Genomic DNA, 112,886 nt, shown 5'->3' with positions numbered 1-112,886 from the left:
CGCTGCGCGTCAATCGGGGCGAGGGGGATATCGCGTCGATCTTGTCCACCTTGGCAGACGATTTCCCCGACCTTGCCATCGGCAGCTATCCGTTCCAGGTGAACGGCGTATTCGGCTCTAACGTGGTGGTTCGCGGCACAGATGGGTCAAAAGTTGACGCGGCCACCACAAGGTTGGCGAAAGAGCTGGAGCTTTGAGCCCGAACTGGGCGACCGTCGTCGACGGCACATGGCCCGCAGCCCGATACGAGACACTTGGGCCGTTCCAACTGCGGCAGGGACTGGGTGGCGGCTCGCGCGTGTCAGCCGCCAGCGCGATGGGGCCCGCGTCAGAGGACGAGATCACAGCCGCTGAAGAGGCAATGCGTGCGATGGGACAACGGCCAATTTTCTGCCTGCGCCCGGATGATGAAGTGTTGGACCAACAGCTTGCGGACCGCAGCTATGACATTCTTGACCCGGTCAATATTTACGAATGTCCCGTCGATCAGTTGACAGATCAACCGATCCCGAAAGTCACAGCCTTCACCATTTGGAGCCCTTTGGCGATCATGGTTGAAATTTGGGCGCAAGCAGGGATCGGGCCCGAACGGCTGGCCGTCATGGACCGCGCTAAGGGGCCAAAAACCGGTCTGTTGCTGCGCCACTCTGACAAACCTGCTGGAACGGGGTTTGTCGCCATCCATGACGGTATCGCCATGGTGCATGCGCTGGAAATCCTACCAGAGCATCGACGCCAAGGCCTGGGTCAATGGGCCATGCGAAAGGCGGCGTTTTGGGCCAAAGAAAAAGGCGCACATACGCTGAGTGTGATCTGCACCAAGGCCAATGACGGGGCAAACGGGCTGTACCGTGCACTTGGGATGGAGATCAGCGGAGAATACCATTACCGTCACCTTGCCCAAGGAGAGTGACCGAAGTGACCGACCAAGCAATGCCTACCGCGCTGGATCTGCCAATGGTGGACCCGCTGCCGCCAGAAACGCAGAAGTATTTCGATATTTGTGTAGAAAAACTGGGGTTTGTGCCCAATGTCCTCAGGGCCTATGCCTTCGACATCGACAAGCTGAACGCGTTTACGGCCATGTATAACGACTTGATGCTAGGCGACAGCGCGTTGTCGAAACTGGAACGCGAGATGATTGCGGTGGTCGTATCTGCGATCAACAAGTGCTTTTACTGTTTGGTGGCTCACGGTGCGGCCGTCCGGCAATTGTCCGGTGACCCGCAATTGGGCGAGATGCTGGTGATGAACTACCGCGTGGCCCCACTGGACGAACGCCAACGCGCCATGCTGGATTTTGCCTCCAAGATGACCACTGCCAGCACCGAGATCGAAGAACCTGACCGCCAGCGACTGCGGGATGCAGGCTTCAGCGACCGGGACATCTGGGACATCGCCAATGTGACCGGCTTTTTCAATATGTCGAACCGGGTCGCCAGTGCGACGGCTATGGCCCCGAACGACGAATATCACGCGCAGGCCCGATGATCCGAGCGGCCGCAATCTGTCTTTTGTTGATGGCTGGTCAGGTGGCGGCCCAAAACCTGACCCTGCCAGCCGGCGCGCGGCTTGTGAGTGATCGCACCAGCGAGCTGGACAGCTATGAGTTGCCCATCGGTCCCTTCGCCGACGGTGCGGTTCCTGTGCGTGAAGTCGAAGGTAAGGTTGAAAGGCTGACATGGCGACTGCAGTCAGGCTCCAGCACGACGCTTCAGTTGCTGGCACCGCTGCGCGACCAGATCGAAGCGCAAGGGTACGAGATCCTGCTGGATTGCGAGGCGCGCGTTTGCGGCGGGTTCGATTTTCGCTTTGGTACCGAGGTCGTGCCGACGCCGGACATGTATGTGGCCATTCAGGATTATCGCTTTCTGTCCGCTCTTCGTGGGGGCGATGTGGTCAGTCTGCTGGTCAGCCGCAATCCACCGGATGGCTATGTGCAGTTGATCCGGGTCACGCCCGTTGGGGCCGAGGCCCCGCCGCCCTTGGTAATCGAAGACACGGTGACGCCACCCGCAGATCTGCTTGCGGGGCTTGAACAGAATGGTCACGTAATTTTGGACGATCTGCATTTCCGTACCGGAGAGATGACGCTGGGCGAAGGGCCATTTTCCTCGCTGGAATTGATCGCTGAGTTTTTGGCGAAAAACCCGGAAACCCGTCTGGCGCTTGTGGGGCATACCGATGACACCGGGGCACTGGACGCCAATATCTCGGTCAGCACGGGTCGGGCACAAGCTGTGCGCGCCCGTCTGATCGAAGCGCATGGGGTAGCCGCCGACCGGCTTGAGGCGCGCGGTATCGGCTATCTGGCCCCGCTTACATCGAACGCCACGCCCGAAGGCCGTGAGCTGAATCGCCGGGTCGAGGCCGTGTTGTTGGTCAACTAGGCGTCATCGCTTCAGGCCTGTTCGGCTCAATAAAAAAGACCCGCGCACAAGACGCGGGCCATTCAGTTTCACCGAGGTTAATTCACCAGTCCATCGGGCCTTTCTCGTGAAAAGCATCGACAAGAAAATCTATGAAAGCCCGCACTTTGGGCTGCGTAAAGCGGCCGGGCGGGTAAACGGCATACACGCCCTGAACCTCATCCGGCAGCGACGGCATGGCGTCCAGAACTGCACCAGACTTAAGCGCGTCTGCGTAAAGATAGCTGGGCAGATATGCGATCCCCAGTCCGGAAATGGCCGCGTTCAGCAGTGACTGGCCGTCATTGACGCTTAGCCATCCGGCGGTGCGCACTTGCCGCTTTTCACCCGAAGGCGCCGTCAGTTTCCAGACATTGCCGGAAGACTGGCTGGAATAGTGCAGCAGCTTGTGTTCGTTCAGATCGTCAATCTTCTGCGGTCGGCCGAATTTCTCGATATAGCTTGGGGCCGCAACCATCCGCTTGACCGTTTCGGTCAGCTTGCGGGCGCGCAGGGTGCTGTCTTCCAACTCGCCAATGCGCACGGCCACGTCAAACCCTTCCGAGATCAGTTCGACATAGCGATTGTTGAGAACCATGTTCACAGTGATGTCGGGGTAGGCAGCTAGAAAATCCGACAGGACCGGAGACAGGTGATTCACGCCGAAATCCGTCGCCACACTGATCCGAAGCAGACCCGAGGGGGCGGACTGCATCGAGGTCACCAGAGCGTCGGCTTCACCGGCATCATTCAACACGCGCCGCGCGCGGTCATAGTAGGCAAGGCCAATTTCAGTGGGCGATACGCGCCGTGTCGTGCGGTTCAGCAGCCGCGCACCCAATCGGGCCTCGAGGCTTGATACATGCTTTGACACGGCCGATTTGGAGATGCCCATTTTCTTTGCCGCGTCGGTAAAGCCACCCTGGTCTACCACATTGGCAAAGGCTTCCATTTCGGTCAGTCTGTCCATTCTCGTTCCCCAGGTCTTAGTCCTTTTTTCCAAAACTGACGCCCAATCTGGGCGGAAACAGGGCAGACATTGGATAATATCAGGGATTCAAATCGGATCGTTTGCATATGGGAAACGCGGAAACGGTGGTTTCCCAGATGGGCACAAAGCCAGTAAGCCAAGGTTTTTAGGCGTCTGAGGGCGATTGTGTTAACATGACAATGGCAAATTTGTGTCGACGGAGGAGATCATGAAAGCCATTTTTATCACCGCAGCCCTGTGTCTATCCGCAACCCTTGCCTGGGCCGGCGGCGAGACGCCCTCGAACCCGGATGCACGGGTTTATTTTGTGAACCTCGCGGATGGTGACACGGTCTCGTCCCCGGTCACCGTGGTCTTTGGACTGAGCGGCATGGGCGTGGCACCCGCCGGCACTGAGGCAGAGAATACCGGGCACCACCATCTTCTGATCGACCGCCCCCCGATTGGCGAAGGCGAAGATGGCTTGGATGAATTGGCCTATGGTCTTCCGGCAGATGATAACCATGTGCACTTTGGTGGGGGGCAAACTGAAACGACGCTTGAATTGCCTGCGGGCCAACACACGCTGCAACTGGTGCTGGGTGACGCTGGCCACGTGCCGCATTCGCCCCCAATCGTGTCCGAGGTGATCACGATCAACGTGGAATAGTATGCGCGGCGATGCCGTCGTGTTCTCTATGCGGCGGCAGGCAACAAGAAAACACCACGCGCCAGCGCCGAATTCAGTCGATCCTTTGAATACCATTGATCAAGTACGGTCTTAGTCATCAGATCGGGGTTTTCCTGTGTGAAATCGTCGAAATTCTTAGCTTGAGTCATGGCAAGACGCTCGGCGATTAGGCTCATGAACGCATAGGTGATTGTCAGGTTGAACTTGTCTGGAGCACCCGCCTTGGCCGCGAGAGCACGAATGCCTTTGGCGTAGATCGCGGCCGCGTCGATGAAATCATATTTGCGCAGCAAATCGTAGGCGACCCGCACGTGTTCGGCATGCCCGAAGGTCGTATTGCCGATGGCATGTGCCTCAAACGCGCTGGTGATATCGGCGCTCATTCTCCGTCCTCCTTGAAGCGGTGACTGTCCTCGGCTGTCCAGTCGAAGTCGTAGACACTTTTGAGCTGCTTGATCTTCTCCAGCGTTTCCTCGGAAAACGCCGGTTTGTTTTCAAAACTGTGCAGGGCGATGCCTTCGATCAGATCGCCAAGTGTCATGTCCAGCGACTCTGCCAGTCCTTTGAGGACTTTCAGCAGGCGCTTTTCGATTCGAATTCCCGTTTGCGTGCGTTCTATTTTCCGAGTCATGATGTACATATGTATATTGATACCTGCTAAGTCAAGTGATACAAAAAAGCCGCCTCTTTCGAGACGGCTTTCTTCGGCGCAAATGTGATGTGTTTTAGAACGTAGCGGCCAGACGTGTGCCCTGATTGATCGCGCGCTTGGCGTCCAGTTCGGCGGCCACATCCGCGCCGCCGATCACATGCGGAGTAATGCCCCGTTCGATCAGCGCATCGGCCAGGCTGCGCTCGGACACCTGACCGGAACACAAAACGATTGAATCTGCTGCGATCAGCGTTGGGTCGGCGCGATCCTCGCCAAAGCTGACATGCAGGCCATCTTCGTCGATGTGCTCGTAGTTCACGCCACCAACAAAGTTGACATCCTTCATTTTCAGCGTGGCGCGGTGAATCCAACCAGTGGTCTTGCCCAGACCTTTGCCATGCGCCTGTTTCTTGCGTTGTAGCAGGGTCACGTCACGCGCCGGTGCCGCGGGTTGCGGACCTTCTGGGGCCAGACCCGAGCGGTGTTCAGCCGGATCGGTCACGCCCCATTCCATCATCCACGCGGGCAGGTCGGTGGTGACGCTGTGGCCGTCTTCCAGCAAGAACTCCGACACGTCGAACCCGATGCCCCCCGCGCCGATTACAGCGACGGATTTGCCAACCTCGGCCTTGTCACGCAGGACGTCGATATAGTTCAGAACGTTGTCGCGGTCCTGACCCGGAATCTGAGGGTCGCGGGGTGTGACACCGGTGGCGATGACCACCTCATCAAAGCCGGTCAGGTCGTCGGCGTTGACTTCTCGGTTCAGCTCTACCTTCACACCCAGATCGTCCATCATGGTACGGTACCAATCGACCAGGCCCCAGAACTCTTCTTTGCCCGGAACTTGTTTGGCCATATTCAGCTGGCCTCCAATCTCTGCGGCGCGGTCGAACAGGGTAACGTCATGCCCACGCTGAGCGGCGGTCATAGCGGTCGACAGACCAGCCGGGCCAGCGCCGACGATCGCAACCGTCTTTGGCGATTCAGCGGTGCCAATTTCCAATTCGGTCTCATGGCAGGCGCGCGGGTTCACCAGGCACGAGGTCAGCTTGCCGCTGAAAGTGTGGTCCAGACAGGCCTGGTTACATGCGATGCACGGCGCGATCTTGGCGGCCTCACCCGCAATGGCCTTGTTGACGAAATCCGCATCGGCCAGCATCGGACGGGCCAGGGACACCATGTCGGCGCAGCCGGTCGACAGGACCTCTTCTGCGACTTCGGGCGTGTTGATCCGGTTCGAGGTGATAACCGGAATTGACACCTTGCCCATCAGCTTTTTTGTCACCCAGGCAAAGGCCGCGCGGGGAACGCTGGTGGCAATGGTCGGGATACGCGCTTCATGCCAGCCGATGCCGGTGTTGATGATCGTGGCACCGGCTTCCTCGATGCGCCGGGCCAGTTCAACGACCTCTTCATGAGTTGAGCCATTGGGGATCAGGTCGATCATCGACAGGCGGTAGATGATGATGAAATCGGTGCCCACGGCCTCGCGCGTGCGGCGCACGACCTCAATCGGCAGGCGCATACGGTTCTCATATGACCCGCCCCAGCGATCCTCACGCTTGTTGGTGTGGGTTACCAGGAACTGGTTCAGGAAATACCCCTCGGAGCCCATGATCTCGACACCATCATAGCCCGCCTTCTGCGCCAGAACTGCGGCGTTCACGATGTCGGCGATTTGCTTTTCGATACCCTCCTCGTCCAGCTCGTTCGGCGGGAAGGGCGAGATCGGGGATTTCACCGGGCTAGGGGCCACGCATTTCGGACCATAAGCGTAACGCCCTGCATGCAGGATCTGCATCGCGATCTTGCCGCCGGCCTCATGCACGCGCTGGGTTACGATGGAATGGTTCGCCACCTCTTTGTCGTTTGTCATCATCGACGCACCCGGCAGCACTGAGCCTTCAAGGTTCGGACCAATCCCGCCTGTCACCATCAGGGCGACGCCACCACGGGCGCGATCAGCGTAGAACTCGGCCACGCGGTTCCAGTCGCCGGTTTCCTCAAGGCCCGTATGCATCGATCCCATCAGGACGCGGTTCTTCAAAGTGGTAAAGCCCAGGTCCAGCGGGGCCAGCATGTTTGGGTACGCAGTCATGGCGAACTCTCCCTCCCGATTTCTCGACGTTAGATTGACGTTCGCGTCAACGTTGTCACGCGAAACCTAACGTCAAACCCTTTGCTGTTTCTGAAACGCTTGTTACAGAGTTTCCAACAAAATTCATGAGGCCGCGCATGACCCCCGAAGAAATCGCCAAACTGCCGTATCGCCCCTGCGTGGGACTTATGCTGATGAATGATGAGGGCAAGATTTTTGTCGGCCAGCGCAATGACCGCCACAAAGAGGCATGGCAGATGCCGCAAGGTGGAGTGGACAAGGGCGAAGACCCCCGCGATGCTGCCTTGCGGGAGCTGTGGGAGGAAACCGGGGTAACAGCTGATCTGGTCGAGGTTGTGGCCGAAACAGACGGCTGGCTTCCCTATGATCTGCCGCATGACATCGTGCCCAAGATCTGGAAAGGTCGCTATCGCGGGCAGGAACAGAAATGGTATCTGCTGCGGTTCACAGGTCGTGACGATCAGATCGACATTCAAACCGATCACCCGGAGTTCACCCAATGGAAATGGCAGGACCCCGGAAATCTGATCGACGAGATCGTACCGTTTAAACGTGAGGTTTATGAACAGGTGGTTGCCGCCTTTGCCGATCACCTGTCATAAGACGGCATGCAGATCGAGGACATCTGGCCCAAGTACCGCGCACGCTTGAAGGCTTTTCTGCATTCGCGTGTGTCAAATGCTGCGGATGTGGACGATCTGCTGCAAGAGATCTCGGTCAAAGTGTTCACCGGTCTGCCGAACTTGAAAGATCCTGCAAAACTGCAGTCATGGTTGTTTCAGACAGCCGACCGCACGATCATTGATTACTACCGTAAATCGGGCCGGGCCGAGGCGCACCCGGATGACCTTTGGTATCATCGCGACGATCCGGAAACGCGCCAGGACCTTGAGGGGTGCGTCGAACCCTTCATTCGCGGTTTGCCGCAGGAAACTGCGGATATGCTGATGGCGATCGACATCAATGGCGTGTCCCAGCAGGAGTATGCACAGGCGAAGGGGCTGGCCTATTCAACGCTCAAGTCCCGCGTTCAGAAGGGCCGGGCGGAACTGCGAAAAGCGTTCGAGGAGTGCTGCAACATCTCGATGGATGTGCGGGGCAATATCTCGGAGGTTCAGGAAAACCCGCAATCCTGCAAAAAATGTTGATCTCATCGTCGTCTTTTTGCCGCGGGCTTCGTCTGACAGATGAAACCAGCAAAAGGAAAGACACATGATCCGTATCATCAGTTTCAAAATCTGCCCCTTCGTTCAGCGCGTCACAGCGCTGCTTGAAGCGAAGCAGGTGCATTATCAGATCGACTACATCAGCCTCAGCGACAAGCCGGATTGGTTTTTGGAGCTGTCGCCGACAGGCCAGGTGCCGGTTCTAGTGACCGAAGGAGGTACCGCGCTTTTCGAATCTGACGCGATTGCCGAATACCTGGACGAGGTGACAGCACCGCTGCAGCCCGACCTGACGCCTGAACGGCGCGCCCTTAACCGCGCGTGGAGCTATCAGGCTAGCAAACATTACCTGGTCCAGTGCAGCGCGATGCAGAGCGCGGATCAGGTGATCTTCGCTGAGCGCACGAACAAGCTGAATGCCGCTTTCGCAAAGGCGGAAAAGCAGCTTGGTGATGGGCAGTTCTTTGCGGGTGAGGCGCTGGGCAATGTCGATATGGCCTGGCTGCCGTTGCTCCATCGCGCTGCTATCGTGTCCGATCACAGCGGGCACGACATGCTCGCGGACTACCCCAAGGTGAAGGCTTGGCAACAGGCCTTGCTGGCGACCGGCATCCCGCAGAAAACTGTGTCCGAGGACTTTGTTACCCGGTTCACCGATTTCTATCTGGCCGAACGGACATGGCTGGGGCGGGGTGCGAACCTGAACGAAGCGCCAACAACCGCTCCGTTGAAACAATCCGGCGGATGCTGCGGGTGATTCACTCACCTAGCCGCACGTTGGCGTGAGGGGGCGTGGCCGCATCTGATCGACCTGTCTAGCTTGACGGGTATGAAGGACACGGCCCCATCTCTCACTTCCGTAAAACCCGCCGGACGCAAGTTCAAGGGTACTGACCGTCGCGCTCCATTGCGCGGCGGTTTGCAAGGATGCGGCGAATATGGTGCCGGTCAGACTGCGGGCCGGTTCTATCCCATCGCTTGCGTCGCGCTGGAAGTCACCCAGCGCTGCAATCTGGATTGCACGCTCTGTTATCTCTCGGACCGGGCCGAGATGACCTATGATCCGCCGCTTTCGGTTTTGTTCGCGCGCCTTGCTACGATCCACAGCCATTACGGCCCCGGTGTCTCGGTCCAGCTTACCGGCGGCGATCCAACTTTGCGCAAGGTCGAGGACCTTGAGGCCCTGTGCCGCGAGATCAAACGTCTGGGCATGCGGTCCTGCCTGATGACCAACGGTATCCGCGCCAGCCGTGCCTTTCTGATCCGATTGGCGGCGGCGGGTTTGGATGATGTGGCCTTTCACGTCGACATGACTCAAGAACGCAAAGGCTTTGCCAGCGAGGCCGAGCTGAACACCGTGCGCCGCGCCTATATCCGCCGCACGCGCGGTCTGGGTCTGCGGGTTTTGTTCAACACGACTGTGTTCGGCGACAATTTCGACGAGCTGCCATCGTTGGCGCGGTTCCTGCGGGATCGACCAGAGGTCGCCTTTGTCTCGTTCCAGATGCAGGCCGATACCGGCCGAGGGTTGCTGCGCGAACGACCCGATGCGATGACCCAGGACAGTGTGATACGCGCGATTGAGGCCGGGTACGAAACGCCACTGCATTTTGACACGGCTTCCGTGGGCCATTCCAAGTGCAACCGTTATGCAAGCGTCGTCACGGCCGGTGGGCGTGCGGTGTCGGTTCTGTCCGCAAAGCAACTGACACATAAAGTAATGGCCGCGCTTGAGCAGGCCGATGAGTCGGCAGACGGTCATATCGACATCCGCGACAGCGCCCGGCGTCTGGTGCGGCGCAATCCACTGCTTGCCCTTCGGGCTGGGGTGCATCTTCTGGGCCGTGTATTGCGTCTGCGCAGTGGCCTTTTGCGTGGACCGGTCCGAAGGCAATCCGTGTTCATCCATAACTTTATGGCTGCGGATGCGCTGGAAGAGGATCGCTGCGCTTCTTGCGTTTTCATGGTCGCCACAGCCAACGGTCCGTTGTCCATGTGCGTTCACAACGCGCAACGCGACCAGCATTTGGCCACACCCGAGCGTATCGACGGTCCAACCGGCCCAAGCTGGTGGAACGCGGCGGTTCCGCGCCTGTCCGGTGGTCCCGACCTGCCGGATCTGAACGACCCTGCGCTGGCCCCTCTCAAACGGCTCAAAGGGCAGATGCGAGCCCTGCGGCGAACCCAAAAGGATGCGTCATGAGAAATCTTCTGATCCTGCTATTGCTGCCGGTGCTGGCTGCCTGTGCAAGCGTCGAACGTCTGGCTCTGCCTGCGCCCGAGGCCCTGCCGGGGCAGACCCTTACCCGGTTTGCCCAGCCGCCCGGTGAAGCGGTCGATCATCGTATCTGGGATAGGTTTCTGGGCCGCTATGTTGCCACGGACGCGCTAGGGGTGAACCGGGTGGCCTATGGGCAAGTGTCGCCGCAGGACTTGGCGCAAGTGCAGAGCTACCTTACCGCGTTGCAGGCCATCGATCCGGCGCAGCTGACCCGTGATCAGCAACTGGCCTATTGGATCAACCTCTACAACGCGCTGACCGTCGAGGTTGTTCTTGAGAATTATCCCGTCGCGTCGATCCGTGACATCAAGGACGGTCCGCTCTCGATCGGGCCGTGGAACCGTCCAATTGCGCGGGTGGGTGGGCAAACCCTGACCCTGAACGATATTGAGCATCGCATCATCCGCCCGACTTTCAACGAGCCCCGGATTCACTATGCGCTGAACTGCGCTGCTGTGGGGTGCCCCAACCTGATGGACCGCGCATGGCGCGCTGAAACGCTGGAACGCGACTTCGCCGCTGCCGAGCGCGCCTATGTCAACGACCCGCGCGGAGTTCGGTTTGACGACCGTGGCGGTCTTATCCTGTCGAAAATTTATATTTGGTTCCGCGAGGATTTTGGGCCGAATGAAAAGGCCGTTCTGACCTATCTCGAAACGGTGGCGGAACCCGAGCTACGCGCCCGTATGCAACAAACGCCGCGTGTCAGAGCTTATCAGTACGACTGGGCGCTGAACGACGCGACGGCTGGAACTTAGTTCGTCACAGCAACCCTTCGGCGCGCAGCAATTCCTGCATGTTGGCCTCGGGGCGGGGGCCGATATGGCTGATGACTTCGCGGGCGCAGACATTGCCGATCTTTGCGCAGGTCTCATAGTCCCGGCCTGTGGCCATACCGAACAGGAACCCGGCGGCGAATTGATCGCCTGCGCCGGTTGCGTCCACCGGCACAACTTTTTCGACCGCTACGTCAACGCGCTGACCGTCATGCAGGACAGTCACACCATCGCCGGAACGTGTGCACACGACCAGAGGGCAGATAGCGGCGGTCTTGGCCAGCGCTTCCTCCAGATCGTCGGTTTCGAACAAGGATTTGATCTCGGCCTCGTTGCCGATCACGAAATCCAGTTCGTTTTCGATCAGCAGCAGGAAATCGACCCGGTGGCGTTCTACGCAGAACGGGTCGGAAATGGCGATGCCTGCCTTGCCGCCGCCTTTGTGACAGTTGCGCGCGGCTTCAAGAAACGCCGCCTTACCCTTTTCCTTGTCGAACAAGTAGCCCTCAAGGAACATGATCTGGCTGTTGCCCGCAACCTCTTCCGAAACGTCCTGAGACGACAGTTCCGAAGAAATCCCAAGATAGGTGTTCATCGACCGTTCGCCATCGGGAGAGACAAAGATCATTGAGCGCGAGGTCGGCAGTTCTCCACCCGGGACCGGAGGGTTCACGAAGTCGACGCCGTCTTCGTTCATCGCGTCCGCATAGAACCGGCCCAGAGCGTCGTCGTGGACGCGCCCGATAAACGCCGAATCCAGCCCCAATGCGCCCGCGCCCGCGATCGTGTTGGCGACCGATCCACCCGGCGTCTGTACCCGGCCTTCCATCGCGGCGTACAGCAACTCGCCTCGCTCCTGTTCGACCAACTGCATGATACCTTTTTCAATGCCCATCAGTTCCAGAAAACTGTCATCGGCCTGAGAAATCACGTCGACAATGGCATTTCCGATGCCGGCGAGTTGGTAGGTTTTCATAGGTTTTTGTCCTCAAATTCGCACAGATCGCGGATGATACAGGTGCCGCACATGGGTTTGCGCGCCTTGCAGTGATAGCGGCCATGCAAGATCAGCCAGTGATGCGCATGCAGCTGGAAATCGGTTGGAATGTTGTCCTCGATGGCGCGCTCGACGGCGTCGACATTCTTGCCGGGGCAGATGCCAGAGCGGTTGCCGACCCGAAAGATATGCGTATCCACCGCCTGCGCCGGGTATTGCCACCACATGTTCAACACCACATTGGCGGTCTTGCGTCCGACACCGGGCAGAGATTGCAGTGCGGCACGGGAATTGGGTACTTCGCCGCCATAGTCGTCGACCAGAATTCGGCTGAGCTTAATGACGTTTTTGGCCTTCTGCCGGAACAGGCCGATGGTCTTGATGTGCTCGATCAGGCCCTCTTCGCCCATATCCAGCATCTTCTGCGGTGTGTCGGCGATCTTGAACAGCTCTTTGGTCGCTTTGTTGACGCCTGCATCGGTCGCCTGCGCTGACAGGGCTACGGCGATGACCAGAGTATAGACGTTCACGTGATCCAGCTCCCCCTTGGGTGCGGGGTCGGCGTCGTGAAAACGCGTAAAGATCTCGCGGATCGTGTGGTATCCAAGCTGCTTTGCCATCCGGGCCTTAATGCCGTTCAGGACGCGGCGATACAAGTGCAAAGCCAATGCGCATGTTCCGGGTCGCGAGGGCGTGGCGCGCAGGCTATGCTTGAGACAAGACAACGAGGTGAGAGTCATGAACGTCCAGACCCCGGAAAGCGGATACCACTACAACGTCATGCGCCGTGCCATCGACCTGATCGATCAGGGCGGCGAGGGCCTAAGCCTTGAAGAACTGGCCCGCGAGATGGATATGAGCCCCGCGCATTTCCAACGGCTGTTTTCACGCTGGACCGGTGTGTCGCCAAAGCGGTACCAGCAGTATCTGACCCTTGGCCATGCCAAGGCGCTGTTGCACGAACGGTTCACCACGCTGGAGACGGCGCACAATGTGGGCTTGTCTGGCAGTGGTCGTCTGCACGATCTGTTCCTGAAATGGGAATCTATGAGCCCCGGTGAATACGCCCGCAAAGGCGCGGGGTTGACGATCTATTGGGGCTGGTTCGAATGCCCCTTTGGTCCTGCGCTGGTTATGGGCACCGATAAGGGCATCTGTGGCATGGCCTTCGGGGCCGAGACCGGCGAAGAGGAGGCGATGGAGGACATGATCTCGCGTTGGCCAAACGCAGAGTTCGTCGAAGACCCGATGCGACTGCGCCCTTGGGTCCTTAGCGCCTTTGGTGCGGCCAGCGACCGATTGGAGCCCACGCCGCTCTACCTGATCGGATCACCTTTGCAAATAAAGGTGTGGGAGGCACTGATGCACATTCCGTCCGGTCAGGTCACGACCTATTCCGAGATTGCCCAACGCGTGGGATCGCCTCAGGCGGTGCGTGCCGTCGGAACGGCGGTGGGGCGCAACCCGGTCAGCTGGCTGATTCCCTGTCACCGGGCGTTGCGAAAATCCGGCGGATTGGGCGGTTATCATTGGGGCCTTCCAGTCAAGCGTGCCATGCTGGCTTATGAGGCCGCGCAGGCCGACGCTTAGTCACACCAAAAAGAACCTGCCTGCCCAAGTGACCTGTGATAGTCAGGGCCTATGAGGCAGCCAAGCAGAAACATCACGCAAACCATTGCGGCATGGGCCATTCCGGTATCCCTTGCGGTACTGCTGCTCAAGCTGCTGGCGTGGTGGGTCACCGGGTCTGTTGCGCTGCTGTCGGATGCTCTGGAATCGGTTGTAAACGTTGCAGCGGCGCTACTGGCGTTTTTTGCAGTGCGAATCTCGGGAATGCCGCCGGACAAAAAGCACCCGTTCGGGCATAAGAAAGCCGAATACCTCTCGGCTGTGGTCGAAGGTACACTGATTGTCCTCGCGGCCCTGTTGATCCTGCGCGAAGCCACGTCGGCGCTGTTTGAGCCGCATCTGGCGGGTGCGCCGATACTGGGCATTGCCATCAACATAGGTGCAACATGCCTGAACGGTATCTGGGCATTTCTGCTGTTGCGGTTCGGTCGGCGCGAAAACTCACCTGCATTGGTCGCCAGCGGTAAGCACATCCTGACCGACCTGATGACTTCGGTCGGTGTTGTTGTCGGCCTGCTGGTGGCGATGGCGACGGGGTGGTTCATCCTGGATCCGATCATCGCGATCCTGGTGGCCATCAACATCCTGTGGGAAGGCTGGAAGGTCATCCGAAGCTCGGTCGACGGTCTAATGGACGCTTCTTTGACCGACAGAGAGTTGGGTGCCGTGCGCGAAACGATCGAGGCTAATCTGGGACCTGCGCTTGAATATCATGACCTGCGGGGACGCCGGTCAGCCAACATGATTTTTGTGGAATTTCACCTTGTGGTGGACGGAGCGATGTCGGTCGCAGACGCGCATGTCATCTGCGACGACATTGAAGAAGCCTTGGTCCAAAAGTATCCCGGTTCGGTGTTTGTTATCCACCTAGAGCCGGACACGGAACTGCATCAGTCGAAAGCAAAACCGGCATAGCAGCGAAGCGCAATCTGCGCCTCGCTATGTGGTCAAGGGTGGCGACTATCAGGCCGTCCAGCCTGAGACGGCCTTGACCTCAAGGAAATCCTCAAGCCCCCACAGCCCGCCTTCGCGTCCGTTGCCGGATTGCTTCATGCCGCCAAAGGGCGACCCTGCGCTGCGCGACTGGCCGTTCATCTCGACCATGCCGGAGCGCAGCACGCGCGCCAAACGGTTGGCGCGGTCGCCGTCCTGTGTCTGGACATAGTTGGTCAGGCCATAAGGCGTGTCGTTGGCGATCTCGACGGCCTCTTCTTCGGTGTCAAACGGGATCATCGTCAGAACCGGGCCAAAGATTTCCTCGCGTGCGATTGTCATCTGGTTATTGGCATCGGCAAAAACCGTGGGGCGCACATAGTAACCCTTGTTCAGACCCTCTGGCCGCCCAGTGCCGCCCGCAACCAGACGTGCGCCTTCATCGATGCCTTTCTGAATCAGGTCCTGGATCTTGTTCCACTGCACCTCGTTCACGACGGGGCCGATATGGCGGCCTTCGTCCTGCGCGCTGCCGACCGAGACCATGTTGGCCACTTCGGCCGCAGTCTCGACCGCCTGATCATAGATCGGGCGCTGCACCAACATACGGCTGGGGGCGTTACAGCTTTGGCCCGTGTTGTTCATCATGTGCAGAACGCCACGCTTCACAGCTTTTTCATCGGCGTCTGCGAAGACAACGTTCGCGCCTTTGCCGCCCAGCTCTAGATGCACTTTCTTCAAAGTATCGGCTGCGTTTTTTGAGATCGCTGTCCCGGCGCGGGTTGAGCCGGTAAAGCTGACCATATCGACATCCGGATGCGCCGACAGTTGCGACCCAACGCCGACGCCGTCGCCATTGACTAGGTTGAACACACCGGCAGGGAAACCGGCCTCGTCCATCATCTCGGCAAAGATCATCGCGTTCAGGGGGCTTTGTTCGGATGGTTTCAGAACCATGGTGCAGCCTGCAATTGCTGCCGCACCGACCTTGAGCGTGACCTGATTCATCGGCCAATTCCATGGCGTGATCAGAGCCGCGACGCCAACGGCCTCATAAATGATCCGATCATTCGGAGCATGATCACCCAGAGGGCGATCAAATTGAAACGCCTTGGCCGCTTTGACAAAGTTGCTGAGGTGCCAGATTCCCGCACCAGCCTGCTGCGTGCGAGCCATATCGATAGGCGCGCCCATCTCAAGTGACATGGCTTGTGCCAAATCCTCGGACCTGGACTGGTAAATCCCGATCAGCTTTTCGACCAGGGCGATGCGCTCTTCCACAGGTGTTGCCATCCAACCGGGCAGGGCGGCTTTGGCAGCTGCAACGGCGGCGTCCGTGTCGGCCTGCGCGCCCAGCGAAATAACGGCGCAAGGTTCTTCGGTCGAGGGGTTGATCACCTCGAAATCATGCGGCTCGGATGGGGCGACCCATGCGCCGTTGATGTAGAAATTGCGCTTTTCGATCATCGCGTTTCCTCCTGATCCTATGGCCCGGATAACGGGAATTTGCGCTACTCTGGCACTGCCCGGTCAGCGTGGCAAGGAGGAATTTGATCAAATTATTTCCTCAGAAATCCGTACCCTTTTGGTCTGCGGATGGTTTAACAATGGCCCAGAGTTATTAGGTCTTTGACGACCGACTCGGATATTTTACATCGAAAGGAGATGCCCCATGGGTTTGCGCATCAACGACACCGTTCCGAATTTCACCGCAGAAACGGATCAGGGCACCATTCAGTTTCATGACTGGATCGGCGACAGCTGGGCAATCCTGTTCTCGCACCCCAAGGATTTCACTCCGGTCTGCACCACCGAGTTTTCTGCCGTGGCGCAGCTGAATGACGAATGGGCCGCGCGCAACACCAAGGTCATCGGTGTATCCGTCGACAGCGCCGAAGATCACCGAAAGTGGAAGAAGGACATCGAGGCCTATGGCAAGGCCAACCCCGGCTTCCCGATTATCGCTGACGATGGTTTGGCCGTTTCCAAGGCGTTCGACATGCTGCCGGCCGAGGCTTATCTGCCCGATGGGCGCACCCCCGCAGACAGCGCGACCGTGCGTTCAGTCTTTATCATTGGCCCCGACAAACAGCTGAAACTGTCGATGACCTACCCGATGACCGTCGGTCGCAACTTTGCAGAAATCCTGCGTGCGTTGGATGGGCTGCAAATGAGCTCGAAAGGCGTTGCGACCCCTGCAAACTGGGTGCCGGGCGAAGACGTTATCATCCCTCCTGCCGTCTCGAATGAAGAGGCGAAAGAGAAGTTCGGCGAGTTCGAGACCATTTTCCCGTATCTGCGCAAGACAAAGGCGCCCAGCTAAATCAGCACGGGCGGGGCTATTGTCCCGCCCGATACAAAAGGCGTTCAGGCGGCATTGTGCTGCGGGAACTGATATAGCCTTCGACGATAAGCGGCGCGCTTGAACTCCCGCGTTAGCTTGTCAGCCAGCGGCGGGCTGGTCTGAATGGTCGATCCGCCGATCTCCTGAGCGACTTCCTGATTGCCGCTGCCCTGTAGCGACAGAATCGGCTGGCCGGTTATCCAGTGCATCTGCAGGAACGTATCCACTGGGCGATCGATCTTGTTCGTTACTGCCAGCAAACGTTCAGCCGCGCGCCGACCCACCATTTGACAAACACATTGCAGGCCTATGACCTTGGGCAGGATCAGGCGTAGCCCGTTATGCCTGGCCAGAGTCAGCGCCGCGTTTTCGCGTTGCTTCACGGGAATACGGATATAGTGATCCTCGGTCGCGATCGGGTCCAACATCTCTAACGCTTCGGACATGCGGCTCGGATCAATGCGCAGATCGTCTTCGGTGATGATCGCGCGATCTATCTTTTCATCCACCAGCTTGCGCCAGATACGGCGGTGGCTTTCAAAAACGCCGATCTCGGCTGCGCGCAGCGGAAAAGGGTATCTGGGCCGGTACAGATCGCCGGGAAACAGCTGAACATCGGCGATTTGTTCGGGGTCTTTGCCATTCACGGCCTCGAACAATTCTGCATTCGGCAGAGCGGCGCACAGACGTTCGGCGTTGGGCCGTCGCGCTGCGCTTGAGGTCATGTGGATGACAAAAGACTTCATGGCGTCGTGCATAGAACACGGTGGCCTTGGGGGAAAGAGGAACTCGAAAGAAACACCGTCCCGTGATCTAACCGATGGTTTGGCGCGGGGCGCGTTGACGTCAGTGCGATTGCCTCAAAACATGTTATACTCGTTGAAACGGGCAAGTTACCTCAGACGTCGGGCTTTGAACTGTTCAGAACAGGAGAAGACGATGGCCTTTACAGATTGGTACCTTGAAGGGGACGCGTTTGGGAATTGCAACTGCAGCTATGCCTGCCCCTGTCAATTCGAAGAATTGCCAACCCACGGCAACTGCCGCGGCTTCGAAGTGCTGGACGTCTCCAAGGGCCACTTTGGCGATCTAGATCTGTCTGGCACCAAGGCGGCGCTGATCTACGCCTGGCCCGGCCCGATTTTCGAAGGCGGTGGAGAGATGCAGGTGATCATTGATCCCAGTGCATCAGACGCGCAGCGCGCGGCGCTTGAGAAGGTCTTTCATGGCGAGGAGACCGAGGAAATGGCCACCCACTGGTTCGTGTTCCGGGCCATGTGTGACACGGTCCACGACACTCTTTATGTGCCGATTGATTTCGAAATGGATATGGACGGACGCAAAGCCCGGGTCGAAATTGGCGATGTTCTGCGATCTAAAGGCCAACCAATCCAGGCGCCCCACGGCGGCGGTGCGCATCGCGTGCGGATTGATATCCCCGGTGGGATCGAATTCACTTTGGCCGAGATCGGAAGCGCTTCGACCAAGGCGGATGCGGCGATCAAGCTTGATCTGAATGACAGCTATGGCCAGTGGCATGTGATGAAACATGGGCCGTCCGGGGTGGCGCACTAACGGTCAGAACAAGCGGGCGCTGTAAGGCAGCGCCCGCTTTGCATGCGTGTTTGCGGTGATTAGACCAGCCAATCCGTTTCGAACGTTACAACATCTGTCGAACCGTCGCTGCCCGCGATTTCAATCTGAGTCAGCCCGCCGATTTCCGTAACGGTGACATTTTCAATCTGATCTGCCTGCGCGACCACTCCGGCCAGATCCTGAACCTTGAGGGAACCGCCCAGGGGGTCGGGTTCGTCTGGGGCAGCGACCGCGTCGGTACCGATACCGATTTTCTTGCCGGGCGCGTCATCCGCGGACACGAAAACAAACTGGTCAACTTTGTTCTTTGGGTTGATCAACGAATCCGGGCCGAACACATTTGCAATGATCCCACCTGCGTCTTTGACCAAAAACGTATCGGTGACATCGTTCCTGTTGATCTGGATCGTAAAGCTGCTGCCGTCGATATCCAGCAATGTCACCCGGGGATCGCCGTCCAGAGCTGCTTGCAAGAGCGCCTGATAGTCGCTTTCGCCTTTGGCGGATCCACCGACCAGATCGCCGATTCCTCCGACTGCGCCCAGTTCATCGTCCACATAGTTTTTGCTAGTGCCGATGATCTTGCTGTTTTTGGTATTGTCGGTCGCCGAGACCACATTGAAGGACTCGCGATTGTCGCCAACGTTGCCGCCAAAACCGCTGTTCTGGTCTAGCAAAGACATATCCGCATTCACCCGCAACGTATCCGTAACACCAGCGTCGTTGGTGATTTCCAACGTGTATCCGTCGCAATCCAGCCCGGTGACTTTCACACCTTCAACATTCCCGCCGAGCGCTTGATAGAACAACTCGACCATATCGTCATAAGTCGAATTGGTGCTCATGATGCCGTCGAAATCGTCGCTGGCTGTGCTGACATTCCCAAAATAGTACTTGTCGCCTTCCACCAATGTGACGCTGTTTGTTTTTGCGGCTCCGTCGCCGACATCAACTGCAATCTGCTTGGCCATTTTTTCACCCTTTAACATGATAACTATGTGCGAAATTTACACCTGATGGATGAGCAGCTTCACGTTAATTCCGGGGTGTTTTGAATTAAGATTTCCTAAAGTTCATTAAGGCGCGTTCAGAAACGCTGAGGCACAAAAGACAAAGGCCCCGGTGTTTCCACCGGAGCCTTTGCTATTGAAAAGTAGGGCAGATTACTCTGCGTCTTCTTTCTTTTCTTTCTTCTCGGGAACGATCTCTTCGCCGGTCTCCTGATCGACAACTTTCATCGACAGGCGCACCTTGCCGCGGTCGTCAAAGCCCAGAAGCTTGACCTTTACTTCCTGACCTTCCTTCAGAACATCCGACGGATGGTTCAGGCGGCGGTTCTCGATCTGGGACACGTGGACCAGACCGTCGCGCTTGCCAAAGAAGTTCACGAAGGCGCCGAAATCGACGATCTTCACGACTTTGCCGGTGTAAACCTGACCTTCTTCTGGCTCGGCCACGATCGAATAGATCATGTCATAGGCCTTCTTGATCGATTCACCGTCAGGCGAGGCGATCTTGATGACGCCGTCGTCGTTGATGTCGACCTTGGCACCCGAGGTTTCCACGATCTCGCGGATGACCTTACCGCCCGAGCCGATCACTTCACGGATCTTGTCGGTCGGGATGTTCATAGTCTCGATGCGCGGAGCGTGGACCGAGAATTCGTTGGTCTCGGACAGCGCTTTGCCCATCTCGCCCAGAATATGCATCCGGCCTTCTTTGGCCTGTGCCAGAGCGGTTTCCATGATCTGCGGCGTGATGCCTGCGACCTTGATGTCCATCTGCAGCGAGGTGATGCCGTTCTCGGTACCCGCCACTTTGAAGTCCATGTCGCCCAGGTGGTCTTCGTCACCCAGAATGTCGGTCAGAACAGCATAATCACCGTCATCTTCCAGGATCAGACCCATGGCCACACCGGCAACCGGTGCTTTCAGCGGTACACCCGCATCCATCATCGACAGCGAGCCGCCGCAGACAGAAGCCATCGAGGACGAGCCGTTGGATTCAGTGATCTCCGACACCACGCGGATGGTGTAGGGGAAGTCGGTCGGTGCGGGCAGAACAGCCTGCAGTGCGCGCCATGCCAGCTTGCCGTGGCCGATTTCGCGGCGACCGGGCGAACCAACGCGGCCAACTTCACCAACCGAATACGGAGGGAAGTTATAGTGCAGCAGGAAGTTCGATTTGAAGTTGCCGTGCAGTGCGTCGATGAACTGTTCGTCGTCGCCGGTGCCCAGCGTGGTCACGGCCAGTGCCTGTGTTTCACCACGGGTGAACAGGGCAGAACCGTGCGTACGCGGCAGCAGCGAGGTTTCAGCATCGATGGCACGGACATCGGTGGTCGAGCGACCGTCGATGCGCTTGCCGCCTTTGACAACGTCGCCGCGCAGGATGCCTGCTTCCAGCTTTTTCATCGCGGAACCCAGGTTCGCGTCTTCCAGCTGTTCCTCGGTCAACGCTTCCTTGATTGCTTCGCGTGCAGCGGCAACAGCAGCGGTGCGCTCTTGCTTGTCGGTGATCGCGAAGGCGGCGCGCATCTGCTCTTCACCAGCTGCGGACACAGCGGCGTACAGCTCCGAGTAATCGGGGGCGACGAATTCAAACGGCTCTTTTGCGGTCTCTTCGGCCAGATCGATGATCAGGTCCAGAACCGGCTGGATTTGCTCATGCGCAAAGTTCACGGCACCCAGCATTTCGGCCTCGGACAGTTCGTACGCTTCCGACTCCACCATCATCACGGCGTTCTTGGTACCGGCAACAACCAGATCCAGACGCTGTTCGGGGTTTAGGCGCAGGTCCTGCATGTCGTCCACGGTCGGGTTCAGCACGTATTCGCCATCCACGAAACCAACACGGGCACCGGCGATCGGGCCCATGAACGGCGCGCCGGAAATGGTCAGAGCAGCCGAGGCAGCGATCATCGCAACGATGTCGGGATCGTTGACCAGATCGTGGCTCAGCACGGTGCACATGACCAGAACTTCGTTTTTGAAGCCGTCAACGAACAGCGGGCGGATCGGACGGTCGATCAGACGCGCGGTCAGCGTCTCTTTCTCGGTCGGGCGCGCCTCGCGCTTGAAGAAGCCACCCGGAACCTTACCGGCGGCATAGTACTTTTCTTGGTAGTGCACGGTCAGCGGGAAAAAGTCCTGACCGGGCTTTTGTTGCTTGGCAAAGGTCACGTTGGCCATGACGCTGGTTTCGCCCAGCGTGGCAATCACGGTGCCGTCCGCCTGACGGGCAACCTTGCCGGTTTCCAGTGTCAGCCTCTCTTCGCCCCACTGCATCGATTTCTTCGTTACATCAAACATATGCGTATCCTAGAACGGAGCACTCCCGCCCCTGCGGGTCTCCGGTTTTGCATGGCGGCCCCATTGCCGCCGACCCCACTTTATCTTCCATTCGAGTGCCGGGGTCAGGGCACAACGTCTCAGATGTCAGGCGCATACATGAGATTGGACCCAAAGGAAAGGGAAACCGAACGCGTCCGAGCACGCACGGCAGGGTCGTGTATTGATGCCGGCTGAGCGCAAAACATTCTGCAAAAAGAATGCGTTTTGAGAAATATTGCTTTGGATGTAACATCTTAACACTTCCCCCAAGGTCGACATGACGGGAGCGCGCCAAGGGATTGGATAATTCATGACCGTCATCCGGCAGAATACCTTGGCGTTTGCACCCAGCGAACAGAGGGGCATAGTATGGCTCAGACCAAGAAAATGCTGGATCCGGATCCACGGATCTATGATTTCGAAACCGAGTACGAACTGGGGCAGGACAACGTCCGCCCGTTCGGTCTGGATATTCACAATCCGGTCTTCCTGATATCCAGTATCCTGATCTTTGCGTTCGTTCTGATCGCATTGGCCAATCAGGAAGCGGCGGCCTCGTTCTTTGGATGGCTCAGGCCCTGGCTAACCAGCACATTCGACTGGTTTCTGGTGTTGTCGGTGAACGCAATCACACTGTTCTGCCTGGCCTTGATCATCCTGCCTGTGGGCAAAGTGCGCATTGGCGGCAAGGACGCCAAACCCGACTATTCCTATCCCGGGTGGATCGCGATGATGTTCGCCGCCGGTATCGGCATCGGGCTTCTGTTTTTCGGTGTGATGGAGCCGGTCTATTACAACTTTGCCGAAGACGGAAACGCACGGCCCTTGGGTATCGATATCGCGGTGCCCGGCAACGAATACGCGGGCGTGATGGGCACCATTCACCATTGGGGTCTTGAGGCCTGGGCCGTCTATGCGGCGGTGGGGCTTAGCCTTGCCATCTTCGCATACAACCTGAACCTGCCTTTGACCCTGCGATCCGCGTTCTATCCCATTCTGGGCGAGCGTGTCTGGGGTTGGTGGGGCCATATCATTGACACGCTGGCGGTGTTTGCGACGTTGTTCGGGCTGACGACCTCTCTGGGGCTGGGCGCGCAACAGGTCGCGGCCGGTTTGAATGAGGTGTTTGGGATCGAACCCAGTTCAACCGTTGTAGTCCTGCTGATCATCGGCATTACGTTGATCGCCATGGGCTCGGTTCTGATGGGGATGGATGCGGGCGTCAAACGGCTGAGTGAGATCAACATGATCATGGCCGTCGGGCTGTTCGTCTTCGTGATCGCTGTGACGGGCTTTGGAACGGCCATGGCGCGGTATTTCAACGTGATGAAGGATTACGTTCTGCATTTGCCCGCCCTGTCCAATCCGTTCGGGCGTGAGGATACCAGTTACTTCCATGGCTGGACGACCTTCTACTGGGCTTGGTGGATCGCTTGGTCGCCCTTTGTGGGTATGTTCATCGCGCGGATTTCGCGTGGGCGTACAGTGCGCGAGTTCATGATCTGCGCGCTGCTGGCCCCCACGGCTGTCTGCGCCTTGTGGATGTCGACATTCGGAGGCGCTGCGATCGACATGCTGAATGAAGGCGGAGCCGAAGGTGTGCATGCGACGGTGATTGCAAGCTATGCCCCCGAAGGCGCTCTGTTCGGGTTCCTGAAAGAACTTCCGCTCTACGGCATCGTGGCACCGATCGCTCTGGTCCTGATCGTGATCTTCTTTGTCACCTCATCGGATTCCGGCTCGCTGGTGATCGACACGATTACAGCGGGCGGCAAGATGGACGCCCCTGTCGTTCAGCGTGTGTTCTGGTGCACGTTGGAAGGTCTCGTCGCCATCGCCCTGCTGCTCGGAGGCGGCCTGGCGGCACTGCAAGGCGCTGCGGTCTCGACCGGTATTCCGTTCACGCTGGTGGTTCTGATGATGTGCTATTGCCTATGGCTGGCGCTGAAGTCGGAGAAGGCAAAGATCTAACGCTCGCCAGGAAAAGCAAACGCCCGCCAAATGGCGGGCGGTTTTTTGAGTTTGTGTATTACGGTCTTTGGTTCGACTTTTAGGTTCTAAAATTTGCCGTTGTCATGCGCCATTTCAGCGGGAATGGGCGAGACAACATCCCAATGTTCAACGATTTTCCCGTCTTCAACCCGCCACAGGTCGAAGAACGCCCAGGGCTCGCCGCCCATGGTGGCATCGGTTGCCACAAACACGAAGTTTCCCTCAGCGACAGCGAATTGCGGTTCGAACTTGGTGATAACCATACCCTGCGCGGCAAAGGCCTTGATCGCGGCCATCAGCCCTGTCAAACCGTCGTCGATCGAGGGGTTGTGCTGCATATAAACCTCGGGGTCCATGTAATGTGCGACGTTCTCGGGCGCGGCACCCCCCAATACGTCGCGTACAAAGCCCAGGACCAATTCCTTGTTCTCTTGCGTCTTATCGAGGTCAGTGATCTCGGTCGGCCCATCCGTCATGCCGCGCCCGGACGCTGTCGTTTCGGGAATGGGTTGCAGATTGTCCCAATGCTCAACAACCTTTCCGTCTTCCACGCGGAAAATGTCAAAAGCCGCAAGTGAGGACGCGCCGAACGCATCGGCATTGTCATAGGTATTGTGCAGCACAACCATGTCACCCTCGACGATCACGCGATGGGTTTTTGCGGTCATGCCGGATTGTGCGACCAGAGGGATCAACCCCAACAACCCGTCTGCCCCGGTCGGGACCTGAGGGTTGTGTTGTATATAGTCGGGCCTCACCAGCTGGCGCGCAGCGTCGGGGTCGTGTTCGATAAAGGCGGCCGAGAACAGCGCAAGGACAAGCTCTTTCGGGGTCATGGATAAGTTCCTGTTGATTCGAGTTGTGGTAATAGTAGGTATCCAAAACGCACCACATATCAATTACGCACTTTAAAATCACATGGTTACTTCGAGGATACTACGTTAAAAAACAGTAGGTTGAATTGTAACCTAATGGTATTATGATCGCTGCAAGTATCAAATTCGCACCGGAGGATCACATGCTCCCCATCGGCGTCAACAGCAAGGCCGAAGCATCAAACTGTTCGATACGTTCGGTTCTCTCTAACGTGACCGGAAAGTGGCGCATGATCATTATTCTTGCGCTGGAAGACGAGCCGAAGCGGTTTGGAGAGCTGAAGCGCTGTATCGGTGACGTAACACAACGGGTGCTGACGGAAAACTTGCGCGGGCTGCAGCGCGATGGTTACCTGACGCGGACGGTCGACCCCGGCCCGCCTGTTGCGGTGTCCTATGCGCTAACGCCTTTGGGTCGCAGCCTGTTGGAACTGCTCAAGCCGCTTGTCTACTGGTCTCATGAGCAAATGGATGAAGTGAAATCTGCGCGCATGGAATATGAGCGCGCGCATACGGACTGAGGTCATCTGCGTCCGCATATCGGACTGACAAACACACCGATACCACCGCCGAGCAACAAAAAAAACGCCCGCCAAATAGGCGGGCGCAAAACCGAAAAACCGGTTTCAGATCTTGTCCAAAAAGCGCTTAGCGGCGGATGCCCAGCTTTTTGATCAGGTCCTGATAGCGCGCTTCTTCTTTGCCCTTCAGGTAGTCCAGCAGCTTACGACGCTGGGCGACCATCTTCAGCAGGCCGCGACGACCGTGGTTGTCTTTTTTGTGGGTCTTGAAGTGCTCGGTCAGGGTGGTGATGCGCGAGGTCAGGATGGCAACCTGGACTTCTGGCGAACCGGTGTCGCCGTCTTTGGTTGCGAATTCTTTCATGACGCGTGCTTTTTCAGCGGCAGTAATCGACATCGGGGTCTCCTTTAAAGGTTAGAGTGAATGGCACAGGCCGGGATGTCGTCCAGCACAGGCCCATGGAGAAATCCGCACCGATTCCGATACGGATGGGCGCGTATAAGCGGATTTGAGGCAAATGGCAAAGGGAATCTGCGGCGTCAGCCAAGCGCGCCAAGCTGTGACAAATCCTGCCCGTTGATCAGTTGGATGTCATCCACCGTCAGCCCCTCCGCCCCCAGCAGTTGGGCGACGTTCTGCCCGTCGACCAGTACACGGGTCAGGTTTTCGTTCTCAGTGTCGGTTTCAAGCTGGATGTCTGGCTCTTCTTCCCCCTCCCAGGAGATCAACAGCTTGTCTTGGCCGGGTTCGAAATCCATCACTTTGACCGGTGCGTCGCCGTCCTCGGGTGCCAACTGGATGCTGTCTGCGCCGTCGCCGCCGGTCACCACATCGCCGCTATGCGCCATGATCGTGTCATGCCCGGCGCCGCCGTTCAGAAAGTCGACCGACTCTTCGGTTTCGCCGTCATCGCCTGACAGAACGTCGTCTCCATCACCGCCGAACAGCACATCTTCACCGGAACCACCTTCCAGCACGTCATCGCCGTACCCACCGTGTAGGGCGTCCTCACCTTCACCGCCGGTCAGGGTATCGTTATCCTGACCACCATAGAGTTCGTCGTCGCCCTCGCCGCCATCCAATCTATCCGCGCCGAAATGGCCATAAAGCCTGTCATCGCCTTCATCGCCAGACAGGGTATCGTCGCCGTCTTCGCCATGAAGAACGTCGTCACCGCCGCCACCCGCGATAGTATCGGTGCCCTCTCCGCCATGCAGAGTGTCATCGCCAGGGCCGCCGATCACCGTGTCATCGCCGCCGTAGCCGTTGATCTGATCGTCGCCGTCCTGCCCGGTCAGAACATCCGCGCCGTCGTCCCCCGCGATGATCAAATCCCCCTCAAACTCTGAGATGACGGTGCCGGTCGAAGGCTCCGGGTCGTCGACGTTTTCACCCACGTCCAGAAAGTTCCCCTCTGACACCTCGGGCGGTTCATCCTCGATGATGTCATCCTCCTCCTCTTCTTCGTCAGAGTCGAACAGATCACCCACCGCAAAAGCTGCACCACCCATTGCTGCCAAGCCAATTAGTCCTACTAGAAACATGGTAACCCTCCGAGAACGGACTTCTCCGAAGGTGAAATATCCCATGTGATCAGTCAGTTGGTCAAAGCCAAGCTGGACTTGTGGTTAACCTTTGGTCACCACGGTTCGGGCTGTTGTGTATATGCGATGTAAAGTGGGTGTTTGGGGTGGCCGTCCTTGGTCAGGCCCAGATGAAACAGGGGCTGGCCGGTGCCGCGCAACAGGGCCTCCACCGCTGGGCCGCGTTCCAGATGTGCGCCGTGCGTGCCCCATGCTGCGATGACCTGGTCGGCCCATCCGACGCCGTCCAGAATTGCTGCGTCGTTTTCTGGGCCAACCGGATCGGCGGCGGCGCGCATCTTGCGCGGGTCGGTGTCGCGCCAGGCAAAGATGTTGGTCACCTGAAACGCTCCGAACCCCAAAGCTCGCGCGCGGCGTTCGCAACGTTCGACTGTCGGGTCGTTCTGCACTTCGGTCGCGGTAGAGGGGTTCAGCATCACGAACAGCGCCTTGCGCCCGCCCGTATCCCAGACACGGGTCAGGCTATAGCGATACTTCTCGCAATCGGAATAGATGGCGGTCGAGGGCGCGTCGCCCTTGGTGTGCGAACGGGTGATCATGACACCCGCCTAGCACGGCGTTCAGGCGACGAACACCCGGCTGGGGTGCAATTCGCCGGATTTGTAGATCCCAACCGCCACGGCCTTGCCGTCCAGCGAGGCCCAGGCCTCGTCTCCGTATTCGACATCCGAGGCCAGAACCATACCCGGGTTACCATTGCGCAGGCGGGTGGCACCTTCGGGTGTGCATTTCAGCTCGGGCAGTTCGGCGAGGCCGATTTCCAGCGGATGCAGGTAGTCGTCCAGGGCGGTTGTCTTGGCCATCTCGTCGATCTGTTCGATAGACAGCCCGTCGTCGACCTCGAACGGGCCGGACCAGATGCGGCGTAACTCCTTGACGTGGCCAAGGCACCCCAACGCCGCGCCCAGATCGCGGGCGATCGAGCGGACGTACCCGCCTTTGCCGCAGGTCATCTCCAACACCACGTGATCCGCGTCGGGACGGTCGACCAGGATCAATTCCTCTACCCACAACGGGCGGGCAGACAGTTCGACTTCCTCACCATCGCGGGCCAACTTATAGGCACGCTGACCGTCGATCTTGACGGCCGAGAATTTCGGGGGGACCTGCATGATGTCACCCAGAAAGGGGGCTAGGGCCTGTTTGATGTCCTCATCCGAAGGGCGCGCATCGCTGGTCGCAATCACTTCGCCCTCTGCATCGTCGGTATTGGTGGCCTGCCCCAAACGCACGGTGAAAGTGTAGGCTTTCAAAGCATCGGTGATATAGGGAACGGTCTTCGTCGCCTCACCCAAAGCCACGGCCAGTACGCCCGTCGCCTCGGGGTCCAGCGTACCTGCATGGCCCGCTTTCTTGGCGTCCATCGCCCAACGCACCTTGTTGACGACCGACGTCGAGGTCATGCCCGCAGGCTTGTCCACCACCAGCCAACCGGAAATGTCGCGACCCTTGCGTTTGCGTCCCATTCTACACCTTGAATCTTGCTGAGGCGCGCGAGTTAGCGGATAGCTCTGCCCCTGTCAATTTCAGGGTGCGTCTTCGACCACGCCGACGATCGGCCCCAGCGAGAACCCGACATCCGAGCGGTTGTTCGCCCGGTCATACATGCGCGAGATATTGCCATCGAAGAACAGCGCATTCGGCGTGTTCAGCACGTCCCGGAACAGGCTGCCGAATTCGTGAAACGTCACGTAATCATCTGAGATCGCGAATACGGCACGGGTGCCATTTTCGCTAGTGCCCACCCCGTTGCGCACATAGCGCGAAGTTGAATCCACCAGAAAGCGCGGGTGCAATTCGCCGTCAATGACCAACATCGGGCCGGATTGGGTGGCAAAACGGCACTGTGGAGCCTGATTAACGTAATCCAACGTTTCAAACACGTCGGCCCGACCGTCCCGGATGCAGAACACCCCGTTCGGCAGCAATCCGAAATTGCCCGGCCCGGCGTTCGGGATGACGCGCATCTGCTCTTGCCCGTCTTCGACGTAGTGTCCAACCGGCGAGCGGTCGTCGTGATACATGCCTGCGTTCATCGCAAAGGCCAGACGTTTATCATCAGGGCCCAGAGCATCATTCACCGATGAGAAGTGCCCGAGCAGGTCTCCGTTTTTGTCATTCAGGAACAGACGCAGATCTTCGTTGGCGGCATCCACCTCGCAGATGGTGTACCGCTTGTCCTCATGGGTCAGTTTCTCGCAAGTGACCGCAGAGGCCTGCGCCGCCCACAGGACCGCGCCCAGAGTGACAATTGCGCGGATCACTCGTCCAGATCGCGGCGCACCGCGTCCTGTTCGAACATGCGGCGGGTGTCGTCCAGTCGATCGAACGTGTCATCCAGACGGAACCGCAGATCGGGCGAGAATTTCAGGCCAACTTTTTTGCCGACCATGCGCCGCAGCTCACCCTTGTTGCGGGCGAGCAGTTCGATAACGTCTTCCTGCCCTTTGCCGCCCAACGGCAGCACATAGGCGGTGGCGATCTTCAGATCGGGCGAGGTGCGCACCTCACCCACGGTGATCGACATACGGTTCAAGTCGGGGTCGTGGACATCTCCGCGCGCCAGAACTTCGGACAGGGTGCGACGGATTAGTTCGCCGACACGCAGCTGTCGTTGGGACGGGCCGGGGCCATCGTGGAATTTGTTCTTTGCCATAACTCCGATCTAAGCCCAAAGCTGGGCTTTGCCAAGCGGGCGCGAACCGGGTAGGAGGCTTTGAGCCGACTAACGCGAAAGGACCAGCGCAATGACCCATATTCCGGGGATCGTCATCACAGGGGCTTCGGGCCGTATGGGGCAGATGCTGATCAAGACTGTCACTGACAGCGATCAGGCGCGTCTTGTTGGGGTGGTCGAGCGTAAAGGTCATGACTGGATCGGACAGGATGTTGGCACGGCAATGGGCGGCCAGCCGCTGGGCGTCACTGTGACCGACGACCCGCTTGAGGCGTTCGCGCAGGCGCAGGCGGTGATCGACTTTACCGCGCCCGAGGCAACGCTGGAGTTTGCTGCGCTGGCTGCGCAGGCGCGTTGTGTCCATGTGATCGGCACCACAGGCATGACGGATGAGCAGATCGCGGCGCTTGAGCCTGCGTCTCGCCATGCGGTGATCGTGCGGGCCGGGAATATGAGCCTCGGGGTGAACCTGCTGGTGCAATTGACCAAGAAAGTCGCGGCCGCGCTGGATGAGGATTTCGATATCGAAGTGATCGAAGGCCACCACCACCATAAGGTCGATGCACCTTCGGGCACCGCGCTGATGCTGGGCGAGGCCGCCGCCGAAGGGCGCGGTGTCAAGCTAGCGGATGTGGCAGATCGGGGCCGCGACGGCATTACAGGCGCGCGCAAGCGCGGCGACATCGGATTTCATGCCATTCGTGGTGGAGACATTGTCGGCGAGCATGACGTCCTGTTCGCTGCCCCCGGCGAGCGTATCGTTCTGCGCCATCTGGCCACCGACCGTGCCATCTTTGCCCGTGGCGCACTGAAGGCGGCGCTGTGGGGTCAGGGGAAAGATCCGGGCCAATACGACATGGTGGACGTGCTGGGGCTTTAATCGCCTCTAGCGGAACGCGGAAAGTCCGGGCGGTTCAGCGCCTTCACCCTCAATCCGGGAAAACAGCGCGCCTAGTCGCTGGTCCCAGGTCGGGTATTGGCCTGTACGCGCGTAAGTCAGGCGTTCGGCCCCTATGGATATGCCAAGGGGTGCGGCCTGTCCGCCGATCACGACCTCGCCGATTTCGGTCCAGTTGTCGGACGGTGGGTAAGCTTTAGGGGCCGTTTCGTCCGCACCACCCAGCCGATAGTAGACGCCCATGGTCACAAGGTACTCATCACCAAACGGGTCGGGGAAGAAAAAGCCCGAGGCATCGCGCGCGGCCAGTGCCTCGGCCTCATCGCGCAACAGTACCTTTTCGCTGAAAGGCAGGCCCAACGCGTCCAGCACCGGGCGCATGTCGTCGGCTTGCGGCACGCTGACAAAGGCGATGCGGGACGGGTCGAGGTCAAAGCTCTGGGTCAGAATTTGCATCATCAGCCGGGTCGTGGTCTGCCCATCGGCATCAGCAGGATGACAGCCCACCTCGTGAAAAAGGGGCAACACATCGGCTCGTGACTTTTCGTCAACATCCGCAACGCGCGCCAGCGGCTGAATCACGTATTCTCCCCAAGGCAGCACGGACTGATCGAAATCGTGCCGAAACCCGCCGTTATAGTCATCGACACCCGAGGCCAGCGAGAGGGGCTCAGCCTCACTAAAACCAAGCTCGGTGAACGCGGTTCTCAGTTGATTGAGCGTGTTCGCGAACTCCTGTTCGAACGTCTCATTCTGGTTAGTGGCCGCAGCCCCGACACGCGGAAGCAGGGTTCCGACCGTTGCTGCGGTTCCAAGCTGAACCACGCGACGCCTATTCAATCCCATCAGAGGCCTCCCTTTGAGGTGGACATTGTCGAGCGTATCACAGATGTGGCCGCCAATGGTTAAGGGATTGTGAACATGCGCGATACCAGCGTTTTGCCCGGTCCTTCAGAGGTCCTTGATTCTGTCGACCCGGAGCGGGCAGGCGAGGTAAACTCCGAATTCCTTACCGATATCCGCGCTGACACGGGCGTGGACTTTACCTTGCCGGTCGAGGAACCGCTGATTGTCTTCGACCGGGAAAATCCCCTCATGCCAGATGCCGGGATGGATGTAGAGGCCGCGTGACCCATCGCACCAGAAGGCCACCACTTTGTCCGGCGTCAGGTTGTCTCCGGGCAGGGCGACGGGGACGATGAAGGGCTTGTTGTCCAACGGCCAGAACATCTGACCTCCATCCGGATGATAATTCATGTGCCACAGCAGAACCTGATCGCGCGGCGCGGTTTGCCGCGTCGTCTGCGCCTGTTGCGGGTCCGCAGACCAGCCGAGCACATAATGCCCTTTCACTGCTTCGTTTTCGCCGTAGAGAACATCGCCCTGCCAGTTACATTTGAACGTGCCTTCGACCCAACCGCCCTCGTCGCCGGTTCCTTCGTCGATCGGGCGCCAGCCCTGTTGGGGCCAGCGCACGATCTCGATCTCAAACGTGTCGGGATCGTCGACCAGACAACCATAGCCTTTGACTGTCTCGTCCGTGGCCCGGATCAGAGGGACTTCGTGCCAGGGCAGGGACGGTTTGGAACTGGCCTCGAAAATGTATTCCGGCGCGGTCATGATGCGCCCAGATGCTTGTCGACCATGCGCTGCACCATGGGTGCGAAATGGGCGAAATCCGGTGTTTCCATATCGGCGCGCTTGCCTGCCTCATCCAGATACCGGACCTGAATGATTTCTTTCAGGTTCGGGTTGGCTTCGAATTCTGCGACCTCTTCTGCATTCATCGGACCACCTTGCAATTCCAGCGTATGAACCGAAGCAGCAGAGAGCCGATTGAAATATTCGGGTTTGGTGGCGCAGAGATAGCGTTTGGCCGCGACGTGATAGCGGCAGCAATCGGTGATGACCGAGGGGAAGAACTGTTCCAGCACTTCCGCGCCCGCGTCCTCATGATGGCGGTCTTCGGTATCATCCGGGTGGTACGTTCCGAACTCGGATGTGAAATGACCGATATCGTGCAGCAGCGCGCCGACGATGATTTCCTCAGGCTGACCGTTCTGTTCGGCGATGGTCGCGCCTTGCAGCATATGTTCGGCCATGGTGACGGGCTCGCCGAGGTACTCTTCGCCGCCCCGGCGGTCGAAGATATCCCCGATGAAGGCCACGATATTGTCCCGGTTCAAGGTCGAGAAATCGGGTTTCATTCCGCCGCCTCCGGCTGGTCCATTTCCATTGCCGCCAGCGTTGACAGCAGACCGTCCTTGTCGGCGTAACATCCCTGCAACCACCGCGAGCCCGCTCCGGAATAGCCCAGACGCGCGTGAAGGACGCGGGTGTTGTCGACGATAAAGCTCTCGCCCGGTTCCAATTTGAACGACACGCCCATGGCCGGGTCGTCGATGATTTCACCCAATTGGCGATAAGCGGCGTAGTAGGCCTCCATCTGGTCGAACGGGATATCGACCAGCGGTGCGGTCGAGCGGTTGTTGAAACGGATACCAACAAGCTCGCCATCCGGCGATAGTTCGATCATCGGGCGGCGGGAACGCAGGCAGACACCGTCCGAGCCTTTGTATTCGAACCGCGCGGGATAGCCTGCCAGCAAGGCAAACCCATCGGGGTTCTGTTCGCGCAGCTTCTCGGCGGCGCGGAAGCCATCGACCACGATTGAGTCGCCGCCCTCGGCGCTGTTCTCAAGGCAGTACAGAATTTGCAGCGTCGGAACCGGATCGCGATAGGGATTGTCGGTATGCGCCTGCAGGCCAAGGCCGGTATAAGCGAGGTTGGTGGGGTTCACCTCAGTCCGAACCTCGAAATAGGGGCCATAGTTGGTTTGGCGGACATAACCGAACAGATCGGCCACCTTCAGCAGCGACTCCGGTTCGGTCGGCCCGCCGGTCAGCTTGGCAAAGCCGTACTCGGCCACTGCCGCCAGCCAGCCACGTTTGGCCGCCGGGTTGGCATGAACCTCGTCCCAATCTGCGCTGGGCGCGTCGATGCCGCGTTCCCACGTAGTGATGCCGGGGGCGGTCCGCCCGGTTGCGAGGTCATGGTCGTGGTCATAGCTGTGCGTGGCCAGCCAATCGGCGGGGAAGGTGACGGTCTTATCTTCCGGTTGGAAAGTAACGGTCAGATCTCCGTTTCGAACCTCGGCGGCACTGACAGAAATGTCTGAGGGGATATCACCGATGGTGATCAGACGCTGACCGTTGCCGGGGGCGCGGGTTTCTGGGTCCAGCGCATTGTCGCGCAGCCAGATGGCGTGGAAACGGGCGGTGGTGCCGGTGTCAAATTCAATGGTTATGACCGTGGCGTCGTGAGTGGCGATGCGCAGCATGGGGGTCTCCTGTTCAGCGCGGCTTTGCTTGAGCAGATACGCGCCTTATGGCATTACCACAATTAATCCTTCTTTCTGCTGAGACTTGGAAAAACTAATGGCTAAGAAAAAGATCGGGTTGCCGCCATTGGATTGGTTGCGCGTGTTCGAAGCGGCGGGGCGTCTGGGCGGTTTTTCAGCAGCCGCACGGGAATTCGGCCTGACTCAGGCGGCGGTCAGTCAGCGGATCGGTAATCTTGAGGCCTGGTTGGGACGGACATTGTTTGTGCGTGAGGCACGAGGCGTGTCGCTGACCGTTGAAGGCGAAAGCTATCTGCCCTTGGTGCAAGACAGCCTTCAGGCGCTTGAACGGAACACCGAGGATTTGTTTGGAAAGTCCCCGCGTGAACTGCGCGTGGCGGGGTTGTCGTCCAACATCCACGCGCTGGTGGTGCCCAGCCTCGCCCGGTTTCAGGAGGTGCGGCCGAAAGTGCGTGTGATGACGGATTCCGTTGCGCGCCGCTCTTCCTTGGATGAGGAGCGGACATGGCTGCAAATCCGCTACGGCCGCGGTGCATGGCCGGGGCGGGATTCCGAACTCATCGCTCCTGAAGTGCTGGTGCCGATGGCAGCACCGGGCGTGGAATGGGGCGCGCCTTTGATCGATCTGCGAGGGGAGCGGCCCGGATGGCGGGACTGGGCGCGAAAAACGGATCAGGGCGAAGTTACGACGTCGAATATCAGCTTTGATTCAATGGAACATGCGTTGTCAGCGGCGCGGCAAGGTATGGGCGTGGCGCTAGGGTCAGTCGCTTTGGCAAAGGGAGATTTGCAAGCAGGCCGGTTGCGCAGGTTGAACCTGCCCGAGTTAAAAACGAAAGATGGTTATTGGCTGACCTGGCCCGAAGATAGGGCAAAGTCCAAAAAACAGCGTGCCCTGATTTCGGATTTTCTGGACGCGTTGCGGGGATGAGCAATCAGAAGTCGATTGCGATGCCCTTTTTCTCCCAATCTCCGTAACGGGCCGGGTCGGGACCGTCACGCCCGCCCAGTTCCTTGGGCAACTCTTTGGCCTCAGCCTCGGCCTTTTTGCGGCGCTCTTCTGCTTCGGCCAGCGCACGCTGGGCTGCGGGGGGCAGGTCTTTGCGGTCGTCACTCATGACATCGGGTTCCTTTCCGTGCACGGGCTTGATATACGCCCCCGTCCGCATTTGGCAATGTGGATGAGGGTTTCATCAAAGGCGGTTCCATGTCCGACAACGCAACAGCGGCGCGACGCAGCGCGATCTATCTGCTGGATCAGATTCTGGGAGAGGGGCGGCTGTTGTCCGAGTGTCTGGCTGCCGGCGCGCTGGATCGGCTGGGGCCTGAAGATCGCGCGCGGGCGCAACGCCTGACGTTAGAGACCCTTCGCGGGCTCGAACGCGCAGACCGCCTGCTGGACAATCACCTGAACCGGACACCGGCCCTGACCGTGCACAATGCCCTGCGTCTGGGCGCTGTTGAGCTGTGCCACGGCGAAGCTGCGCATGGGGTGGTCAATTCGATGGTCGAGATTGTGGGCCGGTCGCGCAAACATGGGCGGCTCAAAGGGTTGGTCAACGCGGTTCTGCGCAAAGTGGCCGCCGAAGGCCCCGGGGCCTGGCCCAAAATGCGGGTTCCGCGATTGCCGGAATGGTTGCGCGATCCGCTGATCATGGCATGGGGCGATGACGCAATTGCCGGAATGGAACAGGCGCATTTCAACGGCGCACCACTGGACATCACTGTAAAGCCAGGCGCAAGCGGTCCGGGTGAGGCGCTGCCGACCGGGTCGATGCGTGTGCAAGATGCCGGGCAGGTTTCGGCGCTGCCGGGCTATGACACAGGCGGCTGGTGGGTACAGGACGCCGCCGCTGCGTTGCCGGTCCGTGTGCTGGGCCCAAAGCCCGGTGAAAAGATACTCGACCTTTGCGCCGCGCCGGGGGGCAAGACGTTGCAACTGGCCGCTGCCGGGGCTGAAGTCACCGCGCTGGATGTGTCCGAGAACCGGTTGGAACGGGTGCGCGAAAACCTTCAGCGCACCGGATTGAAGGCGACTGTCATTGCCGGTGACGCGTTGGAACATCAGGGTCAGTACGATGCTATCCTGCTGGACGCGCCCTGTTCGGCCACAGGAACGATCCGCCGCCACCCAGATCTGCCCTTTGCCAAAGACGGCTCGGAATTCGGCGGGTTGATCGAGTTGCAGGCCCAAATGCTGGCCCACGCCTGGACCTTGCTGAAACCCGGAGGCCGGCTGGTCTATTGCACCTGCTCTTTGCTGCCGGATGAGGGCGAGGTGCAGGTTGAAGAGGCTTTGGATCAATATCCCGAAATGGCCGTGGACCGCGACGCCCTGAGCATTGCCGGGGTCGAACCAGGTTGGATTACCGAAGAAGGCGGCTTGCGTCTGCGTCCTGATTACTGGCCGGATCGCGGCGGAATGGACGGGTTCTATATCGCCTGCCTGAACAAATCGACGTAATGACACGCTTTTCGATGACTTGACGATCGTGGCGGTCTATCGTTGGGTCTCAGGCGCCAGCAGAGCGCAAGGGGCAGAGTAACGAGCGTCATGTCAAAGACGGATTCCATGACCAATAGGTGGACACGGTTTCAGAACCGTCTCTACGCGCGGCTCAGCCAGCGGCGCAAAGCGGTCTCGGGGTTTGTTGGCGAGCCCGAACCACGCACAGTTGGGTCATTTGCCCGCGGACGTCAGCTGGTTGCCGGGAATTTGCTGTTCGCAGGCTATCTGGTCGAGGCGCAAGACACCGAGCTGTGGGATGTTCTCGCCCCCAGCACCGGTTTCGATAATGAACGTCACGGCTTTGCCTGGTTGGACGATCTTGCCGCTGTGGGTGACATGCGCGCCCGCGAAAAAGCGCAGCGGTGGGTGTGGGGATGGATCAAGGCGCATGGTCGCGGCCAGGGGCCGGGCTGGGCCCCGGATCTGACCGGACGGCGCGTGATCCGCTGGATCAATCACGCGGCATTCCTGCTGCGCGGCATGGACGACACGCAGCGCAAGATCTTCTTCCGCGCCTTGGCGCAGCAGACATGGTTTCTGTCCAAACGCTGGAAGGCGGCAACACCGGGGCTGCCCCGTTTCGAGGCGTTGGCCGGTCTGGTGCAGGCTGGGCTAGCGTTGGAGGGGTTGGAACAACTGGCCGATCCGGCCCTGCGGGCCCTGGCACGCGAATGCGACAGCCAGATTGATGCTCAGGGCGGTATCCCGACCCGAAACCCGGAAGAACTGCTTGAGGTCTTTACGCTGTTGGCCTGGACCTCTGCGGCGCTCAGTGAGTTGGGGCGCGGCACGCCCGGGGCGCAGGCGAATGCCATCAAACGCATGGCCCCCACCTTGCGTAGTCTGCGCCATTCGGACGGGGCGCTGGCCCGGTTTCATGGCGGCGGGCGCGGGGTCGAGGGGCGTCTGGATCAGGCCCTTGCTCAAAGCGGGGTGAGACCGCAGCACGCCTCTGGGCTTTCCATGGGGTTTGCCCGCCTTTACGCAGCGCGGACCAGTGTCATCGTGGACGCCAGCCCGCCGCCCAAGGGGGCGGCGTCCTTCAATGCTCATGCCTCGACCCTCGCGTTCGAGCTGACTTCGGGCCGCAGGCCGCTGATCGTGAATTGTGGCTCGGGCGAAAGCTTTGGGATGGAATGGCGACGCGCGGGCAGGGCTACACCGTCTCACTCGACGTTGTGCCTGGATGGGTATTCGAGTGCTCGGTTGGCCGATCCCACTCCCGGCAGCGAACGTGAGGCGCTGGTGGATGCGCCACAAGAGGTCCCGGTCGACTTTGAGGACGCTATCGAAGGCACACGGTTCATGGCCGGGCATGACGGATATACCAAGGTCTTTGGGTTGACCCACGCCCGCACGTTCGAGCTGCGCTTTGACGGGCGTGAACTGGCGTGTGAGGACATTCTGCTGACCGCCACGGACAAGGCGAAGAGGCAGTTTGACAAGGCGCTGGACGCCTCTGGCCTCAAGGGCATCGGGTTTAATGTCCGGTTTCACCTGCATCCGGACGTGGATGCAGCGCTGGATTTGGGTGGGGCGGCGGTGTCGATGGCGCTCAAAAGCGGCGAGATTTGGGTTTTCCGCCATGATGGCGTAGGAAAATTGTCAGTTGAGCCAAGCGTTTATCTTGAAAAAGGCCGATTAAAGCCACGCGCGACAAAACAGATCGTTCTATCCGGGCGCGCAATGGAGTATGCGACCCGCATCCGGTGGACGCTGAGCAAGGCACAGGATACAGCCTATGCTGTACGCGATCTGCACCGGGACGAGCCCGAGTTTGACTGACGCCAAAAGGACCTTTGGACCCATGACCGATCTTCACCCCGTGCGCCGCGCGTTGCTTTCCGTTTCCGACAAGACCGGGCTGATCGAGCTGGGCAAGGCGCTGGCCGAGCGCGGGGTCGAGCTGCTGTCGACGGGCGGTACCGCAAAGGCGCTGCGCGATGCGGGGCTTGAGGTGAAAGACGTCAGCGAGGTCACTGGCTTCCCCGAGATGATGGACGGTCGGGTCAAGACCCTGCACCCGATGGTGCATGGCGGTCTGCTGGCTCTGCGCGACAACGACACCCACATCGCCGCGATGGACGAACACGGCATCGGAGCAATCGACCTGCTGGTGGTGAACCTCTATCCGTTCGAGGCGACCGTGGCAAAAGGCGCGGGATACGACGAATGCATCGAGAATATCGATATCGGCGGTCCCGCGATGATCCGCGCCGCGTCCAAGAACCATGCCTTCGTAAATGTGGTTGTGGATGTCGAGGACTACTCTTCGCTGCTGGATCAACTGGAAGAGAATTACGGCAAAACCTCTTACGGCTTCCGCCAGTGGCTGGCGCAAAAGGCGTATGCCCGGACCGCTGTTTATGACACCGCTGTGTCCAACTGGATGGCGGAGGCGCTGCAGCTTGAGGCCCCCAAGCGCCGTGCCTTTGCGGGTGAGTTGAAACAGACTCTGCGCTATGGCGAGAACAGCCATCAGCAGGCGGCGTTTTATACGGACGGCACGAACCGTCCGGGCGTGGCGACCGCCGTTCAGCATCAGGGCAAGGAACTGAGCTACAACAACATCAACGACACGGATGCCGCCTTTGAATTGGTGGCTGAGTTCGATCCTGCAAAGGGCGCGGCCTGTGCGATCATCAAGCACGCCAACCCTTGCGGTGTTGCCACAGGCGCGACCTTGCTGGACGCGTATAAGTCGGCTTTCGACTGCGACCGGACCTCGGCCTTTGGCGGGATCGTGGCACTGAACCAACCGCTGGATGCCGAAACCGCTCAAGAGATTACCGGCATCTTCACCGAGGTCGTGATTGCTCCGGGCGCGTCCGACGAGGCCAAGGCGATCTTTGCCGCCAAAAAGAACCTGCGCCTGCTGACCACAGAGGGCCTTCCGGATGTGACCGCTGGCGGCAAGACCGTGCGTCAGGTGGCCGGTGGTCTGCTGGTGCAGGACAAAGATAACGGCTTTGTCGGCATGGATGATCTGAAAGTGGTCACCAAAAAGGCCCCAACCGACGAGCAGATGCGCGACCTGCTGTTTGCATGGAAAGTGGCCAAGCACGTTAAATCCAACGCCATTGTCTATGTCAAAGACGGCGCGACCGTGGGCGTAGGTGCAGGTCAGATGAGCCGCGTGGACTCGGCCCTGATCGCGGCCAAAAAAGCCGAACGCATGGCGGATGCGCTGGGCTTGGCCCAACCGCTGACAATCGGCTCGGCCGTGGCCTCGGATGCGTTCTTCCCGTTCCCTGACGGCCTGATGGAGGCCGCTGAGGCCGGCGCCACTTGCGTGATCCAGCCCGGTGGCTCGATGCGGGATGACGAAGTGATCGCGGCGGCGGACGAGGCTGGCTTGGCGATGGTCTTCACTGGCATGCGCCACTTCCGTCACTGATGCGCATGCGCCTTCTGCTCTGGGCTGCGGTGGCCGCGTTTTTGATCGACCAGATCAGCAAGTATCTGGTCGTTCACGTGATGCGCGTGGCCGAGGGACACATCGACGTCCTGCCGCCGCTGCTAGTGTTCAAGTACGGCGAGAATCGGGGCATCAATTTCGGCCTGTTCCAAGGTGACTCCGATGCTGCGCGCTGGGTTCTGATCGGTGTGTCGCTGGCAATCTCAATCGGCGTGCTGGTCTGGCTGATGCGTACGGTCCCGTCGAAGCTGATGCTGGTATGCGGTGGGCTGCTGATCGGGGGCGCACTTGGCAACGTGGTGGATCGCGTGCTGTACGGCTATGTTCTGGATTTCCTGAATATGTCCTGTTGCGGCATTAACAATCCTTTCGTGTTCAATCTGGCCGATGTGTTTATTTTCGCCGGAGCGATCGGTCTGGTTTTGTTCGAGGGCAAAAAGGCCTCGTGACGCGCCATTTGAAATGCGATAAAAGCGCCTCAAACAGGCTGGAGACTCTGATGCGGCTGCCGCGTTCCATTTTTGCTGTGACATTGGCCTTTGCTGCTGCGGGCTGTTCCGATATTGGTCTGCGCCATCTTCAGGCACCGGGGCCGGGGCCGGACGAGTTCTCTGTTCTACCGGTCAAGCCGCTGACCCAGCCAAAGGATTACGCGTTCCTACCTGCGCCGACCCCCGGTGGCGGCAACCTGACTGATCCTAATCCAAAGGCCGAAGCGGTCGCAGCCCTTGGTGGTAACGCGGCTGCGTTGAATCCGAACACAGCCATTCCGTCGACCGATGCAGCGCTTGTGACCGCGACCAGCCGCTATGGCGTTCCAGCCAACGCACGGCAGGTGGTCAACGCCGAAGATGCAGAGTTCCGCAGAAAGCAATCTCGCCTGACGCGTCTGCGCCTGTTCAATGTGGACCGCTATTCGCAGGTTTACCGCCGCGAGACCCTTAATCCGGACGCCCAAAACGAAGCGGCCCGTCGCGCCGGGATCGAAACTCCGTCGTCGCCGCCGGTTAATGAATAATCTTTAACTTTTCGTCATCAGGCTTGAACCCGCGCGGCGTCACCGTAGTTTGAACACAATAGATCAAACGGAGGACGCCCCATGGTTCGGGCCCTTGCCCTGTCGGCTGCCCTGATGGCCGCGACCCCTCTCGCTGCAAGCGAGGGGCATGAAGCGGTGACAACCTTTACGCTGGATAACGGCATGGATGTCGTCGTGATCGAGGATCATCGCGCGCCGGTCGTGCAGCACATGGTCTGGTATCGCGCGGGATCCGCGGATGAGCCCGTGGGATCCTCGGGTGTGGCGCATTTCCTTGAACATCTCTTGTTCAAAGGAACCGACACGCTGGCACCGGGTGAATTCTCGGCCACCGTTGCAGCGAATGGCGGCAACGACAACGCGTTCACGTCTTATGACTACACCGCCTACTTCCAGCGTGTCGCAGCAGACCGCCTGGAACTGATGATGCGGATGGAGGCGGACCGGATGCGCAACATCCGCCTGACCGAAGAGGATATTGCTACCGAACGCGACGTGATCCTAGAGGAGCGTAACCAGCGCACCGACAACAGCCCTCGGGCCCTGTTCGGCGAGCAGATGAGTGCAGCGCAGTATCTTAACCATCGCTACGGCGTCCCGATCATTGGCTGGCGGCACGAGATGGAGACGCTGGACATGGAGGATGCGCTGTCCTTCTACCAGACACATTACGCGCCCAATAACGCCATTCTGGTCGTCACGGGCGATGTCGAACCCGACGAGGTCAAAACCCTGGCCGAAGAATACTATGGTGTGATCCCGGCCAACCCAGACCTGCCCGAACGGTTCCGTTCGCAGGAACCGCCCCAGATCGCGGAACGACGCCTGACGTTCAAGGACGCGCGGGTGTCGCAACCTTACGTTCAGCGCAGCTATCTGGCCCCAGAACGCGATCCGGGCGAGCAGGAAAAGGCCGCTGCGCTGTTTCTGTTGGCTGAACTTCTGGGCGGCAGTACCACGTCCTATCTGAACGAAAAGCTACAGTTCGAGCAACAAAAGGCCGTCTACGCCGGGGCTTTCTATCGCGGTGTCTCATTGGATGACACGACCTTTGATTTGCTGGTGGTTCCGGCGCAAGGGGTGTCTTTGCAAGAGGCCGAAGACGCGATGGATCAGGCTGTGGCCGATTTCATCGCCGAAGGTGTGAACGAAGAAGACCTGGACCGGATAAAGATGCAACTGCGTGCCGCGCAAACCTATGCGCGCGACAATGTGGACGGGATCGGCAACCGCTATGGTCGAGCCCTGACCAGCGGTTTGACGGTCGAGGATGTGCAGGCGTGGCCCGAAATCCTGCAGGCCGTGACCGGCGACGAGATCATCGCCGCTGCCCGCGAAGTGATACAGCCCGAAACATCGGTAACCGGATGGCTGATGCGTGACGATGAGGTGACGCAATGAAACGAATATTCGCAACTCTGATCGCCTTCGTGATCGCTCTCCCGGCCTGGGCTGAGATCGATATCAAAGAAGTGACCTCGCCAGGTGGGATCAAGGCCTGGTTGGTCGAGGATCATTCGATCCCGTTCACAGCGCTGGAACTGCGCTTTCGCGGGGGTACCTCGCTGGATGATCCGGACAAACGCGGCGCGATTTATCTGATGAGCGGATTGATCGAAGAGGGCGCGGGCGACATGGATGCCCGCACCTATGCGCGCGAACTGGAGTCGCTGGCCGCGTCCTTCCGGTACAATGCCACCGACGACACGGTGTCGATCTCGGCGCAGTTTCTGACCGAAAACCGGGATGAGGTGATCGACCTTCTGCGCACCACGATCCATGAACCGCGATTTGATCAAGACGCGGTTGAGCGTGTGAAGGCGCAGGTGCTTTCGGGTTTGAAATCGGATCAGACCGATCCGAATGACATCGCAGGCCGCAATTTTGCGCGGATGGCATATGGCGAACATCCGTATGGCTCGGAAGGCAAGGGGACAATCGAAAGCGTGTCGTCCCTGACCCGTGATGACGTGGTCACGGCGTATGAGGATGTCTTTGCCAAGGACCGCATGTATGTCGGTGCTGTGGGCGATATCACCGCCGAAGAGTTGGGCGTATTGCTGGACAAGTTGCTGGCTGACCTGCCCGAAGCCGGCAAACCGATCCCGGAACGCGCTGACGTGACCATCCCCGGCGGTGTCAGCGTGGTTGAGTTTGATACCCCACAATCGGTTGCTCTGTTCGGTCATGCGGGCATTGACCGCGATGATCCCGATTTCTTTGCGGCTTTTATCCTGAACCACATTCTGGGTGGCGGGGGCTTTGAAAGCCGACTGATGCAGGAAGTGCGCGAAAAACGTGGTCTGACCTACGGCATCGCGACCTATCTTGTGCCCAAGGATCTGGCTTCGGTCTACCTGGGATCGGTCTCATCCAGCAACGATCGCATCGCAGAGGCGGTCGAAGTCATCCGGGACGAATGGGCGCGCGCGGCATCCGAAGGTGTGACTCAGGAAGAGTTGGACGACGCCAAGACCTATCTGACCGGCGCATACCCGTTGCGGTTCGACGGCAACGGCCAGATCGCCGGGATCATGGTCGGAATGCAGATGGAAGACCTTCCCATCGACTATATCGCCACCCGCAACGACAAGGTGAACGCGGTGACGCTGGAAGAGGTCAACCGCGTGGCCAGCGAGTTACTGGACCCCGAGGGGCTGCATTTCACCATCGTCGGAAAACCCGAGGGTCTGGACGGTTAAACCCGTTCAGGCCGCTGCGGGCTGCTTTTGGGCCCGCAGCGTGTGTTTGTTACTGCTCAGCAGCTTTTGCCGCGCATGACGGAAATGCGCGGCCTTCAGCGTGTCGTCGATATGCCGGTTGCGCCGAAGCAGGCGCGACAGTTGGATGTTGTCGAACACAAGGCATGTGGTGGGTTCTGTGGCGATGACCGTAGCTGTTGCAGGCAGGCCGAGGCTGAATGTCAGCTCGCCCAAGATCTCATCCGATCCGCAGGTGTTGATGACCCGGCCGTTCTTCAAAATGGTCGTCTGTCCGCTCAGGACATAGCCCAGGAAATCCGTGATCTTGCCTTCTTCGATCAGGATATCTCCGGTTTTGTATTCGCGTATGGATGCTGTGTTCAGCAACCTGCGTGCCTGATGCGGTTTCAGCGACTCTAAATGGTGAGAGATGAACTGACGCTCGGGTTGGGAAAAGTGAACCAAATGGCGCGACAGGTAACCGCGCAGCAAACCGATGACCGAGATCGCGATATAGGCCATCTGGATGATCGCCCCGGCCAGATTGAACTCTTCTGCCATGCTGATCATCACGCAGCCCGCGGCGACGATCACCAGAACGGGGTACAGGACCCCGTTGCCCCGGATGACGCCGATCTGCAGCAGAAAGTAGTTCAGGATGTACAGCCCGGCCCCAAACACACCGATCATTGTCGCCAGTTGGACGGCTTCGGGAATATCGATTGGAAAGTTTAGCATGCTTGGCCCACCCTTGTGTTGGATGGGCCTTACGCTGCGTCAACAATGCAAAGCTGTATATGAACAGCTTCACAACTTAATCGGTGTTATGAGCGTGCTTTCGCCTGCGCGCGCAGCATCTGTCCCATCATCTGACCGAACTTGCCCGACCCGCGCTGATACAGCGCGCCGTCCACGGCCATAACCGTGCCGCTGATGTAACTGGCCAGATCCGAGCTAAGGAACAGGCAAGCATTGGCAACGTCCTGCGGTTGCCCCCAACGGCCTAAGGGTACATCCTTGCGCAGCTCTTCATGGGCGTTCTCGGTCGGAGCCAGTCGTTTGGCCCCTTCGGTCCCTTCGATAAATCCGGGCACGACCGAGTTCACGCGAATGCCTTCGACACCCCACTCCATCGACAGCGATCGGGTGATCTGATCCACACCGGCCTTGGCCGCACAAACATGCGACTGGCCTTCATAGGGCAGATAGGATTGCGGCGCCGAAATATTGATGATGCTGGCACCCGGACGTTTGAGGAAGGGATAGGCCCCCTTCATCACGTGGACCGTGCCCATCAGGTCGATGTCCACCACGGTCTTGAATGCGTTCACGGACATCTCTGACATCAGCGCAGGGAAATTGCCCGCCGCGCCTGACACCAGTACATCGAAATCACCAAACGCGTCGTGGAACTGCTGCAAGCCCTCCGCTACCGCCTCGGGGTCGCGGACGTCAAAGGCTGCACCGATGGCGTCCTGTGCGCCTGCAGCTTTCAGCGCATCGACTGTATCATCCACCTTGTCCTGCGACCGGCTGGCCACGGCAAGTTTGGCCCCCGAGGCCGCAAAGGCCTCGGCAATGCCGCGATTGATACCGCTTGTTCCGCCAATGACGATGACGGTTTTGTTTGCAAAATCCATGAGGGCCTCCCTTGGTCGGGGGCCCTACTCGCCGTAGGGCACCCAGATGTTCTTCACTTCGGTCGCAGCCTGCAGGAAGCGGCGCGAATGGTCCACGCCCCAATCAAATGCCGTCGCGTTATTCACCCAGGTCCGTTTCAGGTTCCCTGCCGAGACGGCCTCGATCTCTTTCGAAAGGTCGGTGGACGAGAAGGACCAGACCGCATCGACGTTCAGGTGCGAAGCCAGCGGTTTCGCCAATTCCGCGTGGCTACCGGTCAGGATGTTGACCACGCCAGCGGGGACGTCGGATGTTTCTAGGATCTGGTAGAAATCGGTCGCTGCCAGCGGGTAGGGCTCGGATGCCACCAGAACTGTCCGGTTGCCCATCGCAATTGCCGGGGCCATCGCCGCAACCAACCCAAGAAGAGGTGCTTCGTCGGCGCAAAGCGCGCCGATGACGCCGACGGACTCTTTCATGGCGATCGCCACGCCGCGGATCGGAACACCGTGCACCTGACCGTCATACTTGTCGGCCCACGCGGCGGCGGTGAACAGACGCTGGATCGAGGCTTCAACCTCTTTCGCGCCGTCCTTTTTGCCGGTCATGGCGTCAATGCGAGTTGCGAATTCATCAGCACGGGCCGAGAGGTTTTCACCGATGTAATACAGGATCTGCGCGCGCAAATGCCCGGTGGTCTTCGACCAAGCTTTGGCACCCGCTGCAGCCTCAACCGCATTGCGAACGTCCTTGCGGTTGGCAAGGCCCACATGGCCCAGCAGGCCGGACTTGCCCCAGACGGGTTTCGAATAGCCGCCATCGGGCCGCGCCTGCTTGCCGCCGACATACATCTTGGCGGTCCGGTCAATCGGGTCGACCGGAGCACCTTCGCCCATAATCGCTTCAACCTTCGCCAGCGGCTTGGCTTTGCCCTTGGGCTTGGTATAGGCCGCAAGACCTTCCCAACCGCCTTCTCGGCCAAACCCGCTTTCGCGAACCCCACCGAAACCAGCGGCGGCGTCGAACAGGTTGGTGGCATTCACCCAGACCACGCCCGCGACCAGCTTGGGGGCGATATCCAGCGCGAGGTTCACGTTTTCGGTCCACACCGTCGCGGCCAGCCCGTAACGGGTGTTGTTGGCCAGTTCGACCGCCTCTTCCGGCGTGCGGAAAGTGGACGACACCAGTACCGGACCAAAAATCTCTTCCTGCATCAGCGGATCGGATGTCTCGAGGCCCGAGATCAGCGTCGGCGGGTAATAACAGCCGTTCGCAGGCAGATCGCAAGCCGCCTGATGAACATGCCCAACCGTGTTGCTTTCGACCATGCCCTTGATGGTCTGCAACTGCACGGGGTCCACAACCGCACCCACGTCGATACACTTGTCCAGCGGATCGCCGATGCGCAGCTTGTCCATACGGGCACGCAGCTTGTCATGGAAGCGGTCCGCGATGCCCTCTTGCACCAAGAGGCGCGAGCCCGCACAGCAGACTTGGCCCTGATTGAACCAGATCGCGTCGACCAAGCCTTCGATGGCTGAATCAATATCCGCGTCATCAAAGACGATATAGGCGGACTTGCCGCCCAGCTCTAATGTCAGTTCCTTGCCAGAGCCAGCGGTCGCCTCACGGATACGACGGCCCACGACGGTCGAGCCGGTAAAGGCGATTTTGTCGACGTTCGAAGACACGATCATCTCACCCACAGCTCCGTCACCGGTGACAATGTTGACCACGCCTTTCGGCAGGCCAGCCTGCGAACAGATGTCGGCAAACAGCAGTGCAGTTAGCGAGGTATACTCGGCCGGCTTCAGAACCACCGTGTTTCCCATCGCGATCGCAGGCGCGACTTTCCACGCAAGCATCAGCAGCGGGAAGTTCCACGGGATGATCTGCCCACAAACGCCCAGAGCCTCGGCATCGGGCAGTTCGCTTTCCATCAGCTGCGCCATGCCCGCGTGGTAATAGAAATGCCGCTGCACCAGAGGGATGTCGATGTCGCGCGATTCACGGATCGGCTTGCCGTTGTCTAGGCTTTCGAGTACCGCGAACAAGCGCGAATGCTTCTGAAGCAACCGTGCAATGGCATAGAGGTACCGCGCACGACCTGCGCCGCCCAGCTTCTCCCACTTTGGCTGTGCCTTGCGGGCGGCGGCAACGGCGGCGTCCACATCAGCCTGTTTCGCCTGCGTCAGCTTAGCTAGAACCTCTCCGGTCGCCGGGTTGCGGCTTTCGAACCCTTTGCCAGGTTTAGTGAAGGCACCGTCGATATAGTGACCGAACTTGTCGCCCTGATCGACCAGCCAGGCCAATGCCTCGGCAGCGCTTTCGGGGGCAGGGCCGTAATCCATGGTTTCGAAAATCTCTTTGACTGTCATTGTTCTTGTCCTCAGCCCATGGAGTGACGGTAGCCAGCCGAGTAGGACCCGGTGACATAATGTTCCAACTGCCGCTCAATATCGCCCAGAAGCGACGAGGCACCAAAGCGGAATAGGTCCGGCTCCAGCCAGCGGTCGCCCAGTTCGTCCTTGATTAGCGACAGGTAAACCAGCGCGTCTTTGGCCTTTGAGATGCCGCCTGCAGGCTTGTAGCCAACGCGATATCCGGTGCGGTCATAGTAGTCGCGGATCGCTCGGATCATCACCAGCGAAACGGGCAGGGTGGCGTTGACGCTTTCCTTGCCGGTCGAGGTCTTAATGAAATCCGCACCTGCCATCATGCACACCAGCGAGGCGCGCGCGACATTGCGCAAGCTGCCCAGCTCTCCGGTTGCGAGGATGGCTTTGACATGCGCATCGCCGCAGGCAACGCGGAAGGCCTTCATCTCTTCATACAAAGCCTGCCAGTCGCCCGAAAGCACGTGACGACGCGAGATCACGATGTCGATCTCTTCGGCCCCGGCCTTCACGCTTTCCTCGATCTCGGCCACGCGCAGGTGGAACGGGGACAGGCCAGCCGGGAAACCGGTCGACACGGCGGCAACCGGAATGCCAGTACCATGCAGCGCGTCGACGGCGGTTTCGATCATGTCATGATAGACGCAGACCGCACCCGTTGTGATCGGCGGCATATCCAGCGCTTGCAGAACCGAAGAGGCCACGGGCTGGCGGGCCTTGGCGCATAGTCGGCGCACGCGGCCTACGGTGTCATCGCCCGACAGGGTGGTCAGGTCGATCATCGTGATCGCCTTCAGGAGCCACGCGGCCTGATAGTCCTTTTTCACCGACCGGCGACCGGGCAGGGTCGCGGCGCGGCGCTCAATGGCCGAGGTGTTGGCTTGCACGGCGCGCACCCAGTCCAGATCCAGATCCATGCCGGGGTTTCTGGGCTCGGTCACTTGCGGCAGATGCGCTGTGCGCACGGGGCTTTCTGAGCTCTGCGTATCCATCTTCACATCCTTTGGGAGGTTTGCGCCAAATTCGCATGGCTTGCGCCTGAATGGAAGGCATAGCGGGCTTGCGAATGCAATTTTTTTGACCAAATGGACAAAAATAGCAGTTTCTTGCGAATAATTCGCAAGAGCGTTGACTTAGTTGCGAATGGTTCTCATATTCATTCTTAAGAGGTCGTCACCATGAGGTCTGCAATGATTCGTCGTCAATTCCTTGCTGCTTTGGCATTTGTCGTGGCCACGCCGATTGCCGCCTGGGCCGAAGCGCCACTGAAGGTTGTGGCAACGACGGGCATGATCGCGGATGCTGCGCGCCAGGTCGGTGGCGATCAGGTGGACGTTAAGGGACTGATGGGTCCCGGTGTTGACCCGCATGCGTATCGCCAGACCCGCAGTGACATCGTGGCAATGACACGCGCAGACCTGATCCTTTGGAACGGTCTGTATCTGGAAGCTCAAATGGAAGAGTTCTTCCACGATCTTGCCCGAAAGCGGTCAGTCGTGGCAGTGGCCGAGGGGTTGGATAAATCCCGGCTGCGCGCCCATGATGATTATGCCGACAAATTCGACCCGCACGTCTGGATGAGCCCTGCGTTGTGGCGCGACGTGGTGGTCGAGGTTCAGAACGCTCTGACCCAGGCACGCCCCGAGGCGGCCGATGTCTTTGCGGCCAATGCGGCCAATCATCTCGCCGAGATTGACGCGCTGAAGGCCTATTCCGATCAGGCGCTGGCCGCCGTTCCCGAAAACAACCGTGTTCTGGTGACTGCCCATGACGCCTTTGGCTATTTCGGTGCCGAACACGGCTATGAGGTCATGGGCATTCAAGGCATATCGACCCAGTCCGAGGCCGGTCTGAACCGGATCGGAGAGCTTGTGGATACGCTGGTCGACAAACAGCTGAAGGCGGTGTTCGTTGAAAGCTCGGTCTCGGACCGGTCCATGCGCGCCCTGATCGAAGGGGCTGCGACCAAAGGTCATGATGTCGCGATCGGGGGCGAGCTGTATTCCGACGCCATGGGAGAGCCGGGCACCTACGAGGGCACATATGTGGGCATGCTGGACCACAACATTACCGTCATCGCAGGCGCGTTGGGGGCCGAAGTGCCCCAGCGAGGTTTGAATGGCAAATTGTCTGCGGGGTTTTGAGTGATGCTTTCGCTGGCGGCTCATCAGGGTGTTTCGATCACCGAGCAGAATATTGAAGACAGCCCGCTGGCCATTCGTGGTCTGACCGTGTCTTACGGTCAGAAACCCGCCGTGTTTTCGGTGGACATGACAGTGCAACCCGGTGCGATGACCGCGATCATCGGGCCGAACGGGGCAGGGAAATCGACCCTTCTCAAAGCCGCTTTGGGTATCGTGAAGCCCTTGTCTGGCCAGGTTACTGTATTTGGTGCACCGCTTGAAAAACAACGCGCTCGGATCGCTTATGTGCCGCAGCGTGCAAGCGTGGACTGGGATTTTCCAACCCGTGTAATTGATGTCGTGCTGATGGGTCTGTCCCGGCAGCTGGGATTGCTGGGCCGTATCCGCGGCCGACACATGGCGCGCGCGATGGAGTGCCTGAATCGGGTCGGAATGCACGACTTTGCCAATCGGCAGATCGGTCAGCTGTCCGGTGGCCAGCAACAGCGTGTGTTTCTTGCCCGCGCTCTGGCGCAGGACGCGGACCTGTACCTGTTGGATGAACCCTTCGCAGGTGTCGACGCGGCAACCGAAAAGGCGATCATCGCGGTCCTGAAATCGCTCAAACAGGACGGCAAGACCGTTGTGGTTGTTCATCATGATCTGGCCACCGTCACCGACTATTTCGACCACGTCTTCCTGATCAACACGCGCAAAGTGGCCGAAGGGCCTGTGGCTCAAGCCTTCACCGCCGAGACCTTGCAATCGGCCTATGGGGGTCGTCTGGCCACGGCGCAGATCGACCAGATCTCGCGTGCGCTTGGGTAATCATGCTCTGGGACGCTCTGACCCTTCAGCTGGGCTATAACGCCACGCTGGTCGCGATTGGTGCGACTCTGCTTGGGATCTCGGCCGGTGTGACAGGAACTTTCCTGTTTCTGCGCAAGCGCGCTTTGGTCAGCGACGCGATCAGTCATGCGACGCTGCCGGGTGTTTGCATCGGTTTTATGCTGCTGGTCGCGTTGGGGGGGGACGGGCGCAATCTACTCGGATTGCTGGCCGGATCCGCGGTATCGGCCTGGGTCGGTTTGCTGTGCATGAACTGGCTGACGCGCCATACCAGGTTGGCCGAGGACGCAGCGATTGGGGCAGTTCTGTCGGTCTTCTTCGGTTTTGGCATCGTTTTGCTGACCGTTATCCAGACCATGGGCGTAGGTCGTCAGGCCGGGTTGGAAGGGTTCTTGCTGGGCTCGACCGCCGGGATGCTGTGGACGGATGCTTTGATCATCGCGTTGGGTGGGGCAGCGACGCTTTTGCTGGTGATGATCATTCGGCGTCCGATGACCATGGTCGCCTTTGATCCGGAATACGCCGCTGCGCAGGGTCTGCCGGTGCACCGTGTTGACCTGGCCATGATGGGGCTGGTGATGGCAGTCACTGTCGTGGGGCTGAAGATCGTTGGCCTTATCCTGATCGTCGCTTTGCTGATCATACCGCCCGTCACGGCGCGGTTCTGGTCGCAGCGATCTGAAAGGGTCGTGTTGCTGGCTGGGCTGGCCGGGGGACTGGCGGGTTATCTGGGTGCGGCGCTGTCTGCCTCGGCCCCCAACCTTCCGACCGGTCCGATCATCGTGCTGGTCAGCTTTGGGTTCTTCGCGCTGTCTCTGCTGTTCGCACCCGTTCGTGGGGTTCTTGCCGCCGTTCTGAGGCACCTTCGGTTTCAGCGCCGGGTGCATATCCGGCAGGGTCTGCTGGCCTTGGCGCAGGGCCAGAAGATCTATGAGCCGCTGACTCTGCGACTGCTGCGGCGTTCGGGTTTGGTGCGCGCCGACGGCGTCGCGACGGAGACTGGCAAGGCCCGTGCGGCCAAGGCGCTGCGGGACGAAAAACGGTGGGAGGTTGTCCGGTCCGATCAGGCACACGAAGCGACAGCTGCCCTTTATGACGGGTTGCGGGATATCGAAACCGTTTTGACCCGCGACCAGATCGCCGAGGTTGATCGCCAGATTGGCGGCCCGCAGGAGGTTCCGGCATGAGCGGTGAAGAATTCGTTCCCCTGTCCCTGACGCCGCTGCTGATTGGCACCTTTGCGGCCATTGCCTGCGCCTTGCCTGGGAACTTTCTGGTGCTGCGCAAACAAGCCCTGATCGGAGACGCGATCAGCCATGTGGTGCTGCCGGGCATTGTGGTCGCCTTTATCCTGACCGGCGCGATCTCCACCTGGCCCATGATGCTGGGCGCTGCGGGCGCGGCCATCCTTGCCGTGATCATGATCGAGGCGGTCCGGCGGCTTGGACAGATCGAAGCAGGTGCCGCTATGGGGGTGGTTTTTACCACGATGTTCGCCGCGGGGGTTCTGTTGCTGGAACAGACTGACACGTCGAGTGTGCATCTGGATGTGGAGCACGCGCTTTATGGCAATCTGGAAAGCCTGATCTGGCTGGACGCGACGGGTTGGCCCTCGGTTCTGGACCCGGTGGCGCTGGCGGGATTACCGCCGGAACTGCCCCGGATCGCGCTGACTTTGCTGGGGGTTTCCCTGTTCATTTGGCTTTTTTGGCGACCGTTGAAGATTTCCACCTTTGACGAGGGGTTCGCCCGTACCGTCGGTATCCGAACCGGCGCTCTGGGGATGGCTCTGGTGATCACGGCTGCAATCGCTGCAGTTGCTGCCTTTGATGCCGTCGGTTCGATCATCGTGATCGCGATGTTCATCTGCCCACCGGCGGCGGCACGCCTGATGACCAACCAGTTGGAAACCCAAATCGTATGGAGCGTTGTTTTCGCCATCCTGTCGGCAGTCACAGGGTACATTCTGGCCGGGTATGGCCCGCTTTGGCTGGGGGCAGCGGATGCGGTCAGCGCGGCGGGCATGATCGCAACAATGTCCGGCCTGATCCTTGCAGGCGCGGCGATTTGGGGGCCTTGTCGAACCCGCGCGGGTGCGCCCAATACCGCTTGACCCGGCATTTTCCCGCCACCGGCCTTTGCACCCCATCGGCTGAACTTCGCCACCCTGTATGCCAGATACAGAGTCTTCACGTTATGTGACCGGATTCGTGGTACAAAATGGTTCATTGAATTTTGGATGACCACCACTCACTTGGATCGTTCGAACAATTGTGACCAGTTTGTCTGCCCTTCCGGCGGCGCGGGCGCGATTGTTCGAACGCCCCCCTCCCACCTGATTTTAGTTTATCCAAACCGGTGGCAGAATCGTGCGCGCTTGTGCTAGGTCTGGTGGTATGGCGCAGGCAAACCCCAATATCAGCGAAAACCGCCCGGTTATCCGGCAGCTTGATGACGCAGCGATCAACCGTATCGCGGCGGGCGAGGTTGTTGAGCGTCCGGCCTCTGCGGTCAAGGAATTGGTGGAAAACGCCATCGACGCCGGTGCAACACGGATCGCGATCGACATTGCCGATGGCGGCAAGACGTTGATTCGCGTCACCGATGACGGATGTGGGATTGCCGCCGCGGATTTGCCTCTGGCCTTGTCTCGCCACGCGACTTCGAAAATCGACGGCACTGATCTGCTGAATATCCACACCTTCGGATTCCGGGGTGAGGCGCTGCCCTCTCTGGGCGCGGTTGGCAGGCTGACGATCACCAGCCGTGTGCCGGGGGGCGAGGCAGCGCAGGTCCACGTATCTGGTGGCCGGATGGAGGCTGTGAAACCCGCAGCATTGCGTGCGGGAACGGTGGTCGAGCTGCGCGATCTGTTCTTTGCAACGCCCGCGCGCCTCAAGTTCATGCGCACCGACCGGGCAGAGGCTCAGGCGATCACTGACACCGTCAAAAGATTGGCCATGGCGGAGCCGGCAATCACCTTCACCCTGCGCGATGTTTCGGGCGGGGGCGAGGGGCGCGTGACCTTCCGCGCCGATCGTGAGAATGGCGATCTGTTCGATGCGCTGCATGCCCGTCTGGCCCGGGTGATCGGGCGCGAATTTGCCGAGAATGCCTTACAGATCGACGCCATCCGTGAAGGAATTCGCCTGTACGGTTATGCCGCCTTGCCGACCTATTCCCGGGGCGCGGCGGTGGCGCAATACCTGTTCGTGAATGGCCGCCCCGTGCGAGATAAGATGCTGACAGGCGCGCTGCGTGCGGCCTATTTCGATTTCCTCAGCCGCGACCGTCACCCGGCGGCGGCGCTGTTCATCGACTGCGACCCGACATTGGTGGACGTCAATGTTCATCCGGCCAAATCTGAGGTCCGCTTCCGTGATCCCGGCGTGGCACGGGGATTGATTGTTTCGGCCCTTCGGCACGCGCTGGCCGATGCAGGGCACCGCGCATCCACGACTGTGGCGAACGCGACTTTGGGCGCGATGCGACCGGAACCAGCGCAACCTGCGCCTGCGCGAGTGTATCAGATGGACCGTCTATCACCCGCCGCGCGGCAAGTTGCGTATCAGGCGCAGGCTCAGGGCTTTGCCGAGCTGTCCCATGACTACAGCGGCAGTGTGGTAGAGCCGACTCCGGCACCCACCCCCGAGGCTCCGGTCGAGGATCTGCCTTTGGGGGCCGCGCGCGGACAGGTGCATGAGAACTACATCATCGCCCAGACCGCCGATGGCATGGTAATTGTCGATCAGCACGCAGCGCATGAGCGTCTGGTGTATGAAAAGCTCAAGACCCAGATGGCTGAGAACGGTGTCGCGGCACAGGCTCTGCTGATCCCCGAGATCGTGGAGTTGTCCGACAGCGACTGCACGCGGTTGATGGCAGTTTCGGATGATCTCTCACGCCTTGGTTTGACGCTGGAACCCTTTGGTGGTGGGGCCATCGCCGTGCGGGAAACGCCTGCCATTCTGGGTGAGGTCGACGCCCGGGCGATGATTCTGGATATTCTGGACGAACTGGCCGATCAGGGGGAAAGCCAGACAGTAAAGGCGCGGATCGAGGCGATCCTCAGCCGGGTCGCCTGCCATGGCTCGGTCCGGTCGGGCCGCCGTATGCGGGCCGAGGAAATGAACGCCTTGCTGCGCGAGATGGAGGCGACGCCGCACTCAGGTCAGTGCAACCATGGGCGACCAACCTATGTGGAATTGAAACTGAGCGATATCGAACGCCTGTTCGGACGCAGTTGATCCGGTGGCCTTGCCGGGCTATGAAGAATAAAACAAGAACATTCGAGGCGACATGATCGAGATTGCAGGAACCCAATATGCGTTGAACGACCCCGTGATCCTTGCCGTGGGCGGGCTTGTCGCGCTGATCCTGCTGCTGTTGTTCCTGTCGTTGCGGGCAGCGCAGCGGTCCGCTCGAATGGCAGAACCACTGGCCCGGCAGATGGCGCATCTGGGGCAGCACGTTCAGCAACTGGGGCAAGGGCAGGAACAGCTACGCGGCGGGTTGCAGCATGTCTCGGACACACAGGCCAATGCCCAGGTGCAAGTGATCCAGACGGTCGAGTCCCGCCTGTCCTCGGTTCAGCAGCAGATGAACGACCGGCTGGCGGATAACGCGATGAAATCGGCGCGTGCGTTGGCCGAGATGCAAGAGCGGATGAAGGAGTCACTGCATGGTTCATCCAAGCAGACCGCAACCTCGCTGACCCAATTGCAGGAACGTCTGGCGGCCATCGACAAGGCGCAGGACAATATCACCAAACTGTCGGGCGATGTTCTGTCGTTGCAGGATATCCTGTCGAACAAACAAACGCGCGGCGCGTTTGGTGAGATTCAGCTGAACGATATTGTGTCCAAGGCACTGCCATCAGACAGCTTTCAGTTGCAGGCAACCCTGTCGAACGGGCGAAGGGCGGATTGCCTGATCAACCTGCCGAACCCTCCGGGACCGATTGTCATTGACAGTAAGTTCCCCTTGGAAGCTTACGAAGCGCTGATTGGTTCGACCAATGACATTGAGCTGAAGGCGGCCGTTCAGATGTTCCGCAGCACGGTGCGCAAGCACATCACCGATATCTCGGAAAAATATATACTGGACGGCGAAACCGCCGATGGCGCGCTGATGTTCCTGCCGTCCGAGGCGGTCTATGCCGAGCTGCACGCAAAGTTCCCCGAACTGGTGCAAGAGAGTTTCAGCAAACGTGTCTGGATCGTGTCGCCCACCACCTGCATGGCAACGTTGAACACAATGCGCGCAATTCTGAAAGACGCGCGTATGCGGGAGCAGGCAGGGGCGATCCGCAAAGAGCTTGGCATGCTGCACAACGATGTCGAGCGTCTGGGTGATCGCGTCTCGAACCTGGATCGGCATTTCGGGCAAGCGGCCAAGGACATCTCGGAGATCAAGATCAGCGCCGAAAAAGCCGGACGCCGGGCTCAGCGTTTGGACAACTTCGATTTTGAAGAATTGGCCCCGGACGAACATCCCAACGTCGTGCCACTGGGCAAATCTGAGGCCTGAGCGCTACTGGATCGACAGGTCCAGATTGTAGCCGACCGTCTTACCGGTATCGCGGTCGTTGCCCATCAAGTAGACACGGATCGTATAATCTCCGTCCTCAGGCAGATCGATGCGGGCCGTGTTGCCGTCGATTGAACCGTTATAGATCGCCGCACCATCGCTTCCCGGCGGGAGGATGTTGAAGTAGATCACGCCATTGCCATTCGTGTCACTGACCTTGAGATCGGCAAACATCTCTTGCCCGGCTTTTGCACCCAGCATGTAGTCGAAATACTCGTCGCCCGTGATGGTGCCGTTGACCATTGTGCCGAAGTTGCCGGGCTGGAACTTTACATCCGCTGCCCTTTGGGCTGTCGCCAAGGACGCAAAGCCCAAAAGGGCAAGTGTCGGGATCAAAAAACGCAACATCATTTGTGTCTCCACCAATCGTTTTACCGAGCCAGCGTAGCACGTTGACGCTTATCGGTCAGATTCGCAGGAACGGCTGGAACAGACGCGGCATCAGTTTGTTGAATTTGAGTGGCGCGTCTGTGACCGCCAAACAAATGCAGTCTTCGGTGATATCGGCCGTGGGCGTGTGATGCAGGTCTTGGTCTGCAATCTCGACATCACCGCGCGCGAAATGGTCAACCTCGTCCGAAAACGCACCCTGCAGGACCATAGTCAACTCCATGCCCTTGTGGCTGTGGTCCGGCACTGCCGTTCCGGCAGGGATGAACAACAGACGTGCCATGGCGTCGCCAGATGTCGGAAGGATCGCCTGTTTGACGCCCATGCCAATCGGGCGCCAACGGATGTCGTTCACGTCGCCTCCGACGTAATCTTGCAGCGGGGTTGGCAGCACCGAGCACCGCGCGCGTTTCGGTTTGGCGATCGGCGCGCCTTTGGCAATCAGTGCCATCGTTTCAGCCAGCGACTTTTCGTTCATTGCAACGACGTCGCCCTGTTCCTCGAGAACGTGCCCGCCGACAGCGTCAAAACTTTCTGCCCGCGCACGACAGTGATCACACAGGGACAAGTGCGTTGCGACCATCAGGTCGAAAGCCTCGGGCAGAGAGCCTGCGGCGTAAGCCATCAGCAGGTCGTCTGTCAGGTGATGTTTGATCTTGTTGCTCATACTCGTCATCTCAGTTCATCGCATGGCGCAAGCGGTCCAGCGCCAGCCGTATCCGTGATTTGATCGTGCCCAGTGGCAATCCGGTCTGGGATGCGATTTCCCGGTGACTCAGATCGCCAAAATAGGCTTTCTCGATCAGTTGTCTCTGCGCCTCTGGCAACGCTGACAGAGCGTCCCGCAGTTGCGCGGTTTCCTGTTGCAACGCAATAACGTCGTCCTGTTCAGGTTCCGCCTCGGGGCCCCATCCCAGATCTTCGGGTTCGGGTCGGCGTTGCTTGCGCAGAACGTCAATGCGCTTGTTCCGGGCTATCGTGAACACCCATGTGGCCACGGTCGCCCGCGCGGGATCGAACAGGTGCGCCTTGTGCCAAAGAGTGGCCATGACTTCCTGTGCACATTCTTCCGCAAGTGCCGGGTCAGAGCCCGACTTGATCAGGAACGCTTTGATACGCGGCGCGAAATGCTGAAACAGTTCAGCAAATGCGGCCTGATCCTGCGCGTCCCTTATGCGTCTGACGTGGTCAACCCACTCAGCCCTTGCGTCACAACTGTCACCCGCTCCGTTCACCGGTTTACCCCTGATGCGTTTCTTCGCGCGCCAAGGTTTTTGTGCAGGCCTGGTGGCCACCGGTTCATCCAAGGTCGCGGTATCGATCTCGGTAAACATAACCACATTACGCAGCGCGTCCCAAGCTGGATCACCTTGCGCGAATAAATTAATCCATTTCAGGCCCGAATTCGTATACCAAGTATGAACATCCTGCGAAAAACAATGCCGTTTGAACGGTTTACAGGCAAAGTGGAAATCAGCCCGAGATGAACCAGATCGACCACATTTCAGGCCACACGTTTCATGGGCGCAAAGGCGCGATCGAAAACGCATTCCGTTATTCGATCGACTATATTCTGCTGGACCCGGAAAACCTGCCGAAGACTCCGTTTCTGTTTTCGATCAATCGTCCAAATGCCATGAGTTGGCGCGAGCGGGATCACGGAGGCGAACCGGGGCACGGTCAAGGCGCACCATGGCTGCGTGACCGTTTTGACGAGATGGGTGTGGAACAACCCGCCAGGCTTGAGCTTCTGACGCAGCCGCGCGTGTTGGGGCATGTTTTCAACCCGGTCAGCTTCTGGTTCTGTTTCAATGCGACCGGGCAATTGTATGCGGTCGTGGCCGAGGTGACGAACACCTATGGCACGCGCCACAGCTATTTGTGCCACAACCCCGGTTTTACAGCGATCCAGCCATCGGACCGCATCGTTGCGGATAAACTGATGCATGTCTCGCCGTTCCAGAAGATCGAAGGCAACTACACGTTCCGCTTTGACTACCGACCGGAACGTGTGGGCGTCTGGATCGACTATGGGCGCGCCAATGGCGGTTTGATCGCCACCCTGACCGGCCCCCGCGCGCGGTTGAGCAACCGCAGCATTGCGTGGTCGTTGCTGCGCCGACCTTTTGGGGCGCGGCGGACGTTCTTTCTGATTGTGTGGCAGGCGCTGAAACTCAAGATCAAGAAAGCGCGTTTCGTTCCGTTTCGCACGTCTCCGGTCCCCGACCACCCGATCTCGCGCAGTCGCAAACCATAACCGAGGTTTTTTGTCCAAGATCAAAGACGCGGTCCTAGTCCAATGATTGGGTTGTTCGTGGAACCGCGAACACAAGGAGTTTGGTCATGATGGAAATATCGGCAAGGAAGATCGCTCAGGTCGCCATGATGGGGCGCGAGCTGGATCGTGCCGAGGGTGAGCTGCGCGCCTTCATCGACCGCATGAGCGAGGACGAACAGGCCGAGCTGGTGGCCGTCATGTGGGTGGGTCGCGAAAGCTTTTTCGCAGAAGATCTGGCCGAGGCTATCGCCACCGCCAAGTCCGAGGCGTCGACACCCTGCGCCGACTATCTGATTGGAACACCGCATTTGTCGGACCATCTGGAAAACGGTTTGGACGCTTTGGGCATCTCGGCAGAGGATGTGGAAAACGACCTGATGTGAGGGTCACGGCAGCTTAAGCCGCAATCCATTCGCCGAAACCGGATTAATAGGGTACGCTACCCGCTAAATCCGAAAGCAGCCCTGTGCACTAGGCTGTTGGGGGAACGGAGCATCACCTATGCGGCATACACTGCATATGATTGTGGTTCTTGCATTTTGCGTTGGATTCGGGCCTGTTCCGCGCCCGGCGCAGGCCTGCGGCGTGTGTGTTGAGTTGCCGGAGTATTCGCTGGCCGATCGCATCCTGTCGGCTCGTGTCCTTGTTTTGGCTGCTCCGTCGCCCGAAAACCCGTTCCGTTTCGTACCCATTTCGGTTCTGAAAGGCACACCAGAGCAAGTCGCGGCGTTGCCTGCGATCCCGTTTCTGGTCGATAGCGTGACCCGCGCAGCCTTTCGTGCTGATCCAAGCCGGACGGTTCTGACGATTTACGGTTCCGGGTATCGGGACAAAGCCGGTCGAGGCGGGAGCAGCAGCTGGACCAAAGCATTCTTGATGACGCCGCAACGCGCGCAATTTCTGCATGCCCTGCGGGAGGAGGGCAAAGACTGGTCTGACAAGGATGCGCGTGTTGCATTTTTCAGCCCTTACCTGACGCACGAGGACCGCCTGTTGCGCAATGCGGCGTTGATCGAAATCCATCGCGCACCGTATCAGTCTGTCGCGCATCTGACGGACGCTGTACCGACAGTGCAACTGCTGCAAGAGATGCGAAATCCCAATCGCCTTGCCTATGCTCCTGCTTTCATCCGGTTGCTTGGGCTTCAGTCCGACCCAGAGGCCAAAGACCGCGTGCGGCTTCGGTATCAGGATGCACTGCGCGGCGGCGGTTTAAACCTCTATGATTGGGGTCTGGCAGGGATTGAGGTCGATCGTGCGATAGCAGTTTCCAGTATCGAAAGCGCCCTGGCGCGCTCTGATCGCGCGATTGACGAAAAACGGTTGCTGATCCGCAGCCTGTCCGATGGTGGCTCAGCTCACCCAGAACTGCAGCCGAAAATCCTCGACGTCTTTCAGCGCCTGTTGGACTCAGACAGCACCCTCGCGATCTGGATTGCACTTGCAGTCCGCCCTTGGGACACGGACACACTAACCCCAACCTTCGAGGCACTATTGGCCAGTGACGCTCTGGACCCAGCCACCGAGTTCGTGATCCGCACCACGATTACTGGCAATGCGCCGGGCTGACGGAACAGTTGGCTTCGCTTGCCGTGAAAGTTGGCGGGACACTGAAACGTCCATTTGCATCAGTTTCGTATCCGCAAAGTCACTGGTGAGGTCGTTTTCAGAAAAATACCTCCGTCGATCAAAATCGCCTTGTATCTGGTCGACAGGCAAGGATATACCGGCCAGCGGAGACGTGGCCGAGTGGTCGAAGGCGCTCCCCTGCTAAGGGAGTAGGCGGGAAACCGTCTCGAGGGTTCGAATCCCTTCGTCTCCGCCATTATCCAGCAAGAGCCTGCCTCTAAATCACTGTAAATAGTTGATTTTCAGCTGGATTGACTGACTCCCCGCTTGAGGCTGGATGTTTTTTGCTGCACATTTTGCTGCACAAATCTCTTCATGCTTGGAGGCTGTTGAACTGTGAATGTTAAACTCAGAGGCTCTATTTACTGTATCGTTAGGCGCGTTCCACGCCGTTTCGCCAGCGTCGAAGAACGAAAAACCGTCTGGATCAGCCTGAAAACCGATTCACTGAGTTTGGCAATGGAGAAAGCGCCATCTGTTTGGGCGAAGATGTTGGATAGCTGGGAAGCTCGCCTTGCCGGCGACACCGTAGAAGCTGAAAAGCAGTTTAGCGCAGCACAAAACTTGGCTAGATCGAGGGGGTTTCGGTACTTGGAAATGCCGAAGGTTGCTGAGCTTCCTCTCGAAGAATTGCTGAAACGAGTTGAGGCGATTCCAGTTGTGCAAGGCAGCCCAGACACGTTCGAAGCGAAGGCTCTGTTGGGCGCCGTTGCTGCACCGGAGATTTCGGTTTCCCAAGCGTTGGAAATGTATTGGTCCCTCGCCAGGGATAGGACACTAGGTAAAGACGCTGATCAGATTCGCAGGTGGAAGAACCCACGGAAGAAAGCGGTGAAGAATTTCATCGCGGTCGCCGGAGACGTGGCAATTTCCGAGATCACTCGGGATGATTTGTTGGATTTCCGGGAGATGTGGATTGAGCGAATTGAAATGGGCGAAGTTACACAGAACTCTGCTAACAAGGACTTCACGCACCTAGGTGATATTCTAAAAACAGTTAACGAAAAAAAGCGACTTAAGATTGATTTGCCTCTGTCTGGTCTGAGTTTGAAGGAACCAGAGAGGCGATCTCGACCATCATTCTCCGACGATTGGATTCGTAATCGTATTTTGTCTGAAGGTGCTTTGAGTGGATTAAACACCGAGGCGCGGTGCATTTTGTTGGGTATGATCAATACAGGGTATCGACCTAGCGAAGCCGCAAATCTGGACAGGGCTCGCATCCATCTTGAGGGTTCTGTTCCCTACATTGAAATCGCACCGGTCGGGCGACACTTGAAGAACAATGCCTCCAAGCGAACTATTCCTCTTGTTGGCGTTAGCCTTGAAGCGTTCCAAGAATGTCCGAACGGTTTTCCCAGCTACAAAGGCAAAGCGTCACTTTCTAACACAGTTAACAAGTATTTGAGATCCAATGGTCTGATGGAGTCCGATAGACATGTTATGTACTCACTCCGTCATGCATTTGAGGATCGAATGATCGCGGCTGAAGTTGATAACCGGATTAGACGCGATCTCTTCGGCCATGCTCTTCAAGAACAACGATATGGTGATGGTGCTTCGCTTGAGCACAAAGCCCGCATCCTTCAAGAAATTTCCTTCTTTTGAACAATGGCCAACGCCCTTTCCACCGGGCAGTTGGCAAGCTGTTCCTGCATCTGACAAAGTTCATGTTCAAGCCGCTCCATTATAGGAACATAAGTTGGGTCCTTGATCACAAGAAGCGCAGCCTTTTCGAGCGCGGACGTCACACGAGCGATTTCGCGAACTAACGTTCTTTCTGCCTTTCTTTTTTGAGGACCAAACTTTTGACCGTCGCGAGCTCTGTTGGTGTATTTATTAATTGCCTTGAGATCCGAAAAACTGCGGCTGGCAGGGAAACTATTTGCCTCGTGAAATTCTACATGCATCGGGCTATGCCTCTGTTTTTGTTTGCCCGATTTTTAAGATCTTTCGATTTATCTGACGTTAAAGAATTTGTGCGTTGGCTCCAAATCTGGACGCCCTAGAAAAGCGGGCGAAACTCAATCATGTGGCCGGTGCACCGTCAAAACCCGTCCGCTTTATGGCCGAAAAACACCTTTGTCACGTCTTCGATGATGTCCCAGACCACCCGGCTGCCATCACGCACAAAGAGACTGTCGCCCGGGCCCAACTCTTGAACCTCGCCACTGGTCAGGTTGGTCATCCGGCATCGACCGGACAGGATGGTCATCAGTTCATCGCCTTGCTCGGTGCATTCAAAAACGCCCTTGGTGCAGCGCCAGATGCCCGTGCGCGTCGTATGGCCTGGCCCGCCAGCATCCATGCGGCCTGATGCCTGCGGGGAGCCTTCTTTGATCTGATATCCGCTTGCGGGATTGTCGAAAGGCCAGTGCTCAAGAGGACCGACATCGTCGCCTAAAACATATTTGATCATTCTATTTTCTCCCGCAGGCTAACCGTTTGAGAACGGTCCTCTCGGCAACGATGGCGGTTTCTTTGGAGTCCTACAAGTTGAGAACGCGGAACTCTGAGATCTTCAGGAACCGCTCCAGTTTTTCCCGCACCTGACTTTCCGGGGCAAACACCAAGGCCTCTTTGCTTGGTGGCTTCTTGCCCGCCTCAACCGTTGGCCAGAACTCGATACGGAGAGGGAGGCTCTCACCGTCAAATCCCCCATATGGTTCTATACTACATGGATCTTTTGACAGAAGCTTCGCGCGGTTTTTGTCGGTGGCGGCAACTTGTCTGGACCGCCAGAACTCAGGCATGTACCGGTTGCAATCGGCCGGTGACTGGAAAATCAGCCCGTATTTCGCAATGGCCTTGTCAACCTTGCTGCCTCCCTTCTTGAAATCCAGCCATTCTACGATCCTACCTACGGTTACGTTCGCCACCACGGGTGACATCAAGAAGACCTCCTTTGGCTGGGTATTGTGGATTAGTCTGACACGATCCATTGCCTGCTCGATCTCGGCTTCGCGTATCTGTTGCAGAATGCGGTCTCCCCAAGGGTCACGATGTGCAAATACATCTATTGAATGGCTGCCTTTTTTCACTCTGATGCCGCGGCGTTGCTTGACGTAGTCACCCGGCTGGAATTCTTCTCCCGCTGCGGAGGCATAGGCTCTGGCAATGCGTTCGACATCCAAATGCCCAGGTTGTTCGCGACCAATGACGATAGCCTGGTTAAACGCTTCCCACTTGTTCTGACCCCTGAGCTTGCCGAAGTGGCCAGCCCGTCCGGGGCGGTCAAAATCCAAGGAAGCAATCACGTCTTTTGTCCCGAACACAGCGGCACTCGGGTATCGCGCAACCACGCCATTTACAAAGTCACGCAGTGTATCGTTTTGCGTTCTAATACTTCCGTAAGTGCGCTGTTTCTCCTGTGCTTTCAGGCTCAACCTGCGCTTGGAAAAATTGCAGCCCAAAATTTGCATGACCTTTGCGTTTCGTTCCACCGGGTAGTGATGCGTTTCCAAATCCGAGCCGAACAGCAGACGAGACAGATCAGCATTTGCTGTGCCATCCAGATACAAAAACGGGCGTCCGGTGATATTTTTCAGATTGCGCAGGCGAACCGCAGTATAGCCTGCCTGATGCTGCGCCGGACGCGCTCTTTCGACATCAGCAAACACGGCACTTGAGGTGGCCAAACCGCTTTCCATATCGGCCAGCAGGCATTCGCATAGCATCTGAAGACGCCTTGCGTGGCTGGCCTTGCTACTATTAAGGCGACTGCCGATGACACCAAGCTGGGCCTCACCGATGGTGTCATCCTTGCATGCGAAAAGAGGCCTTAGAGCCCGGTTCGTATTGCCAGTTTTTAGCTCCTCCAGATGCCTGATGTCGGTTCGCAACAGCTCAGGTGAGACGCCCAGATCGCGCAGTCGCTCCATTTGAACACCCGCTCCGGTTCCAGCCACAGCCAGCAGGGCTGACTTCACTGGAGAAATCGCCTGATCTTGCAGGACGATGGCATCCCCGATTTCAACGCCTCGTTGGTTTTGGTTTTTAGCAGGCGGCAGAAGAGTTTCAGTCAGCTCAATGAGCGACACATGGGCTTCTTCCTTCCCAAAATCGCGCGGCCGCTCATCAAAAACGGTAAGATCTGGCAAAGTTTCTGCTGGCAAAGGAAGATGACCGTATTCATGCGGGGCAAAGATCACCAAGCCAGCTTTGGTCTTCAGCTGTGCTTTGATGTCAGCTTCCTGACGGAGATAGCCACAATCCATCTGAAAAGGGCATTTCTTGCAGAGGGTGGATCGGATCGAAAAGCCAAGCTCCGACAACTTCCTCGCCGTTGGATAGATCCGGCACATTTTGACGGTGTCATTGTCGGCCTCTGGATCGGGTCGATTGCGCCCCTTGAGGGAAATGGCTGGCGGAGCCGATGCGGGTGCATTTCTCTTATAGTCATTGAAGGCTTCTTCTACCTTCTCGTGATCTGGCAAAAGCATCAATGACACCAAGCCTTCAGTGCTGTGTAGAAAGCCAGGCCGCCTATTGCGGCCAACTAGGGCAGCGGTTTTGCCAACCCCCTGCGCCCCGGAAAGCAAAACACGGGGTGGACTATCTTTGCCTTGCGAAGGGTTGCCTGGGCTTTGCTTGCGAAGAAATGCCAAAGCTTCGTTTCCCCAGACCTCAATAGTCTTGGCATGCATTGCGATGGCTTGGTCTTTTGGGATCGCGCTATGCGGATAATAGGGGGCGGGTTCCTCCGCATCTGAGGCCCCACCTATTGGACGCGCCAGGCCATCCCGAAGCCCGTTTCTTACGGCTTCCTCATATCGGTCGTGCCCGGTTTGGTGGGCGGCCTTCAGAAGCCTTTCAAGCGCTTCGGCTTCACAGATTTCGCCAGCACTGACAAACCCTCCGATGAGTTGGGATTCATTATAGATGGATGTGTTCCGATCCGTTCCTCTGGCAAGCTTGGCACAGGATTTCGAAAGCTGCGCTTCGCCTGTCTTGGTAGTGATTGTCTTTGCTGAAGAAGAATTGGCCTTCGAAGGCAAGGATTTGGAAGGCTTTCCATTCCTTGTCTGGCGTTTGCTTCTCTTCACTTCTTTTGGAAACGCTATCGAACTCGTGTCCAGTCTTTCTTGCTCTTTCCTTATGATCCCAATCCTTGGCGTTCCTTCCAATGGATCGGGAACCCCGTCAAATACCGGGGCTGCGATGTAGTTTGGCTGTGCAATCCGAGCCAGACTTTCGTCGCTGCCAACCTGTTCAAAAAGGTGGTGCCGCTCATGTGCAAGGAGGGGGCGATCTGCAAGGCAGTAGAAATGGAATTTGGCCAGATGGTCTTTGCCGGCAGTCGCAGCACTCGAGGATGCTTGCCAGACAACCGAGAGATCCTTGAGCGCAGGCAATCCATGGCAGATATTGCGCCAGGTCCATTCGGCCAGGGCCTGCGGATCTCCCCAGTCCAGGTGATCTGGGCGTTCAACATCATCGATGTCGAAATGTAGCCAGGAGCAGCCAAGGTCTTCGAGAGTTGGATTCGCGCCATTTCGTGGTTTGGCCAAACGGCGGATTTTTTTGTGATGGCGGACCTCTTCCTTCACAGATCCAGACACCGCAACCTTTTGCACTGATTGAGAGAGTTCGGAGATTAGGGCAAGAAGGTCTTCAAAATCCGAAACTTCTCGCTCTTCAAATGTGAAGTTTCGTGCCCGGCTCGAGTTGTCTACGCCACCTTCATGAAATCGTTTTGTTTGAATACGTCCTGGCCGGGCTTCCAATATTGTGAATTTGGCAGGCTGGTATTCTTCGGAATGTGTTTTCTGTTTCAAATTGACTGCTCTTGGATCCGCAGGACGGAAAGCGATCAAAATGAATTGGTGCTGAAATAGGTCTTTCGTTGGTCACTGCACATTCTCCGGCCCGGCGGCTCTTGCTGTTGGCCGGCGGGATTGCCGGCACGCGCACACTCGGACATCTGGGTTTCGCCAGAATTAAAGCTGGGAGGTTTCCTGGGACCGGCTGAAATTCGGGCGGATTCAGAGCGAAGGAACTGGATTTCTAGGATCAAAGGTTAACGAAAGATTAAGAAATGGGTTTTGGGAGAGGGACATACCCTGACTTACCCCCCCCCTATTTCCGTTAAACAGAAATAGGGGGGGTAAGTCCCCAGCCGTTCACTTAAGTTGTGCCCCCGACGCCTCGTTGGGGGTGTCATTTTGTGGTCAACTTCAGAAAGCTACAAAATGTTGTGGATTCGACGAGGAATTGCTTTTCTGCCGGTTGCCACGAGAGCAATAGATACTTCGCGATTGTGAAAGGTCAGATTCCTTGGTGCGCTGCGATCACAGTTGTCCAGGAAGCCCACAGTTCCCTGCGGGCTTTCAGAACTTTTTTATCCAACGATTTGAAAATTAGTCAATTTTCGCAACATCGTCGGGTTTCCAAGTTTGGTCGAAGAACTCGATACCCGTTCCAAACAGTCGCACAGCTGTCAGGAAGTTTCTTCCCTCAACGGTCTTGATGAAATTGGACTCAGGAGCGCCGTCTGGCAGCGTCGGACCGAAGTAGAGATCAACCGAACCATCATCATTCTTCTCGTAATCGTTGAATTGATTGATAGACGGCATGAACTGGTCAGTTTCCGGCATCGTCCCATCGGTTACGTTGTAGAGCGTTACTGCCCAGAACAGCTTCGCCGGAATACCCGCCGGCAGATGTAGCTTGTAGTGGTGGCTACCATTCAAGAATTCGCCGTCCGCGTCTCTGGCAGTAACCGGATATTTTGCACCACCATTGATAACGCGTTTAACCATTGCTGGTGACGTGCTGTATGCAAATTGCATAAAGGCAGCCCTTTGGTCGATGTCGAGGTAGCCGTCCTGCATAAACTCGGCGGTAGCTCCAGACCAAACGCGTTCATACTGTCTGTCATAGTAATAGAAGTTACGGCCATCCGGTCGACCGACCTGCCTGGAGGCAAAGATCATCTTTGGTGCAACTTCCATCGCCTTGTTCAAGGATTCCATTTGCTTGGCAGTTGGATTAAATGGCTCACCCTTCTTGATGCCGAGGGAAGCCAAAACACCGCGAGTAGCCGGCGGAATGGCCGAGTAAGGCTCATGGTCCACGAACTCTTTCATTTTCGTCCAAAAGTCGAAATCGGTTTCATACATCATGTTGAGGCGCTTGCCCGAGGCGTTCGGGAACTCCATTGCCGGAATATCCTTCTCCACTTCCCAAAGTGGGTAAATACGAATTTGTTCCGCCGTCGCGACCGCCTCGGAGGGATCTGGACCACCATCACCCTGCTTCATGATTGTGCGAAAGAAGATAAACACGTTGTATGTCGGAGACTCGAACGTGTAATATCCGCCATTCGGAACCGGGCCATCGTAGTTGGGTGGAAGAAGGAGATACAGTCCGCCTTTTCCGCCATCTGGACCAGCGGCGCCTACGTCCGTCAACGTTACTTGGAAGAAATCTGTGAGCATGCTCACTGTATTGGGTGGAGCCGCAACAACCAATGGGCCGGTTTCTTTGAGATCTGCGTAACCCATTGAATAAATAACGTCAGCGTTAGGTGTCGGAACCCAGGCGCGGGAGTCCATTCTTTCTTTCCAGATCGGAATGACGTTGTAGCCCGCTCCAAACACTGCCTCAGACCCATCGCGCAGGCCAATGGTGTTCATTGCCGGTAACATGTCGTAGTAGGCCTGAATCGCTCTATGATAGTAGAGTTCGTCTACCAATTTCTGCGCCTCAGACTCCTCAAGCCAGTTGCCATTGTTGATTTGCTGCATCAATGGCGGAAGCTCCGTTGAGACAGTGTCCTCATTTGCATGGGCCTTGGAGGCGCTGGCGCCCGCCGCAATGAGGCTGAGGGCAATTGCCGCCGATAAATGATTGGTGAGAAGTTTCATGTATCTCTCCTAAAAAATTTGATCGGAATTCTTGTGGCTGAAGGCGCCGCTGCGCAACCATCAGACTACTCGACAATGGTGGCCTCTTTGGCTGTCAAAATCACGCATCATTCTTATCCAAAATCTGCAAACATCTCTTGAGACTGGGTTTTTGAGACTAAACTTCCGTCTAATTGCGATGCAGTGTTTCCGATGGCAGGCAGCCGAACAGCCGCTTGTATTGGTTCGTGAAATGCCCTTGATGGTGAAAGCCGTAAGTCGCGGCCACGCTGCCTATTGTAGCCCCATTCGAGATCGCGCCTTGCAGTTCGCGATGCACTCTATTGAGCATCATGCGTCGCAGCCAGGTCGCAGCTGAAAGGCCCGTGACATCTTTGAATGCATAGTGAAGTGTCCTAAGGCTGACACCATAATGAGCGCAAAGAGTGGTCAATCCTATGTTTCCGGTCACGTCGGATAGAACCAGATCTGTTGCGTCCCCCACCAGTCTGGCCGGTCTGGAAACCCGGTGTTCCTTTAGGCCGCCGCCATTTGACTTCACCAGCTCCCAAAGGAACAACTTGATAAACTGATCGGAGAGACGCTTAAGAGCGGCTCTGTCGTCGGAAAAATCTGAGATAGCCCGGTCAATGAGCGATTGTCCCTGATGGCGTAAAGAAGCTGCACCTGCCGTCGAAAGGGTTGAGGCCCCATGCAAGTTGCCACTGATTTCGCCTTTCCCAGATAGCGCCGATGAAATCCGGAACACGTCGTTTTCAGGAACTCCGAGCACCAGCGCGTCGTAGAAATTGGAGGAAATCAGATCGCCGGCCTTGTTTGGTGCTTGCATGAGAACTGTGTCCACGCCCGCTTTCTGGCCGATCCAGTTTGCATCTCCTTGCTGATCGAACGGCAAAGCAAAGGCAAAAGCCCCAGCTGGGGCTGTTCCACGGTAGCGAATTTTTTGTCCCCATCGAATTCTGAGGATCTGGGACTCATTAACCTGCGCCAGCTTGAGGCCACCCTCGAATTGACCGCCCGACAACTGGTCATACTCCTGATCCCAGTTGACGACTGCGTCGCTTAGCTCTTCAAAGCTTTGCGTTTTAAGGCTGAACGGCTCAACTATATCATCGTGGCTTTGCATCCATCGAATCCCAACAACGATACCTAACTGACGCAAGGCTACTCCGATGTCGCTTCGACTCCAAAAGGGTTATTCTTTGACGCCCTTCGGCAAAGACACGCTCTCATGCGAAAGGATGATTTTCGCTGGTGGCTTGTCGGTCGTTCTATCGATGTATTTGCTGGCCCTGTACCCCGAAGTCAGTGTCTTTCTGATCGGCATCGTTGCTGGTGTGCTATTGGTCAGTGAAGGCGCGGGCTATGTGAGATACGCATATGGCCTTAAGAACGACATTTCCATGTCCCTGTGAAACGAGGTCATGCCAATTCTATTCTGATCACGCTACCAATCGGGTGCAAAGCGAAATCGAACAGCAATACTTGTCCCAACGTGCGCGGCGTAGCCTGACAATAAAATTGGCTTACTGGTCCATTTCAAAACCAAACTAGGCAACTCACAACGAAAGCGGACTGTCTCGGCTACAAAGAAAAACCAATTACCGAACCTTATGCAACCGTAGTAACCGGAGGCGTACAATGAAGCTGCTCGAAAAGCCAAGCTGACGATATCCAGATCCGAACTAGAAACTGAAACCAAAGAAGTTCAGCGGCAGTTTGAACAGAATTCAGAAAACGAAAACTGATCGTTCGGTAAACTCCAAACTAACCTGTCAGAGCGTCGTGGCTGTGCAGGTTTATCGTCTGCGTCGGATAGGCAAGCTCTGTATTTGCCGCCTGTACTGCCTCAAGGATCTTGAGCGACAGACGCTCATTCACCTGAAGGAAATTGTCATAATCAGGGTTGTTTGTCCAAGCATAGAAAATCAGCGTTACGGCGCTGTCCGATAGTCCTTCGACATAGACATGTTGCGGAGCATCCTCTGACAACTCAAAATCTCCACTGGTCGTCAGGTGCTCCCGCAACGCATTCCGAACTTGCAAGACCTGAGCCTCGGCACTGCTCAATACCAAAGGTATGGAAAGCAAGACCCGCCGATGGTGGCGATGCGAGAAATTGAGAACAACCGCATTGGACAACTCGGAATTCGGGACATAGCGGGGAATCTGATCGAACCCCCGGATAAGGGTGGAACGCAGGTCGATGGCCTCGACCGTGCCGACAAAAGATCCGTCGATCTGGATTGCGTCCCCGACTGCAAAGCGCTTCTCGCTCATGTTGTTCATACCTGCGACAAGGTTGCGGATTAGGTCCTGCGTCGCAATGGCCAGCCCGGCCCCCAACACACCAACCCCGGTCAACGCGGCACTGATGTCGACCTGCCAGACTTCCAGAAGGGAGGTGATACCAAACAGAAGGATGCCAAAACGGGCAACGCGCTCCATCCACCCGGTTTCCATTCGGACGTCCGAAAAGCGGTCGCTTTGAAGCAGGGATACAAAAGGTCCACTCAGGTTGTACCAACCGGAAAACACAGCAATCACGGCCACCGAAGCCAGAATTCGCCTGAACAGATCGACGGGCATTCTGGGAAAGTTCAAAACCTCCATAACCCCAAAGACGGCAAAGGTCACAAGGAGAACCGATGTCGTTCGTGTCAATTCCTGCACAACACTGTCCGAGATATCGATGGACAACCGCTTTAGTAAGGCCGAAATCAGCGCCATGATCCAGCGGGACAAAGACTTCCGACAGAGGACGACAACCACAAGGAAGACCACCGAGGCAACGACAACGCTCAGGTCCAAGCCGTCCAGCCAGTGATCAAACCGGTCGCGCACTTCGACAAAAGTGTCCATTGACGGGATATCACTGTCTTCCACCTGGGAAACCACCTTTCTTCATTGACCTAGGCAGTAAGTAAGCCCAAACCAGCGCTTGTTTCGTTCTCAAAAATAGCATCCAAAACTCTTTACGAATAATCCAGTTCTTTCTGGAGAACCTGATTAACACTTTCGGTAAAACCGAAATGGGTACACCGACCAAAAAAATGTCCTCGCAAAAGCTCCGATAATTGGCAGAATTTTCTCACTGTTGCATACTCAGTCTCAATTGATTTTTCCGCGCCGAACGTCCAACCCTCAAACCTTGCGGTCAGTTGGCGCAAGCTGAAGAGGGCCCAATTGTGTCTACAATTCTGATCCTGTTGCTGATCCTCCTGGAGGCCACTGCCATCTGGTTCGCCTGGCGGGCGATCTCATCGGCCCGAACGTCTCAAGGCGCCGTAGGTTGGGTTGTTTTCCTAGTTACCGCCCCATATCTGGGCGTTCCGCTGTATCTGTTTCTGGGTCATCACAAGTTCAGTAAATACCTGACCGGGCGCCGAAACAGCGAAGAGGTGATCGAGGGCATCAAGACTTTTCGCGAAGCCCATGCACCTGAGGTTCCCACCGAGTTTCCTTCCGAGGCATTGGAACGAATTTCGGAACTCCCTGTGGTGCGTGGCAACAACATGCGCATTCTGATTGACGGGAACGAGACATTCGATGCGATCTTTGAGGCCATTGATGCTGCGCAGAACTACATTCTGGTTCAATTCTACATTGTGCACGATGACGAACTAGGGCGGGTTTTGCGGGACCGCCTGATCGCCGCTGCAAAACGCTCGGTCACGGTTCGGTTCATGTGCGATCCGGTCGGCAGCATCAAATTGCCTAACACCTATCTCAACGAGCTTCGTGCGGGCGGCGTTCGCGTGGTGGATCCCAGTCAGATGCGGGGGCCGAAAAACCGGTTTCAACTCAATTTCCGCAATCACCGCAAGACTGTGGTCGTGGACGGAACGGTCGGATTTACTGGTGGGTTGAATGTTGGTGACGAATACATGGGGCGAGACCCGAAGTTCGGTGACTGGCGCGATACGCATGTGGAACTTCGTGGTCCGGTCGTTTCGCAATTACAACTTGTTTTTGTGGAAGACTGGCACTGGGCAACCGAAGAAATCCTGATTCCGGACATGAACTGGGAGGCAGGTCACATGGCTGAAAACATGTCCGGCCTGATCGTGCCAACCGGCCCTGGGGATGAGATGGAAACCGGCGCACTGTTCTTCTTCACGGCCATCGCAAATGCCAAAAAACGGATCTGGATTGCCTCGCCCTATTTTGTACCCGATGCCGATGTGCTCACAGTCTTGAAGCACGCCGCTCTGCAAGGGGTTGATGTACGCATTCTGGTTCCTGAGGTCATCGACCACAAAATCCCCTGGCTTGCGGCCTTCGCCTATTTCGACGAAATTCGGCACGCTGGTGTGCAGGTCTGGAGATACCAATCAGGCTTCATGCATCAGAAGGCTTTGGTCGTGGATGATACACTGGCCGCGATTGGCACCACGAATATGGACAACCGCTCCTTCCGCCTGAATTTCGAGGCAATGGCCGTTTTCTTCGACAGCCGCGCTGCCAAGGCGACCGCCTCCATGTTGGAAAAGGACTTTGAGAGGTCATTTGTTCTGAACAAAACGCTGACACAGCAGCCCCGGCACATCCGCGTCGGAGCCCCGATTGCAAGGCTGTTCTCGCCGGTGCTGTGACGGTCAGGAAGAGGCGCCAGGCAGCGCGAATTTCAGCCTTCGCGGCAGAACCGAGATTTCGAACGTTGTGTCCACCATCGGTTCCCCATCAAGATTCAAATGAAACGGCTTTTCGGTTTCCAGAACCGCCTGCTTGAAACGACTGCGCTGAACAAGTCCTGCAATCGGGTCGGTCAAGTCCGGCAAGCGTCCGAAAGGCAGGTTTTCCGGAAGCAGCCCATCGGTTGTCAAAACCCCCAGATCGAGCAACCCGTCGAACATGTCAGCGTCAGGCGTGACCTCAAACCCGCCTCCGGCGTAACGGTTGTTGCCTATGACGAGGGCGGAAATGGACGCCGAATGCGGCTCTGACCCATCCAGAGAAATCCGGGCCTGTGTCGGCTTCAGTTCCGAAAGCCGGGCCAGACCAGTCAAAGTATAGGCCAAACCGCCCAGATGTTTCTTGACCTCCTTAGGGGTCGTCGCGGTGATCATCGCCCCAAAGCCGCCACTGGCGACGTTCACGAAAGGGCGACCGTTGACCAGCCCGACATCAATTGGCCTTGCCTCACCCGTTGTCGCCCGCTTTAGCGATGTAGTGAGATCCAATCCATCATCACCGTAAGATCTGGCAAAGTCGTTGGCGGTGCCAAGGGGGATAAGCCCCATCGTTACGTCCGGCCCCGCATCACACCGCAACAGGGCACTGGTCACAGCGTTGAGCGTCCCGTCTCCCCCTCCTGCAACAAAGTGAGTCACCCCTTTAGCCAATCGCTTGCGGATCAACTTGCGCAACTGTTTGCCTGACCATGGGATAGTGACCTCGATGCCGAGTTCCTTTTCCAGAGGCCGGACCGCCGCTCTGACGTCAGGGCGGGCGGCGGATTTCCGGTTAAGAATGAGCAGCGCGCTACGAACCATGTTACCAATCTCCGCTTAGGTCTTGAGGTTCTTGATCACAGCTTTGGCAACCGATCCCGCCAGCCCCGGAGCGAATGTCCCGAGTGGGTCCCGCGCCATCTTCTTGAGCGCATCCGCGGCAGACTTGGCTTCTTCTGCTGCAACGCGCAATTCGGCTTCGATGTCCTCCAGCGCCATGTCGCGCACCTCGGCCACAGGGGCGATCTCCTCGGCAACCTTCGAGTTGTTGGCAAGCGCTACCAAAAGAATGGCAAGCGCCAAGTTAACTAGTGCGACTATCAGTGCTGCCGCTGGCCGAGAAATCATGTCAGACAAGGCAAAGAACGCTGCAACATTGAGCATGATCAAACCCACCCCGGCGGCAATGCCCGCCGCTGCCATCAAGCCGGTCTGCCGTCGGAGCACCGCAAGATGACGCTGTGCAATAAGGCGCTCGGAGCGCAGGACGATTGAGATGTTTCTTGAAATTCGGTTCATATCCCGTCTCCTATCTTGAGCGACCGATCAAATAACCCAGAGCAAACACTCCAAGCGCAAGCAGTATCGTCTTTTTGTGCGGAACGTCGTCGAACTCGGCCAAGAGATCGGCGATGTCCTTTTCCAAGTTTGGGGGTTCGGCCGCTTCTTCCTTGGCTTCGGTTGCCACGGCTTCCGATTCAGGGGCCGCAACCAACTCTGGTCGCTCAGCCAGTTGCTGACGCAATGCTGCAAGTTCCATCTCAAGCTCGGCTTTAGTAGCCATTATGACTTATCCTCCAACGCTGACTTAACGATTGACTAAGGACACATTCCTCAACCCGCCAGGTCCAAATTGTTCGAACCACCCAGAAAGGCAAAAAAGTCTTCTTGCGCAAAAACTGTCCCCGCGGACACGCTGAATATGCAACGCCAAATAGTGTCCCGGATCAAGTGAGATGGCTATTCGGTTCGTGTAATGGAAAACTTGGTTGGTATCCTGTCCACTGGGTCCATATTGTCCTTTGGAAAGCTCCTGAGCCAGACCCATGGTCTGCCAATCACAAACCTGTTGAGGATGTTCAGTCGAAATTTCTGAAAATTGGCGCAACACGGAGATGTAAAAACCACCTTGTCTGGGGCTCCTCCATCGCGCTGCTCTGGACTATTCTGAACTTGTTGAAGACGCAGAAAAAAGCTTTGCTTTGTCCGGTCAGACGATCAACGTAGACACAGCATCTGAAATCTTTTCGTTGATACGGACCTAAGGGTGCCCGACGAGACAGCGTGATCCAGCACAGGGATAAGCCGAATAGATCCCATGAAACGCATTCTGCATCTGATGGTTTCGACAGCCGTTCGCTTTGACCGCAACGATGGGTGGGCGCACAGCAGTCATATTGCTCTGTCAATGCTGCTGGCTTTGTTCCCATTCTGTATTTTTGCACTTTCGCTCGCAGGGCAGCTCCACGCCGACATCAGCACGCAGGAATTGGCAGATTTCGTACTTGGAGCTTGGCCTGACGACCTGGCGGAACCAATTGAGCGCGAGATTTTGGCCGTTCTGGAAGCAAGCGATACGACCAAAATTACCTTTGGCGCTGTCCTCGCCGTTTTCTTTGCTTCGAACGGTATTGACGCCATTCGTAAAGCGGTCTCAGGCGCATACTACGAAACAGATACCAGACCGATGTGGTACACACGCCTGATCTGCATCCTATTTGTACTTTTTGCAGCTTTCGTTCTTAGCCTTGGGGGTCTTCTGACCGTCGCACTACCGGCTTCTTTCAGCTTTGTAGAAGAGTCAGCACCCGAACTGTATTCGGCGTTGTTTTCGAGCGAAATCCTCAGAGGAACAATCGCAGTTATGTTTCTAACCTTGCTAGTCACGGCTAGCCACATTTGGCTTCCGCAAACTCACAGACCTTTGAGACGCGTGTTCCCTGGGGTCTTTGTGACCCTCGTATTGTGGGGGATTTGTGGCTGGGGGTTCTCAATCTACATTCGTGATATATCAACTTACAGCGCAACATATGCGGGGCTTTCCGGCATCATGGCGACTATCGTGTTTTTGTATTTTATGGCGGCCGTGTTCATTTTGGGCGCTGAATTTAATGCCCAGAATGCCGAAACGGAAAGCTCCATCTGACATTTCGACCTATTCGAGTCCCGCCTGGACAACACGCTTGCAGTGATCTCTAGCACGTTTTTCACGCCACGCAGCGTTTCTATCGTCACTTTGGCTTTGAACTGATCCGTCAAACTCCGGGGCTTCGTCAATTTCGTATCTTTCCAATGTGGTCCGATACAATTTCGCCAGCCGTCTGATTTTCACAGACCACTTATGACGGTTCAAAGCAGTTCTCTTTTTTAAGTTTGGAGGATCAAAGAAACTGCATGTTTAGGGCGAAATAGACCTGCATCTTTGGTTGGCCAGCGCCCTTGTCGCGAACCGACCATTGCGGTTCTACAAACAGGTTGAAGACGGTCTTGTCACGCTTGATGACTTTGCCCAAGCGAATGCCTAGGGGGACAGAATAGTTGTGATTGCGAAAGTTGTATGTCCAGATCGGCGCGCCGCCGGTGTACCAGCCTTTGCCTAGCTGGTAGAAGGCAAAGGGTTGAAAAGCACCCAGACTGACCCGCGGTTTGCCCTTGGTGTCGCCAACCCCTCCACGCCAGGTCAGCAGGTATCCGTACTGGAACTTGGGCGATGTGGCATTGAAATAGACATTGGCGATGCCCAGCTGCCATTGATCCGATCCCAGCCGATTGTCGGTCGCCGTTGGCGCGACAACCTCCGGTCCTACCGCAAAACTGATTGCCGGGTTGCCGGTATCTATCTGGTAGGCGGCAAAAATGTCAAAATCACCGATCCCATTGACGGTCGATCCCCCGGTGCCGACCGGGAAGCTGTTGTACGGCAGCGAGGCGCGGATCAGCCATTTGGAATTCCCCCATTGCACGGGTTTGGCATAGCGCAATACAAACTGGTTTCCCGATTGGTTTCCCGGCCCGGTGAACTCGTCGATGTAGTAGTTCTGAATGTTGAACGCCGTTATGTCGGCCAGCGGGTTGTTTGCCTGTGCTTCTGCGTTCTGCGCAGCGGCTTCTTCCGAGTGCAGAGCTAATGCAGTCAGAGTGGCAAGAACCAACACCCTGAAAATTGAAAAATACCTAGAAGAAGTCATATACCAATTCCTTTCCAACAGGGTACAAACGCCGCCGTTTTAGTGCTGTGGGTTTGATTTACCTAAAGTCCGTCATATTCGGCGGCGACGGATTGGGGTGATCCTTCAGCGTGGCGAGATAGGTGTTGATGATTTGCAGATAAGGCGCCATCGCCCAGCCTGCGCCGGCATGAGCTAAGTTCACTCGTTCCTTTGGGTCCGCTTCGATGTTAAAAATCTGCGGGAAGCCGGCGGTATCGGTGATCGCACCCATGTAGCCGCCTACAGCCGGGTTGGTTTCGGTAACCCCGACTTCGAACGGATAAAAACGGAATTGCCTCCAGCGAACGGCGGCGATGCGGTCGCCGATGAAGGTGATAAGACTTTCGCGGGCCGATGTGTCCGAGTTACCAAGCAAGAAATCAGATTGGTCCACTCCGTCAATGGGGCGGTCGGTTGGGATATCTGCGCCAATCAAGTTGGCAAGTGTCGGGAAAAAGTCGTGAATGGCAAACATCTCGTTGCTGACCCTTGGTTCGACTGCTCCCGGCCACCGGATCATACCCGCCGTGCGGATTGAGCCTTCGTAGGCGTCCCCCAATTCCCCTCTGAATGGCCCGTTGTCGCCCTGATGCACTTCGTCCAAAGACGTTGCGGTCACCGTCGCACCATTGTCCGAAATCCAGATTACCATTGTGTTGTCGCGGATGCCCGCCTGATCGATAGCAGCCAGAACCTCGCCGGTGCGAATGTCCAACTCCATAACCGAGTCGCCGTATTTGCCAGCGCCAGACATGCCCATGAATTCGTCGGTTGTGTCATTAGGGAAGTGTGGCCGGGTCCACCCGATCATCAGGAAGAATGGGGCCTCCGCCTTGGCTTGCTCCGTGATGTAGGCGGCAGCCGTAGTGGCAATGTCACCTTCGATCTGTTTGCGGTATTCGAAATCATAGGGCCGCACAAAGGAGGTTTCGCCCGGCCCCCTGGCCTCGATGATCTTCGCACCGTATGCCTCTGCTTCGGCATCCGACATACCAAGCGCCTTGATATTTGTGCTGTAGGCGGAACTGTCGCTCGTGCCGGAAAATCCCACCAGCCATTGATCAAAACCCTGGTTCTGTGGCTGGCTGACAGCCTGCGGACCCAAGTGCCATTTGCCGACATAGGTCGTGTCATAGCCGACTGATTTGAACAACTCACCCAAGGTGACGTCATCTTCCTGCAACCCGCCACCGGCCCCGGGCGCGATCACCAGGGACATGCCGTTGCGGATGGAATACTGCCCGGTCTGCAATGCCGCCCGCGACGGAGTACAGCCCGGTTCCACCATGAATTGCGTCAGTCGCAGGCCCTCGGAGGCAAGCTGGTCGATATGTGGGGTGCGCATCCCGCCCCGGGTGCCACCGTTGTAAACACTGAGATCACCGAACCCGAGATTGTCGGCCAGCATCAACACAACATTGAGACGTTGCTGAGCGATGGCAGCAGTCGAGGCAAATGCAAACAAAATCCCGACAAATACAGCCGCATAGCGCAGTTTCATAGTGTTCCCCTTTTGAGGTTTGAAAAGTTGATGCCGCTGGCTCGACAGAGTTGTCATCACTATCCTGGCGGAAACGCGGGTCCTGTCCCACGCTTCCATTTGCGCTCAACCTTCAGGGGTGTACCAGATCGGCGAGGTGTAGGCCCTGTCCTGCAAGATCATAGGAACCTCTGGCGCCATTTCGATGCCATAATACTTCGCGTCATGAGCTTGCCAGGTCGGCTTGGGGATCTCCAAAACGCGAACATAGTAAAAGGCGCGCTGGGAAGGATCGAAGTCCGGATCGGTCCAAACCACAGCCAGCATCGGATCACCAACGGTATTGGTATAGCTGGCGTTGGCGATATCCACCGTGTTGCCAACATCGCTGTCGCAGGCATGATTGCTAATCGTACGACCGTCAGAACAGGCCATGTCGTAAACCTTTTCCGAGGTTGTCCCATCTGCATTAAGCCAGCCTTTGACCATCTGTAGCCGGTCTAGGTTCGCATTATCTGGATCACGCAGGGCGCGTACCATGAAGGTTGGTGCCTCGTCGGCTGGCGCATTTGTCAGGTCTCCCCCCATCGGCACACCTGCGGCATAGCCACGCTCAGCGAAATCGGGCCGTTCCACCTCGTCTACTTTGAAGTCCCAACCACCGAAGACCCGCACGGTTATGCGCGACCCTGTAGTGGCGTAAACTTCTTTGCGGTTGATCGCGTCAAACAGCGCTTCCCGGGTATTCTCGCGAGCCCAGACACCGGTCAGGCCGGAAGCCAGAGTTTCCCAGTTGTAGTAATCGGTTCCCTCCAGTTCGCCCTTCATGAAGACATGGCTCCAGCGACCCGGATCCGGTTCAGCCGGAGGGTTTTTGCCAAAGAAGTTGTCCTCGCGGGTAGTGACCAAAGAGGTATGCGCATCAGTCGAACCAATCATGCCGAACTTAAACGGGTTGGCGCCTAAGGTTGCCTCATGTCTCAGACCAAGTCGTAAGGCAGATCGAGCGTATTGATGCGGCAACATCTCTTCCGTGATCCGATTGCGCCCACCAAGGTCTCCTTTGTCCCAAGTGCCAAAATCGGCCCAGCGATCATCTGGCGAGAGGGCCGGATGAGTTTCACCATCCCCCTTGATCTGCGTCATCTCGTAGATCGGTTCAAAGCGCATCCGCTTCCTAGCATAGGATTCATCTAGCGGTTCGCCATTGTTGCGGTTGTCAGAAAACATCAACCCGGTGCCCCAATTGCCATTGTGCGCGGCCGCAAGAGTACGCCCTCCTGTGTTGTTCTCGTAGGCTTCCATCCAATCCCAAAGGTCTTCAGGATCGTCCGAATCAAAGGTTGCAAAGGGAATAATCTGGCCAGCGCGATCCGCACCATCGCGGAACATAACCACTCGGTGCAGATTGTTGCCGTTAGAGGAGGACGACCACTCAAACCCAATGATCGACGTAAACACACCGGGGTCATAATACTGTTCAGCGTAGGCTGTTGATTTATCCCAAGCCGTACGCTGAATCGAAGGGTTTTCGACCAGATTTTCTAGTCGGGCAGCGGAGTCCACAACCTCATAGAAAGCTTGCATTCCCTGATCCGGATCGCCGCTTTGGCGCATCTTGTACCAGCGCGCGGTTACCGGATCTTCTTGAATGACCGGATCGCCTTTGGTCAGCATGTCCGCCAGCCCGAAATACTCGGCATGGTCAGCCACAACCAACCAATCCAGAGGCCGATGAAGCCTAACGCGGCTACCAGTGCTAGATACCATTTCTTCACCACGGGCAAATCGATAGGCATCGCCTGGATCCAAAGTATTTCCAAAAAAACCGCCATCAATGGAATACGACGTGTGGAGGTGGGTGTCTCCCCAGAACACCTGATTAGGCATGTGCTGGTCGACAAAAGGTGAATAGTCTGGGGTGTTCACACCGACGTCAGCGGGATCAAGTGTACCGTAGCCAAGACCTTCTTCCCGGTCCTGTGCGGCAGTTGCGGTTCCTAAACCTGCTACAAGGCCTAAGGAAACTAGGCTCGAAGTCAGTCTGTTCATAGCATTCTCCTCGGACTTCTTAGTGACATTTCTCCTGTGGCGTCTCTTGCTCAAGTACGCGAGTTTCGGTGCCACGACGGGCGGATGCCTTATCGCAGGCGGCAGTTTTGTATCACTTCGTGTATTCGTCGAAATTCTCTACCCGGTGGATGTTTGGCAATTGGTAGGTGCCGTCAAAGAACTCGGCATGTGCCCCGTACGCCCGGATATACGGGAACCAGCCCCGGCCTGGTAGTGTACGGACATAGTTGGTTTCCCACCCCTTCGGAGCGGCGTCCGGCCCCAACATCACGGCAAAGGACCCGTCCTCGTTCTTTCTCGGTTTGTGCTCGAGACTGTCGATGGTCACATCATCTCCAGACTCAAGCCCGCGATTGTCCAAAAGAACACGTGTGTCAGGATCATAGATCGTTAGCGACCAGAACAAGTCTGTCTTTGGTTCTCGGTCAAACAGCATAACATATCGCTGTTCGCCCTTGAGCCGCTCTCCATTCGAGTCTTCGAACTTGGCGACATATCCCTGCGCTTTCCCGGGCCGGGGTACGGTCATCGAAGGTGAGGTCAATTGCGCCTCGTAGGTATACCGGGCCCGGGGATCAAAAATGTCAAAGTTCTGAGTGCTTTGATCGTACTTGATTCCGTCACCCCATTCCCCGCCGAGCACGTAGCGCCAGTCGAACTCTCGCAAAACGCCATCCAGACGTTCGCTGAACACGAAGGACTTGGCCATCATCTCGCCCACCTTGGCCCCGTCCAGCAGCGCCGCTGTTTGACGTTCGTTCGGTTCGAACGGCTTCCCTCTCTCGATGCCAAGAGACCGCAGCCAATACATGAACAGGCGGTCTCGTTCGGCAAGATGCTCATTGTTGATAGCGGCGTGCAGGACTTTCCAGAATGCCATGCCACGAGGCTGAATCGTCGGAAGGAACTTGTCCCCGCCGGGGTGAACCGTCGTGGCCGGTTCGGAACCGTAGCGATACATCTGAATCTGGTTCCAGGTTTTCTGCACTGTATCCACATCCGCTCCGGCCACTCTAGCCAGAACGACGGCCCGGTCTGTTCCGATCTCGTGAACCTGGAAGTCATCGCCAAGCTTTTTCTGGTCGGGTCGCATGTGTTGTGGCGTGTTCGGGCCTACAATGACGTGCTTGCCGCCTTTGCCTTCAAACGGTCCGAAGATGCCAATATCCGTCGGAGATTCCTGCCACATGTCGATGACCATGCCGATGACGATCCCCGGCGGGACATCCAGCACAGTCGCGGCACCCTTAGTGTTGAGCAGACCCAAGGCGTAGTTTGTAGTTTCGTTCGCAGTCAGGTATCCGCGACGCTCGTTAAACGACTCGATCCGTACGAAATCACCGTAGTCAAAGTCGAAGTTGTTGAAGTAATTCTGGGCAAGCCGTTCCTGCGCTACGATTGGCAAGGCCCACAGATACAGCTGTGCGGCTCGTTGGTGGTCGATCAACTCATAAATCCGAGCAGCAGATTCTTCCGTTGGAAAACTGTGTTCGAGATCAAAATCACCAAAGAAGGTTTCGACAGATCCCGTGACCGGCATCGCTGCGGAGAACTCGTCATCGCTTTGAATGTCAGACAGCCGCATCTCTTCGGCTACTGCATGTGTGCCCAAAAAGGCAAAGCTCGTGAGAGCCGACACCAGCAATAAGATTTTAGCTTTCATAATCTAAACCTCCAACAAAGGGGCAACTGGCCAGTTTGACTGGCCAAGGAATAAGATCCCGCCCAAGAGATGCATTTCTTTCGGGCGGGTGCCTGATCAATCAGCCGCCCAAATCAAGGTTGACCACAACCTTTTCGATCCCACCCGGGAAGTCGAACGGCACATGGTAACTTTCGCTCACAGGCTCACCCGCGTCCGAGCCAACATCAAAGGTCTCGTCCAGCGAAATGCGGAAACCCATGGTGCGGTCGATCCGGCCTTCACCAACGAGAGTGTCATTTACGAACAACTTGCCGGTGCCGCCCTTGCCAGGCCCGCCGCCGTCGTATTCGAAATCGTAGCGAATAACATGTTTGCCCGGTGCCAGCACATCGCCTTCGATGTTGTACCGCTCGAGATTGGCAACGTTGTATGTGTAGACCGGCTTGCCGTCGAGCACATAGAGCGCCCATCCACCAAAACGACCGCCTTGAGTCACCAGCATGCCGTCAGTGTCCCCTTCGCCAATCTCGACATGCGCCGTGATCGTGTGCGACTTGTTTTTGAAATCAGGCGCGGTGCCTTCAGGTATACGCTTCATGTTGTCGTAGTACGTGAACGTATCGCGACCCAAAGTCAGGCTGGGGCGAAGGGCCACGTCTAGTCGCGGCTTGCGTTGGCTATCAATCGGGAAGGCATCATATTTTCGCGCCTCGCCGTAGAACAGGATCTGTAGTTCTTTCAGCTTTTCCGGGTACTGATCCACCACGTTGTTGGACTGGGAAAAGTCCTCGGCCACGTGGTAGAGTTCCCACTCCCAGTCATTAATTACATCGCTAGGTCTGTTCAGACTGGCCCAAGGAACGTCGAACGGTGTAGTCGCCGCGACCCAACCATCATTGTATATGGCACGGTTGCCGAACATTTCGAAGTACTGCGTGCGACGGGTCGATGGGGCTTCGGCATCGTTGAATGCATACATCATGCTGGTGCCTTCGATGGGAGATTGCGCCACACCATTGATCGAATGCGGTGCCGGCAGGCCAGCGGCCTCCAGAATGGTCGGCATGATATCGATCACGTGGTGGAACTGGTCACGCACTTCTCTTTTGCCTTCGATCTTGGCAGGCCAGCGAATGATCATGCTATTGCGTGTGCCGCCAAAGTGGCTGGCGATCTGCTTGGTCCACTGGAACGGCGTATCCATAGCGTGCGCCCATCCGACCGGGAAGTGACCAAAGGTATTCGGCCCACCCAGCTCGTCCATCCGTGCATAGGTGTCCTCGAAAGGCACTTCGATGGCGTTGAACATGGTCATCTCGTTCAACAGACCGTCTGGGCTGCCCTCGGCGCTCGCTCCATTGTCGCCCATTAGGTAGATGACCAGCGTGTTGTCCAATTCGCCTGTATCCTCGACCGCATCCAGGATCCGGTTGATCTGGTGATCCATATGCGCCAGCGCGGCTGCGTAGACTTCCATCATACGGGCGTAGAGCTCTTGCTGCTGGGTCGTCAGTGAATCCCAGGCGCGAATATCCGCTGGGCGTTCAGTCAGTTTTGTGCCTGGGGGAATGATCCCCATTTCCAGCATGTTGGCATGGGTCTGCTCGCGGACGGAATCCCAGCCCATGTCAAACTGACCTTTGAACTTGTCGATCCATGCTTTCGGCGCATGGTGCGGCGCGTGGCTCGTTCCCGGAGCATAATAGACAAAGAAGGGTTTGTCGGGCGCCAGCGCGTGTTGTTCGCGGATATAGTTGATCGCACGGTCGGCCATATCCTCGTCGAGGTGATAGTCCTCGGTGTTCGGTGGTTCGACCGGTTTGGTGCCCTCAAAGATTGCCGGCGTGAACTGGCTGGTGTCGCCGCCGATGAAGCCGAAGAATTGTTCAAAGCCCAGCCCTGTTGGCCACAGATCGAACGGACCGGCCTGGCTGGATTGCCAATCCGGCACATTATGGTTCTTACCGTACCAAGCCGTATTGTAGCCGTTGCCTTTTAGGATTTCGGCAACGGAGCCGTTCTCCTTCGGCATCAGCGAGTTGTAACCCGGGAATCCGGTTCCCAGTTCCATGATCACACCGGTGGCGTTGGAATGGTGGTTGCGACCGGTGATCAGCGCAGAACGAGTTGGGGAACACAGTGCCGTGGTGTGCATCTGCGTGAACAGCAGCCCATCCTGTGCCAGACGCTCATACGCCTCCGTCGGAACCGGCCCGCCGAATGGCACACTGGCCCCAAAGCCCACATCATCCGGCATGATCAGGAGAATGTTCGGAGCGCCTTTGGGGGCCGTAACCTGTCTTGGAAAATCCAACGTCGACTCGTTGGTTCGCAACCCGGCATGACCACGGAACTCGGTCATGGGTATCGGTAAAACGGAACGGTCCCAATGGTCTTTGTCGTCTGCTTGCACAGCAGCAGGCAGACCACCCAACGTGAGTAACCCAGCTAACAAACAAATGAACCCAGCTTTCATTAGATTGCCTCCTAATTTCTTGATCTGTCGGTTCTGGTCGCCGAGGCTATCTGGGTCGGAAAAATTGACTCCTTCAGGGAACATCACCGGATCCGTAATCCCCCTATGATGCACAGACTGAACCGGGCACGCAGCAGCTTTTATTATCCCAAAAGTGCAATCGGGCTTCAGAAATTCACCCTTTCGAGTATTCTCTTATGCAAATTTATTTCGGTTTCGAAATAGTTGAGAAAAGGAGCGAGACCATTGAAGACTCTGCCTTTCATGCAGCACTCGACCTACGAAACGACCGATTTCGAGGACCTGCAAGAGGCTGCATCGGCGTGGGACCAGGAGTACACTCAGCTATCACCGGGACAGTTTTTCGGGAGCATGGAACTGACGGAAGTTGGCACCACTCAAGTGATGCGCGAGAAGTGGGGGCGCAAAATGAGGTACAGAGGTGTTGGCATTCCGGGTGGGTATGGCTTTGCACTGCCGCTGGGGTCTACGAACTCTGTGAATTGGCTCGGCAGCAGTGTTGAGCAAACCTCAGTTGTAATGCAGTCGCCTTATCTAGAGGCTCAACTCGTTTCCGACGACACTTGGGACAGCTTAGTATTATCATTCCCCATGGAAGAGGTTCAGGCGATTTTGATCGCGCTTTCCGGGGGAATTGACTTATCTCACCGACTCCATGGAAACCTTGTATTGAATCAGGCGAAGGCCGATAGGATCAAACGCGGGGGCCTAAGCCTTCTGCAAAAAACTAAATCCTGTTCCCCAAAAGACCATGCCGTGTATGCTGCTCAAGTAGACCAATTCAAAAAACAGTTCTTGTGGACATTGTTAGAATCCTTCAACGAATTCTTGGTTCCTTCTCCGCCGTCGAAACAGGGCATTATCGTTCAAAAAGCAACAGACCTTGCCGTAGCTGATTTTCCAGAGGTCCTCGGGCTGATTGACATTTGTACAAATTTGGGGATTAGCCTTCGCTCGTTACACTACGCTTTCCAGGATGTAGCCGGGATTTCGCCCGCAACTTGGCTGCGTCGCGTTCGGCTGAACCAAGTCTACAGAGTCCTCAAAAACTCAGACCCGATGGAAACCAAGATCAAGCGTGTCGCCGCCGAACATGGATTCCTGCATCTCGGACATTTCAGCAATCAATACAAACAACTTTTCGGACACTTGCCCTCGCACACCCATCGGATGAACTAAGGCTGTTGTCTATGCTCAAGCGGCTTTGAGATTATGCACTTTGTATTGAGTTTGGCAGTAATGGCGTTTGAAGTTTTGAACCTAACCGTCTCTGTTTTCGAACTCGGCCCGCAACTGCTTAGCCTCTTCCTCTAGCTTTTGTTTCGTTGAGAGAGGCGACCGACGGACACTCGCGTATTCGGTCTGTTCGTCTAGTTCGACGGACTCTTTTCCATCTTGCAATTGACCGTCGCTGGACAACAGAACAGCGATCCAACGGGTGGCCGGGATTTCCGAACAGATGACCATGGTCACAACCATCATCGGTATTGCCAGAAATGCTCCCACACCGCCCCAAATCGTTGCCCAGAACGTCAGCGAAACCATTACCATGAATGTGCTGAGGTTGAGGGACTTGCCCTGCATCGAAGGTTGTATCACGTTGGCAATGAATTGATCAGCAGCGCCGTATCCAAATAGTACGATCAGGAAAGGCGTAAGGCTATCGAACTGTATCAAGGCTACAAGAGATGGAAGCGCGATCCCAATAAATGCGCCGATATTAGGGATGAACCCCGCAACGAATACGGTCAGTGCCAGAAGCGGTGCGAAATCAAGGCCGACCCATGAAAAAATGACAAAGGCAACTCCGCCGCTCATGGCGCTGGTGACAGCATTGACCCACATGTACTGTTTCACGCCAACTGAAATTTTGTGCAGGACTTTCCGGGCGCGACGGGTTCCTTCTTCAGTCGCAACCAGCCTCGGCAATTTGTCGACCCAAGCCAGACGTTCGCCGATCAGAAAAGCAAGGTACAGCGCGACGAGACCGATTGTCGACATTGCGCCTCCAAACTGCCCCACAGCCGTTCCTAACCAAGACCCTATCTCGATGTCTTCAGCTGCCTGGCGACCAGCTTCAACGACTTTGGGACCCAGAAACCCTTCTAGTTTCTCCGTCAGGCTCATCAACCGTTCCTGATACCTGGGCAGTGCGTCTTGTACGTCGTCCACCGAGGAGGAGACGATCAGCCCAAGGACCAGCAGCGCCCCCACTATCACGATGATGCTGAGGAGTTGGGCCAGCCAGCCTGGAGGAGACCACCCAAGCAGGTTTGTGCGCTGGATCCTGTCCACGAGCGCAGAAGAAAGAATGAACAGAAGCCCTGTGATCGCCAACGGAATCAGAAAATCGCGCCCAAACCACAAGAAACAGATCAAAAAAGCCATGGTCCCCAGAGCAAAGAACCAATTCGAGATGAGAGTCCTGTTCAAGTTGTCAGAGGTCATGTAACGCCGCACGTTGATCTGGTGTTCCGCCGCAGTAGAAACGCCATAAACATTCGGTGCAAGTTTTAGCTGGTGAAACTATCTTTCCGAGAAGCCAAGTTCCATGAAAACGAACCTCCAGCTCATAGGATTCGCGCAAGAGATACCGACAACAACGTCGGCTATTCACAGATTTCGAATTTGGCCAAATTCCTAGCGAAGGTTTTTTGCCGGTCAAAGCGCCTTCGGGCAATGACGGCTTTGGGCTGCGACCTGCCGAACGCAAGTGCAGCATGCCTTCGACTTTTGGTGGCAGGTCTGGACTCGAACCCAACTTTCGGCAGTGCTAAGTTGCCTCGGACTTTTGCACATTTTGGATGTCTGCTTAAGATGAGAAACCCGTACCACCTCGCAGACGCAGCTAATGACCGAAATCCGCCCCTTCTAAAAAAAAACCAACTTGCCCCTTGCATCCGCTTGCACACCTACCTTTGCAAGGGGGCCCCAAATGCCTGGAAAAAATAGCTTCAGATTGTACAGAGACATCATTCTCAGCGAGCCCGACCAACCGGTTTGGAGCGCTGTCGGTAAGATCGATGGAGGTAGATTTCTTCTGCTCGGTCAACTTGAGATCTACTCGAAATCCGACGGCGCCTTATGGCTCGAAATCAGCCAAATGGGAAAGCAAATCGGCGAAAGCAATCGCGGAAAGTTGGATGTCCTTAAGCTTCGAAAAAGGGACACAGATCCGCATCTATTTGGGTTTATGAAGATCCGCGAGGAAACATATGCTGCGGCGGCATGGATGTGCCGAGATGACGAAGACGCCAAATATTTTCATCTGACCCTTCTGAAAACAAAAAAGCCGCCCGTTCCGAGGGCGACATTCTCAAGAGCTGCAATGTGAGCCACAGCGCAGGCTCATGATACCAGCGCTCGGAACAGGGCTCTTTCACTTATCTGATAGACCAAAAATTGCATGATTTGCTCCTGGTCACGCGTGTGGGATCAGATGATACACTTCGCCGATCACGAGCGAAACATGAATGATGACAGCTGCAATGTGCAACTGGTGGTAAGCCTCTTTGATGAAATGGAACATGTCGTTCCCTCCCGTTTTTGGATGCGCATTTTCTATCCCATGAGTGCGGCCGAGTCAATATATAAGCCATTGATATAAAATAATTAATATTAAAAATCCACTGAATTCACGCCGCTCAAAACCGGATTCCTAATCTTTTTGAAAAAAGAGAGGTCAGCACCAAAAAGAAGAGGGGGCCACGGGAAAAATAAGAGACCCAGAAAACAGCACGGCTCCCCACATAACGAAGGCAGGGAGCCGGGCTTTTGGGGGCTGGTGTTACAGATCGAACGTTTGTCCGTGTTTCTCGAGGTAGGCGATCAGAGACAGCTCAACGGCTCGCACAACCGCTTGTTCTTTGTCCTCTCGGATCGCGTTCCAAGCGGCATAGAGATCTGGATTTACACTCACCGACAATTTTTGCGTACGCGCAGCAGCCCTGCGTTTACTTGGGCTCATCTCTGGTTGGGCTACCAGGCCAGATTTGCTGGTTGAGCCCCGGGGGAAACCCAAGTCACCTTGCTCGACTTTGTTAACATCGCCGACACCTTGCATGAGATTTTGTTTTGCGTTGTCCATCATTGTTTTCCTTATGCTGCTTGGAGAATTTCTGAGAGCGTAGCCGAGACTTCCTGTGCCAGAGCGGCGACGTTCGCATGTGCCGTTTTCGGTGAAGATCCTTGGAACCTTTTCGGCAAATCCAAATAGTCTCCACCTAGACTGGTCATTGCTTGAAAAATCGGTCGGCTAGCCAAGTGAGTTGCAAAAACTGGCACATTTGCCTGTTGCAAAATCGATTTGATTTCCCCGGTAATGCGATGCTCGACCGCTCCGGCTTCTGTCTGACTGAGCAGAACCCGAGCCGCGATTTCGCGTTTCAATACCAGGCTTTTCTGACGAACCTGCTTGAGGACCTGCACAGCCGCGAGGGCGTCCAGGCGGGACACTTTTGACGGTACGATAACCAGATCGCTGACCAGTACGGCATCAATTAGGGATGCGTCATCTGATCCTTCTACGTCGACCAGGACATAGTCGTAGTGATCAGCCGCAGCTAAGGCTGCTTCGGTAAGCTGGCGCTGTTCTACCTGCTTTACTTTAAGATTTTCAGGCAACGGCTTGGCCTTAGCCCATTGCGACAACCAGAGTTTGGGGTCCGTGTCCAAAATGCAGACGGACATTCCGGACCTTGCTGCCTCCAGGCCGGTCAAGATACAGGCCGTGGTTTTCCCACAGCCGCCTTTGGGTGAACAAAATGAAAGGGTTGGCAATCGAATTCTCCTGATGAAATTGCTTCGGAAAGATTGCCAAAAAAAGGTTTCTGAAAGATTTAAGGATAATGGATTTGGATTGCTGGGGAAGGATCGCGAAGGCAAGAAAAGGATTTTGAAGGAACAAGAAGTGTTCGAAATTCTGGGTTTCCAAAGCAATCACAAGAGTTCTGAGGCCATCGGTGGGCGTCACTTGTTTGTGACAGGGTGGCGCGTTTCTAAACGGCCTTGTTGATTTGAGCCATGTCGAACCAATGTAAGGCGTATGACTGATCTCTCGAAGCTATCGCTGCATGAATTGACCTTGAACGAACCTGGTCGGCCTAAGGCTCCGGCTATTGCAGAGGCAACAGATAATCACCGTCGTCAGGGCCGGCAGTTGGCCGCAATCCACCGACATTATTTGATGGAAATCGCTCAGATCGGCGCTGTACTAGCTCGTATTGAGGCGGGGAACGCTCCGCCCGAAAACCTTAAACAGATTGTTCTTTCACTCGACATGGCTGAGAACTTCCGTGTTTTTGGATCACTATGTGGACGGGAATGCCAAGTTCTGAAGTTTCACCACGACATAGAAAGCGCAGACATGTTCCCCCGCATTGAAGCGGCTGGCGGCGGAAAGTTCCGGGAAATTGTCGCCAAGCTCAAGGCGGAGCATGAGGTGGTTCATGAATTAATCATGCGCCTCAGTCACGCCGCCCATGTTTTGTCAGAAGCCCCCTCACAGACCAATTTTGATGAGGCGGCGGCCATCTTTCGAAAATTGGAAGAGGTCGTGCGTTCCCACTTCGGCTACGAGGAAACTGAATTGGCGGAGGCCATCGGGTACTATCTTGGGACCATTTGAAGGATTTTCTGTTTCAGTCAAATCGCATGTTAAACGCCACTTTGGCTTTTCAGGAGTCTATGGTCGAGCAGGATTGGCTTGTGCAGCACTGTTGCCGGGTCAAAACCAGTTTACTGTATCACGCATCTAGCTGGCGCGTTGTTGTCAGTCAGATTGCGCGGGCCGATTATGTTGAGTTCGCGCGAGCGACAATCACGAATGTCAGTAGGCATTAGACTTCGGGTGACATGTTCTTAGTTAGCCGCAACCAGCGCCCCAGGTCCAGTCTTCGCCGCACCTTCGCCTTGTAGCTATCTGGTGCAAGAGGCCGCTTGGCTCGATGGCGCATTGAGTTGCAAAACTTGCATGCTGCAACGATGTTTGCAGGAGAATCTGCACCACCTTCAGCCGCTGCCATCAAGTGCTCGGCGGTGCATTGAAACCAATCAGCCTGGCGTTTTGAGATGGAATGCGCGATCTGGAATTTTTTCGGTGTTCCCGCCCACATCGGCTGGTTGCAGTAGAAGCATAGGCTACCCTGTTCGACGAATTTTCGATCTCTGATTTTTCGTAGTTTCTTACACATTTCGTGCCTCGCGTTTCGACAAAGTCGAGAACTGGGCGCGAAGGTGTTGTACTCTTCACAGGCGCAGTCTTGATTGAGCAACGCCTTAGTTCTTCCCCATGGGCAAAGCTAAAAAAGCAAGCCATTCATCTGAATGACTTCCCACGCGAATATTCTGAGATTGGTAACTGTTTCTGTCAATCCCTTGCCGAACCTTTGTGGGCTGACGAAGGGGAGCGCGAAGCAAAGGCTTCCAATTCGATTTGCTTTTGAAAAGTCCCCGGGAAACAGCAGGCAGGCACTCCGAGGGTTGGCTAGGGTCCGATCCGCTTGCTCTTTGCATACCTCCGCTCATCTCCAATTTGCGCACGCCATAGCAAGTCGTGCTGCTATCAAATTGGAGGGTGAAAATGGCCAACAGGAGGACAAAAAGACAAACAAGAATGGTGGGGATGCGGGTATCTGAAGATCTCTACGATTTGCTGACAGAAGGAGCGGAAACTGAGGGCATCTCCACAACAGCGTATGCGCGCCTTGTCTTGTCGCGAGCCCTAAATTTTGAAGGCGCGCTGCCTGAAACCAAACCTCGTAAGCCGCCACGAAAGAAGCCCATCATTAAAGACATCAAAGCCGCCATTGAGGTCCTAGGGCTTCTGATCGATGTCCGAATGAATCTGTCATACATATCGCGCAATCTGTCTGAGGCGCACACATTCAATCCGCTCAGGGCTGACCAAGTTGTCGAGCAAGGCGAACGTATCGATGCAATCAGACGAGACGTTGATGCTGTCCGAGCACAGATCTTGGGAGAGCGATCATGATTATCAAATCAACACGCATCCCAACTGCACATTCCGGCCGGATCGCTGCATATCTTGCAAAGCCTTCGGACAACGAAATCGCCGCATGGATCCGCGGGTGCCCCGAAGATCTTAAGCTATTGGGCGAAATCTCCAGAATTTCTGGCAAACAATATTCCGTTCGGCATTTTGTGATCTCGCCAAATGAACCGATGAGTCAGCAGGAATTCGCAATGGTGTTTGCTGAAATCTGTCGAGAGTTCGGTGTCTCCATCACATCTGGAAACCGGGCATCCATAGTTGAGCATTTGAAGCCCCGGCAATCAGGCGTCGGAAACGAAACACACTGGCATGTTGCGTTCCCTGAACTTGATGTGGAGACCGGTCGGATATTGAGCAGCCGGTTCACCAAGCTGCGAAACGAAAAAGTGGCCCGTTTGTGCGAACTTACGCTTGGTCACACCGTAGTGCCCGGTCAGTTTAACAAACAGGTTTACAGGGCGCTCGAAAGGGAGAGGCAAGCCTTGGATCTCAAGCCGTTTGAAAGGGCGCTTCGGGAAGCCTCGTTTGCCGCCGGACAAGATGAAAGTATGTGGCTGGAGTATCGAGCGCGCCTTCGAAAAAAATCAAGATCACCGATGAACTGGACGCTCGACAATCAGATCGTTTAGTTTGACGAAATGTCAGGTTTCCCAATGCCATCAAAAGCATATGTGCGGCTCCAAGAGTTTCTTGAGCACCATATGCGGATGTCACATATCTACCAGCCAGTGATGATCCGCAGAATTCTCAAAGGTGGTGGATCCGCCTCGCTTGAAGAGATTGCCGCAGCGCTCATGGTTTATGATCGCTCGCAGCTCGAATATTATATGGTCCGCACGAAGAACATGGTGGGACGTGTTCTCACAAACAATGGCATTGTGCAGCCCATCAAATCCGGCCGGGAAATCCAAGCTTACCAACTGGCAGAAAATGCAGGTCTCCAAGATGCCGAGATCCAAGACCTCATCAGGATTTGCGATCAGAAAATCGATACGTTCATTGGGAAGCGTGGCGACAAGATATGGTCGCATAGATCCAAGTCGTCAGGGTACATTCCCGGCACCCTTCGATACGAGGTTCTGAAGCGCGCCCATTTTCGTTGCGAGCTATGTGGGATATCGGCCGACCAAAAGGCGTTGGAAGTCGACCACATTCTGCCCCGCAACAAAGGGGGCGGGGACGAGGCTATCAACCTTCAGGCGCTTTGTTATTCCTGCAATGCAATGAAGCGAGATCGCGATGACACTGATTTTCGGGGCATGGCCAAGAGCTACGCTCACAGATGCGATGGATGCGCCTTTTGTGAGATCCCCAGTGAGCGGGTGGTTGCTGAGAATGAACTGGCTTATGCCATTCGGGACGGCTTTCCGGTCACCCACCATCATACTTTGATCATTCCGAAACGGCACGTGCCGGACTATTTTGACCTTCATCAGCCAGAGTTGAATGCGGTACAGCAACTCCTCCAAGCAGAACGCCAAACTGTACGGGGGCTAGATCGGTCTGTCGAAGGATTTAATGTGGGCATCAATCCAGGCGAAGTGTCGGGACAGACCATTTTCCATTGCCACATACACCTTATCCCTCGTGGTGGGGTCAGGGGGGTCATTCCTGAGAGGCGAATTTACTGAGATGGCCTTGGCTAAAGTCGCGCCTGAGCGGCGCGTTGCATAACACCCTTTTTCGACAGAAGGGTAGGCAAGAAGGCGCCAAGGCTTTTTGATCCCTTCAGGCCTTCCTGATAGATGGCCAGAAACCAAATCGGACTGTTGTGTCTGACATGTGTTGAGGTTGGCCCAATATGCCGGAGATCCCCGTGAAGAAACTTGCTGCTCTTCTTTTATGTTCAACCCTTGCAGCTTGCTCTGGCTCCTACCGCGACACCTCGGTCACGATGGACGTCGTGAGCAAACTAGACGTGCAGAGATACACCGGAGTGTGGTTTGAGTACGCCCGCTTCCCGGTGTTCTTCCAGCGGGGATGCACAGACACAACGGCTGAATATCAGATTATCGCCGAGGATACGGTGTCCGTTTACAACCGCTGCCTTGTTGAAAATGGCACGAGGGTAAAGGACATCACCGGCCAAGCCACAATTGAAGATGTTGGCAAACTCAAGGTCAGCTTCCCACAGGTTCCCTTTGTCAAATCGCCATACTGGGTTTTGTGGGTGGACGATGAGTATGAGGTTGCCGTTGTTGGGACGCCCAATGGAAGCGCCGGTTGGATCCTATCGCGCAGCACGGAACCCAGCCAAAAGCATATCGACAAAGCGCGATCTGTTTTGACGGAAGCCGGATACGATGTGTCCAAGCTGGAAGTGACGCCCCACGCTTCCAAGTGACGTAGGAAACGAGCGAAGAGGCGACCGCTCCGGGGCGGGGCCGTTAGAAAACGTTGGTCCTGAAACGCCCCAGCCAAACCTTTCACGTTTCCGGCAGCAGCCCGCCGCGCCCGACACACACACACACGCGAAACCTCTGTCAAAAGAGCCATATAGAGATATTCTATATGGGGAATTTGACGATAAGAGCCGGCGCATTCGGGACCGACATTATGGTCAATGAAGCCAGCGCATGTTTTGGATCGAATTCTCCTTAACTGCATGGCGATCTTTGCCTTTTGCAGATTTCAAATCTCGCAACAACTGCTCGAGCTCAGCCCGGTTCAATTGCCGCCTTTCGACAAGCGATTGGGCCACACCTTCAAGCAAATATTCATTTTCGCCGATGGTCTTTTGAGCAAGATGGTTTGCGGAGCGCAGCCGCGACTGAACGCGGGCTGCCAGGTCGCGATCTTGAAGCATATCTTGCAGGTTATCCATGGACACCGGGTGCCAAATCAAATTGTCGTTGGACAAACCGAATTGTGTTTCGGCTTGGACTGCAAACATGGTGGCCTGAGCAAGATCGCTTTTGTCGCCCGCGCCGGCACCTGACGAAACACTACCCAGGCAAGAAAGTTCGGCTGCGCGTCCAGCCAACAAAATAGCGAGGCGATTTTCCAAGCTTTGAGTTTCATGACCGAATTTGTCCAGCTCAAGGTCAACTCGACCACCTCTCGGTGAGATCTGGGCCATTGTCGGCAATCCGGCGAGAAGTGCGTGCGCAACCACGATGTGGCCGGCCTCGTGGATTGCCATCCTATACAGCATCTTGGAAGGCAGTGGCTTCGCAAACTTCTCAAGCGCCGTCTGGAGGTGTTGGATCGCAATTGGGCGTTTATCCTGGCGGGCGATGGAACGGGCCTGACGCACAAGCGCGGCGGCATCCGCGCCCGATTGCCCAAGCATTTCTGCCGCCACTGCGTGAAGTTCCTGCTTGCTGATTGTCGGTCCAGCATCTGCGGACAAGATCTCTGTCAGCGCGCCCCTATCCGGAAGAGGGATGTGGACTTTTTGGTCGAACCGCCCAGAGCGCAGTAGTGCAGCATCCAACTTGCCCGAGTAGTTTGTTGTGCCGACCACCAAGACGCCATCCGTCTTTTCGGCGCCCGCCAGCTGTTCAAGCAGGCCATTTAGTGCCGCCCGATTGTAGTTCTCGTTATCGCTCTTGTTGGTTGCGCGATCTGCAAAACTATCGATTTCATCGATCAGCAAAACGGACGGCGCATGGCGCTTTGCCTCCAGGAAATCATCTCTCATTGCAGCGAGGAAATCGCCAAGATGGCCCTCCGCTTGCCAAGCAGCATAGCTTGCGCCAACAAAATGCGCCCCTGTCGCTTCTGCCAATTTCTGCGCGACAAAGGTCTTCCCGACACCCGGAGGCCCATCGAGTAGAAGGTTGTTAGGGATATCTGCCCAACTCAGGTGACCGTCAGAGTATGCTTGGATGTCATCCACGAGACGCTTCAACGGCGCCCGCGCGGCCCCCAGGCCTTTGACGTCATCCATGGCTTCTGGGTTGGCTTTTGTGCGCGTCGTCAACTTATTCAGTTGCAGGACAAATGCCATCAGCTTGGGCGTCCGAAGAGCCAACATAATTTCATTAGCTGAGATCTGAGCCAAAGCATCATGGGATGGCATCTGATTAAGCGCCTTTGTCATCAAAGCTGTACATTGGCGGCCGTGCATCATGGCATAGAGCATCAAGATCATGCTCCGTGACAATGGGCTCAGGGAAATGATCTTAGCGGATTTCTTGCAAAAGGCGTCCGGCAACACTTCGATACTTGGCACGATTACAATCAACGACGCTGGTTCCTTCGCGGCCAGAGCCAGCGCTTCATTGAAATCGCTTGCAGTCTTTGCTGGCGTGGTCTTGCGCCAGCGCGACTTGTAGCACACGATTTTTGGCTTGGTTGCATCAGGGTTGTTGCTACAGATCGCGGGGATCAAACCATCGCTAAACGCGTCTCCTGTGGCTTCCACCCATTCACTTTCACCGGTTTCAACAACTGTCAGCGAAAATGGGCGACGCAACTGGCCTGCAATCTGATCGCGTGTGTCCTTCCATGCCGCGCAAACACGGATCAATGAGGCAACGGCGCAATAGTCCCTCGCGTACTGCTTTGGCATCGAATCCTCAGCCGGTGCATCCTCATCAAAGGCATCCCACCCGGACTTTCGGTTGGCGGCTTTAATCAGGCTCTCGTAGGCTGGCTGGAACCACCCATTCAAACGCGGGTAGAAGAAAGATGTATAGACTTGGGGCTGCATGGAGATGCCCTTTCAATACTCGAAATCTGGAAACATCGCAGCCGAACGGCTGCGAACACGCGATAAGTTCAGGCGTGTATGCGTTTCTCAGGTAGCGGCAGAGTGCGCTTGGATTTCGAGTTGTTTGAAGGCACGATTTTCTCCCTTGGGGAGATTGAAGTATGCATGGCGCTCCGAAATGACAAGTCTTTTCGAATGCGCGCTTGCGTATCTTTGTTGCAAGCCTCTCTCATGAAGCAAAAAAGAAGCACGAAAATTATCTAATCTGCCGAAGGCCTTACCTTTGGTGGTTGTGTTATCTTCATCGCTTCTTGCGGGTGTTCTTGGCGAGCTTCCGAATTACCAATGGTGTCGCGACGTGGTCTGCCTCGGGTGGTGTTAGATGCTGGGGAGCATCTGCATTCGTGAGCAAGGGAATGTGATCTGCCGTGGCACCTGCATTTCGACGAAGCTTCGTGAAACGATCAGGGACAACTTCGCTCCCGCCGATGCTTGGGCACAGCGGGAGCGCACGACGAACTTGGGTTCATCGCCATTTTTGAAGTCTTGGTATTATCAAAAGGTTATGAGCTTGCTGATTAGACAAAACTCGAAGACCTGAGCCGTGCGTTGAACTCTCGGTTTGGGCCGGTCAGTGGGTCACCCAAATGTGGATTGGGCAATCACCAGTCTGAATTCACGCAGCCTCCTTTGGCCGAACAGAGATGCCTTTTAGTGCGGTTGCAACAATGTCGGCGCGGGCGGCTTCGGACACTTTGAGCTGCCAGTGTTCTTTTTGGTTGCACCAAGCGTGGTCGCGTTCAGCTTCAACCAACCGCCAACCATCGGTGACACGCACCAATTTGACGAAGGTCGTGATTTGTGGGCCCGCCTTACGAGCGTAGCTGGCGTTCGCCACCTTGCCCGCTGGTCGGTAAGGAATACAAGCCGGTCAATATCGTCATCGCGTTCAATCCCAAGAAAGAAACGTTCGAAGTAAGCAACCCAGCTATCCGCAAGGATAAAGCCTGGATTCCGGACATCGCCCCGCTGATGCAGGGTGAGATCAGCCAGTTGAAGTTGATCCGTCAATACGTGGTTGAAAATCCAGAAATGGATGAGGATGAACTCGAACGAATTCTCACACGGTTGACTGGCATCTCCAAGAAGCAGATCGGTATGATCGAGCTGGACGCAGAACTTGATATCGAGACTGTCACGGAAATCTTTATCCGGATCAATCGTGAAGGCGTCACCCTTAGCCAGGCTGACTTTGCAATGTCCAAGATCGCTGCCAACGAAGAGTTCGGCGGAAACCAGATGCGCAAAGCCATCGACTACTTTTGCCATCTAGCTGTTGCACCAGAGTTCTACGGCCACATTGAAAGCAACGATCAAGACTTCGGGAACACGGATTACTTCTCAGCCATGCGGTGGTTGCGCAACGAGAACGACGATCTGTACGATCCCTCCTACAACGACATGCTTCGCGTCGCCTACACGTCCCAGTTTTCCAGGGGGAAACTAGCAGATTTGGTGGGTCTACTGTCCGGGCGGAACTTTGAAACCCGGAAATTCGAGAACGAGATCGCAGAAAAGGCGTTCTCCGATCTTCGTGGTGGTCTTCTCGACTTCATGAATGAGACCAACTTCAAGCGGTTTCTCATGATCCTGAAATCTGCGGGTTTCGTGGATAGCAGCCTGATCAGTGGGCAGGCGCCATTGAACTTTGCCTACATTCTCTTCCTGCGCCTGCGGAAAGATGGCATCGCCTCCGAGTTGATAGAACGATTTGTCAGGAAGTGGTTCGCGCTCTCACTCTTGACCGCCAGATATTCGGGATCGATGGAAACCCGCTTTGACCAGGACATTCGACAGATTTCTGAGATGGGAATGGGGGAATATCTCGAAAGTATCGAGAAAGCGGTGCTCTCGGATGCCTTTTGGGAAGTTGGTTTGGTGCAAGCGCTTACAACGTCAAATAGCAAACATCCGGCTTTCAGGACATTTCTTGCGTCTCAGGTGAAGTCCAATGCTAGAGGCTTTCTGTCAAAAGAAATCACAGTGCGGAGTATGTTGGAGCACAGAGGCGATGTTCACCACATCTTCCCCAAGGATCACCTGAAAAAGACGCTTGGCCTTACGCAGTCTCAATACAATCAAGTCGCCAACTTGGTCTACACACAGCAAGAGATCAACATTGCCATCGGAAATGCGCCTCCTAGTGAGTATGTTTCAGATTTGCGGAAACAATGCAATTCAGGAACCGCAAAATACGGAGGGATCGTAGTCTACGCGGATCTTGAAGAGAACTTCACGGAGAACGCAGTTCCGCTTGGACTTCTGACGGGCGAATTTGCGGACTACCAGGAATTTTTGAAGCTGCGGCGTCAATCTATCGCGAAGACGTTGAAGGCATACTACACGTCGCTTTGAGCACTGATTGTCTCGAGCTTGCGTCTCTAAGTTCGACGCTTTGATTTCTACGAAGGCCCATTCAAATTGCTGCACATTTTGCTGCACATATTTCGTGAAGCCCCATTGCAATATTCCTTTAAGTATAGGTAAATTATAAATAAAATTCTGAACGAAAAAGATGTTGGCGGACTTCGTCTCCGCCACCTACTATCTGTAGTCGCTTGCGCCGGGTGTCATTCATTCGCTTGCAAAGTTGAGGTTTGGCCAGAAAGACCCATGGCTGCTTCGTGTGCCTGACGTTGCTTGGAGTCTGTGCGCCACAATGTCGGTATGTCGGTCAACGCGTGATCGACCTGCCGTGTGAAAAGGCGCTGTATGCCGGCCTTCTCTGTACGAAACCTGCGATTCTGAGCAGCGTGTTCCTCTTATGCCTATGGGTGTTAAGATCGCCAGAAATCACGCTAAAATTGCGGATATCGGAGTTTTGCGGGACATTGTGGCAATTGAAACGTCAGATAACTTGAAAAACAGCCCTTCATATCATGATTTGTGCAGACATTAGGCCCAGAAACATGGAAATCTTAGGCTTATTTGTGTAAACTCACCCCAATTCTGCCGCGTATTTCGGCGGGGGTTACACATGCCACACGACCGCAACATTGGCCAATTCGGGCTTCGATTTGTTGCACTCAGCGTCGCAAGGATCGCTTTATCGGTTCGGGCCAAGCTGCTTGCCGCTTTTCTTGGGATTACCGGGCTGCTTGTCATCCTGGTGTTATTTGGTTTGTTCGCTTTGCATCAGGCCAATCTGCGGACCGAAGCGATGATGCGCGATCAGGAGAGGATCGCGTTTTTCAACGACACTTACACAACAATTTCCAACCTTAACGCATACATACTGGCCTTGTTCGTTCCACAAAATCTGCAAGACGAAACCAGCCATAATGGGGTGTCTGGTGCCTCGACGAGGTCGATCCAGCACGTCACTGCGGGGTTGGAACGGAATTTGGCGCTGGGTTTTCGCCGGTTCGGGCAACCGGGCATGCCCGATGAAAAGGCCATCGCAAGCCTGCGGGCGGATCTTCAGGAGCTTTTGCCTGCCATCTCAGAGCTGCGACGCCTGAGCCAGGCGGGGGATCTGACGGCAGCAGCGCGACACGGGCTCGACCAGTTGTTCGGCCCGCTTCAGGCCATGCAGCGCGAGGCATACACTGTTGCGCAGGACGTTGAGCAAGAGGTGCGCGACCTCGCGGATCGCACATCTCAGGCCTATTTGACCTCACGCCTGAACATCATGGCAGCGGCGGTTGCCGCCATCGGGATTGCGCTGTTGCTGGGGTATTCTATCTCGTCCTCGCTGCTTTGGCCGATTGAACGCGTCCATGCCGCGCTCAGCAAGCTATCCCGTGGCGGGTTTGACAGCCGTATTACGGTGCCCAACCGGGACGAGCTTGGCGAATTGGCCAGCCACGTGAACCAGACCAGCGAAAAACTGGGCGCACTTTATGGTCAGGTCGAGGTGCAAAAGGCGCAATTGGCCGACTGGAACGCAGCGCTGGAGTCGCGCGTGGCCAAGCAGATCGAAGAGATCGAGCGTACCAACCGTCTGAAACGGTTCCTGCCCGCGCAGGTCGCCGCGATGATTGTCGGGGCCACGGATGAGGCAGATGTGCTGCGCACCCGCAAGGCCGAAATCACGGTCCTTTTTGCCGATCTGCGCGGGTTCACAGCCTTTGCTGCCGCTGCCAGCCCGGATCAGGTTATCGCTGCCCTTAATGCATTCCACGGCACCTGCGGACCGCTGGTCGAGGCTTGTGGCGGCACGCTCGAGCGGTTCTTGGGCGACGGGTTGATGGTCCTGTTCGGCGCGCCCGTACCGCTGGATGACGCCGCGCAACGCGCAGTTGATCTGGCCCAGAAAATGCAGGTGGATGTCCGCAGGGTTATGGCCCCTTACCGTGCCGGTCATGGTCTTGGGCTGGGCATCGGCATCGCCACCGGCCCTGCAACGCTGGGCCGGATCGGGTTCGAGGGCCGGTTAGACTATTCTGCGATTGGCCCAGCGCCCAATCTGGCGGCGCGCCTATGTGAGATCGCCAGCGATGGTCAGGTTCTGATTTCAAATGCCACGGCGCGGCAGGTTCGGATCAAGATGGATCCCGCGGGACCGTTCGATTTGAAAGGCATCGGAAGTCAGGTGGCGGCATATGAACTGACAAGCCTGATTAAACCCCGGGCCGCGCTGCCGATGTGACTTATGGCGGCAGCGCGATCAGCCGTCGTGTCAAGACAGGTCAAGAACCTTGCGGGCGATGCGGAAGCACTCCAGCGCTTGCGGGACGCCGCAATAAATTCCGATCACATGGATGATGGCGCGGATTTCCTCGGGCGAAACACCGTTATTAATCGCGCCTTTGCAGTGAATTTCCCATTCATGCATTTTCCCCAGCGCACCGATCATCGACAGATTCATCATCGATCGTGTTTTGGCGTCGATCACATCGTCGCCCCAGCCAAAGCCCCAACACCATGCGGTCATGGCCTCTTGGAAGGGGCGGGTAAAGTCATCTGCCGCGGCCAGGTTCTTTTCCACGTATTCCGCGCCCAGCGTGTTCTTGCGCTGCTCAAGCCCTTTGAGGAACAGCTCTTCGTCAAAAATGTCTGCCATATCGTGTCTCCGGTGTATCAGGCCGTCAGGCGGTGTTTGTAGAGGTGGTCATAGTGGGGTTTCATGCGGCGATACACATGTTTCACCCGGTCCGGCGCGTCCGTGATTGAGATATGTTTACGGGGCTGAGGTGCCAGACCGGTAGAGTTGGCCAGATTGGCGTGAAATGAACCTCCGTCCCACCAACTATGGGCCGAGGGATCACCACCAGCCTCCCAGGTCAGGGCGTCCGGCAGGAACGGAATGCCAACGGCCTGACAGAACCGTACGGTCATATCATGCGGGTTCTCCAACAGGTCGTCGCTGTCAATGACTGGTGGCGGTGTGCCGTTCAGCGCGGTCAGCAAGTCGAACAAGGCGCGTTGTTCGGGAAATCCGACCTCGCCTTCGGCAAAATCGGGCCACTTATTGTACATTGAAGTGATCGTCTTTGCCGGATCGCGGATCAGGAAGGCATGGTTGAAATTCGCCAGAAAGTCCGGGTCCCACATATGATTGATGTAGTGCGGGAAGTCTTTGATGAACACAGGCCCTTTCTGCGCGCGATCCTGAATGTCGGCCCAGACCGAGTCCAACGTCAGGCCCGGCGTCGTTACATCGCCCGGTTTGAACCTGTGCCAAAGTGGGTCCTCGCCCTGATACCAAGCCTCGCCAAAAGGCTCGTGCAGGCAATTCAGATCCCCGCGCTGTCGCATCATCCATTCAAAAGCGGTCGACGTGGACCGGGGCACTGCCCAAAGCGCGAGGATCTTGTGCATGTCGATTGTCCTTTTCGTCAGTTCTGAAGTCGCCTCAGAAGCTGCCCGTAGGGTTTTTCGGGTGCCAGGTTGAGGGATTTAAAAATGCGCCAGTAAAGCGCGATGTCATGACCAATCACCGGCTTTCCCAGGGCAGCCTCAAGCGTGTCGGCCAGATGCAACGGGCGCTGGGGCAGGCCATTTGGCCCGGTGCGGAAGTTACACATGCCGTTAATCAGGATCGCATCAGCCTGCGGGGCCTTGTCCGCCACACATTCAAAGCTTTTTCGGGCAAGATCACCGTCGAATATCCAGCGATACGAATTCACTTGTTCTTGCGAGTCGAACCACCCCTGATCGTGGAAATTCCCGGCCCAAAGGACGTCAAACCCGGCTTCTTTCAGAAAACTGACGGTACCCTGCCACCATTCGGGCCAGTGGTAGGCGGCGTTCAACGCAACCTTTTCGATATTCATCTCACGCAGAGCTTCGACCATGGCGTAGCCGGCCATGTGGAACTGGATACCGTGCTTGTCCGACAGGTCCGCACAGTGTTGGCGCACGCCCTCAACACCCAGACCGCAGGCGTGCACCCAGTTGGATCCGACCTGGCCGCAGACATCGACCCCGTTTCGGGACATGCAGTGGACAAAATCCTCGAGCATGCCAAAGTTCTGTTTCCGTTGATCCAGCCCATGTACGTAATCCGGGACGTGCAGCATCCAGCCATGAACGCCAACAGTCTCGGGGCACATGCGCAGGAAATCCGACGGTGCCGCGTCAAAGTCGAATGGCGGGCTGGTGAAGCCGACCTGATAGGGAAACAGCTTATGTTCGGGACGCCAGTCTTCGGGCATTAGCATGAGATTAAGGGTCCTTTCACGGGTCTACCGCTTCGCGCATCCATTGCTGCAGGCGGGCGATCGAGTGTTCCGACATCACCCCACATCCCGGGTCCAGAACCAGAGGGCCGGGCCGGTAACCGCGCGATTTGAGGCCTCGGTGGACGGATTCCACCAGCCGAATGTCCTCTTCAACGGTGGTTTCGCGGTCCTGTACCGCCAGTTGCCGGATGACGGCGCTTTCTGATCCGCCCTCGGTGTACCAGCCGCGCCAGACGGTGCAGTGATCGGGGTCCTCGGCGCGCCAGTGATAGGTGTTCAGAACGTTGCCCGGGTAGCACTGGAACGAGAACATCGGCCACAAAAACCACGACTGATAGTCGCCCGCATGTGGCACCGTCAGGTCGATGGGATAGGTCATCTTGTCCAGGCTCTGACACTCTGTCGTATGGCGCAGGACATAGCCGCCGCCTGCATCGGGTTGGATGTCATAGGTCTCGGGCTTGACGACGCCCTCGGCAAAGGTCGGATGGTTGGTCGGGCAGTGGTAGCATTCCGAGTAGTTCTCGATGCTGACTTTCCAGTTGCAGTTCTCGGGGATCTCGACCCATTCCAACGGTTCAAGCTCGTCGATATGCGGGACAAACGCTCGGATTTCTTCGCGTACGCCGGGGTACCATTCATCCATCGGGGCGGCATCGTCATCCAGATTGACAAAGATGAAGCCATTGAAGACCTCGGTGCGGACCGAGGTCAGACAGATTGCGCTGCGGTCGAACCCCGGGACGGATTTGATATTTGGTCCGGCACGCAATTGGCCGGACAGTTCGTAGGTCCATGCATGATAGGGGCACACAACGACCCGCGTGTTGCCCGCGCCGGTCACCATTTCATGCGCGCGGTGCTGACAGACGTTGTAGAAGGTGCGGATTTCCCCGTCGCGCCCTCGGATGCAGAACAGGCTCTGCCCGGCGATCTCAAATGCGAAATAGTCCCCCGCTTCCCGAACCTGAGCTACATGGCCTGCAAACTGCCATGTCCGGGCCAGAAGTCCCTGCATTTCCTGTTCGAAAATCGTCGGGTCTGTGTAATAGCGCGCGTCCAGTGAGTGGGTCAGGGGTGCGTTCATTCGGGCTCCTCCGCGTAGAGGCCAAGTTGGTGTCTGCGTTGGTGAAACCGTTCCACCCGCTCGACGATCTCGTCGCTAGAAACCGCGATCACGAAGGACAGCAGCGTCTCCAACAAAGCGATGGTCGAGACGGAGGACGGGAAGAATTGCGGGGTATCTGCGGCGACGACAAAGCCGTGCTGCGCGTTCAGGATGACAGGGCTGGCCGGGCTGTCCGAGATGCCAATGACTGTCAGCCCCTGAAGGCGCGCCAGTTTGATCGCGTCGATCACCTCGGTCCGGTAAGGGTGGCATGTGATGGCGATCAGTACGTCCTGCTCATCGGCCCAGGCCAGATCGTCCACCGGGGTCGAGCCGGGACGGGGGATGGCATGGAACTGCTTCATCCCCGTTGAGGCAAGATAGGTGAAATTGCGCGCGTTCGAGTTGTTGACGCCCACACCCAACGTGAAAATCTGGCGGCAGTTCCAGATGTCTTCCGCTGCGCTCTTGAGGCTGGCGGCGTCGATTCCGGCGAAGGTCTCTTCGATATTGCGGATCGCGGCTCCGACCATATCCGCATAAAGCCCACCCAGTTCGCCGGATTTTCCAATGTCCTGCAACCAACGGGCGCGGTCTGGAAACGACACGCCGCCTTGTCGAATCGCATCGCGGAACGGTGCGCGGAAATCCTCGTACCCTTCAAACCCCACCTGCCGTGCCATTCGGACAAATGTGTTGGGTTTGACCTTTGCCGCTTCGGCAATCTCGCGCACGGTCGAAACCCCAACGTCTGTTGGGTTTTCCAGTACGTAACGCGCAGCCTTCTGCGCCTCGGGCGTTAGGGCATCCCACTCTTGGCTGAGGCGGTCGAGAACGGTTGATGATACATTTGTGTCATTCATGATTGACGATGGTACAAATGTGGAATTAGCCTGTCGAGCAGAAACGCGACTCGGGAAGAGGAAAAATCATGTCCGAGAAGAATTTGCCGTCACATGCACGTGTGGTCATCGTCGGAGGCGGCGTCATGGGGGTCGGTCTGGCCTATCATCTGGCGCATGAAGGCTGGGGCGACGATACTGTCCTATTGGAAAAGGCCGAGTTGACCAGCGGCAGCACTTGGCACGCGGCGGGCCAGATCACGCATTCGACCTCGAGCTTTGGGCTGGGCAAATGCGTGGATTACAATATCGGTCTGTATTCCGGCCAGTTAGAGGCTGAAACCGGTCAGCCCGTTACATGGCACGGCTGCGGTTCGTTCCGTCTGGCCTATACCGAGGATGAGATGGACTGGCTGCGCCACACCCTGTCGGTGGGCCGGTCGCTGGGATTCAACATCGAACTGGTCGGGCCTGAAAAGGTGGCTGAGCTGCACCCGTTCTATAACCTCGAAGGCGTGTTGGGCGCGCTGCATACTCCGGATGACGGCCATGTGGACCCAACCAACGTGACCATGGCGATGGCAACGGGCGCGCGTCAGAAGGGCGTTCGCATCTTCCGAAACTGCCGCGCGACCAACATCACGCAGGCCGACAACGGCGAGTGGGTGGTTGAGACCGAACAGGGCACCATCACGTGTGAGCATGTGGTGAATGCGGGCGGCACCTATGCCCGCCAGATGGGCGAATGGTCGGGGCTGCAATTGCCGATGACGTCAATGACCCACCACTACTTCGTGACCGAGCCGGTGCCCGAGTTCCAGAACCTGGACAAAGAGCTGCCGGTGATCCGCGACGACCGCAAAGTCTCGGGCTATATCCGGATGGAGCAGCAGCGCGGGCTGATCGGGATTTACGAGAAGGAAAACCCGAACTCGGTCTGGCATGATCACTGCCCGTGGGAATACGAGAACTGGCTGTTCGATGCGGATTACGACCGGGTGATGCCGTGGCTTGAGGAAAGCCTCAACCGCATGCCGATCTTCGCCGAGTTGGGTATCCAGCGTGACGTGCACGGCGCGATCTCGCATCCACCCGATGGCAACCCGCTGATCGGACCTGCTCCGGGCGTACGGAACTACTGGTGCTGCTGTGGCACCCAGATCGGGATCGGCTGGGGGCCGGGTCTGACACGTGAGCTGGCGCGCTGGATGGTGCATGGGGCGGCTGATATTTCGATGCGCGAATACGATCCGCGCCGGTTCGGCAGCTATGCGACCAAGGATTGGCAGGTGATCAAGGCCGAAGAGGATTATTGCCTGCGCCACGAGATCCCGTTCCCGCATTTCAACCGTCTTGAGGGGCGTCCAATCAAGCCGTCGCCGCTGTACGAGCTGCTGAAATCCAAAGGCGCGGTGCATGAAGAGGTCTATGGGTTTGAGCGTCCTCGTTGGTTTGCACGGGACGGTGTGGAGCAGCGCGATCACTATTCCTTCCGCCGGACCTCTGCCGACGACATGGTCGCGGCTGAGGTCAAAGCGGTGCGCGAAAGCGTCGGCATCATGGATGTCACCGCCTTCACCAAGGTCGAGGTCTCGGGTCCGGACGCTTACGCCCTGCTGGACCGGCTGACCGCGAACCGGATGCCGCAAAAGGTCGGCTCGATCACATTGACCCACATGCTGAACCGTCGCGGCCGGATCGAGTTGGAGACGACGATTGTCCGCATGGCCGAAGACCGCTTCTATCTGGTCTGTGCCGCGTTCTTCGAACAGCGTCTGCTGGATCATCTAACTCAGCAGCGCGCCGATGAGGATGTGCAGATCACGGCTCTGTCGGCGGATTGGTCGGCGCTGTCGCTGAACGGTCCTCGTTCGCGGGACGTGCTGGCGCGATGCACCGATGCCGATCTGACCAATGCCGGGTTCCGCTGGCTGTCCGCGCAGGAAATCACCATCGCGGGTCACAAAGTCTGGGCCTTCCGCATGTCCTATGCCGGTGAATTGGGTTGGGAATTGCATATGCCCAATGCTGCCTGTCTCAACGTCTACAACGCGCTTTGGGCCGCGGGTGAGGCGTATGGCATCACCGACTATGGCAGCTTTGCCATGAACGTGATGCGGATGGAGAAGGGCTTCAAAGGTGCGGGCGAGTTGACGAACGAGGTCACTTTGGCCGAGGCCGACGTGTTGCGCTTTGCGCGAACTGACAAGGGCTATCTGGGCAAGGACAAGACCCTGAATACCGACCTGCCCTGGGTTTGCGCATATCTTGAGATTGAGCCGGATGGCGAGATTGACGGTCACGGCGGTGAGGCGGTCATGTTGAATGGGACTGTTGTGGGCTCGACGGCTTCTGTTGCTTACGGGCACACCGTCGGCAAGATCCTTGCCTTTGCCTACATCAAGCCCAAAGCGGCCGACGCCGGAGCCGCGTTGGAGGTCGTGATCCACGGCAAACCCCGCGCAGCCCGCGTACTGGGTGAACCGGCCTATGATCCACAAAGCCTGCTGCCGCGCACCGACGCCATTTTGGAGACTGCATAATGAGCTTGCCCGACACAATGAAAGCCATGGTCACAATGGGCCATGGCGGTCTGGAACAGATGGTGTTGCATGAAGACTGGCCGCGTCCAGAACCCGCCGCCGGAGAGGTGCTGATCAAGGTCGCAGCCTGCGGACTGAACAACACTGACGTCAACACGCGGTCGGGCTGGTACTCCAAGACAGTCACGGACGCGACGACCGGGGGTGCCTTCGAGGAAGTGGGACAGGACGACCCAACATGGGGCGGCGCGCCGATCACCTTCCCGCGCATACAGGGGGCTGATATCTGCGGGCACATCGTGGCCGTCGGCGACGGCGTCAATCCCGCGCGGATCGGTGAGCGTGTCATCACCGATGGCTGGCTGCGCGACCCTGCCGATCCGGAAAACATGGACAAGACCGGGTATTTCGGGTCCGAACGGGACGGAGGCTTTGCCGAATACGCCACGACGCTTGCGGTGAACGCGGTTCCGATCACATCGGAGCTGTCCGACGCGGAACTGGCAACGTTCTCGTGTTCATACTCCACAGCTGAGGGAATGCTGGCCCGCGCCAATGTATCCGACAAAGACACCGTGCTGGTGCCGGGTGCCTCGGGCGGCGTCGGCGGGGCCCTTGTGCAATTGGCTAAACGTCGCGGTGCCCGGGTGATCGCCATGGCGTCCGAAGCAAAGCACGCCGATGTGGCCGAGCTGGGCCCGGACAAGATCCTGCCCCGCGCGCCGGAAAACCTGCGTGCCTCTCTGGGCGATGAGAAGATCACGGTCGTTGCGGATGTGGTGGGTGGCCCGTATTGGCCGCACCTGATCGACATCCTCGAACGCGGCGGTCGTTATACTTGTTCGGGCGCGATTGCCGGTCCAATGGTCGAGCTTGATTTGCGCACTTTCTATCTGCGTGATCTGACCTTCACCGGATCGACCGTGATTGACCCACAAGTCATGCTGAACCTCGTGAAGTACATCGAAGCCGGCGAAATCAAACCTGCCCTCGCAGCGACCTATCCGTTGGAAGAGCTGCGAGACGCTCAGGCTGCCTTTATCGACAAGCAGCACACCGGCAACATCGTGGTGACCCCATGACGCTGGATGCCGTTCTTCAGGCCGCTCGGCATATGCATCAGTCGCACCCCGCGCTGTCCGCCTTTGGCGCATGGCCTGACGATCTGGAACCAACGGATTTGGCTGCAAACGCGATCCCGGCAATGGAATTGGTGCGGCGAACCGATTTTTCACCGGACGCGGCAACTCAGTCGCTGTCGGATGCGATCCGGGCCAGTGCCCATCTGGCCCACTGGAAGCAAACCTATACCGAAGAAGAAGTTGGTGCCGATTTCCTAAGCCGCTATGGGTATTACGAGTTGTTTGGTCCCACTGGCCATTTCCACTCGAACCAGTTGCGCGGCTATGTGGCCTATTGGGGTGCGGGCCTGAACTATGACTGGCACAGTCACCAGGCCGAAGAGCTGTACCTGACCCTGGCCGGGGGCGCGATCTTTCGCACCGAAGGCGATGAACGGTTCGTTGGACCAAACGAGACCCGCCAGCACGACAGCTGGCAAAGCCACGCCATGACCACGACAGATCAGCCGATCCTGACCTTTGTCCTCTGGCGGGGCGAAGGGTTGGGCGATCTGCCACGGATGGATGCGGCATGAAGATCACTCGGATCCGCGTATACCAGACTGGCCTGCCCTATGTCGGCGGTGCCTATGTCTGGGGCGCGGGCAACGCGATTGAAACGGCCACCGCTTCGGTTGTCGTGATCGACACGGACGCTGGCCTACAGGGATGCGGAGAGTTCACGCCCTGCGGCGAGAACTATATGGTCGCCCATTCCGAAGGTGTGGTTGCACTCGCCCGATTGGTGGCCCCGAAACTTTTGGGCGAAGACCCGCGGCAGGTAGGCCGGATCGAGCAATTGTTGGACCATTTGGTCCAAGGCCATGGCTACGCAAAAGCCCCGTTTGACGCTGCATGCTGGGACATATTGGGCAAGGCATGCGATCAACCCGTCTGGATGCTGCTGGGCGGCAAGTTGACGGATGGTGCCCCGATGTATCGTGTCGCACCGCAGAAGGCGGTGGATGAAACCGTGGCCGAGATGAATGCCTACCGGGATCAGGGTTACCGACAGTTCCAAGTCAAGGTGGGCAGCGACTGGGCAACGGACATCGACCGAATCCGCACCACGGTGCCTCTGTTGCAACCCGGCGAAAAGGCGATGGCAGATGCCAATCAGGGCTGGCGCGTCGACAACGCGATCCGGGTCGCCCGAGCCACGCGCGATCTGGATTTCATTCTGGAACAACCGTGCCGCACCTATGAGGAATGCCAGCAGGTTCGCCGCGTGGCTGAACAGCCGATGAAGTTGGACGAGTGCGTCACCGGCATGCATATGGCCCAGAGGATCGTCGCGGATCGCGGGGCCGAGATATGCTGTCTGAAAATCTCGAACCTTGGGGGGCTTAGCAAGGCGCGGCGTGTGCGGGACTATCTGGTCGAAAACCGGATTCCCGTTGTCAGCGAAGACACTTGGGGCGGCGAAATCACCTCGTCGGTCGTGGCCCATTTCGCGGCGTCGACCCCGGCCGAGTATCTGCAAAACACGACGGATTTGATGAACTATAACACGCGGTCGACTGGAAACGGCGGGCCGATGTCGCGGGATGGCAAGCTTTTTGCCTCTGATACGCCTGGATTGGGCGTAACACCCGATTTCGAAAGCCTCGGCGCGCCGGTGGCGGAGTACACTTTATGAAGATCAAGACGATCACCGTCTACCACGTCGACTTGCCGTTAGAGCATCCCTATTGGCTGTCCGGCGGACGGCTCAAGTTTGAAACCCTCGACGCGACAATCGTTAAGGTCGAAACTGACACCGGGCTGACCGGCTGGGGCGAAGGAACCCCATGGGGTCACACCTATGTCCCGGCGCACGGTCCGGGCATCCGCGCCGGAATCGAAACGATGGCCCCGTTCATTCTGGGCCTCGACCCACGACGCGTTCTGGATGTCGAGCGTGCCATGGACATTGCTCTTCCCGGCCACCTGTACGCCAAAAGCCCGATCGACATGGCTTGCTGGGATATTGCGGGTCAGGCGGCGGGTTTGCCGATTGCAGACCTCATGGGGGGCGGGTCCCGCACGCCGCGCCCGATTGCCTCATCCGTCGGAGCCAAAACCGCCGAAGAAACCCGCGAGGTGATGGAACGCTATCGCAGCCGAGGCTACGTCGCACATTCGGTCAAAATCGGCGGCAACGTTGAACGGGATATTGCCCGCGTCCGCGATGTGGAAAGCATCCGGCGTCCCGGTGAGATCGTCCTCTATGACGTGAACCGTGGCTGGACCCGGCAACAAGCCTTACGGGTGATGAGCGCCTGCGAGGACCTGAGCGTCATGTTCGAACAACCAGGCGAGACACTGGACGACATCGCCGCTATCGCTGGCCGCCATGCCTCGCCCGTCTCGGTAGACGAAAGCCTTGTAACCCTGCAAGACGCGGCCCGCATCGCGCGTGACGGGCTGGCCGAGATATTCGGGATCAAACTGAACCGCGTCGGTGGCCTGACCAAGGCGGCTAGGATGCGGGATATCGCTCTGGCACATGGGATCGACATGTTTGTCATGGCAACCGGTGGCACGGTTCTGGCCGATACCGAGGCGCTGCATCTGGCGGCCACCGTTCCGGATGACAATTGCCACGCGGTTTGGGCGTGTCAGGACATGATCACCGTTGATATCGCAGGCGGACGCGGCCCGCGAAATATCGACGGCCATCTGCACCTGCCGGAAACGCCCGGCCTGGGCGTTCACCCGGACGAAGACACGCTGGGGTCTCCGGTCGCGATATACGAGGCCCCGCGATGATCCGCCGCTTCATCTGGCCAAAAATACCTCGGGGGGTGAATTGGCCGCAGGCCAAGAGGGGGGCTGGCCCCCTTTCCGGCCCGCCATCGGTTTTCAAAGGACGTTCTGAATGAAGGTGACCCGGATAACACTGTGGTCCGTCGATCTGACCAGCCACGAGACCTATCACATGGCCGAGGGCAAGACCTGCGCGACCGTGACCTCTCATATCCTGTGCCTTGAGACAGCTACTGGTCTGAAAGGGTGGGGCGAGGTTTGCCCGATCCCGCATTACCTGCCCGCCTATGCCGGTGGCGTGCCAAGCGCCGTGACCGAGATGGTTCCCGAAATCCTCGGCATGTCACCAAACGGAGTGGACGCCCCGATGCGAAAGCTGGACGGGTTTCTGCAGGGTCATCGCTATGCCAAGTCCGCGATCGACATCGCCCTGTGGGATTTGTTCGGGCAGGCCACGGGGCAGCCGATCTATGCGCTGTTGGGCGGGCGCACGCGCAAGGATATGCCACTCTATCATTCGATCACCTGCATCGCGCCGGACGACATGGCGCGGATTGCGAAAACTGCTTACCAGACCGGCATCCGCCAGTTTCAGGTCAAGTTGGGGGTTGAGGGCGATTGGCAGGCCGATGCCGAGCGTCTGAGCAAAGTGCGTGAGGCTGTCGGGCCTGGCCCGCTTGTCTATGGCGACTGGAACTGCGGCGCATCGCGTTTGCAAGCGACGCGGACGGGCCGGGCCGTGGCGCATCTGGATGTGATGTTGGAACAGCCCTGTAAAACACTGGAGGACTGTGCCGCCGTCCGGCAAGCGACCGGTTTGCCCATGAAAATCGACGAAAACGCCCATGATCTGGCGTCGCTGCAACGCGCGCATGAGCTAGGCTGCATGGATGCCGTCGCGCTGAAATTGTCGAAGTTCGGTGGCCTGTCCGCCATGCGCCGCGCCCGTGATCTAACTGTGCATTTCGGGGCCGAGATCTGCGCCGAGTGCACGTGGGGCTCGGATATCGTCACCGCCGCCTCGCTGCATTTTGCGGCCTCGACCCCGCATGGTTCACTAATGAATACCTGTGACCTGTCATCCTATGTGTCGCCGCGCATCTGTCCGGAGGCGCCAAACCGTGAAAATGGACGGATTGCTCCGCCCGAAGGTCCGGGGTTAGGTGTTGCACCAGACCCGGATGTTCTTGGCTCACCCCTACTGGAGATCGTTTGAGATGCTGAAAATCAATACCCAATCCGAATGGATCGATCGTGCAAACACGGTTTTGCCCGCCGGTGGTTTCGGTAACTTCGATCCGGGCATCATTATCGCGCGCGGCGAAGGCAGCCGAGTCTGGGACGAGGATGGCAATGAATATGTGGATTATCTGATCGGCTCGGGCCCGATGCTTTTGGGTCATGGTCATCCTGAGGTGATGGAGGCCGTTCTGGAACAATTGCCCAAGGGCATGACCTTTTTCGCCAACAACGCGCGTGGCATTGAACTGGCCGAAGCCATCGTGGACGCAGTGCCATGCTGCGAACAGGTCCGCTTTGTTGCCTCGGGCGGTGAGGCAGATATGTACGCCATTCG

108 protein-coding genes and 1 tRNA gene (2 of these 109 running past the window's edge) are annotated in these 112,886 nt (G+C 57.1%); 56 read left to right on the top strand and 53 right to left on the bottom strand.

Annotation, left to right across the window (positions count from 1 at the left end; genetic code table 11):
- The 4 genes in view from ACR0MV_RS13860 to ACR0MV_RS13845 are tightly spaced (at most 5 nt apart) and all read left to right on the top strand, a layout consistent with a single transcriptional unit that may run on beyond the window.
- Window positions 1–197: the final stretch of a competence/damage-inducible protein A gene (locus ACR0MV_RS13860; RefSeq protein ID WP_480702476.1), read on the top strand. It extends 526 nt beyond the left edge of the window; only the last 197 of its 723 coding nucleotides appear in the window; the start codon falls outside the window, past its left edge; its stop codon occupies window positions 195–197.
- A complete protein-coding gene (locus ACR0MV_RS13855) occupies window positions 194–913 on the top strand; it encodes a GNAT family N-acetyltransferase (protein WP_480702475.1) in 720 nt (239 codons plus the stop codon). Before ACR0MV_RS13860 ends, ACR0MV_RS13855 begins: the two co-directional genes overlap by 4 nt.
- Window positions 914–918: 5 nt before the next feature.
- Window positions 919–1,491: a peroxidase-related enzyme gene (locus ACR0MV_RS13850; protein ID WP_480702474.1), complete on the top strand. Its 573-nt coding sequence runs from the start codon at window positions 919–921 to the stop codon at window positions 1,489–1,491.
- A complete protein-coding gene (locus ACR0MV_RS13845; RefSeq protein ID WP_480702473.1) occupies window positions 1,488–2,390 on the top strand; it encodes an OmpA family protein in 903 nt (300 codons plus the stop codon). Before ACR0MV_RS13850 ends, ACR0MV_RS13845 begins: the two co-directional genes overlap by 4 nt.
- An 82-nt stretch (window positions 2,391–2,472) precedes the next feature.
- Here ACR0MV_RS13845 and ACR0MV_RS13840 read toward each other — a convergent pair whose 3' ends face one another.
- Window positions 2,473–3,378 (bottom strand): LysR family transcriptional regulator, encoded by a 906-nt coding sequence (locus ACR0MV_RS13840; RefSeq protein WP_170425800.1) that lies wholly within the window; start codon window positions 3,376–3,378, stop codon window positions 2,473–2,475.
- Window positions 3,379–3,607: 229 nt separating this feature from the next.
- On the opposite strand from ACR0MV_RS13840, the gene ACR0MV_RS13835 reads away from it, so the two are divergent.
- Complete coding sequence (locus ACR0MV_RS13835) at window positions 3,608–4,048, top strand: DUF4399 domain-containing protein (RefSeq protein ID WP_170425798.1); 441 nt, start codon at window positions 3,608–3,610, stop codon at window positions 4,046–4,048.
- 26 nt (window positions 4,049–4,074) lie between these two features.
- Here the strand turns inward: ACR0MV_RS13835 and ACR0MV_RS13830 are convergent, their stop codons facing one another.
- The 3 genes from ACR0MV_RS13830 to ACR0MV_RS13820 all read right to left on the bottom strand — a co-directional run bounded on the left by ACR0MV_RS13830 (window position 4,075) and on the right by ACR0MV_RS13820 (window position 6,822).
- Complete coding sequence (locus tag ACR0MV_RS13830) at window positions 4,075–4,452, bottom strand: hypothetical protein (protein WP_480702472.1); 378 nt, start codon at window positions 4,450–4,452, stop codon at window positions 4,075–4,077.
- Window positions 4,449–4,700 carry a hypothetical protein gene (locus ACR0MV_RS13825; protein WP_480702471.1) on the bottom strand — a complete coding sequence of 84 codons (252 nt, stop codon included), beginning with the start codon at window positions 4,698–4,700 and terminating at the stop codon, window positions 4,449–4,451. Before ACR0MV_RS13825 ends, ACR0MV_RS13830 begins: the two co-directional genes overlap by 4 nt.
- 94 nt (window positions 4,701–4,794) lie before the next feature.
- Complete coding sequence (locus tag ACR0MV_RS13820; RefSeq protein ID WP_480702470.1) at window positions 4,795–6,822, bottom strand: FAD-dependent oxidoreductase; 2,028 nt, start codon at window positions 6,820–6,822, stop codon at window positions 4,795–4,797.
- 137 nt (window positions 6,823–6,959) lie between these two features.
- On the opposite strand from ACR0MV_RS13820, the gene ACR0MV_RS13815 reads away from it, so the two are divergent.
- From ACR0MV_RS13815 to ACR0MV_RS13795, 5 genes are all read left to right on the top strand, one after another.
- Window positions 6,960–7,445 (top strand): RNA pyrophosphohydrolase, encoded by a 486-nt coding sequence (locus ACR0MV_RS13815; protein WP_480702469.1) that lies wholly within the window; start codon window positions 6,960–6,962, stop codon window positions 7,443–7,445.
- A gap of 6 nt (window positions 7,446–7,451) precedes the next feature.
- A complete protein-coding gene (gene sigZ, locus ACR0MV_RS13810) occupies window positions 7,452–7,991 on the top strand; it encodes an RNA polymerase sigma factor SigZ (RefSeq protein ID WP_480702468.1) in 540 nt (179 codons plus the stop codon).
- Between the two features lie 64 nt (window positions 7,992–8,055).
- The gene (locus ACR0MV_RS13805) at window positions 8,056–8,766 is read left to right on the top strand and encodes a glutathione S-transferase family protein (RefSeq protein WP_480702467.1); all 711 of its coding nucleotides are present in this window, start codon (window positions 8,056–8,058) and stop codon (window positions 8,764–8,766) included.
- Between the two features lie 72 nt (window positions 8,767–8,838).
- Window positions 8,839–10,212 carry a radical SAM protein gene (locus ACR0MV_RS13800; RefSeq protein WP_480702466.1) on the top strand — a complete coding sequence of 458 codons (1,374 nt, stop codon included), beginning with the start codon at window positions 8,839–8,841 and terminating at the stop codon, window positions 10,210–10,212.
- Window positions 10,209–11,048 carry a DUF547 domain-containing protein gene (locus ACR0MV_RS13795; RefSeq protein ID WP_480702465.1) on the top strand — a complete coding sequence of 280 codons (840 nt, stop codon included), beginning with the start codon at window positions 10,209–10,211 and terminating at the stop codon, window positions 11,046–11,048. The genes ACR0MV_RS13800 and ACR0MV_RS13795 overlap by 4 nt, the downstream gene beginning before the upstream one ends.
- A 4-nt stretch (window positions 11,049–11,052) precedes the next feature.
- Here ACR0MV_RS13795 and ACR0MV_RS13790 read toward each other — a convergent pair whose 3' ends face one another.
- Entirely contained in the window at window positions 11,053–12,042 is a 990-nt protein-coding gene (locus tag ACR0MV_RS13790) for an adenosine kinase (protein ID WP_480702464.1), read from the bottom strand.
- Complete coding sequence (nth, locus tag ACR0MV_RS13785) at window positions 12,039–12,683, bottom strand: endonuclease III (RefSeq protein WP_480702563.1); 645 nt, start codon at window positions 12,681–12,683, stop codon at window positions 12,039–12,041. Before nth ends, ACR0MV_RS13790 begins: the two co-directional genes overlap by 4 nt.
- 118 nt (window positions 12,684–12,801) lie before the next feature.
- Between nth and ACR0MV_RS13780 the strand changes: the two genes are divergently transcribed.
- Both ACR0MV_RS13780 and ACR0MV_RS13775 read left to right on the top strand, forming a co-directional pair.
- Window positions 12,802–13,653: a bifunctional helix-turn-helix domain-containing protein/methylated-DNA--[protein]-cysteine S-methyltransferase gene (locus ACR0MV_RS13780; RefSeq protein ID WP_480702463.1), complete on the top strand. Its 852-nt coding sequence runs from the start codon at window positions 12,802–12,804 to the stop codon at window positions 13,651–13,653.
- A gap of 51 nt (window positions 13,654–13,704) precedes the next feature.
- A complete protein-coding gene (locus tag ACR0MV_RS13775) occupies window positions 13,705–14,607 on the top strand; it encodes a cation diffusion facilitator family transporter (RefSeq protein ID WP_480702462.1) in 903 nt (300 codons plus the stop codon).
- Between the two features lie 48 nt (window positions 14,608–14,655).
- On the opposite strand, the gene ACR0MV_RS13770 is transcribed toward ACR0MV_RS13775, so the two are convergent.
- Complete coding sequence (locus ACR0MV_RS13770; protein ID WP_480702461.1) at window positions 14,656–16,092, bottom strand: aldehyde dehydrogenase family protein; 1,437 nt, start codon at window positions 16,090–16,092, stop codon at window positions 14,656–14,658.
- 205 nt (window positions 16,093–16,297) lie between these two features.
- On the opposite strand from ACR0MV_RS13770, the gene ACR0MV_RS13765 reads away from it, so the two are divergent.
- Window positions 16,298–16,948, top strand: a complete 651-nt coding sequence (locus tag ACR0MV_RS13765; protein ID WP_170425774.1) for a peroxiredoxin — start codon at window positions 16,298–16,300, stop codon at window positions 16,946–16,948.
- 44 nt (window positions 16,949–16,992) lie between these two features.
- On the opposite strand, the gene ACR0MV_RS13760 is transcribed toward ACR0MV_RS13765, so the two are convergent.
- A complete protein-coding gene (locus ACR0MV_RS13760) occupies window positions 16,993–17,715 on the bottom strand; it encodes a glycosyltransferase family 25 protein (protein WP_480702460.1) in 723 nt (240 codons plus the stop codon).
- Window positions 17,716–17,908: 193 nt separating this feature from the next.
- Here ACR0MV_RS13760 and ACR0MV_RS13755 point away from each other — a divergent pair, with 193 nt between their 5' ends.
- Window positions 17,909–18,544 carry a DUF1326 domain-containing protein gene (locus ACR0MV_RS13755; protein ID WP_480702459.1) on the top strand — a complete coding sequence of 212 codons (636 nt, stop codon included), beginning with the start codon at window positions 17,909–17,911 and terminating at the stop codon, window positions 18,542–18,544.
- Between the two features lie 59 nt (window positions 18,545–18,603).
- On the opposite strand, the gene ACR0MV_RS13750 is transcribed toward ACR0MV_RS13755, so the two are convergent.
- Both ACR0MV_RS13750 and pnp read right to left on the bottom strand, forming a co-directional pair.
- The gene (locus ACR0MV_RS13750; RefSeq protein ID WP_480702458.1) at window positions 18,604–19,536 is read right to left on the bottom strand and encodes a hypothetical protein; all 933 of its coding nucleotides are present in this window, start codon (window positions 19,534–19,536) and stop codon (window positions 18,604–18,606) included.
- A 192-nt stretch (window positions 19,537–19,728) separates the two neighbouring features.
- Window positions 19,729–21,876: a polyribonucleotide nucleotidyltransferase gene (gene pnp, locus ACR0MV_RS13745; RefSeq protein ID WP_480702457.1), complete on the bottom strand. Its 2,148-nt coding sequence runs from the start codon at window positions 21,874–21,876 to the stop codon at window positions 19,729–19,731.
- A gap of 390 nt (window positions 21,877–22,266) precedes the next feature.
- Here pnp and ACR0MV_RS13740 point away from each other — a divergent pair, with 390 nt between their 5' ends.
- Window positions 22,267–23,868, top strand: coding sequence for a BCCT family transporter (locus ACR0MV_RS13740; protein WP_475207003.1), 1,602 nt, complete (start codon window positions 22,267–22,269; stop codon window positions 23,866–23,868).
- Window positions 23,869–23,954: 86 nt separating this feature from the next.
- On the opposite strand, the gene ACR0MV_RS13735 is transcribed toward ACR0MV_RS13740, so the two are convergent.
- Window positions 23,955–24,725: a nuclear transport factor 2 family protein gene (locus ACR0MV_RS13735; RefSeq protein ID WP_480702456.1), complete on the bottom strand. Its 771-nt coding sequence runs from the start codon at window positions 24,723–24,725 to the stop codon at window positions 23,955–23,957.
- A gap of 182 nt (window positions 24,726–24,907) precedes the next feature.
- Here ACR0MV_RS13735 and ACR0MV_RS13730 point away from each other — a divergent pair, with 182 nt between their 5' ends.
- Window positions 24,908–25,285, top strand: coding sequence for a winged helix-turn-helix transcriptional regulator (locus ACR0MV_RS13730; RefSeq protein WP_170382053.1), 378 nt, complete (start codon window positions 24,908–24,910; stop codon window positions 25,283–25,285).
- A gap of 127 nt (window positions 25,286–25,412) precedes the next feature.
- Here the strand turns inward: ACR0MV_RS13730 and rpsO are convergent, their stop codons facing one another.
- From rpsO to rbfA, 6 genes are all read right to left on the bottom strand, one after another.
- Window positions 25,413–25,682 (bottom strand): 30S ribosomal protein S15, encoded by a 270-nt coding sequence (gene rpsO, locus ACR0MV_RS13725; RefSeq protein ID WP_008757925.1) that lies wholly within the window; start codon window positions 25,680–25,682, stop codon window positions 25,413–25,415.
- Window positions 25,683–25,825: 143 nt separating this feature from the next.
- Window positions 25,826–26,830, bottom strand: coding sequence for a calcium-binding protein (locus tag ACR0MV_RS13720; RefSeq protein WP_480702455.1), 1,005 nt, complete (start codon window positions 26,828–26,830; stop codon window positions 25,826–25,828).
- A gap of 95 nt (window positions 26,831–26,925) precedes the next feature.
- Entirely contained in the window at window positions 26,926–27,429 is a 504-nt protein-coding gene (locus ACR0MV_RS13715; RefSeq protein ID WP_480702454.1) for a DUF1643 domain-containing protein, read from the bottom strand.
- A gap of 21 nt (window positions 27,430–27,450) precedes the next feature.
- Window positions 27,451–28,356, bottom strand: coding sequence for a tRNA pseudouridine(55) synthase TruB (gene truB / locus ACR0MV_RS13710; protein WP_480702453.1), 906 nt, complete (start codon window positions 28,354–28,356; stop codon window positions 27,451–27,453).
- 60 nt (window positions 28,357–28,416) lie between these two features.
- The gene (locus ACR0MV_RS13705; protein ID WP_480702452.1) at window positions 28,417–29,154 is read right to left on the bottom strand and encodes a phosphodiester glycosidase family protein; all 738 of its coding nucleotides are present in this window, start codon (window positions 29,152–29,154) and stop codon (window positions 28,417–28,419) included.
- Window positions 29,151–29,546 (bottom strand): 30S ribosome-binding factor RbfA, encoded by a 396-nt coding sequence (gene rbfA / locus ACR0MV_RS13700; protein WP_010438628.1) that lies wholly within the window; start codon window positions 29,544–29,546, stop codon window positions 29,151–29,153. The genes ACR0MV_RS13705 and rbfA overlap by 4 nt, the downstream gene beginning before the upstream one ends.
- A 91-nt stretch (window positions 29,547–29,637) precedes the next feature.
- On the opposite strand from rbfA, the gene dapB reads away from it, so the two are divergent.
- Window positions 29,638–30,447: a 4-hydroxy-tetrahydrodipicolinate reductase gene (dapB, locus tag ACR0MV_RS13695; RefSeq protein ID WP_480702451.1), complete on the top strand. Its 810-nt coding sequence runs from the start codon at window positions 29,638–29,640 to the stop codon at window positions 30,445–30,447.
- A gap of 6 nt (window positions 30,448–30,453) precedes the next feature.
- On the opposite strand, the gene ACR0MV_RS13690 is transcribed toward dapB, so the two are convergent.
- The 4 genes from ACR0MV_RS13690 to tmpA all read right to left on the bottom strand — a co-directional run bounded on the left by ACR0MV_RS13690 (window position 30,454) and on the right by tmpA (window position 33,805).
- Entirely contained in the window at window positions 30,454–31,311 is an 858-nt protein-coding gene (locus ACR0MV_RS13690) for a hypothetical protein (RefSeq protein WP_480702450.1), read from the bottom strand.
- 105 nt (window positions 31,312–31,416) lie between these two features.
- Window positions 31,417–32,085, bottom strand: a complete 669-nt coding sequence (locus ACR0MV_RS13685) for an ureidoglycolate lyase (RefSeq protein WP_170425746.1) — start codon at window positions 32,083–32,085, stop codon at window positions 31,417–31,419.
- The gene (tmpB, locus tag ACR0MV_RS13680; RefSeq protein ID WP_170425744.1) at window positions 32,082–32,672 is read right to left on the bottom strand and encodes a (R)-1-hydroxy-2-trimethylaminoethylphosphonate oxygenase; all 591 of its coding nucleotides are present in this window, start codon (window positions 32,670–32,672) and stop codon (window positions 32,082–32,084) included. The genes ACR0MV_RS13685 and tmpB overlap by 4 nt, the downstream gene beginning before the upstream one ends.
- Window positions 32,669–33,805, bottom strand: a complete 1,137-nt coding sequence (tmpA, locus tag ACR0MV_RS13675) for a 2-trimethylaminoethylphosphonate dioxygenase (protein ID WP_480702449.1) — start codon at window positions 33,803–33,805, stop codon at window positions 32,669–32,671. Before tmpA ends, tmpB begins: the two co-directional genes overlap by 4 nt.
- A 97-nt stretch (window positions 33,806–33,902) precedes the next feature.
- Between tmpA and ACR0MV_RS13670 the strand changes: the two genes are divergently transcribed.
- The gene (locus tag ACR0MV_RS13670; protein WP_480702448.1) at window positions 33,903–34,757 is read left to right on the top strand and encodes a LysR family transcriptional regulator; all 855 of its coding nucleotides are present in this window, start codon (window positions 33,903–33,905) and stop codon (window positions 34,755–34,757) included.
- Window positions 34,758–34,761: 4 nt separating this feature from the next.
- On the opposite strand, the gene ACR0MV_RS13665 is transcribed toward ACR0MV_RS13670, so the two are convergent.
- The gene (locus tag ACR0MV_RS13665; RefSeq protein ID WP_170425738.1) at window positions 34,762–34,944 is read right to left on the bottom strand and encodes a DUF1674 domain-containing protein; all 183 of its coding nucleotides are present in this window, start codon (window positions 34,942–34,944) and stop codon (window positions 34,762–34,764) included.
- An 89-nt stretch (window positions 34,945–35,033) separates the two neighbouring features.
- Between ACR0MV_RS13665 and ACR0MV_RS13660 the strand changes: the two genes are divergently transcribed.
- From ACR0MV_RS13660 to ACR0MV_RS13630, 7 genes are all read left to right on the top strand, one after another.
- Window positions 35,034–36,290 (top strand): RsmB/NOP family class I SAM-dependent RNA methyltransferase, encoded by a 1,257-nt coding sequence (locus tag ACR0MV_RS13660; protein ID WP_480702447.1) that lies wholly within the window; start codon window positions 35,034–35,036, stop codon window positions 36,288–36,290.
- A 90-nt stretch (window positions 36,291–36,380) separates the two neighbouring features.
- Window positions 36,381–38,120 carry a heparinase II/III family protein gene (locus ACR0MV_RS13655; protein ID WP_480702446.1) on the top strand — a complete coding sequence of 580 codons (1,740 nt, stop codon included), beginning with the start codon at window positions 36,381–36,383 and terminating at the stop codon, window positions 38,118–38,120.
- 22 nt (window positions 38,121–38,142) lie between these two features.
- A complete protein-coding gene (gene purH, locus ACR0MV_RS13650; protein WP_480702445.1) occupies window positions 38,143–39,732 on the top strand; it encodes a bifunctional phosphoribosylaminoimidazolecarboxamide formyltransferase/IMP cyclohydrolase in 1,590 nt (529 codons plus the stop codon).
- The gene (lspA, locus tag ACR0MV_RS13645; protein WP_480702444.1) at window positions 39,732–40,202 is read left to right on the top strand and encodes a signal peptidase II; all 471 of its coding nucleotides are present in this window, start codon (window positions 39,732–39,734) and stop codon (window positions 40,200–40,202) included. The genes purH and lspA overlap by 1 nt, the downstream gene beginning before the upstream one ends.
- A gap of 50 nt (window positions 40,203–40,252) precedes the next feature.
- Window positions 40,253–40,771 carry a DUF3035 domain-containing protein gene (locus tag ACR0MV_RS13640; protein ID WP_170425729.1) on the top strand — a complete coding sequence of 173 codons (519 nt, stop codon included), beginning with the start codon at window positions 40,253–40,255 and terminating at the stop codon, window positions 40,769–40,771.
- An 81-nt stretch (window positions 40,772–40,852) separates the two neighbouring features.
- Complete coding sequence (locus ACR0MV_RS13635; RefSeq protein ID WP_480702443.1) at window positions 40,853–42,193, top strand: M16 family metallopeptidase; 1,341 nt, start codon at window positions 40,853–40,855, stop codon at window positions 42,191–42,193.
- The gene (locus tag ACR0MV_RS13630; protein WP_480702442.1) at window positions 42,190–43,494 is read left to right on the top strand and encodes a M16 family metallopeptidase; all 1,305 of its coding nucleotides are present in this window, start codon (window positions 42,190–42,192) and stop codon (window positions 43,492–43,494) included. Before ACR0MV_RS13635 ends, ACR0MV_RS13630 begins: the two co-directional genes overlap by 4 nt.
- Window positions 43,495–43,500: 6 nt before the next feature.
- Here the strand turns inward: ACR0MV_RS13630 and ACR0MV_RS13625 are convergent, their stop codons facing one another.
- From ACR0MV_RS13625 to deoC, 4 genes are all read right to left on the bottom strand, one after another.
- Entirely contained in the window at window positions 43,501–44,232 is a 732-nt protein-coding gene (locus tag ACR0MV_RS13625; protein WP_480702441.1) for a Crp/Fnr family transcriptional regulator, read from the bottom strand.
- Between the two features lie 86 nt (window positions 44,233–44,318).
- Entirely contained in the window at window positions 44,319–45,134 is an 816-nt protein-coding gene (locus tag ACR0MV_RS13620) for an SDR family oxidoreductase (RefSeq protein ID WP_480702440.1), read from the bottom strand.
- Window positions 45,135–45,158: 24 nt separating this feature from the next.
- Window positions 45,159–47,492 carry an aldehyde dehydrogenase family protein gene (locus ACR0MV_RS13615; RefSeq protein WP_480702439.1) on the bottom strand — a complete coding sequence of 778 codons (2,334 nt, stop codon included), beginning with the start codon at window positions 47,490–47,492 and terminating at the stop codon, window positions 45,159–45,161.
- Window positions 47,493–47,503: 11 nt separating this feature from the next.
- On the bottom strand, window positions 47,504–48,502 hold the full coding sequence (deoC, locus tag ACR0MV_RS13610) for a deoxyribose-phosphate aldolase (protein ID WP_170467208.1): 999 nt from the start codon (window positions 48,500–48,502) through the stop codon (window positions 47,504–47,506).
- Window positions 48,503–48,700: 198 nt separating this feature from the next.
- Here deoC and ACR0MV_RS13605 point away from each other — a divergent pair, with 198 nt between their 5' ends.
- From ACR0MV_RS13605 to ACR0MV_RS13580, 6 genes are all read left to right on the top strand, one after another.
- The gene (locus ACR0MV_RS13605) at window positions 48,701–49,654 is read left to right on the top strand and encodes a metal ABC transporter solute-binding protein, Zn/Mn family (RefSeq protein WP_480702438.1); all 954 of its coding nucleotides are present in this window, start codon (window positions 48,701–48,703) and stop codon (window positions 49,652–49,654) included.
- A gap of 3 nt (window positions 49,655–49,657) precedes the next feature.
- Complete coding sequence (locus ACR0MV_RS13600) at window positions 49,658–50,461, top strand: metal ABC transporter ATP-binding protein (RefSeq protein ID WP_170467542.1); 804 nt, start codon at window positions 49,658–49,660, stop codon at window positions 50,459–50,461.
- A 2-nt stretch (window positions 50,462–50,463) separates the two neighbouring features.
- Entirely contained in the window at window positions 50,464–51,669 is a 1,206-nt protein-coding gene (locus ACR0MV_RS13595) for a metal ABC transporter permease (RefSeq protein WP_170467204.1), read from the top strand.
- Window positions 51,666–52,595 (top strand): metal ABC transporter permease, encoded by a 930-nt coding sequence (locus ACR0MV_RS13590; protein WP_480702436.1) that lies wholly within the window; start codon window positions 51,666–51,668, stop codon window positions 52,593–52,595. The genes ACR0MV_RS13595 and ACR0MV_RS13590 overlap by 4 nt, the downstream gene beginning before the upstream one ends.
- Window positions 52,596–52,878: 283 nt before the next feature.
- Window positions 52,879–54,729, top strand: a complete 1,851-nt coding sequence (gene mutL, locus ACR0MV_RS13585; protein WP_480702435.1) for a DNA mismatch repair endonuclease MutL — start codon at window positions 52,879–52,881, stop codon at window positions 54,727–54,729.
- 52 nt (window positions 54,730–54,781) lie between these two features.
- Window positions 54,782–56,011 carry a DNA recombination protein RmuC gene (locus ACR0MV_RS13580; RefSeq protein WP_480702434.1) on the top strand — a complete coding sequence of 410 codons (1,230 nt, stop codon included), beginning with the start codon at window positions 54,782–54,784 and terminating at the stop codon, window positions 56,009–56,011.
- Between the two features lie 3 nt (window positions 56,012–56,014).
- Here ACR0MV_RS13580 and ACR0MV_RS13575 read toward each other — a convergent pair whose 3' ends face one another.
- Genes ACR0MV_RS13575 through ACR0MV_RS13565 form a run of 3 tightly spaced genes read right to left on the bottom strand, consistent with a single transcriptional unit; the run spans window position 56,015 to window position 57,795 of the window.
- Window positions 56,015–56,422, bottom strand: a complete 408-nt coding sequence (locus ACR0MV_RS13575; RefSeq protein ID WP_480702433.1) for a hypothetical protein — start codon at window positions 56,420–56,422, stop codon at window positions 56,015–56,017.
- Between the two features lie 55 nt (window positions 56,423–56,477).
- On the bottom strand, window positions 56,478–57,128 hold the full coding sequence (locus ACR0MV_RS13570) for a ChrR family anti-sigma-E factor (protein WP_170425704.1): 651 nt from the start codon (window positions 57,126–57,128) through the stop codon (window positions 56,478–56,480).
- Window positions 57,129–57,138: 10 nt separating this feature from the next.
- Window positions 57,139–57,795, bottom strand: a complete 657-nt coding sequence (locus ACR0MV_RS13565) for a sigma-70 family RNA polymerase sigma factor (protein WP_170425703.1) — start codon at window positions 57,793–57,795, stop codon at window positions 57,139–57,141.
- Window positions 57,796–57,944: 149 nt separating this feature from the next.
- On the opposite strand from ACR0MV_RS13565, the gene ACR0MV_RS13560 reads away from it, so the two are divergent.
- From ACR0MV_RS13560 to ACR0MV_RS13540, 5 genes are all read left to right on the top strand, one after another.
- Window positions 57,945–58,718, top strand: coding sequence for a DUF1365 domain-containing protein (locus ACR0MV_RS13560; protein ID WP_170425701.1), 774 nt, complete (start codon window positions 57,945–57,947; stop codon window positions 58,716–58,718).
- 86 nt (window positions 58,719–58,804) lie between these two features.
- Window positions 58,805–59,122 carry a DUF3775 domain-containing protein gene (locus ACR0MV_RS13555; protein WP_170425698.1) on the top strand — a complete coding sequence of 106 codons (318 nt, stop codon included), beginning with the start codon at window positions 58,805–58,807 and terminating at the stop codon, window positions 59,120–59,122.
- A 118-nt stretch (window positions 59,123–59,240) separates the two neighbouring features.
- Window positions 59,241–60,308 (top strand): hypothetical protein, encoded by a 1,068-nt coding sequence (locus ACR0MV_RS13550; RefSeq protein ID WP_480702432.1) that lies wholly within the window; start codon window positions 59,241–59,243, stop codon window positions 60,306–60,308.
- Window positions 60,309–60,474: 166 nt separating this feature from the next.
- Window positions 60,475–60,564: transfer RNA gene (locus ACR0MV_RS13545), tRNA-Ser, on the top strand.
- 140 nt (window positions 60,565–60,704) lie between these two features.
- Window positions 60,705–61,976, top strand: coding sequence for a DUF6538 domain-containing protein (locus ACR0MV_RS13540; protein ID WP_170467186.1), 1,272 nt, complete (start codon window positions 60,705–60,707; stop codon window positions 61,974–61,976).
- Here ACR0MV_RS13540 and ACR0MV_RS13535 read toward each other — a convergent pair.
- The 5 genes from ACR0MV_RS13535 to ACR0MV_RS13515 form a co-directional block, all read right to left on the bottom strand.
- Window positions 61,955–62,278 (bottom strand): hypothetical protein, encoded by a 324-nt coding sequence (locus ACR0MV_RS13535; protein ID WP_170467184.1) that lies wholly within the window; start codon window positions 62,276–62,278, stop codon window positions 61,955–61,957. The two genes, ACR0MV_RS13540 and ACR0MV_RS13535, sit on opposite strands and share 22 nt — an antisense overlap.
- A 137-nt stretch (window positions 62,279–62,415) precedes the next feature.
- The gene (locus ACR0MV_RS13530) at window positions 62,416–62,787 is read right to left on the bottom strand and encodes a cupin domain-containing protein (RefSeq protein ID WP_170467182.1); all 372 of its coding nucleotides are present in this window, start codon (window positions 62,785–62,787) and stop codon (window positions 62,416–62,418) included.
- A gap of 70 nt (window positions 62,788–62,857) precedes the next feature.
- Window positions 62,858–66,145 (bottom strand): hypothetical protein, encoded by a 3,288-nt coding sequence (locus ACR0MV_RS13525; RefSeq protein WP_480702431.1) that lies wholly within the window; start codon window positions 66,143–66,145, stop codon window positions 62,858–62,860.
- A gap of 582 nt (window positions 66,146–66,727) precedes the next feature.
- A complete protein-coding gene (locus tag ACR0MV_RS13520) occupies window positions 66,728–68,236 on the bottom strand; it encodes a DUF1254 domain-containing protein (RefSeq protein WP_170352520.1) in 1,509 nt (502 codons plus the stop codon).
- 169 nt (window positions 68,237–68,405) lie between these two features.
- The gene (locus tag ACR0MV_RS13515; protein ID WP_170510425.1) at window positions 68,406–69,398 is read right to left on the bottom strand and encodes a helix-turn-helix domain-containing protein; all 993 of its coding nucleotides are present in this window, start codon (window positions 69,396–69,398) and stop codon (window positions 68,406–68,408) included.
- A 10-nt stretch (window positions 69,399–69,408) separates the two neighbouring features.
- Here ACR0MV_RS13515 and ACR0MV_RS13510 point away from each other — a divergent pair, with 10 nt between their 5' ends.
- The gene (locus tag ACR0MV_RS13510; RefSeq protein ID WP_170648516.1) at window positions 69,409–69,651 is read left to right on the top strand and encodes a hypothetical protein; all 243 of its coding nucleotides are present in this window, start codon (window positions 69,409–69,411) and stop codon (window positions 69,649–69,651) included.
- Between the two features lie 352 nt (window positions 69,652–70,003).
- Here the strand turns inward: ACR0MV_RS13510 and ACR0MV_RS13505 are convergent, their stop codons facing one another.
- On the bottom strand, window positions 70,004–71,122 hold the full coding sequence (locus ACR0MV_RS13505) for a mechanosensitive ion channel family protein (protein WP_170648514.1): 1,119 nt from the start codon (window positions 71,120–71,122) through the stop codon (window positions 70,004–70,006).
- A 302-nt stretch (window positions 71,123–71,424) separates the two neighbouring features.
- Here ACR0MV_RS13505 and cls point away from each other — a divergent pair, with 302 nt between their 5' ends.
- Window positions 71,425–72,831 carry a cardiolipin synthase gene (cls, locus tag ACR0MV_RS13500; RefSeq protein ID WP_170510416.1) on the top strand — a complete coding sequence of 469 codons (1,407 nt, stop codon included), beginning with the start codon at window positions 71,425–71,427 and terminating at the stop codon, window positions 72,829–72,831.
- Window positions 72,832–72,834: 3 nt separating this feature from the next.
- Here cls and ACR0MV_RS13495 read toward each other — a convergent pair whose 3' ends face one another.
- From ACR0MV_RS13495 to ACR0MV_RS13485, 3 genes are read right to left on the bottom strand one after another with little or no spacing between them, the layout of a single operon-like run.
- On the bottom strand, window positions 72,835–73,731 hold the full coding sequence (locus ACR0MV_RS13495) for a YegS/Rv2252/BmrU family lipid kinase (protein ID WP_170510412.1): 897 nt from the start codon (window positions 73,729–73,731) through the stop codon (window positions 72,835–72,837).
- 15 nt (window positions 73,732–73,746) lie between these two features.
- Window positions 73,747–74,208, bottom strand: a complete 462-nt coding sequence (locus ACR0MV_RS13490; RefSeq protein WP_170510409.1) for a hypothetical protein — start codon at window positions 74,206–74,208, stop codon at window positions 73,747–73,749.
- A gap of 10 nt (window positions 74,209–74,218) precedes the next feature.
- The gene (locus tag ACR0MV_RS13485; protein ID WP_170486474.1) at window positions 74,219–74,473 is read right to left on the bottom strand and encodes a hypothetical protein; all 255 of its coding nucleotides are present in this window, start codon (window positions 74,471–74,473) and stop codon (window positions 74,219–74,221) included.
- Window positions 74,474–75,007: 534 nt separating this feature from the next.
- On the opposite strand from ACR0MV_RS13485, the gene ACR0MV_RS13480 reads away from it, so the two are divergent.
- On the top strand, window positions 75,008–75,835 hold the full coding sequence (locus tag ACR0MV_RS13480; protein ID WP_170510406.1) for a YihY/virulence factor BrkB family protein: 828 nt from the start codon (window positions 75,008–75,010) through the stop codon (window positions 75,833–75,835).
- Window positions 75,836–76,070: 235 nt separating this feature from the next.
- Here ACR0MV_RS13480 and ACR0MV_RS13475 read toward each other — a convergent pair whose 3' ends face one another.
- The 5 genes from ACR0MV_RS13475 to ACR0MV_RS13455 all read right to left on the bottom strand — a co-directional run bounded on the left by ACR0MV_RS13475 (window position 76,071) and on the right by ACR0MV_RS13455 (window position 84,572).
- Window positions 76,071–76,877 (bottom strand): hypothetical protein, encoded by an 807-nt coding sequence (locus ACR0MV_RS13475; protein ID WP_170510403.1) that lies wholly within the window; start codon window positions 76,875–76,877, stop codon window positions 76,071–76,073.
- A 58-nt stretch (window positions 76,878–76,935) separates the two neighbouring features.
- On the bottom strand, window positions 76,936–78,399 hold the full coding sequence (locus ACR0MV_RS13470) for a sulfatase-like hydrolase/transferase (protein WP_170510400.1): 1,464 nt from the start codon (window positions 78,397–78,399) through the stop codon (window positions 76,936–76,938).
- Window positions 78,400–78,504: 105 nt separating this feature from the next.
- On the bottom strand, window positions 78,505–80,430 hold the full coding sequence (locus tag ACR0MV_RS13465; protein ID WP_170510397.1) for a DUF3604 domain-containing protein: 1,926 nt from the start codon (window positions 80,428–80,430) through the stop codon (window positions 78,505–78,507).
- A gap of 112 nt (window positions 80,431–80,542) precedes the next feature.
- Window positions 80,543–82,114 carry a DUF1214 domain-containing protein gene (locus ACR0MV_RS13460; protein WP_170469318.1) on the bottom strand — a complete coding sequence of 524 codons (1,572 nt, stop codon included), beginning with the start codon at window positions 82,112–82,114 and terminating at the stop codon, window positions 80,543–80,545.
- A 100-nt stretch (window positions 82,115–82,214) separates the two neighbouring features.
- The gene (locus tag ACR0MV_RS13455) at window positions 82,215–84,572 is read right to left on the bottom strand and encodes an arylsulfatase (protein WP_170469315.1); all 2,358 of its coding nucleotides are present in this window, start codon (window positions 84,570–84,572) and stop codon (window positions 82,215–82,217) included.
- Window positions 84,573–84,818: 246 nt separating this feature from the next.
- On the opposite strand from ACR0MV_RS13455, the gene ACR0MV_RS13450 reads away from it, so the two are divergent.
- Entirely contained in the window at window positions 84,819–85,772 is a 954-nt protein-coding gene (locus ACR0MV_RS13450) for a helix-turn-helix domain-containing protein (RefSeq protein WP_170510394.1), read from the top strand.
- Between the two features lie 81 nt (window positions 85,773–85,853).
- Here ACR0MV_RS13450 and ACR0MV_RS13445 read toward each other — a convergent pair whose 3' ends face one another.
- Window positions 85,854–86,981: an AI-2E family transporter gene (locus ACR0MV_RS13445; RefSeq protein ID WP_170510391.1), complete on the bottom strand. Its 1,128-nt coding sequence runs from the start codon at window positions 86,979–86,981 to the stop codon at window positions 85,854–85,856.
- A 547-nt stretch (window positions 86,982–87,528) separates the two neighbouring features.
- Between ACR0MV_RS13445 and ACR0MV_RS13440 the strand changes: the two genes are divergently transcribed.
- On the top strand, window positions 87,529–87,927 hold the full coding sequence (locus ACR0MV_RS13440; RefSeq protein ID WP_170510388.1) for a hypothetical protein: 399 nt from the start codon (window positions 87,529–87,531) through the stop codon (window positions 87,925–87,927).
- A gap of 453 nt (window positions 87,928–88,380) precedes the next feature.
- Here the strand turns inward: ACR0MV_RS13440 and ACR0MV_RS13435 are convergent, their stop codons facing one another.
- Window positions 88,381–88,680 carry a hypothetical protein gene (locus ACR0MV_RS13435; protein WP_170510385.1) on the bottom strand — a complete coding sequence of 100 codons (300 nt, stop codon included), beginning with the start codon at window positions 88,678–88,680 and terminating at the stop codon, window positions 88,381–88,383.
- An 11-nt stretch (window positions 88,681–88,691) separates the two neighbouring features.
- Window positions 88,692–89,312, bottom strand: a complete 621-nt coding sequence (locus ACR0MV_RS13430; protein ID WP_254434009.1) for a ParA family protein — start codon at window positions 89,310–89,312, stop codon at window positions 88,692–88,694.
- Here ACR0MV_RS13430 and ACR0MV_RS13425 point away from each other — a divergent pair.
- Together ACR0MV_RS13425 and ACR0MV_RS13420 are read left to right on the top strand one after the other, a co-directional pair.
- Complete coding sequence (locus tag ACR0MV_RS13425) at window positions 89,269–89,607, top strand: hypothetical protein (RefSeq protein WP_170510256.1); 339 nt, start codon at window positions 89,269–89,271, stop codon at window positions 89,605–89,607. The two genes, ACR0MV_RS13430 and ACR0MV_RS13425, sit on opposite strands and share 44 nt — an antisense overlap.
- 30 nt (window positions 89,608–89,637) lie before the next feature.
- Window positions 89,638–90,219, top strand: a complete 582-nt coding sequence (locus tag ACR0MV_RS13420) for a hemerythrin domain-containing protein (RefSeq protein ID WP_170510379.1) — start codon at window positions 89,638–89,640, stop codon at window positions 90,217–90,219.
- A 211-nt stretch (window positions 90,220–90,430) separates the two neighbouring features.
- Here the strand turns inward: ACR0MV_RS13420 and ACR0MV_RS13415 are convergent, their stop codons facing one another.
- Window positions 90,431–90,784, bottom strand: coding sequence for an HNH endonuclease (locus ACR0MV_RS13415; protein WP_170510376.1), 354 nt, complete (start codon window positions 90,782–90,784; stop codon window positions 90,431–90,433).
- A gap of 389 nt (window positions 90,785–91,173) precedes the next feature.
- Between ACR0MV_RS13415 and ACR0MV_RS13410 the strand changes: the two genes are divergently transcribed.
- The 4 genes from ACR0MV_RS13410 (at window position 91,174) to ACR0MV_RS13395 (ending at window position 93,949) form a co-directional block, all read left to right on the top strand.
- The gene (locus ACR0MV_RS13410) at window positions 91,174–91,584 is read left to right on the top strand and encodes a hypothetical protein (protein WP_170510372.1); all 411 of its coding nucleotides are present in this window, start codon (window positions 91,174–91,176) and stop codon (window positions 91,582–91,584) included.
- A complete protein-coding gene (locus ACR0MV_RS13405) occupies window positions 91,581–92,234 on the top strand; it encodes a hypothetical protein (protein ID WP_170510369.1) in 654 nt (217 codons plus the stop codon). Before ACR0MV_RS13410 ends, ACR0MV_RS13405 begins: the two co-directional genes overlap by 4 nt.
- Window positions 92,235–92,258: 24 nt before the next feature.
- A complete protein-coding gene (locus ACR0MV_RS13400; RefSeq protein WP_217358884.1) occupies window positions 92,259–93,236 on the top strand; it encodes an HIT domain-containing protein in 978 nt (325 codons plus the stop codon).
- 185 nt (window positions 93,237–93,421) lie between these two features.
- On the top strand, window positions 93,422–93,949 hold the full coding sequence (locus tag ACR0MV_RS13395) for a lipocalin family protein (protein ID WP_170510366.1): 528 nt from the start codon (window positions 93,422–93,424) through the stop codon (window positions 93,947–93,949).
- A gap of 216 nt (window positions 93,950–94,165) precedes the next feature.
- Here ACR0MV_RS13395 and ACR0MV_RS13390 read toward each other — a convergent pair whose 3' ends face one another.
- The gene (locus tag ACR0MV_RS13390) at window positions 94,166–96,262 is read right to left on the bottom strand and encodes an AAA family ATPase (protein WP_170563860.1); all 2,097 of its coding nucleotides are present in this window, start codon (window positions 96,260–96,262) and stop codon (window positions 94,166–94,168) included.
- An 861-nt stretch (window positions 96,263–97,123) separates the two neighbouring features.
- Here ACR0MV_RS13390 and ACR0MV_RS13385 point away from each other — a divergent pair.
- Window positions 97,124–98,677: a hypothetical protein gene (locus tag ACR0MV_RS13385; RefSeq protein ID WP_170510360.1), complete on the top strand. Its 1,554-nt coding sequence runs from the start codon at window positions 97,124–97,126 to the stop codon at window positions 98,675–98,677.
- A 622-nt stretch (window positions 98,678–99,299) separates the two neighbouring features.
- Window positions 99,300–100,913 (top strand): adenylate/guanylate cyclase domain-containing protein, encoded by a 1,614-nt coding sequence (locus ACR0MV_RS13380; protein WP_480702430.1) that lies wholly within the window; start codon window positions 99,300–99,302, stop codon window positions 100,911–100,913.
- 30 nt (window positions 100,914–100,943) lie between these two features.
- Here the strand turns inward: ACR0MV_RS13380 and ACR0MV_RS13375 are convergent, their stop codons facing one another.
- From ACR0MV_RS13375 to ACR0MV_RS13355, 5 genes are read right to left on the bottom strand one after another with little or no spacing between them, the layout of a single operon-like run.
- On the bottom strand, window positions 100,944–101,327 hold the full coding sequence (locus tag ACR0MV_RS13375; RefSeq protein ID WP_480702429.1) for a carboxymuconolactone decarboxylase family protein: 384 nt from the start codon (window positions 101,325–101,327) through the stop codon (window positions 100,944–100,946).
- 17 nt (window positions 101,328–101,344) lie between these two features.
- Window positions 101,345–102,085, bottom strand: coding sequence for a sulfotransferase-like domain-containing protein (locus tag ACR0MV_RS13370; RefSeq protein WP_480702428.1), 741 nt, complete (start codon window positions 102,083–102,085; stop codon window positions 101,345–101,347).
- 17 nt (window positions 102,086–102,102) lie between these two features.
- Window positions 102,103–102,927 carry an aspartate racemase/maleate isomerase family protein gene (locus tag ACR0MV_RS13365; RefSeq protein WP_480702427.1) on the bottom strand — a complete coding sequence of 275 codons (825 nt, stop codon included), beginning with the start codon at window positions 102,925–102,927 and terminating at the stop codon, window positions 102,103–102,105.
- A gap of 16 nt (window positions 102,928–102,943) precedes the next feature.
- The gene (locus ACR0MV_RS13360; RefSeq protein WP_475207067.1) at window positions 102,944–104,035 is read right to left on the bottom strand and encodes an aromatic ring-hydroxylating oxygenase subunit alpha; all 1,092 of its coding nucleotides are present in this window, start codon (window positions 104,033–104,035) and stop codon (window positions 102,944–102,946) included.
- Window positions 104,032–104,919: a MurR/RpiR family transcriptional regulator gene (locus ACR0MV_RS13355; RefSeq protein ID WP_480702426.1), complete on the bottom strand. Its 888-nt coding sequence runs from the start codon at window positions 104,917–104,919 to the stop codon at window positions 104,032–104,034. The genes ACR0MV_RS13360 and ACR0MV_RS13355 overlap by 4 nt, the downstream gene beginning before the upstream one ends.
- Before the next feature lie 68 nt (window positions 104,920–104,987).
- On the opposite strand from ACR0MV_RS13355, the gene ACR0MV_RS13350 reads away from it, so the two are divergent.
- From ACR0MV_RS13350 to ACR0MV_RS13320, 7 genes are all read left to right on the top strand, one after another.
- On the top strand, window positions 104,988–107,441 hold the full coding sequence (locus ACR0MV_RS13350) for an FAD-dependent oxidoreductase (RefSeq protein ID WP_480702425.1): 2,454 nt from the start codon (window positions 104,988–104,990) through the stop codon (window positions 107,439–107,441).
- The gene (locus tag ACR0MV_RS13345) at window positions 107,441–108,523 is read left to right on the top strand and encodes an alcohol dehydrogenase family protein (RefSeq protein WP_480702424.1); all 1,083 of its coding nucleotides are present in this window, start codon (window positions 107,441–107,443) and stop codon (window positions 108,521–108,523) included. Before ACR0MV_RS13350 ends, ACR0MV_RS13345 begins: the two co-directional genes overlap by 1 nt.
- Window positions 108,520–109,098, top strand: a complete 579-nt coding sequence (locus ACR0MV_RS13340; RefSeq protein ID WP_480702423.1) for a dimethylsulfonioproprionate lyase family protein — start codon at window positions 108,520–108,522, stop codon at window positions 109,096–109,098. The genes ACR0MV_RS13345 and ACR0MV_RS13340 overlap by 4 nt, the downstream gene beginning before the upstream one ends.
- A complete protein-coding gene (locus tag ACR0MV_RS13335) occupies window positions 109,095–110,201 on the top strand; it encodes a mandelate racemase/muconate lactonizing enzyme family protein (RefSeq protein WP_480702422.1) in 1,107 nt (368 codons plus the stop codon). Before ACR0MV_RS13340 ends, ACR0MV_RS13335 begins: the two co-directional genes overlap by 4 nt.
- Window positions 110,198–111,313, top strand: a complete 1,116-nt coding sequence (locus ACR0MV_RS13330; RefSeq protein WP_480702421.1) for a mandelate racemase/muconate lactonizing enzyme family protein — start codon at window positions 110,198–110,200, stop codon at window positions 111,311–111,313. Before ACR0MV_RS13335 ends, ACR0MV_RS13330 begins: the two co-directional genes overlap by 4 nt.
- A gap of 109 nt (window positions 111,314–111,422) precedes the next feature.
- Window positions 111,423–112,526 carry a mandelate racemase/muconate lactonizing enzyme family protein gene (locus ACR0MV_RS13325; protein ID WP_480702420.1) on the top strand — a complete coding sequence of 368 codons (1,104 nt, stop codon included), beginning with the start codon at window positions 111,423–111,425 and terminating at the stop codon, window positions 112,524–112,526.
- A gap of 1 nt (window position 112,527) precedes the next feature.
- Window positions 112,528–112,886, top strand: the 5' end (the start) of a protein-coding gene (locus ACR0MV_RS13320) for an aspartate aminotransferase family protein (RefSeq protein ID WP_480702419.1). It continues 919 nt past the right edge of the window; the window shows 359 of its 1,278 coding nt (coding positions 1–359); it begins with the start codon at window positions 112,528–112,530; the stop codon falls past the right edge of the window.

The sequence above is a fragment of the Ruegeria sp. BC3 genome (assembly GCF_056539265.1).
The sequence above is the reverse complement of the archived record's forward strand: the minus strand, read 5'-3'. Positions and strand labels throughout refer to the sequence as shown.

Coding starts and splice junctions, on each gene's coding strand:
- ACR0MV_RS13845 (WP_480702473.1), top strand. CDS start 1,488: ATGATCCGAGCGGCCGCAATCTGTCTTTTGTTGATGGCTGGTCAGGTG.
- ACR0MV_RS13840 (WP_170425800.1), bottom strand. CDS start 3,378: ATGGACAGACTGACCGAAATGGAAGCCTTTGCCAATGTGGTAGACCAG.
- ACR0MV_RS13835 (WP_170425798.1), top strand. CDS start 3,608: ATGAAAGCCATTTTTATCACCGCAGCCCTGTGTCTATCCGCAACCCTT.
- ACR0MV_RS13830 (WP_480702472.1), bottom strand. CDS start 4,452: ATGAGCGCCGATATCACCAGCGCGTTTGAGGCACATGCCATCGGCAAT.
- ACR0MV_RS13825 (WP_480702471.1), bottom strand. CDS start 4,700: ATGACTCGGAAAATAGAACGCACGCAAACGGGAATTCGAATCGAAAAG.
- ACR0MV_RS13820 (WP_480702470.1), bottom strand. CDS start 6,822: ATGACTGCGTACCCAAACATGCTGGCCCCGCTGGACCTGGGCTTTACC.
- ACR0MV_RS13815 (WP_480702469.1), top strand. CDS start 6,960: ATGACCCCCGAAGAAATCGCCAAACTGCCGTATCGCCCCTGCGTGGGA.
- sigZ (WP_480702468.1), top strand. CDS start 7,452: ATGCAGATCGAGGACATCTGGCCCAAGTACCGCGCACGCTTGAAGGCT.
- ACR0MV_RS13805 (WP_480702467.1), top strand. CDS start 8,056: ATGATCCGTATCATCAGTTTCAAAATCTGCCCCTTCGTTCAGCGCGTC.
- ACR0MV_RS13800 (WP_480702466.1), top strand. CDS start 8,839: ATGAAGGACACGGCCCCATCTCTCACTTCCGTAAAACCCGCCGGACGC.
- ACR0MV_RS13795 (WP_480702465.1), top strand. CDS start 10,209: ATGAGAAATCTTCTGATCCTGCTATTGCTGCCGGTGCTGGCTGCCTGT.
- ACR0MV_RS13790 (WP_480702464.1), bottom strand. CDS start 12,042: ATGAAAACCTACCAACTCGCCGGCATCGGAAATGCCATTGTCGACGTG.
- nth (WP_480702563.1), bottom strand. CDS start 12,683: ATGGCAAAGCAGCTTGGATACCACACGATCCGCGAGATCTTTACGCGT.
- ACR0MV_RS13780 (WP_480702463.1), top strand. CDS start 12,802: ATGAACGTCCAGACCCCGGAAAGCGGATACCACTACAACGTCATGCGC.
- ACR0MV_RS13775 (WP_480702462.1), top strand. CDS start 13,705: ATGAGGCAGCCAAGCAGAAACATCACGCAAACCATTGCGGCATGGGCC.
- ACR0MV_RS13770 (WP_480702461.1), bottom strand. CDS start 16,092: ATGATCGAAAAGCGCAATTTCTACATCAACGGCGCATGGGTCGCCCCA.
- ACR0MV_RS13765 (WP_170425774.1), top strand. CDS start 16,298: ATGGGTTTGCGCATCAACGACACCGTTCCGAATTTCACCGCAGAAACG.
- ACR0MV_RS13760 (WP_480702460.1), bottom strand. CDS start 17,715: ATGAAGTCTTTTGTCATCCACATGACCTCAAGCGCAGCGCGACGGCCC.
- ACR0MV_RS13755 (WP_480702459.1), top strand. CDS start 17,909: ATGGCCTTTACAGATTGGTACCTTGAAGGGGACGCGTTTGGGAATTGC.
- ACR0MV_RS13750 (WP_480702458.1), bottom strand. CDS start 19,536: ATGGCCAAGCAGATTGCAGTTGATGTCGGCGACGGAGCCGCAAAAACA.
- pnp (WP_480702457.1), bottom strand. CDS start 21,876: ATGTTTGATGTAACGAAGAAATCGATGCAGTGGGGCGAAGAGAGGCTG.
- ACR0MV_RS13740 (WP_475207003.1), top strand. CDS start 22,267: ATGGCTCAGACCAAGAAAATGCTGGATCCGGATCCACGGATCTATGAT.
- ACR0MV_RS13735 (WP_480702456.1), bottom strand. CDS start 24,725: ATGACCCCGAAAGAGCTTGTCCTTGCGCTGTTCTCGGCCGCCTTTATC.
- ACR0MV_RS13730 (WP_170382053.1), top strand. CDS start 24,908: ATGCTCCCCATCGGCGTCAACAGCAAGGCCGAAGCATCAAACTGTTCG.
- rpsO (WP_008757925.1), bottom strand. CDS start 25,682: ATGTCGATTACTGCCGCTGAAAAAGCACGCGTCATGAAAGAATTCGCA.
- ACR0MV_RS13720 (WP_480702455.1), bottom strand. CDS start 26,830: ATGTTTCTAGTAGGACTAATTGGCTTGGCAGCAATGGGTGGTGCAGCT.
- ACR0MV_RS13715 (WP_480702454.1), bottom strand. CDS start 27,429: ATGATCACCCGTTCGCACACCAAGGGCGACGCGCCCTCGACCGCCATC.
- truB (WP_480702453.1), bottom strand. CDS start 28,356: ATGGGACGCAAACGCAAGGGTCGCGACATTTCCGGTTGGCTGGTGGTG.
- rbfA (WP_010438628.1), bottom strand. CDS start 29,546: ATGGCAAAGAACAAATTCCACGATGGCCCCGGCCCGTCCCAACGACAG.
- dapB (WP_480702451.1), top strand. CDS start 29,638: ATGACCCATATTCCGGGGATCGTCATCACAGGGGCTTCGGGCCGTATG.
- ACR0MV_RS13690 (WP_480702450.1), bottom strand. CDS start 31,311: ATGGGATTGAATAGGCGTCGCGTGGTTCAGCTTGGAACCGCAGCAACG.
- ACR0MV_RS13685 (WP_170425746.1), bottom strand. CDS start 32,085: ATGACCGCGCCGGAATACATTTTCGAGGCCAGTTCCAAACCGTCCCTG.
- tmpB (WP_170425744.1), bottom strand. CDS start 32,672: ATGAAACCCGATTTCTCGACCTTGAACCGGGACAATATCGTGGCCTTC.
- tmpA (WP_480702449.1), bottom strand. CDS start 33,805: ATGCTGCGCATCGCCACTCACGACGCCACGGTCATAACCATTGAATTT.
- ACR0MV_RS13670 (WP_480702448.1), top strand. CDS start 33,903: ATGGCTAAGAAAAAGATCGGGTTGCCGCCATTGGATTGGTTGCGCGTG.
- ACR0MV_RS13665 (WP_170425738.1), bottom strand. CDS start 34,944: ATGAGTGACGACCGCAAAGACCTGCCCCCCGCAGCCCAGCGTGCGCTG.
- ACR0MV_RS13660 (WP_480702447.1), top strand. CDS start 35,034: ATGTCCGACAACGCAACAGCGGCGCGACGCAGCGCGATCTATCTGCTG.
- ACR0MV_RS13655 (WP_480702446.1), top strand. CDS start 36,381: ATGTCAAAGACGGATTCCATGACCAATAGGTGGACACGGTTTCAGAAC.
- purH (WP_480702445.1), top strand. CDS start 38,143: ATGACCGATCTTCACCCCGTGCGCCGCGCGTTGCTTTCCGTTTCCGAC.
- lspA (WP_480702444.1), top strand. CDS start 39,732: ATGCGCATGCGCCTTCTGCTCTGGGCTGCGGTGGCCGCGTTTTTGATC.
- ACR0MV_RS13640 (WP_170425729.1), top strand. CDS start 40,253: ATGCGGCTGCCGCGTTCCATTTTTGCTGTGACATTGGCCTTTGCTGCT.
- ACR0MV_RS13635 (WP_480702443.1), top strand. CDS start 40,853: ATGGTTCGGGCCCTTGCCCTGTCGGCTGCCCTGATGGCCGCGACCCCT.
- ACR0MV_RS13630 (WP_480702442.1), top strand. CDS start 42,190: ATGAAACGAATATTCGCAACTCTGATCGCCTTCGTGATCGCTCTCCCG.
- ACR0MV_RS13625 (WP_480702441.1), bottom strand. CDS start 44,232: ATGCTAAACTTTCCAATCGATATTCCCGAAGCCGTCCAACTGGCGACA.
- ACR0MV_RS13620 (WP_480702440.1), bottom strand. CDS start 45,134: ATGGATTTTGCAAACAAAACCGTCATCGTCATTGGCGGAACAAGCGGT.
- ACR0MV_RS13615 (WP_480702439.1), bottom strand. CDS start 47,492: ATGACAGTCAAAGAGATTTTCGAAACCATGGATTACGGCCCTGCCCCC.
- deoC (WP_170467208.1), bottom strand. CDS start 48,502: ATGGATACGCAGAGCTCAGAAAGCCCCGTGCGCACAGCGCATCTGCCG.
- ACR0MV_RS13605 (WP_480702438.1), top strand. CDS start 48,701: ATGATTCGTCGTCAATTCCTTGCTGCTTTGGCATTTGTCGTGGCCACG.
- ACR0MV_RS13600 (WP_170467542.1), top strand. CDS start 49,658: ATGCTTTCGCTGGCGGCTCATCAGGGTGTTTCGATCACCGAGCAGAAT.
- ACR0MV_RS13595 (WP_170467204.1), top strand. CDS start 50,464: ATGCTCTGGGACGCTCTGACCCTTCAGCTGGGCTATAACGCCACGCTG.
- ACR0MV_RS13590 (WP_480702436.1), top strand. CDS start 51,666: ATGAGCGGTGAAGAATTCGTTCCCCTGTCCCTGACGCCGCTGCTGATT.
- mutL (WP_480702435.1), top strand. CDS start 52,879: ATGGCGCAGGCAAACCCCAATATCAGCGAAAACCGCCCGGTTATCCGG.
- ACR0MV_RS13580 (WP_480702434.1), top strand. CDS start 54,782: ATGATCGAGATTGCAGGAACCCAATATGCGTTGAACGACCCCGTGATC.
- ACR0MV_RS13575 (WP_480702433.1), bottom strand. CDS start 56,422: ATGATGTTGCGTTTTTTGATCCCGACACTTGCCCTTTTGGGCTTTGCG.
- ACR0MV_RS13570 (WP_170425704.1), bottom strand. CDS start 57,128: ATGAGCAACAAGATCAAACATCACCTGACAGACGACCTGCTGATGGCT.
- ACR0MV_RS13565 (WP_170425703.1), bottom strand. CDS start 57,795: ATGTTTACCGAGATCGATACCGCGACCTTGGATGAACCGGTGGCCACC.
- ACR0MV_RS13560 (WP_170425701.1), top strand. CDS start 57,945: ATGAACCAGATCGACCACATTTCAGGCCACACGTTTCATGGGCGCAAA.
- ACR0MV_RS13555 (WP_170425698.1), top strand. CDS start 58,805: ATGATGGAAATATCGGCAAGGAAGATCGCTCAGGTCGCCATGATGGGG.
- ACR0MV_RS13550 (WP_480702432.1), top strand. CDS start 59,241: ATGCGGCATACACTGCATATGATTGTGGTTCTTGCATTTTGCGTTGGA.
- ACR0MV_RS13535 (WP_170467184.1), bottom strand. CDS start 62,278: ATGCATGTAGAATTTCACGAGGCAAATAGTTTCCCTGCCAGCCGCAGT.
- ACR0MV_RS13530 (WP_170467182.1), bottom strand. CDS start 62,787: ATGATCAAATATGTTTTAGGCGACGATGTCGGTCCTCTTGAGCACTGG.
- ACR0MV_RS13520 (WP_170352520.1), bottom strand. CDS start 68,236: ATGAAACTTCTCACCAATCATTTATCGGCGGCAATTGCCCTCAGCCTC.
- ACR0MV_RS13510 (WP_170648516.1), top strand. CDS start 69,409: ATGTCGCTTCGACTCCAAAAGGGTTATTCTTTGACGCCCTTCGGCAAA.
- ACR0MV_RS13495 (WP_170510412.1), bottom strand. CDS start 73,731: ATGGTTCGTAGCGCGCTGCTCATTCTTAACCGGAAATCCGCCGCCCGC.
- ACR0MV_RS13490 (WP_170510409.1), bottom strand. CDS start 74,208: ATGAACCGAATTTCAAGAAACATCTCAATCGTCCTGCGCTCCGAGCGC.
- ACR0MV_RS13485 (WP_170486474.1), bottom strand. CDS start 74,473: ATGGCTACTAAAGCCGAGCTTGAGATGGAACTTGCAGCATTGCGTCAG.
- ACR0MV_RS13480 (WP_170510406.1), top strand. CDS start 75,008: ATGAAACGCATTCTGCATCTGATGGTTTCGACAGCCGTTCGCTTTGAC.
- ACR0MV_RS13475 (WP_170510403.1), bottom strand. CDS start 76,877: ATGACTTCTTCTAGGTATTTTTCAATTTTCAGGGTGTTGGTTCTTGCC.
- ACR0MV_RS13470 (WP_170510400.1), bottom strand. CDS start 78,399: ATGAAACTGCGCTATGCGGCTGTATTTGTCGGGATTTTGTTTGCATTT.
- ACR0MV_RS13465 (WP_170510397.1), bottom strand. CDS start 80,430: ATGAACAGACTGACTTCGAGCCTAGTTTCCTTAGGCCTTGTAGCAGGT.
- ACR0MV_RS13460 (WP_170469318.1), bottom strand. CDS start 82,114: ATGAAAGCTAAAATCTTATTGCTGGTGTCGGCTCTCACGAGCTTTGCC.
- ACR0MV_RS13455 (WP_170469315.1), bottom strand. CDS start 84,572: ATGAAAGCTGGGTTCATTTGTTTGTTAGCTGGGTTACTCACGTTGGGT.
- ACR0MV_RS13445 (WP_170510391.1), bottom strand. CDS start 86,981: ATGGCTTTTTTGATCTGTTTCTTGTGGTTTGGGCGCGATTTTCTGATT.
- ACR0MV_RS13440 (WP_170510388.1), top strand. CDS start 87,529: ATGCCTGGAAAAAATAGCTTCAGATTGTACAGAGACATCATTCTCAGC.
- ACR0MV_RS13435 (WP_170510385.1), bottom strand. CDS start 88,680: ATGGACAACGCAAAACAAAATCTCATGCAAGGTGTCGGCGATGTTAAC.
- ACR0MV_RS13425 (WP_170510256.1), top strand. CDS start 89,269: ATGCAGACGGACATTCCGGACCTTGCTGCCTCCAGGCCGGTCAAGATA.
- ACR0MV_RS13420 (WP_170510379.1), top strand. CDS start 89,638: ATGACTGATCTCTCGAAGCTATCGCTGCATGAATTGACCTTGAACGAA.
- ACR0MV_RS13415 (WP_170510376.1), bottom strand. CDS start 90,784: ATGTGTAAGAAACTACGAAAAATCAGAGATCGAAAATTCGTCGAACAG.
- ACR0MV_RS13410 (WP_170510372.1), top strand. CDS start 91,174: ATGGCCAACAGGAGGACAAAAAGACAAACAAGAATGGTGGGGATGCGG.
- ACR0MV_RS13405 (WP_170510369.1), top strand. CDS start 91,581: ATGATTATCAAATCAACACGCATCCCAACTGCACATTCCGGCCGGATC.
- ACR0MV_RS13400 (WP_217358884.1), top strand. CDS start 92,259: ATGCCATCAAAAGCATATGTGCGGCTCCAAGAGTTTCTTGAGCACCAT.
- ACR0MV_RS13390 (WP_170563860.1), bottom strand. CDS start 96,262: ATGCAGCCCCAAGTCTATACATCTTTCTTCTACCCGCGTTTGAATGGG.
- ACR0MV_RS13380 (WP_480702430.1), top strand. CDS start 99,300: ATGCCACACGACCGCAACATTGGCCAATTCGGGCTTCGATTTGTTGCA.
- ACR0MV_RS13375 (WP_480702429.1), bottom strand. CDS start 101,327: ATGGCAGACATTTTTGACGAAGAGCTGTTCCTCAAAGGGCTTGAGCAG.
- ACR0MV_RS13370 (WP_480702428.1), bottom strand. CDS start 102,085: ATGCACAAGATCCTCGCGCTTTGGGCAGTGCCCCGGTCCACGTCGACC.
- ACR0MV_RS13365 (WP_480702427.1), bottom strand. CDS start 102,927: ATGCTAATGCCCGAAGACTGGCGTCCCGAACATAAGCTGTTTCCCTAT.
- ACR0MV_RS13360 (WP_475207067.1), bottom strand. CDS start 104,035: ATGAACGCACCCCTGACCCACTCACTGGACGCGCGCTATTACACAGAC.
- ACR0MV_RS13355 (WP_480702426.1), bottom strand. CDS start 104,919: ATGAATGACACAAATGTATCATCAACCGTTCTCGACCGCCTCAGCCAA.
- ACR0MV_RS13350 (WP_480702425.1), top strand. CDS start 104,988: ATGTCCGAGAAGAATTTGCCGTCACATGCACGTGTGGTCATCGTCGGA.
- ACR0MV_RS13345 (WP_480702424.1), top strand. CDS start 107,441: ATGAGCTTGCCCGACACAATGAAAGCCATGGTCACAATGGGCCATGGC.
- ACR0MV_RS13340 (WP_480702423.1), top strand. CDS start 108,520: ATGACGCTGGATGCCGTTCTTCAGGCCGCTCGGCATATGCATCAGTCG.
- ACR0MV_RS13335 (WP_480702422.1), top strand. CDS start 109,095: ATGAAGATCACTCGGATCCGCGTATACCAGACTGGCCTGCCCTATGTC.
- ACR0MV_RS13330 (WP_480702421.1), top strand. CDS start 110,198: ATGAAGATCAAGACGATCACCGTCTACCACGTCGACTTGCCGTTAGAG.
- ACR0MV_RS13325 (WP_480702420.1), top strand. CDS start 111,423: ATGAAGGTGACCCGGATAACACTGTGGTCCGTCGATCTGACCAGCCAC.